Raw genomic sequence first — 111,304 nt, 5'->3', positions numbered from 1 at the left:
TAGTTTACGCATAGTCTTACCCTTTCATCCGTGCTTCGATAGCAGCAGTCACAGATTTCTCATCTGCAGTGCTACCCATGGCTGCAACGATCTCGGCTGCGGCATCTGCTGCAACAACCTTAACGGCTTCCACGGCACCGGCGCGGACTTCGGCAATTGCCTTTTCCGACTCGGCTGCTTTGGCAGCAATCTCGGCATCCGCTTTTGCGGTTGCAACATCAAGCTCAGCTTGAATCTCTGCTTTGGCTTCAGCAACGATGCCTTGTGCCTGAGCACGTGCATCTGCGAGAGCCTTGTTATAGGCCTGCTCTGCTTCACCAGCTTTCGCCTTCAGCTCTTCAGCTGCAGCGATATCATTCGTAATTGTCCCCTGACGCTCGGCCAGAACCGCAGCAATGCGCGGTAGCGCGATGCGCGACAGGACGAAGTAGATCACGACAAGCGTGACCAAAAGCCAGAAAATCTGGTTGCCCCAGTTCGAGAAGTCGAGCTGCGGCATGCCGGGCGCAGATGCAGCCTCTGCGGCGTGGCCTGCGGCTTCGTGCGTTTGAGTCGCCATGTCGTCCTCCTGGGAACTTCCGTAGGATTACGGGTGGGGCACTATTGCGCCCACACCCGCACGTAAGGATGGTTCCGTAGGATTAGACTGCGAACATCAGCAGCAGAGCAACGAGGAACGAGAAAATGCCCAGTGCTTCTGCAAACGCGATGCCGATGAAAAGTGTCGCAGTTTGCGACGCGGCTGCTGATGGGTTGCGCAGAGCGCCGGAGAGGTAGTTGCCTGCAACGTTACCAACACCGATAGCGGCTGCGCCGGAACCGATTGCTGCGAGACCTGCGCCGATATGTGCCAATTGACCTTCCATGAGTGTATCTCCTTACGATTGGAAGTTAATAGATAGAGTTCAGTTTCAGACCTTAGTGCGACGGATGCAGAGCATCTTTCAGATACACACAAGTCAGAATGGTAAATACGTAGGCTTGGATAAAGGCCACAAGGACCTCAAGGCCGTACATTGCGGTGATCGCGACAACCGACAGCGGGCTGACGACTGCGATGGCTGCAAAGCCCGCGAACACTTTAAGAACCGCGTGGCCCGCCATAATGTTGCCTGCCAGACGAATGCTGTGGCTTACGGGGCGCACGAAATAGCTGATGATTTCGATCAAAGCGAGAATTGGGCGGAGCGCCAAAGGTGCGCTAGAGACCCAGAACAGACCCAAGAAGCCAACACCGTTCTTGACGAAACCAACGATCGTCACGGTCAGGAACACGGCCAGCGCCAGAACAACGGTCACCGCAAAGTGGGAAGTTGTTGCAAAGCTCATCGGCAGAAGGCCAAGGAAGTTGGCGCTTACGATGAACATGAACAGCGTCATGATGTATGGGAAAAACTTGATTGCGTCTTTGCCAGCCACATCTTCGACCATTTTGTAAACAAAGCCATAGGCCAGTTCACCAATCGACTGCGAACGGCTTGGAACGATCGCACGGCGACGTGTACCCAAGACCATAAGGCCGATGATGGCCAGAATGGACAGGCCCATCCACAAGGTCACATTCGTAACCGTGTACCATTCGATTGTGTCACCACCAAACAAGGGTTTCACAATGAACTGATCCATTGGGTGGAATACTAGGCCGCCTGCTTCTTCGGCGTGACCTGCAGCTGTCGCTTCGCTAGACACGATCTTGGTCCCTCTCGTCTGTCTTGGCCTGTTCGGCCAATTGTTCCTCTTGGATCTCCTTGGCGCTGCGCAGCATCGTCTTGATACCGGCCGCGAGACCCAACATTGTAAACAGCACCATAAATATGGGCAGGGTTCCCAACAAGAGATCCAACCCGTATCCGATGCCAAAGCCGATCCCAAGACCGGCTACCATCTCTATCACCATGCGCCACGCCAGATTGGCCGCCGAATAGTGCTCGTCCACACGTGGCTTGGGTGCCTGGGCCAATTTGGCCGCCTCGATCTTCGCCTCCAGTTGCGCAAGGCGCTCTTTCTGGTCGGGATCGGTCACTCTCAATTCCATCATTAGGACGTTGGCGCATTGCTACGGTGCAGCACGCTCTGAGTCAACCGCGTTGACCGCCACAATGAAGACCCCATAATCTTTTGTTTTATATGTATAAATTCTTGAATTCACGACTCGCGTCGAATCCGCCGCAGGCCGCGAAATGCCAAATGGGCCATTTCTCTATATTCAACCAAATGGTTGACGATCAAATGCCTTATCGGTTTATGAGTGTTATGACTGACCCGCTTGATACCGCCTTTGCTGCTTTGGCCGACCCGACACGCCGCGCGATATTGTCAATGCTGCTTGAGGATGACATGGCCGTCACCGATGTGGCGGAACCCTTTGACATGTCTCTGGCCGCAATTTCCAAACACCTGATGATTTTGACCAAAGCCGGATTGATCTCTCAGGAGAAACGCGGGCGCGTAAAGTGGTGCAAGCTGGAGCCGGATGCGCTGCGCCCGGCAAGCGTCTGGATGCAGAGCTTTGGACAATTCGAACCTGTCAATCTGGATGCCTTCGAACGTTTTCTTGAAACTGAACTGGACAACCAAGAGTAGCCACGCCGCGCTCTGTCCTAAGCATCTATAGCGTCAGCTTCATGTGGATAAAGCGCGCGTCGGTACCGCCAACCGCGCCTGCATCTTCATACCGCCGAAACCCCAAGCTTTCGTACAGCGGCAAGGCTTCGACATGTCGATGCAATGCATCCAACCTGACGGTTTTATAATTGAGAGCTCGGGCTTCTTCGATCAGAGCCTCGCCAAGTTTACGGCCCAACCCAAGACCGCGCGCACTATCACGCACATACATGCGATTCATTTCGCCGGCACGCTCGCCTTCTGGCTTGAGCAAAACCAACCCCGCCGGGTCGGCGCCTGCATAGGCAACAAAACACTCGCCATTGGGCGGTTGAAAGAAGTCATCAAAGTTTTCGAGCTGCCCGACGACATCCTGATCGTGAGCATATGCATCAATCTCGCCCACCATCTCGGGATAGCGCAATCGCAGCACGTCAAAAAACTCCCAGATCAACACCTTGACCGCTTCGATCTGCTCAGGTGTCCGTGCCTTCAGTACTTGATTGGTCAAACTTTCACATTGCGTCTCTGTGTCAGACATCACTGTACCCCTATGACTGCGCCGCCATCGTCTGCGTCAATGCACAACATTCCGAATTGCTTTGGTGCCGCCCAGAGATTGCCCACTCGGTCGCTGCAGAGACTATTTCCGATTTTGCGTCAAATCTCAAACGTTTCACAGGTTTGCCCGAAGGCACGCTCTCACAAACTTTGCCGCTGAGCGATAATGCGATGGCCCGGCTGCCTCAGCCCAGCGCCCTGTGGTCCACGCATTGTTCGCACCCTGCATCGGGCCACCATACAGCGCCCCCTCGTCGAGACTGGAGACCAGATTGGACCACTGCGCATGAGCTTGCTCTAACTGTGCACAGGCATCATTCCAGCCCAGCGTCGCATGGCGCACACGCAGTTCGGCATTATAGGATTTCAATTGGTTCCACTTGTATCCGGGCGCTGGAAACGCAACATCCTTGCCCGCCTGACCATCAGCATACCACCCCAAGAACAACGCAATCCAGTGCGCGCGATGCACCACGACATCTTTGATGCTCCAGCCATCGTCGAACGGAACATCGGCCAGATCAGACCCGACACCCGCGAGGACCTTTTGAAGTTTGGCAAACTCTTTCTCTGAAACGGCAAGTAAACCTGCTTTGGTGGTTGCTGCGGGCATGTCGTCCTCCATTTCCCGCATCTTACAAAGAACCCATGGCACAAACGTTGATATTGATCAGTCAGTCCTCGCGGCGCAACAACATGAGCAAGGCCAAAACCGTCATCAACACCCCGAGCAGTATAACGCCATTTGGCATGCCATGGCCCATCCCGATTTCCCAGCAGATCACCCAGCTTGGCACCAAATAGGTATAGGCCATCACCTTGGCGCTCGGCAAATTCAGTGTCGCATATTGCAGCAACACAAATGTAGCAGCCGATGCAAAGAGCGCCAGATAGACCACTGCCGCCCATACGATCATTGGCAACGCCATCCAATCGGTCGCGACGATATCAGACCACCCATAAATTGTCAGAATGACAAATCCAGCGACCAACATGCCGAACGTAAACACGACAGCGGGCTCGCCACGGTTCAGCTTGCGCACCATGGGGGTATAGATCGCGTGCGCAACACAGCCCCCGAAATACAGAATCTCGCCCTGCCCAATTTGGAACCGCAGGAATGCAGAGACATCGCCGCGAAAAATGACCCACACGGCCCCGACGGCGCCAATCGACAATGCAACAGCCATACGCGCCGTTGTGACCTGACGAAGCAACACATACCCAAACCCCGCGGTCATAATCGGTGTCAACGTGAACACTGCGGCCGTACTTACCGGAGCCGCAGTTTTTAGCGCCTCGAACATCAACACAAAGTAGATTGCAAACAACCCGCCAAGAATCACATATCGCCACGGCGCGCGCGCGGCGCTTCTGGGCAGGCCAGTGGTTGCCATCGCAGCCGCCCCAATCACGCAGGCCGCAATCAAAAAACGAACAGCATTCAGCGCGGCGGGTGCAATTTCATTCGCCGCCAGCGCCCCCAAAGAAAACGACCCCGCCACCAGTGCCGAAAACAAGAGCATCGCAAGATGCCCGCGCGCGGACGGCGTCATAGATTCTCCCAGTACTTGGCATTCTCTTTTAGAAACGCCTGAAAGGCTTGGACTTTGGTGGTGCGATGCAGATCGACATGCGTGACCAACCACAAATTGCCATTCCAGTCAGGATCACGCGGCCAAATTTCGGAAATGTCCGGATGCATTTTTCCCATCCATGTTGGCAGGAAACCGATCCCCGCCCCTGCCAAAATCGCCTTTTCGCTCGCTTCGGTATCCGTTGTGCGAAACACCACCTGCTGTCTTGGGACATTATCACTGAGCCATTGTAGAAAAGGCGCGCGGAATCTTGGCTCATCAGGGCCAACAAACCGATGTCGGGCAAGGTCTGGCAGATCTTTGGGGACACCGTGCGCTGCGATATACTCTTTGCTAGCGAATAGGCCAATGGGGAGGGTCCCAAGAGATTGCACAACATTGTCCGGCTCTTTGGGGCTGGGCCCTGCGCGTACTGCCACGTGTGCCTCGCCGTATTCGAGTCGAAACAATCGCGTTCCGGTTAAATAGCGCACGATAATCTCGGGGTGTTTTTCTTGAAAGGCTGTCAGCACCGGAACCAATAGCGCAGACATCGACGCGAGGGATGTGACGACAAGTTCGCCTGTCATCTCGGTGCCTCGACCCTTTATGCGCCCTTCGAGTTGGCCAAATTGGTCATCCGTCGTTTTGGCCACGCGCAACAAATCCTCGCCGGCTTCCGTGGCAGTGTACCCACGAGCGTGGCGTTGAAACAGCTTGACCCCAAGCTTGGCCTCAAGCGCATCAATGTGGCGAATGACTGTCGCATGATGAACGCCAAGAACATCCGCCGCCCCACTGACGGTACCCATACGCGCTACTTGATAGGCCGTGCGAATCTCGTCCCAATTATCCATCTTCGTCTCTGTGCAAATTCAAACAGTATATGCGCATATTCAGAGATTGTGTTTATTTTTGCAATGCCCAATTTCATTCATGTCCCGCCAAACGAAAAAGGATTTGCAAATGACTCACTCCGTTCTCCACATAAATGCATCCGCTCGCCACCAAGACTCTGTGTCTCGCAAGCTGTCCGCACAAATTGTGCAACATCTTAATCCTGCTGAAACGGTCGAACGCGATCTCGCGCATGGCGTCCCTTTGCTTGATGAAGTCTGGACCCAAGCCACGTTTACACCCCCGAATGATCGCACGGTCGCCCAAGCACAAGCATTGGCCTATTCCGACACTCTCGTGGCAGAGCTTCTGGCGGCCGACACCATTGTGATCGGCTCAGCAATGTATAACTTCAATATCCCTGCCAGTTTTAAGGCTTGGATTGATCAGGTCATGCGCGCCGGTGTGACATTTGCCTATACAGAAAACGGCCCCAAGGGGATGCTAGAGGGCAAGAAGGTTATTGTCGCCCTCGCAAGTGGCGGCACACCCATCGGGTCGGAATTTGATTTTGCCACGCCTTATCTGAAATTTGCGCTCGGCTTTATGGGGATCACCGACGTGACCGTCCTAGACAGCGACGGCACGACTGCGCTGACAAAAGCCGCCTAGGTATTACGTAAACGGGCGGGGATATCCCCGCCCGTGCTGTTTAAACCTTGTACCCGTAATCTCCTTCGGGGTCGCGCTCGATGTCGGGGGGATAGTTCGCATGCTTATCCGCATAATATCGCGCGCGCTCATCTCCGTCGGACAGCTTGCCATATGTCAGATACATTGCACGACGCGCCTGATCCGTCGTGTTTGGCCCTGACCGATGCGGCGCATAGCTGTCAAAGAACAACACATCTCCAGGTTTGCAATAGAGCGCCTGCCACTGGGCACCTTTCATTTGGTCTTCGTCCAATGGGGCCCACATTTCCCCCAAGAGACCTTGTTTATGCATTCCCGCGACAATGTCCAACGCGCCGTTTTGTGCCGTCATGGGATCAATCGCCACCAAAATCGAGATATGCAGATCGCCATAGACATCCCAGCCCGCTTGCATATCCTGATGCGGTTCAAACCCGCCCCCGCCCGGCATTTTGCAATTGATTTTGTCCTTGAACAGCACGGCCTCTTCGCCAAACAACTGTGAACACGCCGCAAGGAAACGATCATCCTGCACCAATGCCCCCATTTGGGCGTGATGCGGCACAAAGTTTTCGATGCGGTTCAAAATACGCCCACCATCTGTGCGCGCCGTTTCAAAATACTTCCACTCTTTGCCAATCTCTTCATCACGATTGGCAAGCTCTTGCGTCCAAGCGGTGATGTTTTGCATTTCGTCTTTGGAAAACATCTCTGGAACAAAAAGAAATCCGGCTTCGCGAAACGATGCGACCTGCGCATCACTCAATACAGTTGCCACTGAACTCACTCCGACTCATGCTAAAATTATCGCCACGCTAGTCTCTCTTAAGGCAATCTGCCATGCCTCTGTTTGCGCCAGATCAAGATTTTGGACAGAGGCCCAAATCGACAGCCCTCACAGATCAAGCCACGTCACGGATGCGCCAATTCTTTCCAAGACCGTCAGCAACGCCTCAGGCCGCATTGCCACCGTCCGGTCATTGACCAGCGGATGCATATATATCATGTCGGCATCTTGCGCGGCACGGTCCAAATAAAACGTCACGCCTTGCTTTTGGCCAGTGACCATTGCCAAAGGGCTCACTGCGCCGGGACGAATTCCAAGGTGATCCATCAACCGGTCAGCAGATCCAAAAGACAAGTTCCCGACACCCAAATTCGCCCCCAACGCCTTTAGGTCGATCTCTCGATCTTGTTCAAGCGTAACCAAATGATTTCGTTTTTTCTTGTCGCGCAGATACAGGTTTTTTACGTGAAACGCGCCAGCCTGCCCCCCTGAAATCTCTGCCTCGACGGTCTTGGCATCTGCAACGGTGCGCAAAGGTACGTGCTGATGGAGCTTGTATTCAATGCCCCAATCATCCAATTGCGCCAAAAGCGCATCCGACGACACAGGCAAACTGTTTTGGAAGTCTGTTGATGCGTCCATTGTGTCCTCCTGAAACGGCATAGGCCATGTTTTGCACACCAACTTCGCCGCATGCAATCGCCGAATGCCCCGCTGCGCTCCTGTCGCGCGCCAGTGAATATCCGCCGAAAGCCACGTGAAACAGTGAGTTTCAAGAACATGCTCTCGACATATCGGACGGCGCACCGGATAGTTGCTGAATGGTCGCCATTCTGATGGTCACATAAATAATATGCTGCGCGTATCGACGTTCGGCTCCTTGCGCACCGAAAGCCCACTATGAAAATTGCCCTCTTTCAGATGTCTCCTGCACAGTGCCCCACAGGCATGCTGGATCGCGTCGAGGCCGCGATGCGCGACGCTGCAGGAAAGGGCGCCGACATTCTGGTGACACCGGCATTTTCTCCGATGTACAACAACGCCAGTAGTATCGAAGCCCATTTCAGTCGCGATGATTGGGCCACGCGTTTGACAAGAAGCGCAATATCGATCGGGATAAGCCTCGTGGCTGGCGTGCCGGAACAAGACGGCGACACACATCGCACAAGTGCTTTGATTATCAACCTGACAAACCCCGAAAGCCCTGCAATTTTTCGCAAGGCATATTTGTATGATGATGCGGATCGTACGCGTTTTGTGGGACACGGCCCGTACGTTGTGACGGCAGATTTCGATGGGATCATGACGGGATTTCTTATGTGCGATCAGATCGAGTTTGCCGATAACATACGGCAACTTGCACAGGCGGGCGTCGATCTGATTGTTGTGCCCACCGGGTTACCTCAAACACCAGACCAACCATTTGACGCCCATCACTCTGTGCCTATTCGCGCTGTAGAAAACCAAATCTTCATGGCTTATGCCAATCACGCGCACGCCGAAGGCATCCCCTCGCCCCAAGGGTCTTCGTGTATCGTAGCACCTGATGGCGGTATTCTATGCGCCACACCCCGAACGGGTGATGCGCTGATCTATGCGACGATTGATCCCGCCGCATATGTATCATCCGGTCCACAAAAGGCGTTTGCTTCAGAAATGACCCTTCCCAAACATCTGCATTAGGGGTGAAACACCTGTGCTTCTTGACTCTGTGACGTCCCGAGTCTAAACGCTGGGCCACATCCGGGAGTCTGTCAAAACTTCCGGTCCCATTGCCCTCGGGCAGGGATCGCCCCCCGTCAGCGAGTTTCGCCCACGGGGGCAGTTCTGTATGGGTCTAGCAGTTGAGCGGTTCGTGACTATGTACGGACCATATTGGAAGCGGTTGAAAAGGAACCGAAAGCGATGTTTGAAAACCTATCCGAACGCCTTTCCGGTGTCTTTGACCGACTGACCAAACAAGGTGCGCTGTCTGACGAAGATGTAAAAACCGCCCTGCGCGAGGTACGCGTCGCCCTGCTTGAGGCCGATGTATCGCTGCCTGTCGCGCGTGACTTTGTGAAAGCTGTCCAAGACAAAGCAACGGGGCAAGCCGTCACGAAATCGATCACGCCCGGTCAGCAGGTCGTCAAAATTGTGCACGACGAGCTTCAGCATGTGCTTGCAGGGAACGATGAAAACCCTGGTGAGCTCAAGGTTGACAATGCGCCAGCCCCCATTCTGATGGTGGGTTTGCAAGGATCGGGTAAAACCACAACCACGGGTAAGCTTGCCAAACGGCTGACCGAAAAGAACGGCAAACGCGTCTTGATGGCATCGCTGGATATCTATCGTCCTGCGGCGATGCAGCAGCTTCAGGTTTTGGGGCAACAAATCGGCGTTGATACACTGCCGATCGTGGCTGGCGAGACCGCCGTTCAAATTGCAAAACGCGCCAAGCAACAGGCCACTCTGGGTGGCTATGACGTCTATATGCTCGACACTGCGGGCCGATTGCAAATCGACGAAGTCCTTATGCAAGAGGTCGAGGACGTACGTGACGTCGTCAACCCGCGTGAAACCCTGCTGGTGGTCGATGGCCTGACAGGTCAAGTCGCGGTGGAAGTCGCCGAAGAATTCGACGGCAAAATCGGCATCTCTGGTGTGGTTCTGACCCGTATGGATGGTGATGGCCGTGGTGGCGCCGCGCTTTCGATGCGTGCGGTCACTGGCAAGCCCATCAAATTCGTCGGTCTTGGCGAAAAAATGGATGCGCTGGAAACCTTCGAACCTGACCGTGTCGCGGGTCGTATTCTTGGCATGGGCGACATCGTTGCTCTGGTTGAGAAAGCGCAAGAAACAATCGAGGCTGAACAAGCCGAACGCATGATGAAGCGCTTTCAAAAGGGCCGCTTCAACATGAACGATCTGAAAATGCAGCTTGAGCAGATGATCAAGATGGGCGGCATGGAAGGTGTCATGGGTATGATGCCCGGCATGGCCAAGATGTCCAAACAGGTCAAAGACGCGGGCATGGATGATAAGGTCTTGAAGCAGCAGATCGCTTTGATCCAATCCATGACCAAGCTAGAGCGCGCCAATCCGCAAATCCTTCAGGCCAGCCGCAAAAAGCGGATCGCCAAAGGCGCCGGCATGGAGGTTGCAGATTTGAACAAGCTGCTCAAGATGCAGCGCCAGATGTCCGATATGATGAAAAAGATGGGCAAAATGGGCAAAGGCGGCATGCTCAAACAAGCCATGAAAGGCATGTTTGGGAAAGGCGGCGATATGCCCGCAGGGATGGACCCAAGCCAAATGGACCCCAAGGCGCTTGAACAAGCTGCCAAAGCCATGGGTGGCAAACTGCCGGGTGGTCTGCCTGGCATGGGTGGCGGCATGGGGCTGCCATCGGGTCTATCTGGGTTTGGGAAAAAGAAATAAACTGATGCGCGCCTCACACCACATATCCTTTTGCCAGATGCACACTCTGCGCATTTGCGCGGTGAACGCGACGGCGGTGGTGTGCGTGACAGCACGCACAGGGAATATTTGCGGGGGCGTCGCATGACAACCTTCACCATTCCCACCTTGGAAACGCAACGCCTGATCCTGCGCGCCCCTTGCGAGGCAGACTTTGACGCCGAAGCGGCATTCTATGCTTCTGATGACTCCAAATTTGTGGGCGGCCCAAAGCGCCCCGATGAAACATGGCGTTTGCTGGCGTGCCTGATTGGCCATTGGGCCATGCGCGGGTATGGCTTTTGGGCCCTACAGGACAAAACCACGGGTGCATATGTTGGGCGTGTCGGCTTGTGGAACCCTTTGGGTTGGCCAGAGCCCGAAATCGGCTGGACATTGATGCCCCAGGCCATCGGCAAGGGGTTCGCAACCGAAGCAGCAATAGCGGCCCGGGATTATGCCTATGGGACACTTGGCTGGAAGACGGTGATTTCTTTGATTGATGACGAGAACACCGCCAGCAAGGCTGTGGCAGAGCGGCTTGGCGCAAAATTTGAAACGACATACGAACACCCAGCATTTGGCCCGATGAACATCTGGCGCCATATTTCTGCGGCTGATCTGTCCTCAGGCGGCATGGAGGCCTACGCGTAATGGGTACCCGAAATATTCCGATCATCGAAACCGAACGGTTGGTGATGCGTGGCCCCGAGCCCGAAGACTATCCAAACTTCAAGCATACGTTTGCATCATACCGGTCACGGTTTATGGGTGGTCCGTTGAACGCCTATGAAAGCTGGATGCTCTATGCCGCCGAGATCGGCCACTGGCAGATCCGTGGATACGGGATGTGGATGATCCATGACAAAGAAACCGACGCCACGCTTGGAATGGCTGGCGGCTGGTGTCCGCCAAACTGGCCGGAAAAAGAAATTGCCTGGATTATCTGGCCCGAAGTCGCAGGTCACGGGTACGCACTTGAGGCAACCCATGCTGCGCGCAAGTATTTTTACAACCAGTTGGGCTGGGATGGGGCTGTAAGCTATCTGGAACCCAAGAACCTTGACTCGATCCGGCTTGCAGAGCGGCTCGGGGCCAAGAAAGACAAAGAGGCCGCAACCGTAGACGGGCATGATGTTGTCTATCGCCACCCGACGCCAGAACAGATGCGGTCAAGTCAGATCGCGGACGGGATAGAAATGGAAATCAACCATTACTCCGACCCGATGTTCAAACCGAAAGGCTATGCGCTTGACTGATCTATTTACCTACGTGCCAGCCTCTAAGTACTCGCATTTGATGTCCCATGTACGCTGTGCTGCCCTCATCCAAGGAGACCGCATATGACCGATGCAGTAACCCGCGCAGCCGAGGTTCTTAAGGAACATCGCGAGAGCATCGACCGTCTGGACGCCATTTTGGTGTACACACTGGGCGAGCGATTCAAGCACACCCAAGCCGTTGGAAAACTCAAGGCGGAACACGATCTGCCCCCCAGCGATCCCAACCGCGAAGCCGACCAAATTGCCCGTCTGGAAGACCTGTCAAAAGCAGCGAACCTAGACCCCGAATTCGCCAAGAACTTTCTGAACTTCATCATTCAGGAAGTCATTCAGCACCACAAGAAACATCAAGAATAACACAGATGTCGGCAGGGTACGCCCCGCCAAACAACGCCATTATAGGAGAAAACACCATGGCTATGAAAATTCGTCTCGCACGCGGCGGTTCCAAGAAACGTCCATTTTATCGCATCGTTGCAGCAGACAGCCGCATGCCACGCGATGGCCGTTTCATCGAAAAACTGGGCACATATAACCCACTGCTGCCAAAAGACAGCGAAGAGCGCGTAAAAATGGACATCGAGCGCGTTCAGTACTGGTTGGGCCAAGGCGCACAAACAACTGACCGTGTTTCACGTATGTTGGAAGCTGCTGGTGTTGTTGCCAAAAAAGAGCGTAGCAACCCTGTGAAAGGTGCTCCTGGCAAAAAAGCCGTTGAGCGCGCAGAAGAAAAAGCTGCCAAAGCTGCCGACGCTTCTGAAGAGTAAGCAAGGATCGCTCTGGGATGACCGACTTTACGCCTGATTTCCAGAATGACCTGCGACGACTGATGCAATGGCGCAGAGATGTGCGCCAGTTTCGCACCGACCCCGTAGACGAGGCACTCTTAACCGAGTGCCTCGATGCATTTTTGCTGGCCCCATCTGTCGGCCTGTCCGAGCCATGGCGCATCCTGCGCGTCAACAGCACGACAGCACGGGCGGCGGCGCTTGAAAACTTTCAAACTGCCAATGCCAAAGCACTTGCCGGATACAACGGTGAAAAGGCCGAACTTTACTCCAGACTTAAACTAAGCGGCATGACGCATGCCCCAATTCAGCTTGCTGTATTCTGTGACGATGGCACGCCTAAAGGATCCGGACTTGGGGCGGGTTCAATGCCAGAGATGCGGCGATATTCGGTGGTGGGCGCGATTACGCAGTTTTGGCTCGCCGCACGTGCGCAAGGATTGGGCGTCGGCTGGGTGTCCATTTTGGACCCCGACAAGCTATGCCACGATCTGGATGCCCCAAAAGAGTGGTCACTTGTGGCTTATCTGTGTGTGGGCTGGCCGCAAGCAGCTTCCAAGACGCCGGAGCTTGCAAAACTCGGATGGGAAACAAGACGCGAGTCATTGCCGATTCACACAAGATAGACGCGCCACCTCCGATTTTGCCGTAACAAATATTCATCGATATTCTCGAAACATCTCTGGCTTATGATGCGGAACAGAGGTTACAACATCTCTTGTTTTACTAGATTTATTCAATGCCGCGACACCACGCCCCTTACAACAGCTTGCCTCTATGTGCTGGATGAAGGAAAACAAGATGAACTTTGCAAACAGGGTTTCAGATGACTGAGATGATTTGTGTAGGCGTGATTGCAGGTGCTTTTGGTGTCCGCGGAGAAGTGCGCCTCAAGAGCTTTACCGCCCAAGCCGATGCGATCGCTGATTATGCGCCGTTGATGACCGAAGACGGTCAAACAGAGTTTTCGATCGCAATCACAAGCTCTATAAAAAACGGAATGGCGGCACGCCTGTCCGGTATCTCCTCCAAGGAGGAGGCCGATGCCCTTAAGGGCACCAAGTTGTTTGTCCCACGTGATCGCCTGCCTGATTTGCCAGATGACGAGTATTACTACACCGATCTTGTCGGCCTAGAGGTACGCGATACCGGCGGAACGCTTCTTGGCACGGTCAAGTCAGTCCAAAACCACGGTGCCTCTGACCTTTTGGAAATTCATGCGCCTGGCATGAAAACCACTGTGTTGCTTCCGTTTACCTTGGCTGCAGTTCCGACGGTTGATCTGGCTTCTGGGAGGATCGTTGCCGATCCGCCGGAAGGCCTATTTTAGAATGGTTCGCATGCTCATACATGCCGGGTTTCACAAGACCGGCACAACGAGTGTGCAAAAAACGCTTGCCCACAACCACCGCTTGGTTTCCAGACATATCCGCGTCTTTTTGCGCAGGGACATGATCGCCGTTTGCGAAGCCGCACGCGCATATTCAGCAAGCCGGAATCACTTGGACTTGATCACGTTCTCCTATGAATTCGCGAGTTTTCTGGAAGATCTGGACCCTAATGACGAACGCAACATTTGCATCAGCTCGGAAGATTTATGCGGCCACATGCCGGGTCGCCGCGGACTGCAAACCTATGATGCGGCACCGTATTTGATGAAAGCAATTGTCCACACCATGGAACGTGCGCTGCCGGAAACGCCGGAAACGCTGTTTTATTTTTCCACGCGTGACGCCTCGGGTTGGTTGCGCAGTTGCTATGCCCAGCACCTGCGTGCGGTGCGCATGAAGTTGTCATTGCCAGAATACATGCATGATTATCAAGAATCCGCGAATTTGGCCAAGATTATCGCCATGGCACGGATCGCCGTGGAGCCGCATAAGGTGGTCACCCACGCCCTTGAAGAGTTCAGCCAGACGCGGCTGGGCCCGCTACAACCGATTTCGCGGTATCTCGAGATGCCTCGCCGGATGCAACGCAACCTTGAACTGCTGCCACCCGCAAACGTGTCGTTACCCCAAAGCATCTTGTCCGAGTACCTGCGGATCAATCAGAGTGATCTTGATTACAACGATGTCCGCAAAGCCAAAAATCAGGCAATGCAGCGCTGGCAAGACACGCTGGCCAAAACCCAAGATGCCCCACCAGCCCAAAGATCGTAGGTGTGCGCAGGGCTGGACCTTGACGCAAATTTCAGCGACATGAAGAGTAGTCGCATCGAAAGGTCTTATTGTGTCAGACAAACCCCGCTCTTTTGGCCGTAAATCCATATCGGTGTCCTTAAAGCCACGGGAGTTGATGACGCATAAACCGCGTCTGGCCAATATCTGGACCGCCCGCGTGATCACCCTTTTCCCAGAAGCATTCCCCGGGGTTCTGGGTGAAAGCCTGACAGGGCGCGCGCTTAAGGACGATAAATGGCAACTCGAAACCACCGACTTGCGCCCCTTTGGGGAAGGGAAGCATCGCAACGTGGATGACACACCAGCAGGTGGCGGGGCCGGTATGGTGTTGCGCGCGGATGTCTTGGGGAATGCTATCGAACATACGATGCGCGGCGCACGCGGCAACTGGCCCTTGGTCTATTTGTCACCGCGCGGTCGTCGGTTTGATCAGGCCATGGCACGCAGTTGGTCCAAATGCGACGGCGTCACCCTGTTGTGTGGCCGCTTTGAGGGCGTCGACCAACGCGTCTTGGATCATTACGATATTCAAGAAGTCAGCTTGGGAGATTTTGTGCTGACGGGCGGAGAGATCGCCGCGCAAGCCATGATCGATGCCACCGTACGCCTATTGCCTTCTGTACTCGGAAATGCCGAAAGCATCGAAGAAGAGAGCCATTCAAATGGTTTACTTGAGCACCCTCAATATACCCGCCCCGCCGAATGGAGGGGCCACACAATTCCCGATGTATTGATGTCTGGGCATCACGGAAAAGTCGCCGAATGGCGCAAAACGATGAGCGAAGAGATCACGCGCGAACGACGGCCCGATCTGTGGGAGAAATTCACCAAGGGTGAGAAGTAGACCGCCGCGCAGAGCCCGAACAAGCTGTTAAAACCACGCCAGTGTTCCTGCGGCAAGCAAGACATAGCGCGTGCCCTTGGCAATGGTGACAAGCGCCAAAAACGACCACAGCGGTTCTCGCATAACGCCAGCAACAACGGTTAATGGGTCTCCGACCAAGGGTAACCAGCTTCCGAGGAGCGACCAGCGACCGTACCGCCGGTACCAGTTTTCAGCGCGCCCCAATTTCTGTGCGGAACTGGGGAACCAGCGTCTATCCTGATAGTGCAGCAAAAATCGACCCAAGTACCAGTTAATCAGTGACCCCAGAACATTGCCCAAGGTGGCCACAAGAATAAGAGCACCTACCGGTTGGTTTTGAGCCAATAACAACCCCACCAGAACAGCTTCGGACTGCATTGGCAAAAGTGTTGCCGCGATCAGCGCCGAGCCGAACAGGCCCAGATACGCGATCATGCCAGCCCCTCGGCGATCAATCCGGAACTATGCGCTATTGAGAACATTCAGACTTTGCCCGACAGATGGTTTCTGGAGCGCAATATACATTCTGACGATGTGGTGCATCACCCAATTTTCTGCCCACATATCTGGCTCCCCCACTCCCGGCGCCCAGATTTACAGGTTTTGCAGCAAACATGCTTGCGCCCTTGCTCCGCCCTTCAATCCCGCCTATACAGCGCCGATCTGAGGCTCTTATTGAGTCGTTCGGACGTGCTGTGCATTTGTATATCTTTGTTTTCTTCGGCAAGGGTGCATCGTACAGCGAAAGACGAAAAGAAACGGCAGCTTAACTCTGGCGGGCACTGCGGTGAACCCGAAAGAAGACACAGAGCGCTAAACTGGCACCAACTTCGTGGAACAACCACGAGCATTTAGGAGAATAGCGATGAATCTGATCGCTCAGCTGGAGGCGGAACAAGTTGCCGCCTTGGGGAAAGACATCCCCGACTTTAAGGCCGGAGACACCATCCGTGTTGGCTATAAAGTAACCGAAGGTTCGCGTTCGCGCGTTCAGAACTACGAAGGCGTATGCATCAGCCGTAAAAACGGTCATGGCATTGCTGGTTCGTTCACAGTTCGCAAAATTTCGTTTGGTGAAGGCGTGGAACGTGTATTCCCGCTGCACTCGACAAACATCGACAGCATCACAGTTGTACGTCGTGGCCGTGTACGTCGCGCCAAGCTGTACTATCTGCGCGCACGTCGTGGCAAATCCGCACGTATCGCAGAAGACACCAACTATAAGCCCAAGTCGGCCTAAGGAGCGGTATCATGAAAGCAGACATCCACCCAGATTACCACTTCATCGAGGTCAAAATGACCGATGGCACCGTGATCAAAACACGCTCCACTTGGGGCAAAGAAGGCGACCAATTGGCGCTCGATATCGACCCAACCGTGCACCCTGCATGGACTGGCGGCACATCGCGCTTGCTGGACTCTGGCGGTCGTGTATCCAAGTTCAAAAAGAAATACGAAGGCCTGGGCTTCTAAGCACCGCCTTACCATTTCATGGAAAACGCCGCTTCTTATTCGAAGCGGCGTTTTTCGTTATACCGATGAAAAGCTGCGCACACCTGCCGCCCCAAGCACATCACCAATGCTCAGTTGCGGGGCTTCCGGCGAAATCGCGATAATCTCTTGCATATGTTTATAGCAGCGATAGCCCTGATCCAAAAACGGCCCCAGCACACCACCTTTGTGACGTCGATCATTCAGCTCTACGATGGCGACTTTCGGTTTGAGCACAGCCAGATCGGCCCCTGCGAGGACTTGCGGTTCATGCCCTTCGGTATCGATCACCAGTACATCGGTACGCGTCACGTTCTGATCGGCCAGAATGTCTCGCAACGGGCGGATCGGCACATGCGCTTGTGCAAGGTGCTGCTCGGCATCTTTGCGTTCTTTCAACAGCCCTGCAAGCATCCGATCACGATCAAACGACGCACATCCACGCGCATTTTCGCGATACAATGCCTCGTGATCTTCGGATAAATAGTGCAGCACCATTTCTCCATCCTGATCCGACGCGGCCACATTCAAGAGCTTAACGTCATCCCGCCCCTCATGGCGCGCCTTCAAACGCTTGAAATAGATCGGGTTTGGTTCAAGCAAAACCCCGCTCCAGCCGCGCTCGCTTAGAAATGGATAGAGAGGGTCGGCCATTTCGCCGTCATTCGCCCCAACCTGAACGCAATGCACTTTGCTTTCTTGTGCCAGATCCAAAATCGTCAACGGCAGTCTCAAAAGAAAATGCTTGGTTTCCCGGTTCATAAAAGGTCCCTCACTGAATACTCAAATCTATTGGTGAATTAGTCATGCAATTCGCCCCAAATTGCAACTATTGACCCAGCGCTTGCGCCAGATCAGCCATTAGATCCGGAGCATGTTCAATGCCGACAGAGATGCGCAGCAAATTTTCGGGAATACCTGTATGGGGTTCAATTGTATGCCGGTGCTCAACAAGGCTTTCGACACCGCCCAATGATGTGGCGCGGTGAAACAGATTGAGACGCCCCGCCACTTTAAGCGCATCGTCCCGGCTACCTTTGACAAGAAACGACATCAAAAACCCATAGCCCCCCGTCATCTGCTTGGTTGCAAGCGCGTGGTCTGCGAATGACGGCAAGCCCGGATAAAACACGTCTTCAACATTGGGGTGATCCATCAAAAACTCGGCGACCTGCATTGCATTCGCACACATGCGCTCGACCCGAAGTGGAAGTGTCCGCATCCCCCGCAGCAAGAGCCATGCTTCAAACGCCCCCAAGACAGCCCCTGCTGTCGCACGATCCTGCTTGATCTCATCCCACGTGGCGCTGTGCTCGCGCGTCACAAGCACCCCGCCGAGCACATCAGAATGGCCATTGATCGCCTTGGTGACCGAATGCATGACAATATCGGCACCCAAGGCAATTGGTTGACTCAACACCGGCGTTGCCGCCGTGCTGTCAACGGCCAGCAACGCGCCCGCGGCATGGGCCAATTGGGCAGCAGCAGCCACATCCACAATTTTCAACCAGGGGTTCGACGGGCTTTCCACCCACACGAGATCGACCTTGCGGCCGGCGCATGCCTGAGCGAGCGCCGCAGTATCGCTTGCGTCCACCTCGACAAGCGTCACGTTACGACGTGTGCAATATTCCCTGATCCAATGCGTAGTTCCCCAATAGATGCCGGATTGTACAACAACCCGTCCGCCATTTGGCACCGTCCGAAACAAGGCGGCGATGGCGGCCATGCCTGAGGGGAACAACAACGCCTCGTGGCCCATCTCCATTTGCGCCAGAATTACCTCGGCTTGTCGCGCAACATCGTTGTGATCGCGGGCATAGATATTTGCCGCATTCAGCGGCGCATAATCGCGATCGCGGACAAATGTCGTCGAGGGCTGAATTGGTGGTACGACGCCACCGCTTTGCGCATCAATCGCACCGCCCGCTTGGGCTGTCAGTGTTGAGGGGTGCATGTCTTTGGGCTGCATTCCGATCTCCTGTACGGTACGACATATCTGCGGGAAGAACTCAGGCACTTGCAAGGGTCTATGTTCGCAAGATAGGACAGATCAACCAAATCCGAGGTCCGTAATGTCACGCACAATTCTGTTCAACAAGCCGTTTGATGTGCTTTCCCAATTCACGGACAAAGGCACCGAAGGGAGCACACGCAAGACCTTATCCGCCTTCATTGACGTGCCCAAAGTCTATGCAGCAGGGCGGCTGGACCGTGACAGCGAGGGACTTTTGGTGCTGACCGACGACGGAAAGTTGCAACAGCGCATCGCCAATCCACGCAACAAATGGCCCAAAACATATTGGGCACAAGTCGAAGGGACACCATCTGCGTCGGCCCTCGACAGGCTGCGCAACGGCATCGACCTGAAAGACGGGAAAACCCGCCCCGCCAACGTCAACATCATGGAAGAGCCCGCATTCCTTTGGCCACGCAATCCGCCCATTCGTGTGCGAAAATCTATTCCCGACACGTGGATTTCCTTGACCATTACCGAAGGGCGCAACCGTCAGGTGCGCCGGATGACCGCCGCGATTGGGCACCCGACCCTGCGCTTAATCAGGTACTCCGTTGGTGACTGGACGCTAGACAACATCGCAACAGGAGCGTGGCGCGACGCATGAAGGCCGGTCATCCGCCTTTCCCTACGACCAAACACAACATATAGTGGACATCAATCAGTTCGGGCCGTATCTGGCCAGATACAGAATGCGAGTCGAGGACAGCACACATGGCGCATATTATTGTCGTGGGAAATGAAAAAGGCGGCGCGGGTAAATCCACCATGTCCGTACATATCGCGACGGCCTTGGCACGCGGTGGCCACAAGGTTGGCGTATTGGACCTTGATCTTCGGCAAAAGACTTTTGGTCGTTATACCGAGAACCGCCGCAAGTTTCTGGAAAGCAGCGGTCTTGAACTGGCGGGCCCCGAATATCACGAACTTCCCGAGATCGACTCGAGCGAATTGGCCGCTGGTGAAAATATTTACGATCACCGCCTGTCCGCCGCAGTGGCGCAGCTGGAGCCCGATTGTGATTTTATTCTGATTGATTGCCCCGGATCTCATACGCGGCTTAGCCAAGTGGCGCATTCGTTGGCGGACACGCTGGTCACGCCGCTGAACGATAGCTTTGTTGACTTTGATCTGTTGGCCCACATCGATTCTGATGGAGAGAAAATCCTTGGGCCCTCGGTGTATTCCGAAATGGTCTGGAACGCGCGGCAATTGCGCGCCAAGGCAGGGTTGAAACCCATCGATTGGGTTGTCATGCGCAATCGCATGGGCGCTCAGGCCATGGTCAACAAAGAAAAAATGGGGAAAGCACTGGACCGTTTGGCCAAGCGCATCGGCTTCCGAGTCGCCCCCGGTTTCAACGAACGCGTCGTGTTTCGTGAATTGTTCCCGCGTGGTTTAACGCTTCTGGATTTGCGCGACGTCGGTGTAAAGCAACTCAATATTTCAAACGTCGCTGCCAGACAGGAACTGCGCGACCTTATGAAATCCCTAGAGCTTCCGGGGGTTGAGGTGAATTTTTAGCCCCCTCATAGATTGTGAACAACGTTTGAGGATCGGCAACGCCGCGGACCATATAGCGCCCGAGTGACACCAGATCGAATTCACCACCTTGGGTGGCATCAAAAATTGCCTTGGACACGACGACCCTTTGGCCCAGCGCTTTGTGCATGCCAGCAAGTCGAGCTGTCAGGTTTACCGCTGGCCCGATCACCGTGAAATCCAACCGGTTTTCAGCCCCAATGTTTCCGTACAAAATTTCGCCTGCGTGTATGGCAAGCGTAAAATCGGTCACCGGAAGATCTTGTTCCAACCGAGCAACATTCATTTTTTCCAAACCTGAGCGAAGTTCGACGCCGGCACGCAATGCAGCAAGGCCAGCTTCGGCGGTGTCCTCCTGACCAAACATGGCCATGATGCCATCCCCCATGAACTTGAGGACGTTGCCTCCGTTCGCATGCACGGCAGCAACTGCAAGACCCAAGTATTCATTCAACATATCAACCAGCACGGGCCCTGATGTCAGTTCCGTCAAATGTGTGAAACCTGACAGATCAAAATACCAGATCGTTGCATTGATCGTCCGCAATGAACCGCGCCGGAACTCGCCGGATAATACCCGCGCACCCGCATCGCGCCCAAGATAAACGCGCATCAAATCCTTTGCCATTTGCCGGTTCGAAGCAGATTTCAGCGCCAAGCCAAGCTCTGGCAGCAGTTCGAGCAATAACGCCACATCCGAATCCGAAAACCCGTTTGCACCATCCGATGTCCACGAAATCAATATACCCTCTGGCGGCTGGTCAGGATTTGTCGGAACCTCTGCGTCATCCTTTTCAAACAGGACGGAACTTGCAAAATACTCGGTCGCCCCAAGATCCCTGAGGTCGTTCAGAAGCGGGAACCGGCTTGAATACCCGGGGGCATCCAAGCGTTCGCGCATCTGGGTCTTTTGCGACTCGAGCATGTGATAAAAGGGGCTTTGCAGCCATCCTTGGACAGGCTGGTCAGTGTGTTCGTAATGTTCATGTGACACGCCATCGGCCCGTGTCCAATCAAACCCAATTCCACCAAATTGCGGATGGAATGCGCGCTGTGCCACATGCAGACGTACCAAAGGCACACCAAAGGCCACCAGCTGTTCACAGTACCCTTTGAGAAGAGTTTCCTGATCCGTGCCTTCAAGACCTTGCTGGACGATCCAATTTCCAAGAGAGAGCGCAGTTGCTTTGCACAACAATTCATTTGGCTGAACTTCAATCATTTGGCTCTATCCATACTTGCGGCTGATGACATATCAGGATCCTAGAGGACTTGTTTGACACCAAGCGGTCCAAACGGGTTTCCACACCTAAGGAGTCTATGCCCCCAGCGCAATGTTGCGTAGCTGAACAATGCCTGTGCGCTAAGGATAAAGCTCACTTCTCGCGCAATAGTGATATGTCAACACAGCAGGGTGCTCATGCCCTGTGGGCCATATGCAGGTCGTGGGGCGGACCATGCCCGCCCAACAACAGATCAGGCCTTGCCGACCATACGTTTCAATGTGTCATCCCGATCTATGACGTGATGTTTGAGCGCGCCAACCACATGCAAGACCAAACATACGATGGTCAGCATCGCAAAAGCGCCGTGCATATTGAACATCACCCCTGCAATTGCTTTTGACGGCTCCATCGCCGCCGGAATAGTGAAAACACCAAACACACTGGTGGCGCGTCCTCCGAAATAGGAACCAAACACACCAGTCAACGGCATCGCAAGAACACTGACCAACAAAATCCAGTGCACTATTTTTGCTGACAGGCTCTGCCAAGCGGGCATCGGAGCTGCATCGGCCATAAAGCCTTTTTACAAACGGTAGCCAACGCGCCAGACACCCAATATCAGCAGCAGCACCCCTATCGCTTTGTGCGTTCCAATCAGGGCCCCTTTGTCTGGCCCATCAGGCGCAAATTTTTCCAAGTATATCCCAAAGGCCAACATTCCGATCATTCCAAACCCGATAAACCAGTGGTTAAACCGAGAAACGACCCCATAATTTCCTGCGTGTGCCAAAACGAATTCCTCTTGAATAGATGCTCATAACCGAGCCTGATTTTCGTAATACGGACACCAGCCGTGTTTCCGTCGCACAACAGGAAAATTTATGACTCCATTCCGGCCAAACGCCGTAGCATCACTCTGAGCAAGGCAGCCTCATCCTTGGTGAATTGACTTTCCAAGCGGGCATCATAATCATTTGCGATCTTTTTGAGGTCCTCATAGGCCGCAGTCCCTGCTGGCGTCAAAGTCAGGTATTCTTGACGGCGATCATTTTCAGATCGCTGGCGAACCGCGAATCGTCGGTCCACGAGTTTTTGAACTGCGCGGCTGATTTTGGTCTTATGAATTCTTGCCCGATCCACGATGTCCGTCGCGGTCAGTCGGCCATAAATGCCCAGATGAAATAGAACACGCCATTCCGTACGCAACATTCCGTATTTGTTTTTATAGGCTTGCTGGAACGCAAGGCTGCTTTCTTCCGCCGCTTGGTTCAGCAGATAGGGCAAAAATTCCTGCAAATCGAAGTCATCATTCTTGGCCATTTTCGGTACCTCCCGCTTGTTAGTTACAAAAACAACTATTATCAAAGCAACAACTTTCGACAGGAGCGCGCAAAATGACGACCCAAAAGGTCCCCACCCGAATGCAGATGGCCCCGTCTCTGGCTGGCCCGAACGCTGGCTACATGCCCGGCTTTGGCAACGACTATGAAACAGAAGTGTTGCCCGACGCATTGCCGCAAGGAATGAACAGCCCCCAAAAGTGTAACTATGGACTGTACGGAGAGCAACTTTCGGGCACGGCGTTTACTGCACCGGCGCACCAGAACGAACGGACATGGTGCTATCGCATCCGTCCATCCGTCAAACATAGCCATCGGTACACCAAGATTGACATGCCGTTTTGGAAGTCTGCCCCCAATGTCGACCCCGATGTGACCAGCCTCGGCCAATATCGCTGGGACCCGCTTCCTCATACCGACGAAAAGCTAACCTTTGTCAGCGGCATGCGCACGATGACGACAGCAGGGGATGTGAACACCCAAGTCGGCATGGCGACACATATCTATCTGGCGACCGAGTCGATGGTCGACGACTATTTCTTCTCGGCAGATTCAGAACTGCTTGTCGTGCCTCAAGAAGGTGTGCTGCGGTTTTCAACCGAACTTGGCATCATCGACATTGAGCCCAAAGAGATCGCAATCATCCCACGTGGTCTTCTGTTTCGGGTCGAAGTTCTGGAAGGCCCTGCGCGCGGATTTGTCTGTGAAAACTATGGCCAAAAGTTTGAACTGCCGGGCCGCGGCCCGATTGGTGCCAACTGCATGGCCAACCCACGTGATTTCAAAGCCCCCGTCGCGGCCTACGAAGATCGCGAAGTCCCCTCGACCGTGACCGTGAAATGGTGTGGTCAGTTCCACAAGACCGAGATCGGCCAATCGCCGTTGGACGTGGTGGCATGGCATGGCAATTACGCGCCCGTGAAATACGACCTGCGCACCTATTGCCCCGTCGGCGCGATCCTGTTTGATCACCCGGATCCCTCGATCTTTACCGTGTTGACCGCGCCTTCGGGTCAACCGGGCACCGCGAATATCGACTTTGTCTTGTTCCGCGAGCGCTGGATGGTGGCAGAAGACACCTTCCGTCCGCCGTGGTATCACAAGAACATCATGTCGGAACTAATGGGCAATATTTATGGTCAATATGACGCCAAACCCAAAGGGTTCATTCCCGGCGGCATGAGTCTGCACAATATGATGCTACCGCATGGGCCGGATAAGAATGCCTTTGAAGGGGCTTCCAATGCGGACCTTCAGGCCGAGAAGCTGGACAACACCATGTCGTTTATGTTCGAGACACGGTTCCCGCAGCATCTGACCGCATTTGCCGCAGATGAAGCGCCGCTGCAGGATGACTATATTGATTGCTGGAGCGACATAGAGAAGAAATTCGACGGAACACCGGGTAAGAAATAGGGTTCGGCGCCCTTACCCGTCTTAAGCTGTCACGATGAAGTTAAGGCCCCGTGTTGGGTCAAATGAATGGAGATAGAGCCTTGCCTCTTATGAAAAGCTGGGTGGCCTCGGCCAATAGTGCCAACCACCCCTTCCCCCTGAACAACCTGCCATATGGTGTGTTTTCTACTGTGGGCACCGAAGAACGTTGCGGTGTCGCGATTGGCGACATGATCTTGGATGTGACCGCCGCCGAAGAGGCCGGTCTTATCCGCCTAAGCGAAATCCCTGTGTTTGACGTTCCATACTGGAACGACCTTATGGATCTGGGATCAGAGGCATGGGCCGAGTTGCGGGCACGTTTGATTGCTCTGCTCGCCGAAGGCAGCGCCGAGCAATCCAAGGTCGAGCCACATCTGGTGGCGATGGCGGACGCCAGCCTTCATATGCCGTTTGCCGTCAGCGAATACACCGATTTTTATGCCGGTCGCCAGCATGCGCAAAACATGGGTGCAATCCTGCGCGGTTCCCCTGATCTGCCCGCCAACTGGCTGCATATCCCGATTGGGTATAACGGCCGAGCGTCGTCTGTTGTCGTATCTGGCACCGACATTCACCGCCCCAATGGTCAACGCAAGGCACCGGATGCCGAAATGCCAAGCTTTGGCCCGTCAATGCGGTTGGATATCGAATTGGAAATGGGCGCCATCGTGGGTCAGCCCTGTGATTTTGGCCAGCCGATCACCGTCGACGAAGCAGATGATATGATCTTTGGGTATGTCCTGCTGAACGATTGGTCCGCACGTGACATCCAAGGCTGGGAATACCAACCTTTGGGCCCGTTCCAAGGCAAAGCCTTTGGTACATCGATCAGCCCATGGATCGTGACAGCGGCGGCATTGGAAGAATTCCGCACGCCAACACCAGAGCGCGAGAAAGAGCTGCTGGCTTATCTCGACAGCTCCAAAGACGGTTTGTACGACATTGAACTTCAGGTTCTGATGCAACCTGAAGGCGCGGACAATGCCAGCGTTGTGGGCGAGACCAACTATAGCCGGATGTATTACTCTGCAGCGGAGCAGCTGTGTCACCATGCTGTTGGCGGCTGTGCCATGAACGTGGGCGATCTATTGGGTTCTGGCACGATTTCGGGCCCCACCAAAACTGAATACGGCTCCCTGATGGAAATGAGCTGGGCAGGGCGCGAGCCATTCACGCTGGACACAGGCGAGACCCGTACGTTTATCGAAGACGGCGACACGCTGACACTGCGCGGCGCTGCCAAAGGTGACGGTTTTGTCATCGGCTTTGGCGATTGCACAGGCAAAATCCTGCCCGCCGTTCAATGGCCGGCCAAAGGGTAAGTCAATGACAACCCGCCCCACATATGTCGGCTATATCGCGATGAGCCTTGATGGCTTTATCGCGGATGCCAGCGGCAGCGTTGAATGGCTCGACCCGTTCAACACTGTGCTGGGCGATGCAGGAGATGATGGAGGCTATGCAGCTTTCATCGCGCCTGTGGATGCGCTGGTGATGGGGCGGCCCACATACGAACAGGTGATGGGTTGGGGTTGGCCATATGAAACACGCGCTGGATATGTGCTGACACATCGCACAGATTTTGCAGGCGACCACGTGACTGCCTCGGGCGACATCGACGCGCTTTGTGATGCGATCGCAGCCAACGGTCATCGCCACATCTGGATCATGGGCGGCGGGGAAACCCAACGCGCAGCGCTGGATGCGGGCATGTTCGACACACTGACCCTGTTTATCATGCCTACGATTCTAGGCGGCGGCCTGCCCTGTTTTGGCACCGGCCCCCAACACAACATGACACTGACCGCCAGCACACAGCTGCCCGGCGGCATTCTGAAACTCGATTACGCGATCAAGGACTGAACACATGGCAAAAGCATTCGCGTCCCAAGGGGACATGACAGAAAAGAAAATCACATTCGACCAAGTGGGTGAGGGCCTGTACGCCTTTACCGCCGAGGGTGATCCGAACTCGGGCGTGATTATTGGCGATGACAGCGTCATGATCGTCGAAGCCCAAGCCACGCCCCGTCTGGCCAACAAGGTCATCGAATGCGTGCGCAGCGTTACAGACAAACCAATCAGCCACGTTGTTCTGACCCACTATCACGCCGTGCGCGTTTTGGGTGCGTCGGCTTACGGTGCGGATCAGATCATCATGGGCGACACAGCCCGTTCGATGGTTGTCGAGCGCGGCCAAGAGGACTGGGACAGCGAATTCCAACGTTTCCCACGTTTGTTCGAAGGCCACGAGTCGATCCCCGGCCTGACGTTCCCAACCACTACATTCAGCGATGACATGACTATGTATCTTGGCAACCGTCGTGTTGACCTGATGCATCTTGGCCGTGCCCACACCGCAGGCGACATTGTCATTCACGTACCCGACCAGAACGTCATGTTCACCGGCGACATCGTCGAAGATCATTCGGCTTGTTATTGTGGCGACGGCCACTTTAACGAATGGGGCCAAACATTGGACAACATCGCATCCTTTGATGTGGACGCCATTGCACCCGGACGTGGCGGCGCATTGATCGGCAAAGAGGCTGTTGAGCGCGCCATCGAAAGCACGCGTGATTTTGTCGAAAGCACCTATCGCCCTGCTGCCAAAGTGGCCGCACGCGGTGGATCATTGAAAGAAGCATGGGACGCTGTGCGCGCTGAATGTGATCCGAAATTCGCAGATTACGCGATCTATGAACACTGCCTGCCGTTTAACGTCGCGCGCGCCTATGACGAAGCTCGCGGCATCGAAAACCCACGTATCTGGACCGCGCAGCGCGATCTGGACATGTGGGCAGCCCTTCAGGGTTAACCCGATCTAACCCCCTTGTGCACCTTGTTTCAGATCAGCGCACAAGGGGCAGACACGCAATAATATGGAATTCATTGGCGTCATGCTTGGCCATGGCCTTGAAAAGTGCGCCCGAAATTTGGAGGAGACCAACCCATGTTTGATGACAGATATACGCTGGCCTACAAGCTCTACCCTTACGAGCGTTCGGCCGATCAGGACAAAGCCGCCCCCGTGCGTCACCCCGTCGTGGTCATGGGTGGTGGCCCCATCGGGATCGCAACCGCACTGGATCTGGGCCTGCAAGGCATTCCGGTTCTCGTGCTGGACGACCACGAAGGCGTCGGCATGGGCAGTCGCGCCATTTGTTTTGCCAAGCGGTGCCTAGAGATCGCTGACCGGTACGGCTGTGGCGAACCGATGCTGGACAAGGGCGTCGTCTGGAATGTGGGCAAAGTTTTCCACAAGGACGATCAGGTCTTTGAATTCAACCTGCTGCCAGAAGAGGGTCACAAATATCCGGCCTTTATCAACATGCAGCAACCCTATTACGAGAGCTTTCAGATCGAACGCCTGCGCGAATTGCAGGCACAAGGCGCGCCGATCGAAATCCGTGGCAAGAACCGCATCGATAACGTCGAGGTCAAAGACGACCATGTGGTGATCGAAGTATCCACTCCGGACGGACCTTACACACTCGAGGCAGATTGGCTGGTGGGCTGTGATGGCGCATCATCACCGCTGCGCACCATGATGGATCTGGAATTCACCGGTAAGGTATTTCAGGACAGCTTCCTGATCGCTGACATCAAGATGAAAGGCGAAGTCGACTTCCCCACAGAGCGTTGGTTCTGGTTCGAACCGTCCCACGGTGAAGGCGCGTCGATGCTGTTGCACAAGCAACCCGATGATGTTTGGCGTGTCGACTTCCAAATCGGTTGGGACGTTGATCGCGCAGAAGAGATGAAAGAGGAGAATATCCGTCGTCGTTTGGATGCGTTCCTTGGTGGTGTTGACTATGACATGGTCTGGTCGTCAATCTATACCTTCCAATGCAAGCGCATGGATAGCTTCCGACATGGCCGCGTATTTTTCGCTGGCGACGCGGCGCATCAGGTGTCGCCATTTGGTGCACGCGGCGCAAATTCGGGCATGCAAGACGTCGACAACCTTGGCTGGAAGCTGGGTCTTGTGATCAATGGCAAGGCACCTGATGCATTGCTCGATACCTATGACACCGAGCGTGTGCACGGCGCCGATGAAAACATCATGAACTCGACCCGTTCGACAGATTTCATCACACCAAAGTCGAACATGTCTCGCCTGCTGCGGGATTCGGTTCTGGCGCTGTCCGATCCTTATGAATTTGCCCGTCCGATGGTGAATTCTGGGCGCCTATCGGTGCCTTGCACCTATGACGGGTCCTCGCTTAACTCTGCGGATGCGCTTGATGGCCCAGAACGCACACGGCCAGGATCATCGTGCCCCGACGTACCGCTGGGTGATGATTTCCTGCTGTCAAAGCTGGGTAACGATTTCATCTTGCTGACCATCAACGCCGATGCGCCCGATGAAATCCACGAAGACGGCGTCGTGGTCAAGCGTTTGGCACTGACAACCAACAGTGACCCGACTGGCATGCTCAAAGAGCGCTACCTCGGTGATGCGACATCTGCTGTATACCTGATCCGCCCTGATCAACACGTCGCAGCCCGCCGTCCGAACTTTGACGAAAACCAGATTCGTACGGCCATCAGCCGTGCCACAGGCAAGGAGTAATTGACGATGTCTGATCTTATCCTGACCCCAAATATCAATGGCGTGGATGACTTCTATGCTGAACTAATTGCCACACACGATGGACTGTCCGATGAGGACAGTCAGGCGCTGAACGCGCGCCTTGTTCTTGTAATGGCTAACCACATTGGAGACCGCGCGACACTGTCTCAAGCGCTGGCCGCAGCTGCGCTCAAATCGGAGGAATAAGCCCATGAAGATCGAACAGATACATCACGTTGCCTATCGCTGTAAGGATGCGAAAGAGACCGTCGAATGGTACAATACCAACCTCAAGATGGATTTTGTATTGGCCATCGCCGAGGACCACGTCCCATCCACCCACGAACCCGATCCCTATATGCATATCTTTATGGATGCCGGGAACGGGAACGTTCTGGCATTCTTCGAACTGCCGACAAAACCGGAAATGGGCCGTGACCCCAACACCCCGATTTGGGTGCAACACATCGCCTTTAAGGTCAAAGATCGCGATACTCTGATTGAATTCAAGGACCACCTCGAAGCCAATGGCGTCGAAGTTCTGGGCGTGACCGATCACTCGATCTTCCATTCGATCTATTTCTTCGATCCCAACGGTCACCGCGTCGAGCTGGCCTGCCCAGACCCTGAAGAAGCAGCAATGCTCAAGCGCATGGATGAGGTCAAGTGGGACATGTTGAACGAATGGGCTGTGACCAAAAAGGCACCAAAGCACGCTGACTGGCTGCACGCCAAAGAGTTGAAGAAGTAAGCTTAACTTATCAAGTAAGTTGACGTATAAATCCTGTGGTCAGCCCTTCAAGGCTGGCCACAAACCTTGAAGAAGCGGGCGCAAAACATGACTGACACGATCCTTTATGATTATTGGCGCTCTTCCGCGAGCTATCGACTGCGCATTGCACTAAATATTGCCGATATCGACTATCGGGCCGTCTCCGTCGACCTCGTCCAAGCGGCGCACAAAAGCCCCGCGCATTTGGCGCGCAACCCGCAAGGCTTGGTGCCTGTTTTGGAGATCGACGGCCATCGTTTCACTCAGTCGCTCGCAATCCTCGAGTATCTGAATGACACACGCAATCTAGGATTACTGCCCAACGATCCAAGTGAAGCAGCACATGTGCGCGCCCTCGCACACAGCGTGGCAGTCGACGTTCATCCAGTGTGTAATCTCGGCGTGGTCAATCACGTTGCCCAGCTCTTGCCGGAAAATGGCACTGCCAAAATTGACTGGATGAGGCATTTCATTCCTGCTGGTCTCGAGGCATTCGAAGCATTGCTGGCACCTTTCGAACAGTCACCATACTGCTGCGGTGCGTCGCCCTCTCTGGCCGATATCTGCCTTATTCCTCAATTGTACAACGCTCACCGTTGGGGCGTCGATATTTCCGAGATGCCCCGCATCTTAGCAGTCGAAGCAGCCTGCGCCGACCATCCTGCCTTTGCTGCAGCAGCTCCGGACCAAGTTAAACCCACTTAACACTCGCTCTCCGTCTGCATTCGGGCGCCTTACAACCCATCTGGTCCATTGATCTATGCCGTGCTTTGCGCGGCATTTTCATGTGTGCAACCCAACCTTGAGGGCCATCAAATCGCAATAGAGTTACCAAATTTCTCCAAGTTATGAATTTGTGTAACATTTTTCTTGCCACGAATCGCTTTCTCTAATATCCCGACCATGCGGTCGGCTATTTCCGACGATGGACAGGACAAAGGTAACACCCATGGACGCATTCATCTGCGACGCAACGCGCACCCCGATTGGACGCTATGGCGGCGCGCTTTCTTCAGTACGGGCGGACGATTTGGCGGCGGCACCCATTGCCGCCCTGGTCGCGCGCAACCCTCAGGTCGACTGGGCCAGCATTGACGACGTGATCTATGGATCCGCCAACCAAGCTGGGGAAGACAACCGCAACGTGGCGCGCATGGCCGCCCTCCTCGCGGGCCTTCCGATTGACGTACCGGGCACCACCGTGAACCGTTTGTGCGCCTCTGGCATGGATGCCGTCGGAATGGCGGCTCGCGGCATCAAGGCAGGAGACTATGACCTTGCCATCGCTGGCGGTGTGGAAAGCATGTCACGCGCGCCCTTTGTGATGCCAAAGGCCGCGGCCGCGTTCACCCGCGCCAATACAGTTTACGACACCACCATTGGTTGGCGGTTCGTAAACAAGAAGATGCACGAGATGTATGGCACGGATTCCATGCCACAGACCGCCGACAATGTCGCTGCGGACTATGACATCAGCCGCGCCGACCAAGATGCCTTTGCTGCCAACAGCCAGGCCCGTTGGGCCGCCGCGCATGAAGCAGGCGTTTTCGCTGATGAGATCACAGCCGTGTCTGTGCCACAGCGCAAGGGCGATCCGATCATTGTTGACACTGACGAACATCCCCGCCCCGGCACGGATGCAGCTAAGCTGGGCAAGTTGCGTGGTGTAAACGGCCCTGACCTTACGGTCACTGCGGGCAACGCATCTGGCGTCAATGACGGTGCTGCGGCCATCCTCTTGGCCAGCGATGCTGCGGCAAACAAGAACGGCCTGAAACCGATGGCCCGCGTGGTTGGCATGTCTGCCGCTGGTGTGGCGCCTCGTGTGATGGGCATTGGCCCGGTTCCAGCCAGCCAAAAAGTACTGGCACGTGCCGGCCTGACCATCGACCAGATGGATGTGATAGAATTGAACGAAGCCTTCGCCAGCCAAGGCCTTGCCACGTTGCGGGCTCTTGGTGTTGCGGATGATGCTCCGCATGTGAATGCCAATGGCGGTGCCATCGCCATGGGCCACCCATTGGGCATGTCAGGCGCACGTCTTGTGCTGACAGCCGCCTATCAATTGCAACGCACCGGTGGGCGCTATGCGCTGTGCACCATGTGCGTCGGTGTCGGCCAAGGTGCCGCCATCATTATCGAACGCGTATAAGGGAGGAGACCTGCTAATGTATGCACAGCTCATCAAAACAGCCCGCTCCGGCATCAAATCCCGCGAGGAGATGTCCGAGCAGGAACGCGAGTTCCAAGACAAGATCGACAACGACATCAAGATCGAGCCCCGCGACTGGATGCCTGATGACTACCGCCGCACGCTGATCCGCCAAATGGGCCAGCACGCGCACTCGGAAGTTGTGGGTCAGCTGCCAGAAGGTAACTGGATCACACGTGCCCCAACACTGGAGCGCAAAGCGATCCTGTTGGCCAAGGTTCAAGACGAAGCAGGCCACGGTCTTTATCTTTACTCGGCCGCTGAAACTCTGGGCGAAAGCCGCGACGAGTTGGTGCGCCTTTTGCACGAAGGTCGGATGAAGTATTCGTCGATCTTCAACTATCCAACGCTGAACTGGGCCGACATCGGCGCTGTTGGCTGGCTGGTGGATGGTGCAGCGATTGTGAACCAAGTTGCCCTGCAGCGGACATCATATGGCCCCTACAGCCGCGCGATGGTTCGCATCTGTAAAGAAGAAAGCTTTCACGCCCGTCAGGGATATCACGCAATCATGAAAATGGCCTTTGGGTCACCTGAACAAAAACGTCAGGCACAAAGCGCCGTGGACCGTCTCTGGTTCCCTGCGATCATGATGTTTGGCCCGACCGATGCGGATTCGACCAACTCGGATCAGTCGATGGCTTGGAAAATCAAAGTGAAATCCAACGATGAGCTGCGCCAGCAATTCATCGACCAAACGGTGCCACAGATCGAATACCTTGGTCTGGATCTGCCTGATCCCGGCATCAAATGGAACGAAGAACGCGGCCACTATGACTTTAGCGACCCAGATTGGACCGAATTCTTTGACGTCATCAAAGGCAACGGCCCGTGCAACACCGATCGTCTAAAAGATCGCGTGGCTGCGTGGGACGAAGGTCAATGGGTTCGTGATGGCCTGATGGCACACGCCGAGAAAAAAGCCGCTGCTAAAATCGCAGCCGAATAATTCCAAAGCTAGGAGGAGACCTCAGCTATGAAAAACGAATGGCCCCTTTGGGAAATCTTTATCCGCGGTCAACATGGCATGAGCCACCGTCACGTTGGTTCATTGCATGCACCAGACGCCGAAATGGCGATCAAAAACGCGCGCGACGTGTACACGCGCCGCAACGAAGGCGTGTCGATCTGGGTTGTAGAAGCCAAGCATATTGCGGCGACCGCACCGGGTGACAAAGGCCCGTTGTTCGAGCCCAGCGAATCCAAAATTTACCGCCACCCGACATTCTTTGATATTCCAGAAGAAGTGGGGCACATGTGATGGCAGAGGTCGATCAAAAGGCCCTGCTGCAATTTCTGCTCCGCATGGGCGATAACACATTGGTGCTTGGCCACCGTGTGTCAGAATGGTGTGGCCACAGCCCGATCCTTGAAGAGGATATCGCGCTGGCCAACACAGCACTTGATCTCATCGGTCAAACTCAGCTTTGGCTGGGCTATGCCGCAGAGGTCCAAGGCGAAGGTAAATCAGCAGACGACTTGGCATTTCTTCGGGATGCGTGGGACTTCCGCAATGTTCTGTTGACTGAGCTTCCCAATGGCGACTTTGGCCAGACCATGATGCGTCAGTTCCTGTTTGATGCATTTCAATCGGTCATTTTGGCCCGTCTGTTGAAATCTTCGGACACCACGGTAAGCGAGATCGCCGCGAAGGCTATCAAAGAAGTTGCTTATCATGTGGAACGCTCGGCAGACACCGTTGTCGGTCTGGGTGATGGCACCGAAGAAAGCCATAGCCGCATGCAGGCCGCGCTTGATTATCTCTATCCGTATGTGGGCGAGATGTTCCTAAGCGACGACGTCGATGCTGCGATGGCTGCCGCGGGTGTCTGCCCTGACCCAACCACATTGCGCGAAGAGTATGACGCGCTTGTGTCCAAGGTCATGGCCAATGCCACACTGGCAATTCCTGCCAACGCCTATACCCATAAGGGTGGTCGCACAGGATACATGCACACCGAGCACTTGGGCCATTTGCTGACGTCGATGCAATGGCTTCAGCGCGCCTATCCGGGATGCGAGTGGTAACACCCATGGCACATCCTTCAGTGGAACAGGTTTGGGAATGGCTTGAAACCATTCCCGACCCCGAGATCCCTGTGATCAGCTTGATTGATCTGGGCATTATTCGGGACGTAGCGTGGGAAGACAACACATGTGTTGTGTCGGTCACGCCCACCTACTCTGGATGCCCGGCGACTTCGATGATCAACATGGACATCGAAACCAAGTTACGCGACTGCGGGCTCACCAAAATCGAGTTGCGTCGCAAGCTAAGTCCGGCCTGGACCACTGATTGGCTCTCCGAGAAGGGTGCCGCCGCTTTGGAAAAATATGGGATTGCCCCACCGCAACCCGCGGGTGGCCCCCAACGGTGCCCGCACTGCCAAGGCACCCAACTCGAAAAACTGAGCCAGTTTGGTTCGACCCCGTGCAAGGCACAATGGCGCTGCCAAACCTGCCTTGAGCCGTTTGAATACTTCAAGTGCATATAGTGTATTTCGGCAAACCAATGGCTTAGCCATTTGCCGGAATGCGTCTCACACCGCCATATTTCGTACATTCAGAAATTATGTCGGATACCAATTTAATCCCGCAACGCTTCAGGGAGGAACCGATGGCGCGCTTTCATGATCTGACCGTCACAGACGTTCACAAAACTATCCGCGACGCAGTCGTGGTCACCCTTCAGCCCGTCAATGGCGCGGCCGAAGAATTTGACTTTACTCAAGGCCAGTATTTGACCTTCCGTCAAGATTTTGACGGCGAGGAACTGCGCCGGTCTTACTCCATCTGCGCTGGGAAAAATGACGGCGTTTTGCAAGTCGGCATTAAGCGTGTCGATGGTGGCGCGTTCTCCACGTGGGCCAACGAAGACCTTAAGGTCGGTGATACGCTTCAGGCGATGCCGCCAATGGGGGGCTTCTTTAGCGCCTTGGATGCCGGAAACGAGAAAAACTATCTTGGGTTTGCAGGCGGCTCCGGTATCACTCCGGTTCTGTCGATCCTCAAGACGACCCTCGCCGCAGAGCCAAATTCAACCTTTACGCTGGTATATGCCAACAAAGGTGTGAACACGATCATGTTCCGCGAAGAGCTGGAAGATCTTAAAAACACCTATATGGGGCGTTTTAACACGATCCATATTCTGGAATCTGACGCGCAGGAAATTGATCTTTTCACAGGATTGGTCACCGAAGAAAAATGCGCCGAGTTGTTCCAAAGCTGGATCGACATCAAAAACATCGACATGGCGTTTATTTGTGGCCCTGAACCAATGATGCTGGGCATCGCTGCAGCCCTACGCTCGGCTGGTCTAGATGATGCGCAGATCAAATTCGAACTGTTTGCATCCTCGCAGCCAGGACGCGCCAAGCGCAAAGCCGTGTCAAAAGGCGGGGCGTCTAACGCCAATCAGGCCAGCGCGTCAATCACGCTGGACGGCTCGACACAGACCATCAACATGCCAAAAGACATTTCGATTTTGGATGCTGCGTTGGAAAACAAAATGGACGCGCCTTACGCCTGTAAGGCTGGCGTATGTTCGACCTGTCGCTGCAAGGTCTTGGAAGGCGAAGTCGAAATGGTCGCCAACCATGCCTTGGAAGATTACGAGGTCGAAAAGGGCTATGTCCTGTCATGCCAGTCCTTTGCCGTCACCGACAACGTTGTTGTCGACTTTGACCAATAACCCGAGGAGATTGATATGTCTGAAGATATGAGCATCGAAAGCTATCTGGCGGCAGGTGGCATTCTGACAAACCCGTCAAATGTGCCCCCTCGGTATCGGGCGGAACTGATGAAGTTGATGGCGACATTTGTAGATTCCGAACTGGCTGGCGCCGCCGGATTTGCAGATATCATCAACGCAGGTCCCGGCATCAAGGAACGCATCTCAGCCGCAAAGATCGTGTTGGAAAAAACCGACAATGCGGACCGTGTGTTGCGCATCATGGGCGAATTTGGCGCAAACACCGATAAATACGCCAACCATCACCCCTGGACCGCACGTCTTGATCGCGATGCACCCGCTGGCACAGAGCGCGCCGAGCAGGATATGCGTCTGGCCGTGTTCAACTATCCGCTTGATGGTTGGGTCGATGCGGTCGTGATGAACCTTTTGATGGGCCGCGCTGTGGCCGTCCAAATGGGCGAATTCTCGATGGTGTCTTACCAACCTCTCGCCGAAGCTTTCCGCGCGATTGCCCCCGTCGAGGCACGCCACGCGGAATTGGCCGAAGAAGGCGTTGCCAAGCTAGCCGAGGGAGACAACAAAGCTGCGTTGCAAGCCGCTGTAGGGTACTGGTGGCCACGCGTCGCTGGGTCGTTTGGGTCCACAAGTTCGATCAAAGCGGATACCCTCAAAGCAATGGGCCTGCGCAAATCTACTAACGCAGAGCTCAAGGCGCGTTGGGAAGCAGAAACCAAAGCCATTTTGGAAAAATTTGGCCTGACAGCCGCTTAATTCCAGCCACAAGCAGAAAAACCGCCCCTCGATTGGGCGGTTTTTTGTATTTCATTCCAACTTTTCCAACGTCCGGAGCAGAACTTTGCCAAGTTGAGCAATTTGCTGATCCGACAAGGCACCCTGCAACGCGCGCTTTTCATCTTCAGACACCGCCGTCATGACGGCTTCGGCTCGTTTTTCACCCGCTGAGGTCAAGCGCACATAGCGGCTACGCTTGTCGGATGAGTGATCTTCGCGCACAATATCCCCTTCTTCCTCGAGCTGTTTCAGGACTTTGGTCATCCCACCCGAGGTGATCAGTATCGCTTGGTATAGGTCGGTCGGCGTCATACGTCGGGGCACGGGTTGCGCGCGCAACGTCACCAATGCTTCGAAACCGGCTTGAGTGAGACCGAAACCATTCAGGATTCGAATGTTCCGCTCTTTGACGAGGTCGTTCAAACGAATAATCCCAAGCATGACAGCCGTTTCTGGGGTATCCCATTCCGGCCAATTTTGCCGAATATCCGCAAGAATTTCTGAAACTGACTGCTTGGTTTCCATTGGGTCTCCAAAATTTACCTTGCCAGAAAGGTAACATACCCCTACCTAAAGAGATATACCTTTCTGGAAAGATACCATGAGAACCATCAAGGATCGCCTGCGCCACACGATCACGTTCGAATTGATTGCACTTGGAATTGTGATGACCGCTGGCAGCTGGATCACAGGTCACGGCATGGCGTCAATTGGCGTGTTCGGATTAATGATGAGCCTGATCGCGATGGCGTGGAATTTACTGTTCAACTGGCTCTTTGACATATGGGACCTTCAATATCGTGACATGGCCCCACGAGGTGCGTTGATCCGGGTCCTACATGCCACACTTTTCGAGGCTGTCTTGCTTGTTGTCGGTCTATTTCTTGCCGCTTGGTGGCTGGAAATTTCCTATTGGGACGCCTTCATGCTTGATATCGGGATATCGGTTTTTTTCCTCGTGTACGCCTATGTCTTTAATTGGACGTACGACATCATCTTTCCGATTTCACACCACACCAAGAAATCGGACGTGCATGCAGGGCAAGTAAGCCGCGCGTCAGAGGGACTTTAGCCCACCCAGCGTCAGGTCACTGACGACCTTGGCATAGTCCTCGCGCGCTTGGGATCCCGCCCCCGTATTCCACATGTAATACCAGTTCAGCATGCCAAACACCGACATCGTCGCGGATCGAAGCTTGACCGGATCGTCATCAAATACATCCGGTGCGGCCTCTTGGATAATGGTGTTCAAAAACATCACCATATCACGCTGATAGCCGCGCAGAGGTTTTTGCAAGTCTTCCGGAAGCGCGGACATCCCGCTGGTCTGCACGCGGTGTTCGTCGTCAACACCCTGATACGCGAACAAAATCTCCCGAACCACGCATTGCAACCGTTCCGCAGGCGTGCGGTTTGTAAGATCAAGGCCACACACTGTATCTCGTAGTTCGCGAAGGTAGGTTTCAAGGATGTCATACAAAATGGCATCCTTGCTGTTGTAATAGTGATAAATATTCGCCTTGGAGATCCCGCACTCTCGCGCTAGCTGCGCCATTGACGCGCGGTCAAACCCTTCGTCCGCAAATACGCGTGCGGCAGATTTGAGGATTTGTGCGCGTTTCTGGTCATGGTCTTTTGCGATTGTACGGGCCAAACTTTACTCCTTGTCGCGATTATCGATAACACGAACTGCTTTTCCTTGCGAGCGCTCCACTTGTCCCGGATCGCCTACAATAACCTCGGTCGAAACACCAACCATATCCTTGATATGCTTTGTCAGCATACGCGCAGAAGCGGTTTTCGACAAACTGTCAGCGGCGTCCGGCGTTGCCTCTGCATAGACCCGCATCGCATCCATCCGACCCGCTTTATACAACTCGATCTGGAAGTATGGAGCCAAGCCACCTGTGGCCATAACCTGTTCTTCGATTTGCGTCGGGAACACGTTCACACCACGCAGAATGATCATGTCATCTGAACGGCCGGTAATTTTTTCCATTCGACGCATGGAGCGCGCTGATCCCGGCAACAACCGTGTCAGGTCACGTGTCCGATACCGGATCATCGGCAAGCCTTCTTTGGTGAGCGTTGTGAACACCAGCTCGCCCTGTTCGCCATCTTCGACCACTTCCCCTGTGGCAGGGTTGATGATTTCTGGATAGAAGTGGTCTTCCCAAACATGCAGACCGTCTTTGGTTTCGACACATTCGTTGGCCACACCAGGACCCATAATTTCGGAGAGACCGTAAATATCAACAGCGTGCATATCAAACGCGGCTTCGACTTCTAGACGCATGGCGTTTGTCCACGGCTCTGCACCAAACACACCCACAGAAAGAGAGGATTCCCGCGGGTCCAATCCGGCTTTGTGGAACCCTTCGAGGATATTAAGCATGTAGGATGGCGTCACCATAATCCCGTCTGGCTTAAAGTCTTGGATCAAGCCAACCTGCTTCTCGGTTTGGCCGCCGCCCATCGGGACAACCGTCGCGCCGAGGCGCTCGATCCCATAGTGCGCACCAAGGCCACCCGTAAACAGACCATACCCATAGGCATTGTGCACCGTGTTGCCGGCACGCAGACCCGAGGCACGCAAAGACCGCGCCAAGACATCCGCCCAAACATCGATATCGTTCTTCGTATATCCAACAACCGTTGGCTTGCCTGTCGTGCCCGAAGACGCGTGCAAACGAATAATCTGTTCTTTTGGCACCGCAAACAAGCCAAAGGGATAATTGTCCCGAAGGTCGTTTTTATAGGTAAACGGAAATTTCGCCAAATCCGCGAGCGTCTTGAGGTCATCAGGATGCACGCCAGCATCGTCAAACCGTTGTTTATACATTGGTACATTGTCATATGCATGGCGCACTGACCACTTGAGACGTTCAAGTTGGAGGCCGCGAATTTCGTCGATTGATGCAATTTCAATCGGGTCTAGATCGGCCTTGTTCGGAGTTAGGTCCTTCATGGTGTCCTCCTCGACACTTTATTCTTCGAAATGCTGTCCCTTGACCATGCGCGAGATACCTCGAAACTCAGCGATGATCGTTCCGTCTTGGTTGGTGACCTTGACATCATAGATGCCGCTGCGACCGGTCACTGAAACCTCTTGCGCCGACGCCGTCAGGCGGTCGCCCAATTTGCCCGGCGCCAAAAAACTGGTCATTGTATGTTGCCCAACGACGGATTGATTGCGGCTGTTGCAAGCAAACGCAAAAGCACTGTCGGCCAGCATAAATGTGACGCCGCCGTGGCAGATGTCATGCCCGTTTGTATGCTCTTTGCGCACCGTCAATTGAAGCTCGGCCACGCCTTCATCGACGCGGATCAATTCCATGCCGGCCCATTTGGACGCATCATCATTGGCCCACATGGACGCCGCAGATTTCTCGGCGCGCTCCTTAGGCGAGAGGCTCATGCCTTTTTGCCCGAATAGTTCGGCTTACGCTTTTGTAGAAAGGCCGAAACACCCTCTGCATAATCGGGGCTTTCGCCGCACGTCTTTTGTGACAACGCTTCGAGCGTCAGTTGCTCATCGAACGAATTGGTGCCCGCTGCCTGAATTGCCATTTTGGTCAGACCAAGCCCCACAGTCGGACCGCTTGCAAATTTTTCTGCCATCGCCCGTGCGGTAGACATCAGATCAGCATCCGGTACGGCCTTCCAGATCATACCCCAGTCTGCAGCTTGCGGTGCAAGGACCGGCTCGGCTGTCAATGCCAGCGCCTTGGCGCGGGCTTCGCCCAACAAACGGGTCAATGACCATGTTCCACCTGCGTCAGGCACAAGTCCGACATTGGCAAATGACTGGATGAACTTGGCGCTTTCTGCTGCCAAAACGATATCACAGCACAATGCGATGTTCGCACCCGCACCCGCCGCCACACCGTTCACCGCGCAGATGACAGGCATTTCCAACGAGCGAATCAACTTAACCAATGGCGCATAAAACGTATTGATCGTCACACTCAGATCAGGCGGACCATCCATTTTTGACGGGTCGCGATCCCCCAAATCCTGCCCTGCGCAAAACCCGCGGCCAGAACCGGTCAACAAAACAGCACGCGCGCCATTATCGCGCGCGGCTTCAAGCTCGGCCCGTAGTGCGAGATGCATCTCATCGTTGAAGGAATTTAGGCGATCTGGGCGATTGAGTGTTATTTCAACCCATTCACCATGATTTTGCGCAAGAATCGTATCACTCATGACGACCTCAATTGTCAATAATTTCACCCTCCATCTTGCATAAACCGAACGGTTGGTCAATAAAAGACCTGAAGAATGATTCTTTTGATGCGCAGTTCTTAGGCAACTTATTGCAACAAGCGCATGAGAAACGTTGAAGTTTGGATGATTTTACATTCTGGTGGAGGAAGAGTGAAAAATTTTTGCCAACCATTTGTACATCTGCACCACGGCGGTTTGCCGTGTTTTTGCACGTGGCCAAATGTTGAACGTCGATTGCCGCAGGCTCCACGACAAGACATGCTTCATTATCCGACTGCGTGTTCAACTTCTGCTGAACATCGAAAATCTGACTCGAAACGCGTTGATGGTTACAAATATAACCATTAACACAGCAATCAATTGCCAATTTAGGGAGGACCTCATGGCTAAATTCTCGAAACTCACCTCACTTCTAGCGGGGGCCGCACTGGCTCTGTCCGGAACTGCGGTATTCGCGGCTGACCACACGTTGACAATCTCAAGCTGGGCTCCGCCCACTCACGGGATCAATGCCAAGATGTGGCCCAAGTTTGTCGAAATGGTCGAAGAAGCCACTGACGGCAAGGTAACCGCAGAACTTAAGCTGGGCATTGCGCCGCCTCCAGCACAGATGGATCTGGTCATGGATGGTGCGGCTGACGCATCTATCATTTTCCACGGTTATCAGCCTGGTCGTTTTGTGACGACAAAAATGATCGAACTCCCCGGCTATGAAGGTTCTGCCGAAGCCGCTTCTGTCGCTTACTGGCGCGCCTACGAGGCTTTCCTGAGCCAAGCAAACGAGCACCGCGGCGTTAAGCTGATTGCCCTGCACACGCACGGTCCAGCACAATTGCACTCTTCCAAAGCTGTGACCGAATTGGGTCAGGTTTCTGGTATGAAAGTACGCATCCCTGGTGGTGTAGGTGGTGACGTTGGCGCAGCTTTGGGCGCAACTGGTATCGCTGTTCCTGCCCCTAAGGTTTATGAAACTCTTGCGTCGAACGCAGCCGACGGTGTTGTTATGCCGATGGAATCGCGCAAAGGCTTCAAGCTGACCGAAGTTGCACAAAATGTGTATGAAGTGCCCGGTGGCCTTTATCGCGGATCGTTTGCATTCATCATGAGCGAAGACGCATTTGCTGATCTGCCTGCTGACCTGCAAGCTGCCTTGGACGAAAAAGTCTTTGGTGAACCACTGAGCCGTGAAATCGGCAAAATCTGGGACGAAATCGACGGCATCGGTCGCGACGCAACTCTGGCAACAGACGGCAACGCGATTAACGCTGCAAGCGCCGCTGATCTGGAGAAATTCAACGCGATTGCTGCAGACGTCCGCACCAAGGTGATTGCAGAAGTGACTGCCGCTGGCATCGATGGCCAAGCTGCATACGACCTGATCACAAAAGAGATGGCAGCGAACTAAATCCTGTCTTTCCCGGCGGCGAAATCCGCCGGGACTTTTCACCCTCCCCCACTTGAAGAAAGGGCTGCCCGATGGCTTCGCTCCTTCACATGTTTCGCAGACTAAGCACCATTCCGGTTCTTGTGGCCTCTGCGGCACTATTTATTCTTATGGTGATGACGTTTTGCGACGTGATCCTACGGTCAATCTTTAACGCGCCAATCGAGGCCGCGACTGAGTTGACCAGAATCTTGATGGCCATTCTTGTGTTTGCCGTGCTGCCCGTCGTGTCGGCACGCAATGATCACATTGCTGTCGACTTGACCGATGGGTTTTTCGCACGACTACGTCTGTCTCATATTCGAGATGGCCTTGTGTTCATCTGTTCGGGCGTCATGCTTTTCTGGCCCATTCAACGTGTTTGGATTTTGGCGGAACGCAACCGTGATTATGGCGACGTCACCGAATACCTCGGAATTCCACAGTTCTATATTGGCTGGTTCATCACCGTTTTCGCTGGCATCGCCGCGATCGCAATGGTTGTCACTGGCCTTCTACATCTTTTCGCACGTCACTTACTTACGGAGCACCGCTCATGACCGCCGCGCTTATTGGTTTTGCCATTGTCCTTGTGCTGGTGCTCGTGCGCCTGCCCATCGTGTTTGCAATGGGGCTCGTTGGAACGTTGGGGTATGCGTATCAACGTGGCGGGTCCATCCTTGATGAACGCGGCCTGAAAGCGGCGATGTCGATGGTTGGACGCCAGATCACAGATACCGCGCAGGACTATGGCCTGTCTGTCGTGCCACTCTTCATCCTGATGGGACTTTTTGTAAACAAAGGTGGCATGGCCAAGGAACTGTACGCTGTGTCGAACGCATTCCTCGGCCACATGCGTGGCGGGATCGCGATGGCGACGGTCGCCGCATGTGGTGGCTTTTCTGCGATTTGCGGATCTTCTTTGGCCACAGCAGCCACCATGTCCAAGGTCGCAATGCCGGAAATGCGCCGCTATGGGTATTCTGACGAACTGTCCACAGCATCGATTGCGGCTGGTGGGACACTTGGTATCTTGATCCCACCGTCTGTGATTTTGGTGATCTATGGATTGCTCACCGAAACATCTATCGGCAAGCTGTTCATGGCGGGCATCATCCCTGGCGTCTTGGGAATTCTGTTTTACCTCGGCGCGGTACGCTACACTGTCTGGCGCAATCCGGATTCAGGGCCTGCGGGTGAACGTGCGGGTTGGGGTGAACGTATTGGTGCGCTCAAATCTGTCTGGGCAGTTCTGTTGCTGTTTTTCCTTGTGATTGGCGGATTGTATGGCGCATTTGACTTTGCGCCTCTGAACCTGACTTTCTCCCCAACAGAAGCCGCTGGCATGGGTGCAATGGGGGCCTTCCTGATTGCGCTTTCGCGCGGCGGGTTGACGATTAAGTCGACACTTGAGGTCCTCAAAGAAACCACTTTCACCGCAGCAGCGCTGTTCTCTGTCCTGATCGGGGCTCAGATTTTCTCGAACTTCATCAACCTAGCCGGCCTGCCCGAAGCTTTGATTGCCTTGGTCACAGGATACGACGTGCCAAACTTTGTCGTAATCCTTATGATTTTGGGTATCTATGTGATTTTGGGGTGCGTGTTTGAATCGCTTTCGATGCTTCTTTTGACGGTTCCGATCTTCTTCCCACTCGTCACGTCGCTGGGCTATGATCCAATCTGGTTTGGTATCGTGGTGGTCGTTGTGACCGAGATCAGCCTGATTACACCTCCGGTCGGATTAAACGTGTTCATCCTCAAAGGGGTCGTTGGCGATGTCTCGACTGCAACCATCTTTCGCGGTGTCACGCCATTCTGGATTGCGGACATCTTCCGATTGGCCCTGATCGTGTTGATCCCGTGGATCGTACTGGTATTGCCAGAACAAATGGGGGCGATGGGCCACTGATGTTTGACCTCACACACCTTCCGGACGGGTTCCATCAGAACCCATATCCACATTACAAGTGGTTGCGCGAAGAGGCTCCGGCCTGCGTGCAGCCGGACGGAAGTGTGATTGTGTCGCGATATGTCGATCTTGATCGGATTTATCGCGACACGGCGACCTATATTTCTGACAAAAAGGCTGTGTTTGGCCCCAAATACGGAGAGAACTCTCCGCTTTTTGAACACCATACAAATTCTTTGGTGTTCAATGATCCGCCCCTGCACACGCGCGTGCGCAAGGTCATGGTGGGTGCAATGAACCCCAGAGCGCTTGCGCAGATGGAACCCGGCTTAGAACTGCTTGTCAGCAAACTTCTGGATGACATGGCAGGCCTTGCCGAGGTCGAACTGATCGATGCGTTCGCAGGCGCGATTCCTATCGAGGTCATCGGAAATCTGTTGGGCATTCCGCGTGATGAACGCGAGCCACTGCGCGATTGGTCGCTGGCCATCTTGGGCGCTCTGGAACCACAACTGACGCCCGAACAAGAAGCATTGGGCAATCAATCTGTCACGGACTTCAAAGCATACTTGCGTACCATTATTGAGGACAGGCGGGCAAACCCCGGCGATCCGAATACGGATGTATTAACGCGGCTGATCCACACCGAGGGTGACTCACTCACCGAGGTGGAGCTGTATCAGAACTGTATTTTCATCCTAAATGCAGGGCATGAAACCACAACAAACCTGATCGGAAATTCTCTGGCTCTGCTAGATCAGCACCGTGATAAACGCGATGAGATTCTTCAGAACCCCAGCCTGATCAACACCGCGGTTGATGAATTTTTGCGTCTGGAAAGCCCAAACCAATTTGGGAATCGCCTGACCACCAAAGACATCGAGCTGTATGGAGTGCACGTACCAGCAGGAACGGATTTGCACCTGTGCATGGGGGCTGCAAACCGCGACCCGGCACAGTTCAAAGACCCTGATGACATGCAATTGGATCGCCGCCCGAACAAGCATTTGGCATTCGCTGGCGGCGCACATACCTGTGTCGGGCTGACTTTGGCGCGCCTCGAAGGGCGTATTGCCGTGAGCCGCTTTCTTGAACGCTACCCAAACTACGAGCTGACCTCTGGCGCCCTAAGCGGCGGGCGCGTGCGTTTTCGCGGATTCGCCCGATTACCTGCAAAACTGGCTTAAGGCCCATCGCTTTTTCGGGACGCTGTGCCAGTGATTCAGCATCACTAAAAAATAAATTGACCGATCGTTCGGTTAAATAATATACTCAATGCCAAGGGCCCCTTTTTCAGAGGGTCGAGACATCAATATATCTCGCGCGTATGTGAAAGTGCAGATTGCATCCGAAAAGGAAGACGCCATGACGGTTCAACAGATTTCTAGCTTCGCCGCAGGTGAATGGCTTGCCCCCGGTGAAGGCGCACGCAACATTGCCTCGGCCATTACTGGCGACGTCATTGCCACGGCTGGCAACAATGCTCTTGATGCGCAGGCCATGCTTGACTACGCGCGAAACGTTGGCGGCCCAGCTTTGCGCGCCCTGACGTTCCACGAGCGCGCCAAGATGATCAAAGCCGTCGCGATGCATCTGGATAAGCACAAACAGGCACTCTATGACCTGTCGTTTGAAACTGGCGCGACCCAGTCGGACCACATGATCGACATCGACGGTGGTGTCGGAACCATGTTTGTATTTGCCTCCAAAGGCCGCCGCGAGATGCCCGACGGCCACGTCTATCTTGATGGCGACGTCGAACAACTCTCGCGTCATGGCACATTCTTGGGCCAACACATCTGCACACCCTTGCAAGGCGCTGCGATCCACATCAACGCCTTCAACTTCCCTGTTTGGGGCATGTTGGAAAAATTCGCGCCGACACTCTTGGCAGGCGTGCCATCCATCGTAAAACCCGCCACAAATTCCTGCTATGTGACCGAGCTGGCCGTCAAAATCATGCTCGATAGCGGGATATTGCCAGAGGGCGCACTTCAGCTTGTCTCTGGCGGTCTGGGTGACATGCTCGATCGTTTGACCATGCAAGACGTGGTCAGCTTTACAGGCTCTGCCGACACGGCGATGAAGCTGCGGTCAAATCCTGTGATCGTCGAAAACTCTGTCCGGTTCGTGGCAGAACAAGACTCGCTCAATGCGTCCATTCTTGGACCTGACGCCGCTGTTGGCACCCCAGAGTTTGACCTGTTCATCAAGGAAGTTCACCGCGAGATGACCACCAAAGCCGGTCAGAAATGTACAGCGGTGCGTCGTATCTTTGCACCAGACGCCACCGTCCCCGCCGTCATCGAAGCCCTCTCCGCCCGCCTAGACAAAACCGTCATTGGCGACCCACGTCTAGAAGGCACAAGAATGGGCGCATTGGTGTCCAATGGGCAAAAGCGGGACGTCTTAGAAAAGGCTGCGATTCTCGCAACCGAAGCGACACGTGTATATGGTGACCCAGACAACTTTGAAGTGGTCGGGGCCGACGGCGACAAAGGTGCCTTCCTGCCGCCAATGTTGTTCCATTGCGCCAACCCGGACACAGCGCAACGTGTGCATGACACCGAAGCTTTTGGTCCTGTATCAACCATCATGGGGTACCGCGATATCGACCACGCCATCGAATTGGTCAAAAAGGGCCAAGGCTCGCTTGTGGCGTCGGTCATCACGCATGACTCGGCCATTGCCCGTCAGGTGGCAATTGGCGCAGGCGCGTACCACGGTCGACTTTACTTTAACAACCGCGATTCAATGAAGGAATCAACCGGTCACGGGTCCCCCCTGCCCCACATGGTTCACGGCGGCCCCGGTCGCGCAGGTGGCGGCGAGGAAATGGGCGGCGTTCGCGGTGTAAAACACTATATGCAACGCACCGCCATTCAGGGGTCTCCCGACATCCTGACCGCCATCGGCGAACAATGGGTTCCTGGCGCAACCGAGATCAAAGGCCCTGCGCATCCGTTCACGCGCAAATACGGCGAACTGTCCATCGGTGAAACGATGCATACTGATCCACGCGTTGTCACGCTGGAAGACATTGAGCATTTCGCAAACTTCACAGGCGATACCTTCTATGCACACATGGATAACGAAGCCGCGGAGCGGAATCCGTTCTTCCCCGGTCGTGTCGCGCATGGGTATCTGTTGCTGTCATTCGCGGCCGGTCTGTTTGTGGAACCAAACGAAGGTCCCGTACTTGCCAACACCGGATTGGACAATCTCCGGTTTATGAAGCCGGTCTCGGCGGGTGACACAATCAAGGTGCGCCTAAGCGTCAAGAAAAAGACCCAGCGCAATGACGAATATGGTGAAGTCCGCTGGCACGTCACCTTGACCAACCAAGACGATGATTTGGTCGCCGAGTACGAACTGTTGACGATGAACGCCTACTAAAGTTTTTCAACTCAGGGGGCGCCATAAACTTGCGCCCCCTGAAACCTATATGTTTCACAATAAGTGAATACGGCAGATTACAGTAACGGATGGTATTCCCTGAAGGTTTTTTGTACTGTTGAAAGATGGCACAAGAATTATCTCAATGGTTTCAGGACACTATTGCTACGCTTACGTATAACCGCAACCAACGGGTGTGGTCGATAATCGTCACAATTTTCGGTGATCTGGCACGAAATCCCCAAGACAAAATAAGTGGGGCAGTCCTATCGCGCGTCACAGAACCTATGGGAATTCGGCCCGAAGCCCTGCGCGTCGCTCTACATCGGCTTCGCAACGACGGCTGGCTTATTAGCGAGAAGTCCGGCCGTTCAAGCCTATATCAACTATCGGAATTTGGCCGCGCGCAAAGCAATGCGGCATCTAAACGGATTTATGCCCAATTTGTGCCTGAACCAGACACTTGGCATGTTATCGTGTTGGCCCCCGCAAACAGTACCACACGCACCAAGCTTGAAGCGTCTTATACAGAAAATGGGTATCTTCTTGTAACATCAGGCGTTTTACTTGGGGATGGACCTGCGCCATGTGACCTTGGTGATGTATTCGCTCTGACGGGGTCAACACCAACTGTGCCAGATTGGCTGCGTAACCGTATTGGTTCAGCCGACATGGCCCGATCTTATGCCGACCTAGAGATCGCATTGGATCAGATCGACGGGTCTTTGGGGCACCCTGCGGATGCGACCCCCACTCAACTCGCGGCTCTACGCACTGTCATCGTGCACAACTGGCGCAAAGCGCTTTTCGCACATCCTGATTTACCCGACAGCTTTTTTCCAGATGGCTGGCGTGGATTGGCGTGTCGGCGCAAGGTTGCAAAAATACTAGACAGCCTTGAGCGACCCTCACTGCAAGACCTGCATAAAGATTTGCCGACTAAGTAGAAGTAGCTTGGTCTAGGTTTCGAGTTCGGTCAAATCGTTCAGCAAATCAATCAGCATCTCGTGACGCTCATCACCCAACTGATTGCGCAGGTCACGCAGAATGCCTCGGCTTGTTTCCATATTGGCCGCTATCAGCGCGCGACCGGCTGGCGATACTTCAATGATCTGGCGGCGGCGATCGGACTCGTCCCGCGCGCGTGTCACGAGTTCTTTTTCTTCAAGCTTTTGCAGAATTCGCGTTAAACTCGGAAGCAACAAAACAGCACGCTCGGCGATCGTTGTCGGATCAAGAGCCCCATCTTCATCAAGCACACGCAACACGCGCCATTGCTGCTCGGTCACGCCCGCATCCGCCAACATGCCTCTGACAGGCCCCATCACCGCTTCGCGCGCACGTAGCAATGCAATTGGTAACGATCGGGATGTGGACAGTTTATGAGAGCGAGAAGTCATTTGACAATAATGCAACGTTTCCCCTCCGAGAGCAATGTCATTTCACATGTAAACTATTGCCACGATTGCAATAGTGACGACACAGCCCACCACATGTGGACCCAAAATCATGCGCCAAATCAAGGCCACGGACGTCAACGGTTCTGACCCTTACGAAATGCCCCCAGAACGGACCGCGTAAACTCACCTACGTATTTCCACCAAGTTGACCAAATTTCCCCCGAACTCTTACACTCGACCCTATCAAGAGTGCCCTGCGCACCGATGTATTGAAGATGATTTCATTCAGGGAGGAATGAGAGATGAAACGCACTTTCGCGTTAGGGTTGGTATCATCTCTGGCTTTGGCCAGTGCCGCGATGGCCGACATTAAGATTGCTCACGTCTATGGTAAAACGGGCCCGTTCGAGGCCTATGCAAAACAATCCCATGACGGTTTGATGCTGGGACTAGAGTACGCCACCGGCGGTACGATGGAGATCAACGGCGAGAAAATCGTCGTGATCGAAAAAGACACACAGCTTAAGCCAGAAAACGGCAAAGCGCTTCTGGAAGAGGCATATGGCGATGACGAGGTCGACCTTGCTGTCGGACCTGTGAGCTCTGGTGTGGCTCTGGCGATGCTGCCCGTTGCAGAAGAATTCGAAAAAGTTTTGATCGTCGAACCAGCGGTTGCTGATTCAATCACGGGATCAAACTGGAACCGGTACATTTTCCGCACATCGCGCAATTCATCCCAAGACGCGGTTGCGAACGCCATCGCCCTATCCGGTGAAAACGTACACATCGCGACACTTGCTCAGGATTATGCCTTTGGGCGTGACGGAATCGCCGCCTTTAAAGAGGCGTTGGACGGCACCGGCACCAATATCGCGCACGAAGAATACGCACCAACCGACACCACGGACTTCACCGCGGCGGCCGAGCGTATTTTCAACGCTATGAAAGATCTGGACGGTGAAAAGAAACTGTTCATCATCTGGGCTGGTGGCGGCAATCCAATGGGCAAGATCAACGCAATGGACCCAAGCCGTTTTGGCATCGAAATTGCCACAGGCGGTAACATCCTTGCGGCTATGAAGGCCTATAAAGACTTCCCCGGAATGGAAGGCGCGACCTACTACTACTATGAAAACCCCAACAACGAAGTGAACGATTGGTTGGTGAAAACCCACCAAGAACGCTTTGACAGCCCTCCTGATTTCTTTACCGCAGGTGGCATGGCAAACGGTATCGCTGTTGTAGAGGCCATCAAAAAGGCCGGTGGCACCGACACCGAAGATTTGATTGCCGCTATGGAAGGCATGGAATGGGAAACTCCCAAGGGGACAATGCAATTCCGTGCAGAAGACCATCAGGCCCTTCAGTCCATGTATCACTTTAAGATCAAAGTGGTGGATGGCGTAGAATGGGGTGTGCCAGAGCTGGTGCGCGAGCTGAAGATCGACGATCTTCCAATCCCAATCCGCAATCAATAATTTAAACGACATTTAGGCCCGGCGGTATTGTTGGCCGCCGGGCCTGTTCTATTCCCCAAAGGGAACCCAGTGACATGTCACATCCAATTCTAAAAACCCAAGATCTAACCGTGCGCTTTGGTGGGCACGTGGCCGTAGACCATATTTCGTGCACCTTTAACGCAGGCGAATTGACCGCAATTGTCGGCCCAAACGGTGCAGGTAAAACGACCTATTTCAACCTGATTTCGGGGCAAATCCCATCAAGTGAAGGCAGCGTCGCATTGAACGACCGTGATATCACACGGATGTCGGTTGCCCAGCGCACGCATCTTGGGATCGGCCGCGCCTTTCAGTTGACCAACCTGTTTCCCAACCTCAGCGTGCTGGAAAACATTCGCCTTGTAATTCAGTCCAAAGCCGGTCGCGGGTTCAACATGTTTTCGATGGCCACAAGCCACGACGATCTGACGCGCCCTGCTATGGAAGTTGTCGAGCGCGTTCGCCTTGCGGATCAGGCAGATCAGGTCGTCGCAGAGCTGTCGCATGGCAATCAACGCAAGCTTGAGGTTGCCCTTTTGATCGCGCTTGATCCGCTGGTGTACATGTTTGACGAGCCAACCGCAGGCATGAGCGTCGACGAAGCCCCTGTGGTTCTGGATTTGATCGCTGAGCTTAAGCACCGCAAAGACCGATCCATATTGCTGGTCGAACACAAGATGGACGTCATCCGCACCCTCGCGGATCGCATTATCGTTTTGCACAACGGCGCATTGGCCGCTGACGGTGACCCGGCAACGGTTATGGCATCTGACGTTGTCCAAGAGGCCTATATGGGCAAGGAGCTTGAAGATGTCTGACAACATACTTTCCCTAGAAGGCGTTCGCACCAATATCGCGCAATATCACATTCTTCAGGGTGTCGACCTGAACGTGCCTCGCGGTGCGGTGACCATGCTCTTGGGGCGCAACGGTGTTGGCAAGACCACGACACTGCGCACTATCATCGGGCATTGGCGCGCTCATGAAGGGCGCATTCTGTTCAACGGTGAAGACATCACCAAGCTGCCCACCCCGGCAATTGCACGTTTGGGCGTCGGGTTCGTGCCCGAAGATATGGGCATATTCGCGGACCTCAGCGTCGAGGAAAACATGATCCTCGCAGCCGTTTCCGGTCCCATCGACAGCGCCCGTTTAGAATGGTTGTTTTCGGTCTTTCCAGCGCTCAAAACGTTCTGGAAATCAGACGCGGGCACATTGTCTGGCGGACAGAAACAGATGCTTTCTATTGCGCGCGCCATGATCGAAGAGCGCAAACTGTATCTTATCGACGAACCCACCAAAGGCCTTGCACCCGCGATCATCTCGACCATGGCGCGCGCGCTGCGAGAGCTCAAAGAACAAGGCGCGTCAATTCTTCTTGTCGAGCAAAATTTCGCGGTCGCAAAAGCCCTTGGGGACACTGCAAACGTCATGGATGACGGTCGTTTGGTCTGGGATGGAGACATGAAGACTCTCGCGACAGATGCAGACCTCCAAGAGCGCCTGATGGGCCTAAGTATGGAAACCCACTGATGCGCATAGTTGACATGACACCGAACCGAACACTCAAAACTTTACCTCAAGGGGGCTGGATATGACAGCTGCACCCAAGCACGCACCAAAAATGGCGCAGATGACGATTGCCCAGCGATTGTCCCCCTACGCCCCTGTTATTCTTGTGGTTTTGCTCATGCTCTTTGGGCTTGTTGCAATTCCAAGCACCTCAAGCTGGCTGACGCTCACGGTGTCAGGGCTGGCGATGGGGATGATGATTTTCATCATGGCCTCTGGGCTGACTCTGGTATTCGGCCTGATGGATGTGATCAACTTTGGGCACGGCGCCTTTGTTTCGGTGGGGGCATTTGTCGGGGTAAGCTTCCTGCTCTTGCTTGAAAACATGACGGGCGCGTCCTCGCTGGCTCTCAACCTGACGGCAATGATGGTCGCAATCTTTGGCGCGATGGCCGCAACCGGCTTGATGGGATGGGCCTTTGAAAAAGTCATCGTCAAACCGGTTTATGGCCACCACCTAAAACAAATATTGGTCACAATGGGCGGCCTGATCGTGGTTGAACAATTGATCATCGTCCTGTGGGGCCCCGAAGAAATTTACATCACGCGCCCCGAGGCCCTGAAAGGCGCCATCACATTCTTCGGCGCCGCCATCGAGAAATATCGCTTGGTTGCCGTCGGCATTGGATTGGTCGTGTTTCTCGCGATGCGGTGGGTTTTACAGCGCACCAAAGTGGGCCTGATCGTGCGCGCTGGTGTGGAAAATGGTGAAATGGTCGAAGCCTTGGGCTATCGCCTGCGTCTGGTTTTTGTCGGCGTCTTCATCGCAGGATCCGCGTTGGCTGGACTGGGCGGTGTGCTCTGGGGGCTGTACCAAGAAGTGATCACAGCCCACATGGGTAACCAATCTATGATCTTGATTTTTATCGTGGTCATCATTGGGGGCCTCGGCAGCGTCGAAGGATGTTTCATCGGCGCATTGCTGGTGGGTTTGCTGCAGAACTATGTGGCCTTCCTTGAGCCAAAAGTCGCGCTGATTTCCAATATCGGTTTGATGGTCGCAATTCTGATGTGGCGACCGCAAGGCATGATCCCTGTTGTGAAGGCGAAGTAAGATGTTATCCACTATTCTCTCAGGCGACATGCCACGCAGTCGCATTCTGGCCGCGCTGTTGATTGCAATCTTGATTTGCCTTGCGTTTGCGCCGTTTATTTTCCCCGGAGTTCGGTCCGTCGATACCGCAGCCCGCATTTGTATCTTTATTGTACTGGTGGCCTCTTATGACCTGATGCTGGGGTATGGTGGCATCGTCAGCTTTGCCCACACCATGTTCTTTGGCCTTGGGGCTTATGGCGTTGCCTTGGCATGTACCCACATGGGCCGCGGGTTTGATGCCTTGCTGGTCGGATCCATTGGCGGCGCAGCCCTCGCAGCCGTGTTGGCATTCTTGATTGGCCTGTTTTCATTGCGGGTACGGGCGATCTTTTTCGCGATGATCACCTTGGCTGTTGCCAGTGCGGTCGCTGTGCTGGTCAGCCAAATGTCAGGGATCACGGGCGGCGAGGACGGATTGAACTATAAAATCCCTCGCGAGCTGACCCCCGCGTTCAAGTTTGCGGACGAAAAGATCATGGGCGTGCGCATGAACGGCAAGCTCCTAAACTACTACCTGATCTTTACGTGCTCGCTGCTGTTGTTCCTATTCATGCTCCGCGTCGTGCATTCGCCATTTGGCCGCGTGTTGCTGGCCATTCGCGAAAACGATTTTCGCGCAGAATCGATCGGTTATCGCGTGGTGCATTACCGTGTGGCCGCCACATGTATGTCAGCCGCAGTCGCTGCATTGGCTGGGGCGCTTTATGCCATTTGGTTGCGATATGTAGGGCCGGATACATCCCTCAGTATGGAAGTCATGATTGATATCCTGTTGATGGTAGTGATTGGCGGCATGGGCACCATGTATGGCGCTGTCATCGGGGCCACCCTGTTTGTGTTGGCACAGAACTATCTTCAAGGACTGATGGGCGCCGCGTCTGAGGCGGTCGAGGGGCTGCCTATTCTCCCAGAGCTGCTGAGCGCCGATCGCTGGTTGTTGTGGCTGGGCGTATTGTTCATCCTCAGCGTCTATTTTTTCCCAACAGGGATCGTCGGGCGGCTTCGAGAAGGTAAGAAAACTTAGCGGGACCTGCGCGCAGATCCCCCATACCACGCCGCCCTTTCATCCACTGTGAGGGCGGCGTATTTTTTCAACACCGCCTTACGCACAATTCCAACCTGCTGTATCGCACATTCGTGCCCCCGCGAATGGTGCGCTGATGACAAGAGGTCTTGCCTTTCCCCAGATTGTCGTTTCATCTCGGGTTTTCGTCAAATGACAGGTTCGAAATGCGGCCAGATCTGATCCTCTTGTGCTTTGCCTATGTCCTAAGCCAGTTCTTCCGCGCGTTCCTTGCTGTGCTGAGTCAACCGCTTCGTACAGACATCGGCACCACCCCCGAAGATTTGGCTTTTGCCTCGGGCATTTGGTTCTTGGTGTTTGCCGCAATGCAAATCCCGGTTGGTGCCGCGCTCGACCGAGTTGGTCCGCGCCTCACGGCGTCTGTGCTGTTGTTCGTCGGGGGCGGTGGCGGTGCCCTTGTGTTTGCCAATGCCAGTTCGGCGCAACATGTCACGCTGGCCATGGGATTGATCGGCGTGGGGTGTTCTCCGGTCTTGATGGCGAGCTACTATATCTTCGCACGCAGCTATCCAGCGGCAAAATTTGCAACCTTGGCCGCCCTCATGTTGGGCGTTGGCTCACTCGGAAATCTGGTCGCCTCTTATCCGATGGCTTGGGCCGCTGACACGATTGGCTGGCGCATGTCCCTTATGGCACTTGCCATCGCGAGCGCATCCACTGCGATCGGGCTTTTCTTTTGGGTGAAAGATCCGCCAAAAGTTGTCCACGACGCAAAAGGGTCCGTCTTGGATTTACTGAAAATTCCCGCGCTGTGGTGCTTGTTTCCCCTGATGTTGGTCAATTACATTCCCAGCGCGGGCATACGGGGGCTGTGGATTGGCCCCTACCTCGACGACATTTTCGCAGTCCCAACAACGGGAATTGGTACCGCATCTTTGGTCATGGGTATTTCAATGATTGCAGGCACTTTGGCCTATGGGCCTGCCGATCGAATTTTCGGCACCCGCAAGTGGGTCATCTTTGTCGGTAACTTATTGGGAGCAATGGCCTGCCTGTTCTTGGCTGTTTATGTCGACAATAGCCTACTTCTCTCGGTTGCGCTCATGTGTGGCATCGGCTTCTTCGGTGCGAGCTTTCCGCTCATCATCGGGCATGCCAGAAGCTTTTTTCCACCCCATCTTACCGGACGTGGCGTCACATTAATGAACCTGTTTGGAATCGGCGGCGTCAGCATCATGCAGTTTGCATCTGGCACACTGCATGGACAGGTTGCGCAAACCTCACCTCTGCTTGCATACCAAATTTTGTTCGGGGCGTTCGGCGTTCTGGTGCTGATTGGGCTTTTATTCTATCTATTCAGCCAAGACAGAACGGACTAAGACACACTATGTCCAACCATGACCTTCAAGTCCTAGCGCCAAATCTGAATCGCCGTCTTTCTGGTGTAACCGCGACCGTGATCGCGCTTGTGCCGCGTCAACAACAGCATATCAAGATCGCTGCGACGGGCGTGGCCTTACCAGAGGGCATTCCTTTTGTCCCCCTTTGGAAGGTTCCCTTTCTGAAACGCCGGCCTCGCGTCTGGCATGCAAGACGCAATAACGAGATGCTCGTCGGAGTTATCCTGCGCGCGGTGTTTCGCATGAATCTCAAGCTGGTCTTCACCTCGTCCTCTCCGCGCAGGCGCGGCGGTCTGACCAATTGGCTGGTACGCCAAATGGACGCAATTGTTGCCACAACTCCGGTGAATGCCGACGTGATGCCAGGCACACCGACCATTATCCCACATGGGGTAAACACGGATATCTTTACCCCGTCTGCCACCCCGGATGTATTTGGCATGGCGGACCAAAAAGTCATCGGGTGTTTTGGCCGCATCCGCCCCATGAAAGGCACCCAGCATTTTGTCGAAGCTATGTGCAGGGTTTTGCCGGAACACCCCGACTTTTCAGCCGTAATCATGGGGCGTATCACCCCTGACAATACGGCATTTCACAAAACACTTGAGGCCCGCATTGCCGAAGCGGGACTGCAAGATCGCATTGTGTTCAAAGACGAACTGCCGCTCACCGATATGCCCAAGGCATATAACGCTCTTTCGCTATATGTCGCCCCTTCACTCTTGGAAGGATTCGGCCTAACCCCGCTCGAGGCCTTGTCCTGCGCGGTGCCGGTTGTCGCAACCGATGTGGGGGCATTCCGCGATTTTGTCACGCCAGACTGCGGTCGCATCGTTCCCAAGGATGACGCAGACGCGTTGACGGCCGCAATCGGCTCAATCTTGGAATGCAACATGGCCGAATTGGGTTCGGCGGGGCGGCGCCACGTCCAGAATGCATTTGGTTTAGACCGCGAGGCAAACGCACTCGTGACGCTATATCAGCACCTCTTGAACGATGAGAAACCCTAGAAGGCCACGACTCATCGCTGCTGGAAATGCACCGGATCACAAGAAACACGCGCTGCCCCCTTTTTTATTTGACCAAAGAGGGCTAATAGGGCGCGTCTGAAACATTGGAGCCGTAACATGGGTTATCGCGTCGTTGTCGTAGGTGCCACAGGTAATGTGGGCCGCGAAATGCTGAATATTCTGGCCGAGCGTCAGTTCCCGGTAGATGAAATCGCCGTTCTTGCCAGCCGTAAGTCGCTGGGTACCGAAGTGAGCTTTGGCGAAAAGACCCTGACAACCCAAGACTTGGATACATTCGACTTTGCCGGATGGGACATGGCGCTGTTTGCTGTGGGATCCGAAGCCACCAAAATCTATGCGCCCAAATCTGCGGCCGCAGGATGCGTGGTAATCGATAACTCTTCGCTGTATCGCTATGATCCCGACGTACCTCTGATCGTGCCCGAAGTGAACGCGGACGCGGTGCATGGCTATTCAAAGAAGAACATCATCGCCAACCCCAATTGCTCGACTGCGCAGATGGTTGTCGCTCTCAAGCCATTGCATGATCGCGCCAAGATCAAACGTGTTGTGGTCTCGACCTACCAGTCGGTGTCTGGTGCAGGCAAAGACGGCATTGATGAGCTTTGGGATCAAACCAAATCCATCTATAATCCGACTGACGACAAACCCGCCAAGAAGTTCACCAAGCAGATTGCGTTTAACGTCATCCCGCATATCGATGTATTCTTGGACGACGGATCGACCAAAGAAGAATGGAAGATGGTCGCCGAGACGAAAAAGATTATCGATCCGGCAATCAAAGTGACCGCAACTTGTGTGCGCGTTCCTGTTTTTGTAGGGCACTCTGAGGCAATCAACATCGAGTTTGAAGACTTTCTTGATGAAGACGAAGCACGGGACATCCTGCGCGAAGCGCCTGGCATCATGGTGATCGATAAGCGCGAAGACGGTGGCTATGTCTCACCCGTCGAATGCGTGGGTGACTATGCCACATTCATCAGCCGCATCCGTCAGGACAGCACAATTGAAAACGGCATCAACCTCTGGTGCGTCAGCGACAACCTTCGCAAGGGTGCTGCATTGAACGCCGTGCAGATCGCCGAAACTCTGGGGACCAAGGTTCTCAAAAAGGGCTGATCTCAGCTTCGAAAACAAGATCACAGGGCGCTCATTTGGGCGCCCTTTTTCATTGTTTTGCAGTTGGGAAGAACCCAGTCATACACAAACATTTGCCGCATTTCTTCGACCTGAATGTCTCCGATTCAAACACGGTGTGTTTCCATGCACTAAGGTCAATTGCCCCATTTTGAACGCAATCTGCACCAATTTAGCCACAAATTAGTCTCAGAATGGAACCTATCGTAAGTAGGGCAATACGCTTAGGAGACTGACATGCGCAAAGAGTTTTTCACTTCTCAAATTAAATCTGCGGAACAAACCGAGTTTTCATTGTTAGCCAAAGCGCGCCAGCGTCGGTTACGTGCTTTGCTTGTCTGCGAAGAGACACAAGAGAACCTGTTTACTTAGAGAGCGGTGCGACATATCTCGTTTCGCAACAAAAAACGGCCCCGCTGAATAGCAGGACCGTTTTTGAATACCATAGACATGGCCGGTTCAAGTTCGGATAAAACCGATACTAGACGGCCACGAAATCGCCAGATTTCGCATCATAGCTTTCCAAGCCACCCTCGCCAATATTGTGCCACAATCCGTGCAGGCTTAGATCGCCGCTTTCAACGCGCGATTTAATGAACGGGAAGGTCATCAGATTGCCGAGCGATACAACGACGGCTTGTTTCTCAAGCGTTCTTGACTGCAGTTGACGATCAGAAATGTCCGAGACTGTTTCATAGTGTGGGCGCAACATATCCATCCAGCGGCCAACAAAGCTGTCTTTCGCCTCAAGATGTGGGGCATGCCCTTCACACATGTCGATGCATCCCTGAACGCCGCCACATTGTGAGTGGCCAAGCACGATCAGGTGCGCGACCTTGAGGGCGCCGACAGCGTACTCGATCGCGGCACTCGTACCGTGGTAATCTCCGTCAGGCGCATAAGGCGGCACAAGGTTTGCAATGTTGCGGTGGATAAAAAACTCACCATGGTCCGCGCCAAAAATAGACGTCACGTGTACGCGGCTGTCACAGCATGAAATCACCATGGCGCGGGGGTGCTGTCCTTCTGAAACCAAATGTCGATACCAAGATTGGTTTGCATTATAGGATGTGGCTTTCCATCCATGAAAGCGTTGAACCAGATACGACGGTAAAGGCTTCGAATGTTCCATTTTTTCTCCTCAGACAGCTAGTTCACTGGAGTTAGTCATAAATTGAACAGATTTCGAGAGAAAACGGAAGATTTTCTCAACCTTTTAGGAACGACTTGAGCGCAAATTGCCCAAGCCGTGGGGGCAACAACTATGAGGGTGAGAATGTGGAACAGGTAGAAACCCTGAAAACTAAGGATTTTGTATGCGTCAATCAGAACAGATTGATCCAGCTCACGCGCCAATTAGGCGACAAAGATGCCGCGGACATGGTGTGCCGCGCCATGGAGGAACTGACGACCAGATTGTCTCAGGTGCATGACCATTTTCAACGCGATCAGCTAAAGGATATGCGCAAATGCGCGCGTTCCATCGTGGCGATCGCCGATCAAATTGGGTTGGAGACTCTCACTCTGGTCGCGGACGACGTGCTAGAATGCATTGATGCCAAAGATGGGGTGGCACTTGCTGCCACCCACGCGAGATTGCTACGCATTGGCGACCGATCACTGACGGAACTTTGGGAATTACAGGGCTTGCCCGACTGATCGGGCTTGCAGCACCGACGAGAAGCAATAGTCTGGGCCAAACATTATTGGCAAGAGAAGGCCCAAAATGCCCCTGAGTTTTGCAAACGACACTGATGCGTCAATTCCCTTGCACGTCGTAGAAAGCGACTCGCTCGAGGTGTGGCTGGACGAGCAACCGACCAAAGTGAGCACATGGATTACATCCAACGGATTTTCTGCCGACTTGGGGTCAAGTATTCTGGTCCCCGACGACAACGGGCATCCCAGCATGGCAATCGCAGGGTTTGGAACCCATAAACAAAGACGTCGTGGGCGATTTCATCTGGCGGCAGCCGCGGCCAAACTTCCGGCGGGTACATATGCGTTGGCCAATGACCTTCCAGATACGGATCTTGCGACAGAAACCCTTGGCTGGCTCCTGTCAGCCTATCAATTCAAAGCCTATCGTCCTGCACAACAAACGTCCGAGACACACGCCCGCCTCAAGTGTCCAGACGGTATTGATCGACAAAAAGTCGAAGCGCTTGCCACCTCTGAGGCCTTGACGCGTGACCTTATCAATACGCCAGCTTCCGACATGGGCCCTGCAGAGCTAGAAGCCGCGTGCCGCACATTGGCCGATACATTCTCTGCAAAAATATCCGTCATCACGGGCGACGACTTGCTCACCGAAAATTTGCCGATGATTCACGCCGTCGGGCGTGCATCGACACAAGCCCCCCGGCTGATCGACATGGCGTGGGGCACCACGGGCCCGACCCTGACACTTGTGGGCAAAGGCGTTTGCTTTGACACCGGTGGGCTTAATCTAAAACCCGGCGCGTCTATGGGGCTCATGAAAAAAGACATGGGTGGGGCCGCGACGGTTCTTGGTCTTGCGCAGATGATCATGGCCACCAACCTGCCAATTCAATTGCGCGTATTAATTCCCGCCGTTGAAAATTCAGTGAGCGGCAATGCTTTTCGCCCCGGTGATATCCTGACTTCGCGCAAGGGTCTCACGGTCGAAGTCAACAACACCGACGCAGAAGGCCGACTGGTTCTGGCCGACGCATTAGCACTTGCCGATGAAGGCACTGCTGATCTTATCATCTCGATGGCCACGCTGACCGGCGCCGCACGTGTCGCGGTCGGCCCTGACCTGTCGCCCTATTATTGCGATGATGATACCGTTGTGTCGGCTCTTGAGGCCGCGGCGGCTCGCATATCTGATCCTGTGTGGCGCATGCCATTCTGGTCACCATATGAAAAGATGATCGAGCCGGGCATCGCCGATCTTGATAACGCCCCCGCCGGAGGATTTGCAGGATCGATTACAGCCGCATTGTTCTTGCGCCGCTTTGTTGAACATCCGCGATATACGCATTTTGACATCTACGGCTGGAACCCCGCTGCGACTCCGGCACGTCCCAAAGGGGGCGTAGGGATGGGCGCGCGTGCGATATTTGATGCGCTACCAGATCTGCTGAAGTTATGATGGATCGACGTCTATTTCCATCAAATGGACGCGTTGCACACACTGCGCTTGCGGGCAAAACCGATGCCGCACACTTCTGTGAAGGCGACATCTGGCATGTAAACGTGCCGGTGACCGCGTTGATGTCCTCTGATGTGTCAGAGACCCAGCATCGTGATCGCGAGCTGGTGCTTCACGAAGGTTTTCGCGTTCTTGAACGAGGACGCAAATGGGCCTTTGGGTTCACAGAACGTGACGGCTATGTGGGGTATGTGGATATTCATGCGCTTGGCATACTGCCGGATGCCCCCACCCATATCGTCTCTACACGCCAAAGCTATTTGACCGATGCCCCCGTGCTGAAAAACAGCACTCAAATGACGCCGGTTTCCTTTGGAAGCCGATTCACGGTGGTTGCCCTTCATGAACAAGACCGATGGGCACAGGTCATCCTGACCTCGGCAAGCGAACACACCTCGAGATTCGGGTATGTACCGGCTGCGCACCTGCGCAACATTTCCGAAACCGAACCAGATATCGCAAGCGTCGCCGAGCGGTTTCTTGGAACTCCGTACCACTGGGGTGGGAATTCGGGGCTTGGCATCGATTGTTCGGGATTGGTGCAAGCCGCATGTCATGCATGTGCGCTGGCCTGCCCCGGTGATAGCGACATGCAAATGTCCGAACTTGGAAGTCTATTGCCCACACAGACCCCATATGAGCGCAACGATGTCTTGTTCTGGAAGGGACATGTGGCCATCGTGCTGGATGCCAAGACTCTGGTGCATGCAAATGCCCATCACATGGCGGTGGCGCGCGAACCGATTGACGCTGCTATTGACCGAATTGCGCTTCAGGGCGATGGTCCCGTGACGGCACACCGCCGCCTTCCACAATTGAAAGAGCCCCGCCATGAGTGATTCATTTTTTACGCCAGTCTCTGGCATGGATTTGCCGCGCTTCGCAGGTGTGCCGACTTTTATGCGGCTTCCACACCTAACGTTGGACGACCCTCGTTCCAGCGACGTTGATGTCGGCATTATCGGCATCCCATGGGATAGTGGGACAACCAATCGCCCCGGACCACGGCATGGGCCGAGGCAGCTGCGCGACATGTCGACCATGATTCGCGCCCAGAACGGGGCCACCAATGTGCGCCCTTTCGAAGCCCTCAACTGTGCCGACCTTGGCGACGTTGGCCCAAATCCGGCGGATATCCAAGACAGCATGGACCGGATTACCGCATTTTACGCTGACGTTAAGGCCAAGAATATCACCCCCCTCACGGCTGGCGGCGATCACCTAAGCTCATTACCTGTACTGCGCGCTCTGGCTGCGGACTCGCCCGTGGGAATGATCCATTTCGACAGCCACACAGATTTGTTTCACAGCTATTTTGGCGGTACGATGTACACGCATGGCACACCGTTCAGGCGCGCGGTGGAAGAAGGTCTTTTGGACCCCAAACGCGTCGTTCAAATTGGCATTCGCGGCACTGCCTATGACACCGAAGATTTGGACTTCGCAGAAAGCGTTGGCATCCGCATTATCCGCATCGAAGAGTTGTTTGAGCGTGGCATCGCAAGCGTCATGGCCGAGGCCCGCGATATCGTCGGGGATCAAAACACGTATCTTTCTTACGACATCGATTTCGTAGACCCTACATTCGCACCGGGAACCGGAACACCCGAAGTCGGCGGACCGAACTCTTTTCAAGCGCTGCAGGTGGTCCGCGAGCTCGCAGGCGTCAATATCATCGGCGCAGATTTGGTTGAGGTGTCCCCACCGTTTGACACATCCGGCGGCACCGCCTTTTTAGGAGTGTCCATCATGTTTGAAATGCTGTGTATCCTCGCAGGCAACAGGCAGCGCTGAGCCGACAATGCCAAGGCCAAAATCTGCGCAGTTTAATCGACTGCGCGGATCAGCTTGCGTTCAAGAACACGTAGAACTGACGCCAAGTCATGGCCACGCTTAAGAACCTGACCATTCAGCCCGATCACCGCATATAGTCCTTGCTTATTACGAAGCTTCGGGCGTTTTTCGATCCGATACAGAGGGTTCTCAGCCGTACGTCGAAACACCGAGAAGACGGCCACATCCTTAAGGCATGAAATACCATAGTCCCGCCATTCACCTGCCGCGACCATCCGCCCATACAGCGACAGGATCGGCGCCAGTTCAGTTCTGTGAAAGGCAACCTGTTGATGAGACGGCGTGTGTCCGCCGAACGGGACAGGGGGTTGAGCATTCATTTGTCTACAGTCGCTCTGGATTTACGAAAAATCAACCCTGCCTCTATTTCGCCCCAGATTCATCCGCAAAAGGTCTTTGAGCTTCCCACATATTGCCCAACCTGATCCGCATATTGTTGGCATAGCGAAACAAACGCTACTCTCGGCGGCGCTGCGATATTGCCCCCACCCAGTCGGTGCCGCCGAGAGCCCATTCCCCGCAAATTAACCGCATGTGACCTTGATGATCGTGTCATCATCATCGTGAATCACATTCAGCCGATCCGGCCGATGATCCATCGTCGCCGGAGACGTCATATTCATGACGCGCACTGTTTCGGGTGTTAACACCCCATCAAGCGCAGACTTGGGTTGCCCGACCAGAAATGCAAATGCCGCAGGATCACATGTCGCACTGCCTTTCGCGTCTTCATCGTCGCCAATACATCCCGTAACTGCGGCCAAAGCCAATAACACCAGATACCTCATAAAATTCCCTCCCGAGTTGAAAAGATTGTGCCAACATCTGTCGCACACGCACAAGTCACCGTCGCATCTCCTATTGAAAACTGGCGCAGGTTCGCTCACCATTTGGCCCAAACAGGAGAAACTTTAGATGATGCGTACAAAAGCCGCCGTAGCTGTCGCCCCGGGCCAACCGCTTGAAGTGATGGAAGTAAACCTTGAGGGCCCGCGCGCGGGCGAGGTTCTCGTCGAAATCAAGGCGACAGGCCTATGCCACACGGACGAGTTCACACGTTCGGGCGATGACCCCGAGGGCATTTTTCCCGCCATCTTGGGTCACGAAGGTGCAGGTGTCGTGATCGAAGTCGGCGAAGGAGTGACAAGTCTCGAAGTCGGCGACCATGTCATCCCTCTTTACACGCCGGAATGCCGCGAGTGCGATTATTGCTTGAACCCAAAAACGAACTTGTGCCAATCCATTCGCACAACTCAGGGCCAAGGTCTTTTGCCGGATGGGTCAACACGGTTTTCGATGCTCGATGGCACGCCTATCCATCACTACATGGGCTGTTCGACATTTGCGAACCACACGGTTGTTCCTGAAATTGCGCTGGCCAAAGTGCGCAAAGACGCACCCTTTGACAAGATTTGCTATATCGGCTGCGGCGTGACCACAGGCATTGGTGCGGTGATAAACACAGCCAAAGTCGAGATCGGCTCCACCGCAATCGTGTTCGGTTTGGGCGGTATTGGTCTCAATGTCATTCAGGGCCTCAAACTCGCCGGCGCAGATCAAATTGTTGGCGTGGATCTGAACGACAGTAAGGTCGAGATGGCCACGCACTTTGGCATGACTGATTTTGTGAACCCGTCAAAAGTCGAAGGGGATATGGTCGCACATCTGGTTGAAATCACGGGCGGTGGGGCGGACTATACGTTTGACGCGACCGGCAACGTGAACGTCATGCGCACCGCATTGGAAGCCGCCCACAAAGGCTGGGGAGAAAGCATCATTATCGGTGTGGCGCCCGCTGGCGCCGAAATCTCGACGCGCCCATTCCAACTTGTCACAGGCCGCGTATGGCGTGGCACGGCTTTTGGTGGGGCATCTGGTCGGACCGACGTACCAAAAATTGTTGACTGGTACATGGATGGCAAAATCGAAATTGACCCCATGATCACGCACAAACTCAGCCTTGAACAGATCAACGAAGGTTTCGAGTTGATGCACAAAGGCGAGTCTATTCGTGCCGTTGTGGAATTCTAGGACCTAAATCAGGTCCCGTACCGCGCCATAAATGTTTCGACCGCGCCGGCAACGACGCGGTCGATTTCTTTTTCGCTAAAGACGTCATCAATGCCAAAGACCAGCCTCGGGAACATATCCGCCTTACACAACTCGGGAAACTGATCCGCTGCCAACTCGATATCCTCGATCGCAAGCTCTCCGCGAGAGACGGCGCAGGTCAGATATTCGATCAATTGTCCTCTGATAAATGCAGGGCCTGCCGAATAGAACCGCCGCCCGAGGTCAGGAAACCGATCAGATTCGGCCACGCAAATTCGAAAGACCCGCCGACCCAAATCACTCAGCATGAAGGCGGTCATGCTTTTCCCCGTACACAACAGCACGTCCCGGACGGGTGCATCAATATCGACGGTTTCGACCATCTTGGCGGTGTGATCCGCGACTGCAGTGCTGGCAACCTCCATGAACAAAGCCGCCTTGTCAGGGAAGTAACTATAGAGTGTCGCTTTGGACACGCCCGCAGAGCGCGCGATGTCTTCCATGCTCGCACTTTCAAAGCCGTCTCGGAAAAACACCTCTCGCGCACCTGAAATCACTTGATCAAGCTTACGGCCTTTGCGCATCAGTTGGGGCTGGAGTTGCATCACAATCCTTTGAAATTCAAATTTCAGCGTACATCGATTCGGTCATGCATCACACTGTACAGAGACTTGTTTCTGTATTTGACCACGGTATATTAGAACCATTCTAATATCGAGGATACCCATGCGATTTTTTTCACAGCGCCGACATTTTCGTGACCTAAATGAACAAGAGATTATCGCGTTGGCCATTTCGTCCGAGGAAGACGATGCAAGAATCTATCGCTCGTACGCAGAAATGCTGCGCGCCGACTTTCCTGCGACCACCAAGATATTCGAGGCAATGGCCGCCGAAGAGGACGAGCATCGCAAACGGCTTATCGACCTGCATCAGGCGCGATTTGGCTCCGTTATCCCTTTGATACGGCGAGAGCATGTGGCTGGTTTCTATGCCCGACGTCCGGTTTGGTTGATGAAAAACCTTGGAATAGATCGTATTCGGACCGAAGCGGCTGCCATGGAGCGCGACGCCGAACGTTTCTATCTCGCCGCGGCGGCGGCAAGTACGGATGCAGACACGCGCAAGCTTCTTGGGGATCTGGCGGCGGCAGAGGCGGGCCACCAAGACACAGCGCTCCATATGGAACACATCCATTTGGACGGCACCCCACGTGAAAATGAAGACGATGTCGCCAAGAGACAGTTTCTTTTGACCTGGGTGCAACCTGGCTTGGCGGGTCTGATGGATGGGTCGGTATCCACACTGGCCCCAATCTTTGCAACAGCCTTTGCCACACAGGATACGTGGACAACCTTCTTGGTTGGGCTGGCCGCATCGGTGGGCGCAGGTATCTCGATGGGCTTTACCGAAGCGGCATCTGACGATGGCGAACTGTCGGGGCGTGGATCGCCAGTCAAGCGTGGTTTTGCATCCGGGATCATGACCACGGTTGGGGGATTGGGCCATGCGCTGCCCTATTTGATCACGGACTTTTGGACCGCCACAGTCATTGCGATTATCGTTGTCTTTATTGAGCTTTGGGCAATTGCCTGGATTCAAAACAAGTTTATGGACACACCGTTTTTCCGCGCCGCATTTCAGGTGGTTGTTGGCGGCGCACTGGTATTCGCCGCAGGCGTTCTTATCGGGAGTGGTTAAAATACTGCATGGGAATTGCCTGTAACGGAAATGATCCTGTTCCACCGACCGAAATCAAACATTTGATGCGCGGTGGAACAGTGATAACAGGTTCACATGTTAGCAATTTTCCTCAAAACACTCCCATTCTTTGCCTTGATAGGGGTAGGGTTTTGGGCAGGCCGAACCCGGTTTTTCACGCATGAAGCCACGGCATATCTGACGAAGTTTGTGTTTTACTTTGCATTGTCAGCAATGCTCTTCCGGTTTTCCGCCAACCTGTCTTTGGCCGACGTTCTCGACTGGAATCTAATCGGGGCCTATCTGTTCGGAACGGTCATCATCTATGCACTGGCGACTCTCATTGCCATCATGCGACGACTAGATGTGCCCACCGCCGCTATCGAAGCCCAATGCGCGGTGATCGGAAACGTCGGTTTCCTTGGAGTTCCAATGCTGGTGCTATTGCTTGGGCCCGATGCGATTGGACCAGTCATGCTGGTCTTGGCAGTCGACTTGATCGTGTTTTCTTCGCTGATTGTCATTCTGATCACCGGCGCGCGCGATGGGCGTATGTCTTGGGGAATCCTTAGAACCGTTGGGCTTGGGTTATTGCGAAACCCTATGATTGTCTCAATGTCTGCTGGGCTGGCGTGGTCCGCGCTGCAAATTCCGATTCCCGTACCCCTAAATGAATTCCTGTCCATTCTGGGTGGCGCCGCCACACCTGGTGCGCTTTTTGCCATTGGCGCATCTCTTGCCACGAAGACCGCCGAACGTGTCAACGTTGCGCTGTGGTTATCATTTTGCAAACTGGTCCTTCATCCAGCCATGGTCGCGATCGGCGCGCTGTGGGTATTTACGATTGATACCTATTCGGCCAGCGTCATTATTTCCGCCGCGGCCCTGCCCGTGGCTGGCAATGTCTATATTCTTGCCCAACACTATAATGTGGCCCCACACAGGGCCTCCGCAGCAATATTATTCTCGACACTTTTAAGTGTCGGCACTGTGTCCTTGGTGATCGCATGGGTGACTGCGCTATAATGTGATATCGATCTGATTTTGGTGCGGTTTTTCTTGCTCACAGGCCTCACGTTGCGTTAGCCATAACGACACAGGTTCAAAACGGAGACACCCATGGAAACGGTATCGGTCAACAAAGCATTTGGTGGCACGCAAGGCGTCTATAGCCATCACTCACAAACAACCCGCTGTGAGATGACGTTTGGCCTGTTTCTGCCAGAAGAAGCCAACGACGGTCCTGTGCCTGTTCTTTGGTATCTTTCCGGCCTCACCTGCACCCATGAAAACGCCATGAACAAGGCCGGTGCTCAAGCATGGGCGGCCGAGCAAGGCATAGCTGTTGTGTTCCCCGACACCAGCCCACGCGGCGACGGTGTCGCCAATGACGACGCATATGATCTTGGCCAAGGCGCTGGATTTTATGTAAATGCCACCCAAGCCCCTTGGGCACGCCACTTCAACATGTGGGACTATATCGCAGAAGACTTGCCATCGTTGCTTCAGGAAAATTTTGCGCTCGACATGAGCCGGCAGGCGATTACCGGCCACTCGATGGGGGGGCATGGTGCCTTGACCCTCGCGATGTCCTTGCCTGGTCGCTTTCGGTCAGTTTCGGCGTTTGCACCGATCTGTAACCCAACGGGGGCTGAGTGGGGACGCAAACAGCTTTCGGCGTATCTTGGCGATGATGAGACCAAATGGGCCGCACACGACAGTTCGCTTTTGATGCGCGCGCGCGGTTTTGATGGCGCGGTTCTTGTCGATCAAGGCTCCGAGGATCAATTCCTTGACCTGCTACGCCCAGAAGCACTGGCGAATGCCGCGACCGAGCGTCGCCAAGAGATCACGCTGCGCATGCAAAAAGGCTATGATCATAGCTATTTCTTTGTGTCCACATTTATGGAAGATCACGTGTCCTTCCACGCACAGCATCTCTACGCCTGAGCAGATCATGGGCATCCTTCAGGATATACGTGAAGCTTGGAAGAAGCGGCGGTGCATGCGCGAGCGTGCGCCGACCTTCACCCGTTTCACGCACACGTTGCCCGAATTCCCGTTACCCCAAAGCACTCCATTGGGGCCTGACGTGCCTCATGTCGCGATCCTGACGCCCTGTAAGAATGCCTCAGGTATGCTGGACCAATACTTCGCTCTGTTGGATGGGTTGGATTATCCCAAAGATCGCATCCATCTGCATCTGCTCGAGGGCGACTCGACAGATGACACCTTTACCCGCGCCCAAGACGCCCTGCGCCAGCGGCAAGACGTGTATGGTTCAGTCGACCTGCAAAAACTTGATCTTGGCCATGAATTTGGTGCGCGAGCGGATCGCGCGCGTTTGTCTATTCAAAGACAGCGTCGGGCCGGCATTGCGACCTGCCGCAATCACCTGCTGAAGTCATATTTGGACACGCCAGCAGAGTTTGCCCTGTTTATTGACGTCGACCTTATGGATATCCCCGCAGACGCGCTGCGCCGATGCTTGTCATTTAATGCACCTGTGATGATGGCAAACTGTCTGGTTCCGGACGGGTCGCGGTCTTTTGGCCTAAATGCCTTCCTCTACACCCGCCCCGTTTCGGATTTATGTGCAGAATACTATGTCTCGGACGACATTTATCAGCCGCCAATGGGATTCTTCAGACATTACCCGGCACCTGACTCGCCGCACGAAATTGAGCCGCTGCATAGCGTCGGGGGAACATTTCTTCTTGTGCGCCGCGATGTGGTTGAAGCAGGGGCAATCTTTCCTGAAGAACCTTATCAGTTACATATCGAGACTGAGGGCTTTGCCTTGATGGCATCCGACCTCGGCTTCGGGTCATTTATGCTCCCACAATTACATGTGCGTCATGGCCACTAACTTGGGAAAGGGGCTCTTGTGACCGCCATTTACATAGACGCCGATGCATGTCCGGTGAAAGCCGAAGCAGAGCGCGTGATAACCCGCCACAAGCTTCACATGTTTGTCGTCTCAAACGGGGGCCTGCGGCCATCACAGAACCCTCTCGTAGAGAACGTGATTGTGCCCGAAGGCCCAGATATTGCCGACATGTGGATTGCTGATCGGGCAGGCGTCGGAGATATTGTCGTAACGGGTGACATACCGCTTGCCGCAAAATGCGTCGAAGCAGGCGCGCGCGTTCTAAAACACAACGGCGAAGCCTTGACCCAAGCCAACATTGGCAATGTCCTCGCGACACGGGATTTGATGGCAGATTTACGCGCTGCCGACCCATTTCGCCAAGGTGGCGGAAAAGGCTTTACCAAAGCCGACAGATCGCGTTTCCTAGAAGCATTAGAGCGCGAAATTCGCGCAGCATCTCGCCGATAATATACATCTGTAATCTGTCGCCTGCGCAGCAGGCTCAGCACGGTTAAGCGTGAAAGGCACGTACCATGACGTCCTCGCCGACTCAGAATGCTGTTCTGCTTGGCGCAAGCTCTGCCTTGCTCGCCACGTTTTTCTTTTCGCTGAACGATGCCATGGTCAAGTTGCTATCAGGTGGATACGCGTTACATCAAATCGTGCTGATACGCTCGATCATTGCGCTTGTTATTTTGCTGGCGGTGGTTGTCCCTATGAACGGCGGTTTCGGCGTGATGCGAACGCGCCGGCTGGGGATGCACTTGCTGCGCGGGTGCTGTGTTGTCTTTGCCAATATGACCTTTTTCTTGGGCCTGTCTGTGTTGCCGTTGGCCGATGCCGTTGCCGTATTTTTCATTAGCCCCCTTTTCATCACCGCCTTGTCGGTTGTCTTGCTAAAGGAAACTGTGGGGATCCTGCGGTGGAGCGCCGTAGGTCTTGGAATGCTGGGCGTTCTTGTGATGGTACGCCCCGGAGGTGACAGCTTTGAACCCGCGTTATTGTTACCCGTGTTTGCAGCGGTGGCGTATGCCTTTTTGCATATCTTGACCCGAAAGATCGGCGCAAGCGAAAGTGCCGCGACTATGGCCCTATATATCCAGATCACTTTTGTGGTTGTAAGCGGAGCCATTGGCATCGGCTTGGGACATGGGAACTTTTCCGGTCAGGGCGGGCCAATGCTCGAGTTTCTCTTGAGGCCATGGATTTGGCCATCTCCTGACGACTTCCTCACATTTGGTATTCTGGGGATTTGCTCGGCGTTGGGTGGCTTCTTCATCTCTCAGGCCTATAGATTGAGCGAAGCCAGCGTTATCGCACCACTAGAGTACGCTGCGATGCCCATGGCCGTGATACTTGGTGTCGCAATCTTTGGGGAATGGCCAGAACCTGCCTCATGGTTGGGTATGATATTGATTGTCGGATCAGGTTTATTCGTCTTCTGGCGTGAAAGCTTGAAAGGCTCGAGCAAAGGGGTGGCACGCCCCCGCACCCGCCGTTAGAATTTAGCAACAAATTTTCAAGAGAGCACACATGGCCAGTCAAGCGGTAATTTTCGACATCGGCAATGTTCTAATCAGGTGGCAGCCAGAAGCCTATTATGATCGCGTGATTGGCCCATCGCGTCGCGAAGCCTTTTTTACCGAAACCGATATTCTGGAAATGCATCTGGGCATTGATGCAGGGGCGCCATTTGAGGAAACAATTGTCGCACACGCAAAGCGCCACCCGGCTTGGCACGATGAAATTATGATGTGGCATGATGACTGGAACGCCTTGGCCAGCCCGGCCATTGACCATTCGGTAAGACTGTTGGCGGCTCTCAAAAGGCGCAAAGTTCCCGTCTTTACCCTGACCAATTTCGGCGCTGAGAATTTTCCAATTTCCCAAGATCACTATGAATTTCTGAAAACGTTTGACCGATATTATGTTTCCGGTGATCTTAAGATGATCAAACCCGACGCGAACATATACGCGCATGTAGAATCAGATTGTGGCCTTGCGCCAGAGGCATTGCTGTTTGCCGATGACCGTCAAGAAAACATAGACGCCGCCGCCGCAAGAGGCTGGAAAACACACCATTTCATGGATCCCCAAGGTTGGGCTGACCGGCTAATTGCCGAAGGTTTGTTGGAAAAGGACGACGCAACATGACGACTATCATCTCGTTTGAAGATGGCGAACGTAACTTGGATTGGATCGGATTGACCGATGCGCTGGCCGCAAGTCACAGCTTGCCCAAGGCAGAGATATCCGACAGCCTGCTATATCGTGGCAAAGATACATTGCTTCAGCGTCAGGCATGGATTGATGGTTTGGGCATTGGGGTCAAATCCGCCACAATTTTCCCAGATAACCCTGCTCAAGACATTCCGATGATCCATGGTGCGGTGACTTTGTTTGATGATGCCCACGGCATTCTTGAGGCTTTGCTGGATTTCCATCTCGTAACCAAATGGAAGACCGCTGGCGACAGCTTGCTCGCGGCACGCCGTCTTGCACGCCCAGACAGTGGCAAGATTTTGATTGTGGGGGCTGGTACCGTTGGGCGGAACTTGTGGGCTGCCTACAGCTCTGTATTTCCGAATGCAGAGTTCACGGTCTGGAACCGGACACAGGCCAATGCCGACAAAATGGCGGCCGAGATACCCGGACTGAAGGTTGCGACAAATCTCGAGCAAGCTGTCGGAGACGCGGATATCATCACCTCGGCCACAATGTCATCGACGCCCACACTACGGGGCGAATGGCTGCAGCCAGGGCAACATGTCGATTTGATTGGGGCATACCGCCCTGACATGCGCGAAATTGATGACGTGGGCATGCAGCGTGCACGTGTCTTCGTGGATAGCTTTGACACCACCGTTGAACACATCGGTGAGCTCATTAAACCGCTAGAATCTGGGGCGATCCGACGCGACGATCTGGTGGCCGACTACTATACGCTCGACGCCTTTGGGCGACAGTCAGACGATGACATCACCTTGTTCAAGAATGGTGGCGGCGCGCATCTGGATTTGATGACAAGCCGTTATATTCTTGATTGCTGGAAAGCATCCTAGGACCAGCAACGCCGTATCCGCACCTGACGAACCTTATGCGGATGCGGTCACCAATTGACGCTCTCGGATCGGTAGGTGAACAATGGCACTAAAGGCGCCAATGCCCACTCCGATCCACCAAACCATCGTGTAGTCTCCAAATACATCGTACATGCGCCCCCCAAGCCACACGCCCAGAAAGCTTCCCAGTTGGTGGCTAAAAAACACAATACCGTAGAGGGTTCCCATATAGCGCAAACCATAAATATGCGCGACCAACCCCGACGTCAGCGGGACAGTGGCCAACCAAAGCGACCCCATAGCGATCGAGAAAATGATCACGGTAACCGGCGTGATTGGAAACAGAATGAATGTACCGGCTACGACTGTCCGCGCAGCATATATTCCGGCCAAAAGATACTTCTTTGGGAAACGCTTGCCAGCCCATCCCGCCGCAAGTGTTCCTGCGATGTTGGCCAATCCAATCAATGATATTGCGAGCGCGCCCAACCGCGAAGTGGTCGACACACCCACCGATGCCAATACGCCAGACGGATCAATTGCCCCACACATTTCGGTTATCATTGCCGGGAAATGCGCAGTCATGAACCCCAATTGATATCCGCAAGAAAAGAACCCCAGAAAAATCAGGGTGTATGACGGATCTCGAAACGCTTTGCCCAGTATTTGCCCCAACGTTTCATGTATCTCAGCTTTGGACGCTGATGGGGCGCGCATCATCGGCAGCAAAAGCAAAGTCGACAGGATTGCGGCAGCAAACACCAAAAATGTCGTCTGCCAAGAGAAGAAGCCCAGCATATATTCAGACAGCGGCGCGCCGAAAATTTGCCCGGCAGAGCCTGCCGCCGTGGCAATTGCCAGCGCCATGGATCGGTTTTCATCCGAACTTGCGCGCCCTACCACTGCAAGAATAACGCCAAACCCCGTGCCAGCGATGCCAAAACCGATCAGCCATTCATACGCCTGATGCGCTTGTGGCGTGGTCGCAAAAGACGACAACACCAGCCCCAACGCGTATACAAACGCACCGATGACAATTGCTTTGCGGTCTCCGATTTTTTCCGCCAACGCTCCAAAAATTGGCTGGCCAATACCCCACGCCAAGTTTTGGATCGCAATCGCCAGTGAAAACTCGGACCGCAACCAGCCGAATTCGTCGGCAATCGGGATTTGGAACACGCCAAAGCTGGCTCTGATCGCGAACGACACCATGATGATGGCGCACCCAACCAACAGGACGGGTGTCATAAGGGGGCTGCGAGTTTGATCCATCCGGCGTCTCCTAAGGCAAAGGTTACCTTGTCGCCCCCGCCGCCGTAGGTCAAATTTAGTTTCGTGATCCACCCGTTCACGAAGTCACATGAGTGCGTGAACGTCCCTGGCATTGCCCGATTGTCCACAAGATACTTTTATCTGCGCCCAAGTCATTGTATGCGGAAGTATGCAGAATCTGACAGAAATTTATGCGGCCAAGGTGGCATCGGGCGAGTTCCACGTGGATGACGCCCAAGAGGCGGTGCTTCCGGAGTTCGAAAGAATTCGCGCAGCTGTTGCCCAACCCGTTAAGAAAACCTGGTTTCGCAAAACCACTCCGGAGGCAATTTCGGGCCTGTACCTATGGGGTGGGGTCGGGCGCGGTAAATCCATGTTGATGGACCTGTTTGTAGACTCTCTTGAGGTGCCCGCACGACGCGTGCATTTCCACGCATTCATGCAAGAAATTCACACGGCGATGCACCAAGCACGCCAGAATGGCGTTGAGGATGCGATCCAGCCTGTCGCACAATCTGTCGCCGATAGCGTACGTGTTCTTGCATTCGATGAGATGCAAATTACCGATATCACCGATGCCATGATCGTTGGTCGGCTGTTCGAAAAACTGTTTGAAGCAGGCGTTGTTGTTGTCACAACCTCAAACCGCATTCCCGATGATCTCTATAAAGACGGCTTGAACCGACAGCTTTTTGTCCCGTTTATTCATCTTCTCAAAGACCAAATGCGGGTCTGGGAACTGGCAAGCCCGAACGACTATCGACAAAATCGTCTGGCGGGAAATCAGGTCTATTTTGTACAGGCCGGTGGCGAGGCCCGCGCCGATATCCAAGCCATTTGGCAAGATTTGACAGGTGGCAAAGCCGACCCTCTTGTTTTGACAATTAAGGGGCGCGAGGTCACAATTCCCGCGTTTCGCAATGGCGTGGCCCGCGCGCGCTTTTTTGATCTCTGTGGCGCAATGCTGGGTCCGGGTGACTATTTGGCGATTGCCGATGCCGTCAAGCTGTTGATCCTTGAAGACATCCCACGGCTATCTCGATCAAATTTTAACGAAGCCAAACGCTTCGTTACATTGATCGACGCCCTATACGAAGCAAAGACACGGTTGATTTGCTCGGCGGCGGCGGAACCCGAGATGCTATATGTCGAAGGTGAAGGCACGTTTGAATTCGAACGCACCGCCAGCCGATTGCGCGAGATGCAAGCCGAAGATTGGGGCAAAGATGCACGCTAACTGGTTGACTTTGTTTTAAGAAATTACAAATTTTTTAGGGGGGCACTTTTGCACCCCCCTTATTTGCCTGCCTGTCCCGAACACCTGCCGTACATTCCCATATTCGTTTTTCTTCTGGGGAATGCTGCAATTTCTTTGACTATAAGCCCGATGATTCGAATCAGTCAATGGGGTGATTCGGTCGGCCCGTTTCGCCTAGCCGTTTTCCCGCAGAATATTTCCTGCCAAATACAGCGACCCACAGATCAACACCCGTGCATGCGGATCGTCTTTCACGATAGAGGCCAATGCCTCTGACACGCTGTCTGCAACGCTTGAGATTAGGCCTACACCTTGGGCCGCAGCAGCGGTTTCAACCGCAGGAAGCGTATTGGCCTCGCCCGGAATAGACACCGCTGTCAGCGTTTTGGCCTGTTGTGCCAATGGCGCCAGATACCCAGAGATGTCCTTGGTGTTCAGCATCCCACAAATGAGATGTGTGTTCCGCTTAGGCAAAGTCTCGAGCACAGCCGCAAGAGCGACACCGGCAGCCGCGTTATGCCCCCCATCAAGCCAGAGCTCGGTCTCGGGAGCCAACTCGATTAACGGACCCGTATTCAGTCGTTGCATTCGGGCAGCCCAAGTCGCATTTGTCATGGCCGCCTCGCAGGCAGCCTCATCAGCGCCAAGGTATCGCAGCACAGCAAGCGCAGCCCCTGCATTCATAATTTGATGATCCCCGAGTAATGCGGGCAAAGGCAAATCCAATAAACCCGTCTCGTCTTGGAAAATCAGTCGTCCACGTTCTTGAGAAACATGCCAATGTTGACCATGCGCCAACACCGGAGCCCCAAGCCGCGCGGCAGTGGCTTCGACAACATCCATTGCCTCTTGGGGTTGCGGCCCGACCACACAGGGCACGCCCCGCTTAATGATTCCGGCCTTTTCGGTCGCAATTTTTGTAAGCGTATCCCCAAGAAATTGCTCATGATCGATCGAGATTGGTGTAATCACCGTCATCAAGGGCTGATCAATCACATTGGTCGCATCCAACCGCCCACCAAGCCCGACCTCGAGCAATGTGTAGTCTGCGGGTGTGCGCGCAAACGCCAACAATCCCGCACAGGTTGTGATTTCGAAATAGGTGATATTTTCGCCGTCATTCTTGACATAACATTCATCAAGCATGGCTGTCAGGGCATCTTCAGAGATCAACGCACCAGCAAGCCGGATACGCTCGTGAAACCGCGCAAGATGCGGCGACGTATACGCATGCACAGACTTGCCCATGCCCTCGAGACCCGCGCGGATCAGCGCCTGTGTCGACCCCTTGCCGTTTGTACCAGCCAAATGGATGACGGGCGGCAAATTGTCTTGCGGATTGTCTAATGCGTCTAGCAAACGCCACACCCGATCCAGCGTAAGATCAATGATCTTGGGGTGCAGCGCCATCATGCGGTCAAGCACGACATCCGACGATGGTGACGCGCTCACGCTTTTTTGGCCGTCTTTTTACCAGCCTTGGCTGACTTCTTTACGTCAGGTGCTGGCGGGGTCTCTGCCGCAGCTTCAGCTTTTGACACAGCCTCGGGCGACGGCAAATCACCTTTGACCGCAGGAGAAAGCCCCATCAGCATGCGCACAATCGTGATAAGTTCTTCGCGCATCTCTGTCCGTGACGTCACCCGATCCAGCATCCCGTGATCCAGCAAATACTCTGCGCGCTGGAAGCCCTCAGGGAGCTTCTCGCGGATAGTTTGTTCAATCACGCGTGGACCCGCAAAACAAATGAGCGCATTGGGTTCAGAAATATGCACATCGCCAAGCATGGCATATGACGCTGTCACACCACCCGTCGTCGGGTGGGTCAGCACCACAATGTAAGGCAGGTTGGCTTCCTTAAGCATCTGCACAGCCACAGTTGTTCGTGGCATTTGCATCAAGGACAAGATGCCTTCCTGCATGCGCGCGCCGCCCGCAGCTGAAAACAGCACCAAAGGCCGCTTAAGCTCGACCGCACGTTGTGCTGCAGCGATAATCGCATTGCCCACATACATGCCCATCGATCCGCCCATAAACGAAAAGTCCTGACAGGCGGCCACAATGGGCGTACGCCCGATGTCCCCCTCGGCGACAAGCATCGCTTCCTGCTCGGCGGTTTTTTTCTGGGCCGCCTTCATGCGATCCGGATATTTCTTTTGGTCTTTGAACTGCAGCGGGTCGGCAAGCGGCGTAGGGACCTCTACCTCGGTAAAGATGCCGCCATCGAACAGGCCCGTGAAACGGTCACGCGGCGTGATGGCCATGTGATGGTCACACTGCGTACACACGTTCAGATTTGCAGAGAGTTCACGATGAAACAGCATCGTCCCGCATTCATCACATTTCGTCCACAAATTGTCCGGAGTTTCCCGTCGGGAAAAGATCGAGTTGATCCGTGGGCGAACATAGTTCGTGATCCAGTTCATGCGAGCAATCCTTTTTGCGATGCATCTGCTTTTCTCTCAGCTTCTGTCAGATAAGACGCTACGTCAGAAAATGCAATCAGCGCCGTATCGCAATCCGAGCAACAAGCCACCCACATAAGATCACAAGCCCCTCCAAAGGTAAAACGGCAGCGACAAATTCGGTGTCCTTTGGTCCAAAAGGCACGACATAAAGTGCCAGACCATCCCAGTAGTCTTTTGTCGACACAAACATGATGGCGCTTACATTGTTCGCAAAATGCAATGCCAACGCTGGACCAAGGTTACCAGACCGTGCCGTCAAATCCGCAGCGGCCAAACCAAACAATCCCGCCCACGCGGCCACCAAGATTGCATTTTCGCCGTATGTGGATGGATCGTAATGCAACGCAGCAAACAACGCAGACGGCAAAACAATCCAAACCCAAGGGCTTGAAAAACGCGCCGCAAGTTGGCTCTGCAGATACCCGCGAAAGACCAATTCTTCGGTGGTGATCTGAAACAAAATCGCCGCAAGAGACATTGGCGCGAGCATCAACCAAGGCACAAAATCCATCGCACGTTCAGGCGTAAAATCCGCTGGCGAGGGCAAAATAAGGACTATGCCAAACAACACCATGGCCAGACGTAGTGTCAGCCAAAAGTCAGCAAAACACGCGGGGAAACCCCCAAACAGGCTGCTGATGGGGCGGCGATGCATCACGCGCAAGGCAATCGCCAGTGCGGCAAACAAGCCGCCAAAGCTTGCCAACATCCATAAAACAGAGCGCGCTGTGCTCCCGTTTTCAAGTTCGCGGGATAGATTGTGCCAATCAGGTGTTCCACGCAAGAAATTGAAATACGCCACATTGGCCGCCAGAAAAATGACAACAACCAAAACAATGCTACTGGCCAAGCGCCACAGCTCTGATGTTGGGCGTGCCGGTTCCACAAGGCGTTCGTATGACTTGTAAGTGTTCATCACAGCGCTTTAGCGGCTTTTACGGATATGTCCTAGCCCCGCTGTGCAAGGTGGTCACTCAGAGAGACAGTTTCAGAAAAATGCATGCATTTCGGGAATTGCCTATTTGTTTCATGGAAACCAATCAGTTACATAATAGGAAAATCAGGCAATTATTGTTTCGATTCCGGAAACATGTAAACGACCAAAGTAGGGACAAGATGGCGCGAGGACTGGGCGGGATAATCCAACGGTTGTATCAGCGCGGGCTGACACGATATTGGGCGCGATCTGCAAGATCTGCAATGACGACCGATCTTACAACCTTGCGCCGTCAACGCGCAGGGGCGCGCAAGTTACGTCAACACCTGAATACGCTGATTTCGGTTTCCGAGAGCCGTCTCGCCTTGCCTCTTGTCGGGTCGATTGCCTTTCCAACCCCGCATGGCACCGATTGGCGCTGGAGACCCTCTGTTTGGCGCGAACCACTTCCGACTGTTGGTGTCTCAGCGGTGCAAACCAATGAAACCTTGGGCAAAGAGGTCACGCTGTTCCATGACTGTAACGTTTCCGAACTTACGCTGAGACAGCTCAGAAACACACGCGAGGCCGATCTCGCACCGTTTGGTCTGCGCATGGACGTATTCCGGTTTGACGGCTCATTTTTGTCGCTTGCGATTGATCTTCCGTTCGAAGCCGTTGACGGGCTCAAGCGGAACCACCTGATCCGGCTCAACACAATTGTCGAGCTTGAAAAGCCATTGGAAATTTTTGCGCGCCTGAATATCAAACACGGCCCAAACACAGAACAGATCGTGCGTGAGGTCCCGTTAGACACGGATGAAATGACTGTCGAATTCGACTTGGCTTATTCAAAACTGAACGAAAAGCGCGTCGAAAAGATGTGGGTCGACTTTATTTTTGAGGGCCCCGAAATGAATCAGGTTGTTTTGCGAGACCTGACCTTTAGTCGCCGCCCGCGCGCTGAATTCTAAGGACATACTGCCATGAGCGATTGGACCCTGACAAAAAACCGCCTGTTTGAAGGTATCTGGGAAGGTGGGTTAACCCGCGATGGCGGCGCTGGCGACACGCCCCCCAAGATTGATGTCACGTTCTTGGGAAACGCAGTTGGCGGAGTGCAGTTCAAAGAAGATGTCGCCAATGACCGCTGGGTCATGCGCATCCCGATTCCAACAGAAGCGATCGCAGATGGTGTGCAAACGTTTTTGATAGCCGATTCCGTTACAGGCACGCTGCTGGATAAAATCACTCTGATTTCTGGTGAAGTCCTCGCCGATGACATTCGTGCAGAGCTGGACCTGTTGCGCGCCGAGCTGGATCTGCTCAAACGCGCATTTCGCCGCCATTGCATCGAAACAATGTGATCAATAATGGGCTGTATAGCCTCCATCTACGGCCAGAACCTGACCCGTCACATACGACGCTGCGGGTGACGCCAGAAAAAGAATGGCCGGTGCCAGCTCCTTTGGATCCCCCCAACGCCCCAGTGACGTAGACTGCGCCAAACGTGCGGCAATTTCAGGATTTTTGACCGCTTCACGGTTCGGCTCTGTCTTGAAAAAACCAGGTGCCACCGCGTTCACATTGATACCGTGCGGCCCCAATTCCGCGGCCATGGCGCGCGTCATGCCATTTATTCCAGCCTTGGCGGTCGTGTATGCCGCATCGCCACCTTGGGCGATCAGCCCCGCAATCGACGAAATGTTCACAATCCTCCCACCACTTTCCATCATTTTCGCCGCTTTCTGGCACATCATAAATGGCGACACCAAATCGACATCCAGCAGACGCTGCACATCCTCGTACGTAAACTGGTCAAGCGGCCGACGGTCGCGGAGGCCCACATTGTTCACCAATATATCAAGCCCAGCGCCCTGGGCTTTGATGTGCTCAAACGCCCCGTCCACAGCGTCCGGATCAGACACATCAAAGGGCAGCGCATGCGCCTCGCATCCGTCTTGGCAAATGCGTGCAGCCGCAGCGATGGTGGCATCGACATCCCGCCCGTTCACCCACACAATCGCACCTGCTTGGGCAAGAAGCTTTGCCGCCTCAAACCCCAGCCCGCTATTGCTGCCTGTGACCAGCGCAACGCGCCCCTCTAGCGAAAACACCCCATAATCCGGCACACCTAACTCCTCTTGGTCGGTTCACGCATTCTGCCAACCTCTCTGATGCGCGACCAGCAAATTCCACGTCTCGCTACGGCACTTTTGCCTGACGCTGCGTTTCGGGGTGACAAATGCGCCGCGCTCGGGTCATCTGGTGTGCAAATTAAAAGGGAGGCACCCATGACAGAGTATCCTCATCTGTTGGCACCGCTTGATCTGGGCTTTACGACACTCAAAAACCGCGTGTTGATGGGGTCCATGCACACCGGACTCGAAGAAACCAAAGACTGGAACCGTGTCGCAGAGTTCTATGCCGAACGTGCACGCGGCGGTGTGGGCCTGATGGTGACGGGCGGTATGGCACCTTCAAAAGAAGGCGGCGTGTTCCCCGGAGCGGCTGGCCTGTTTACCCCCGAAGACATCGCAAACCACAAGATCGTCACAGATCGTGTTCACGAGGGCGGCGGCAAAATCGCCATGCAAATTCTGCATGCGGGACGCTATGCCTATGGCCCGGAATGTGTGTCTTCATCCCCCGTAAAATCCCCGATCTCTCCGTTTCCGCCAAAAGAGCTGGATGAAGACGGCATTGAAAAACAAATTCAAGACTTTGTGACGGCCACAGTGCGCGCACGCGAAGCTGGTTATGACGGCGTTGAGATCATGGGGTCAGAAGGATATTTTCTGAACCAGTTCCTTGTGACGCATGTGAACAAACGTACGGATCGCTGGGGCGGGTCATATGAAAACCGCATGCGCCTGCCCGTCGAGGTCGTGCGCCGCTGTCGCGAAGCCGTTGGCGAAGATTTCATCATTATCTATCGCCTATCCATGATCGACCTCATTCCCAATGGCTCTACGCACGAAGAGGTTGTCCAGCTTGCCAAAGCCGTCGAGGCCGCAGGCGCCACCATCATCAACACCGGTATTGGGTGGCACGAAGCGCGCATTCCGACAATCGCCACCTCTGTTCCGCGCCGTGCCTTTGCGTGGGTTACGAAAAAACTGATGGGCAAAGTCGGTATTCCCGTCATCACATCCAACCGCATCAACACTCCAGAGGTCGCAGAGGACGTTCTGGCAGAAGGATGCGCCGATATGATTTCAATGGCGCGCCCGTTCCTTGCGGATGCACATTTTGTGAACAAGGCAATTGCAGGACAAGGCAATCAAATCGCGCCTTGTATTGGCTGCAATCAAGCCTGCCTTGATCATACCTTTGGCGGCAAACTAACGTCTTGCCTGGTCAATCCACAGGCCTGTCACGAAACAGAGCTCACCATTGCGCCCGCTGCGGCTGCCAAGAAAATCGCCATTGTCGGCGCTGGTCCGGCTGGTTTGTCCACTGCCATGACTGCGGCGCAGCGGGGTCACGATGTGACGTTGTTTGATCGTGCGGATCAAATCGGCGGACAACTTAACGTCGCCAAACAAGTTCCCGGCAAAGAAGAGTTCTGGGGGTTGGTCGACTGGTATGGTGCCATGATGGACCAGATGGGCGTGACTGTGGTGTTGAATACCAACGTCACCTCGGATGATCTGTCGGATTTTGACGACGTGGTCATTGCCACAGGCGTGATGCCGCGTGATCCAGGCATTCCCGGCCAAGACCGTGAAAACGTGCTTGGGTATCTTGATGTGTTGCGTGACAAAAAACCGGTCGGCAAACGCGTTGCGGTGATCGGCGCGGGCGGGATCGGGTTCGATGTGTCCGAATTTCTTGTTCACGAAGGCGACAGCCCCACAGAGAACCTGCCGGAATGGATGGCAGAATGGGGCGTTGGTGATCCGGAAACAGAACGCGGGGGCCTTGCTCCGGAAGGACCGCAACCTCATGCCCCCGCGCGTGACGTCATTTTGATGCAACGCAAAGCCAAAGCATTAGGCAAAGGATTGGGCAAAACCACAGGCTGGATTCATCGCGCTGCACTGAAGATGAAGAACGTCAAAATGCTTGGTGGCGTAAATTATGAAAAAATCGACGATCAGGGTTTGCATATCTCTTTTGGGGAAACACGCGAGAACCCCGAGGTATTGGACGTTGACACGATTGTGCTCTGTGCAGGCCAATTACCAGAGCGCTCGCTTGCCGATGCTCTGATCGAACGCGGTGTGTCATGCCATGTGATCGGTGGTGCAGATGTTGCCGCTGAATTGGATGCCAAACGCGCCATTAATCAAGGCACACGCCTCGCGGCGTCGTTGTAACGCGTTTTCCGCCTCATGCATGCACCTGTGTGTGAGGCGGGGACCGACTTTCTGCCCCCCAAAGCATTACCAATAATCCGGTTGCGCAATCTGTAATCGCGCGCATAGATGGACCCAACGCGAGGGGGCCATCTATGTCCGTGTTCACAACAATTCTTCTTGGACTTTTGCCAAGCTTTCTCATGGTGATCTTGGGCGGGGCCGTCAGAAATCGTCTGTCGGTGAATGCGTGGCAGGGGCTCGACAAGCTGAACTTCGAAATTCTGTTTCCCGCGTTGATTTTTGTCGCGGCATCGGGACGGCCAATTGCGATTGCAGACATTCTTCGGATCGGTCCCGCGGTATGGGCCATTTTGGTGGTTGGGTTGACCGTCGGATACCTGTCACGTCGATATGGACCTGACAGCTTTTTGGATTTCGCGGGTGCGTGGCAAACCGCTTGGCGTTTTAACACTGCATTGGCCTTTGTCGCGGCGGGCACCCTAAGCTCTCCGCCCATCGGGGCGCTTGCCGTCGCGGTTGGTATGGCCATTCCCATGGCAAATGTATTTGCCGTGACCGCCTTGTCACGTGGCAGCGGAACTTTACGCAACACCCTGACCAAGGTCATCACCAACCCGTTTTTGATTGCATCCGTATCCGGCGTTATTGTCGGTCTTGGCGGGTGGACCATCCCTGCGCCGCTTTTGGACCCGCTAAAGCTCTTGGCACAGGCGGCCATTCCCGTCGCTTTGATTTCGGTTGGAGCCACCATGAACTGGGGGGCGCTGGCTGCAATGGACAGATTTAGCAGCATCCTTGTGGCCACCAAGTTGTTGGTGATGCCCTTGGTCACATTGGTGGCCTGTGTTGCCTTTGGAATCCAAGGCCCCATCGCAAGTACGCTGGTTCTGTTTGCCGCCTTACCAACCGCGTCAGCAGCCCATGTCTTGGCAGCAGGGTTCGGCGCAGACCGCACTTTGGCGGCAACATTGGTTGCACAATCTACGTTGCTTGGCGCCGTGACTCTTCCGATTTGGATCACAATCATTGAGATTCTTCTTTAGCACCCGCCCCCTTTCTGGCGAAACATTCCAAGGGGCCGGTCACATATTGTTTCTCTGTTTCCATGCCGCAAACGATCCAGAGAAAACCCTTATATTGTCCGAGGCGCGCCCAGCTTCTGCCTGATTTGACCGCGATACCTGATCCTCGAGTAGAGAAAGAGGTACGCAGAAAATGGACCGCCTAACCGAAATGGAAGCCTTTGCCACAGTTGTGGATCAGGGTGGATTTACAGATGCCGCCAGAAAAATGGGTATTTCCAAATCCGCGGTCTCCAAACACGTCTCAAGCCTTGAGGCGCGTCTGGGTGCGCGGTTGCTAAACCGGACCACACGGCGCGTCAGCCCAACAGAAATCGGTCTTGCCTATTATGATCGGGCGCGGCGTGTCTTAAACGACGCTGGCGAGGCGGATGCGCTGGTGACATCCATGCAATCTGCGCCTTCTGGCCTGTTACGCATTAGCGTTGCCACCGATTTTGGCGTGAACCATTTGTCACCGGTGCTTGGTGACTTTCTCGCTGAATTCCCCGACATCACTGTCAACATGGTCCTGAACAATCGCTATGTCGAGTTGATCAGCGAAGGGTTCGACATGGCCATCCGGATTGGCGAGCTGGAGGATAGCACGCTGCGGGCGCGCAAATTGACAGAAACCACAAAACGCATGATCGCTAGCCCTGCGTATTTTGAAAAACACGGCCGCCCCGAGAAAATTGACGATCTAAATGATCACAAGCTGTTGCACTATTCTAACCAATCCAATGGTGCCGTTTGGAAGGTCACTGCCCCGTCTGGCGAGAAACGCCAAGTGCGCACGTCTGGATCATTAAGCGTGAACGATGGTCAATCGTTATTGAATGCAGCCGTCGCCGGCCTTGGCATCGCGTATTTGCCCAGTTTCCTATATGCAGACGCCATGGAACAAGGATTGGTCGAGGATGCCATTCCTGACCTGCCGATGGAAACCCAAGGTATCTATGCCGTGTATCCCCCGGGCCGCTTCACACAGCCCAAAGTGCGCGCATTTATTGATTTTCTGGTGCACGCCTTTGCGGAAAAAGGCCCATCAGAGTGGTAAAACACACCCAGACTTCCCTTGGCTTTCTCTAGAATTCGGAAAGCACCTTTGCCCGGACCCCAAAAGTCCGGGTTTTCTTTTTGCCGCTTCTAGGGCGCAGCCAACAAGACAACTTCGACGCGACGATTGGCGTCTCGCCCTGCAGGGTCGGCATTGCTGCCCAAGGGTGCGAGATATCCCACCCCACGCGCTTGAATTTGTGCAATCGGCACGCCGTAGGTATCGCTTAGGCGTGTCTGGACCGACTCGGCGCGTTTTTTGGACAGTTCGATATTCTTATCAAGATCGCCAGAGTTGTCCGTATGCCCTACCAACACGACGCGAATATCCGGGTTCGACACAAGAAATTCGGATAACGTTTTGAGCGTCTCAAATGGCCCTTTTGCAAGGCGCGAAGACCCGGTTTCAAAACTCAAGTCAGCCAGCACGACATGACCGGATTCAGATAACCGAGAAATGAGGTTAGTCGCTCCAATGTCTGTATCTGGACGTAGGTTCGGGCGCACGTCGCCCTCTTCCGGCGGTTTTGCCAGCACCTCTTGCGAGGGCGCACGCGGCGCTACTTGTATAACCTGAACCATGCCTGCAATCGCTGTTTGGCTGACCATCACGCCGACGGCTTCGGGCCCATTCACACCAGCACGCCGCGCAGATATGAACCTGTAATCCGACAGATCCACAAACATCTCAGGAGGTGGCAGGATCTCGGTTTTGAAACGAAAATCAAAACCGCCACACGCATCAGATTCGCAGGTCAGGACAATGTCATATCCTGCTTGTGCCAACTGCTGTTCCAAAGAGGTGACAAGGTCGGTCGTCGACACAAAGCCTTCCTCGATACGCCACGTATCACGATACACTGTCCCTTTGATGCGCGCCGTTGGCAACTGCGCACCATCAAACACATCAATCGGAAGCTCGTAATGAGACCCCTCAGAGGTATAAGCCGACAATTGCAATGCACCGCTTGGCAGCTCGGGCGTGAAGGCAAGAGCGACGTTGGGCAATACAGCAAGACATATGGAAATCGCGCATTTCATCTATTTTGAGCGTGATACTCGTCATTGGGCTTCATGCGCGTTGCCGAAGCCACGCGGTTGCTCATGTTATAAAAGCCTGTGACGTTCGCGATATCCCAGATATCACGGTCACTGAATCCGACGTCGCGCAGACTTTGACGGTCCTGCTCTTCGATTGTGTAAGATGCCAGCGTCATCTTTTCGGCGAAATCAAGCATGGCGCGTTGCCGAGCATCCAAGTCTGCCACGCGATAATTCATCACAAGCTGTTCGCCAAGCATCGGATTCCCCGACAGTGCGCGCACGGCTGCTCCATGTGCCACAAGGCAATAAAAGCACTTGTTAATCGACGACACAACGACCGCAATCATCTCGCGCTCAAGCTTGGAAAGCCCGCTGTCTCCCAACATCAGATCGTTATACAGCGCCGTGAAACCATTCAACTTTTCCACATCAAATGCGTATGCCCGAAGCACATTTGGCACCATTCCCAGTTTCTCGACGCAGATATCAAAGTATCTTTGCGTTTCTTCAGGCAACGGATCCATCATCGGCAGATCAAGAGCCGTGGGCATATCAGAGGCGCTCATTGCAATGGTCCTTAAGTTGTCTCAGGCAAAATGCGATAATGATACTGTCCCACAACAGTCATCCCGAGGGAAGCATAGAGCGCATTTGCGCCAATGTTCTCTGTCGTGCATATCACTGCCAATGTGTGCCCACCATTCGCAATCGTCCAATAGGCAGCACGGCGCATCAACCAACGGGCAACACCCAATCGGCGCTGAAACGGTACAATTTCGATCGCGTGCACCATCGCGATGCCATCATGTATCGCCGCAAAGCTGGCACCTGCGGGTTTATCCTGCCAACGCGACACAAACCCGGTTTTCGGGGAACTGGCGCGCATCATCACGTCAACACGTTCTGGACCAATGCCACCTGCCAACCAGATTTCGCGCATAATATGGAGGGGTTCCCACGCTTGGATCGCCGCGGTGCGTGGGGGCAGTTCGGTCGCGATATCCTGCACATCGGCGGCATACATGGTGACGGGATCAATAATATCATATCCGCGTTTTGCCAGATCGGCATCCAAGGCCTCGTCACCCTCTCGAATTTGGAACATCGGCGTTTGGCCCAAAATGCGCATTGCGTCTTCGGCCGCTTCAATCGCATCCGTAGAATACGGCCCGTTGCACGTCGCGGCAGACACGCGCTTGCCGCCACCCTGACCGTCGCGAATTGTAAATGGCCCTAGCTCGGAAACGGATGCGGCGGGCCAAGTGGCTTCAATTGTGGCGTACAGCGCTTTTGCATCAGGTAAACTCACGAGAACAACTCCGATAGTTTGGACATAACGGCATCTATGCGCGCGCCTTGCGTACCGCGCACCACAATGTTGGCGCCATATGCCCCGTCTTTTTGAAATGGATACGACCCAATAGAAAGATCGCTAAACTCCTCCGCCAATTTGGCCAAAGGTCCGGCGATATCGCCTTCTCCGCGATGCACCCGCAACGCCTGCGACAGCAATGGGGCCCCGCCTGTCAATGTCGGAAGAACACTCGCGACCATCGCCTGAAAAACCGAGGGGACACCCGCCATGACATACACATTCTCTATCGAAAACCCGGGCGCTATCGACACAGGATTATCAATCAGTGCCGCCGTGTCAGGAATGCGCGCCATGCGCAATCTGGCTTCGTTCAATTCCTGCCCCGAGTTCGCATAATGCGCCGCAAGAAGTGCACGCGCATCATCACGCACATCTATGGCCTTACCAAAAGCCTGAGCAATGCAGTCTGCGGTGATATCATCATGTGTCGGGCCGATACCCCCGCTGGTAAAGACACTGTCAAAGGCGGCAGACAGGCTTTGGACCGCGCCGACAATGGCCGGCGCATCATCGCTCACGACACGCACCTCTTTCAGATCGATGCCAACTTTGGTCAACTCGCCCGCCAAAAAGTACATATTCGCATCGCGCGTGCGTCCCGACAGGATCTCGTCTCCGATCACTAACATCGCAGCAGTTGGGTTAGACATTGCGGGTCTCCTTGTCAGCGGGTTCTTGCAGGTATAGGCCTGAGGCATGCGCTTTCAAACCCCTCTTGTTTCTGCCGTGCTAATCCGCCGCTACAAACGCTTCTTGGCCGATGCGCGCCTCGCGGATGGCCGCGAGATCACTGCGCATTGCGCCAATCCAGGAAGCATGATGGGCTTGGCCGACCCAGGATGCAAAATTTGGCTGGAGCCAAATGATGATCCCAAGAAAAAGCTCGATTATGGCTGGCGCCTTGTAGAACATCCCGATGGGCATTTTACGGGTGTCGACACATCCATCCCCAACCGCGCCCTGAAATCTGCTCTACAAAACAACGAAATTCCAGAGTTGGCGGCGTATACGGGCGTGCGCCCCGAGGTCAAATACGCGCAAAACAGTAGAATTGATTTTTTGTTAAGCGCCGATGGCACACCTGATTTGTACCTAGAAGTCAAAAGCGTCACCCTTTCGCGCAACGCTGGACTTGCTGAATTTCCCGACAGCGTGACCGCGCGTGGCGCCAAACATCTGCGCGACCTCGAACTCATGATATCCCAAGGTCATCGCGCCATGATGCTTTATCTGGTTCAGCGGACCGACGCACAAAAGGTGACGCTGGCACAGGATATTGACCCGAAATACGCTCAGGCTTTCGACGCTGCAGTTAAGGCAGGTGTCGAGGTCATCGCTTATGGGTGTAACATCACCCCGTCTGGAATCGATATTGCCCAACGCTTGCCGTTTGCGCGCACCTGAGGGCACAAAGTGTACTCGGAATTCTTGCCCACAAATTCGCATGGCGTGTCGTTGCCATGCCCCGCATGCGAAATACGCGGCTTTACACCTCTGGTCTCTGACAAAAAAGAGTCATAAGTAGAGGCAAGCACATCAATCGGAGCATACCTCATGATCGGCAAAGGCACTCAAACCCGTGATGGAATTCGTCTGTATCAGGACGTTGATTTCGCAGGCATGCACGTGGCAGGAGCCTTGGCCGCCCGTATCTTGGACGAAATTGCAGAACATGTGTTTCCAGGCCAGACCACCGCAGAGCTGGACCGATTGATAGAAGAAAAAGTCGACGCCGCAGGTGCCAAATCCGCCACCATCGGGTATCGTGGATACCAGCACGCCAGCTGTATTTCGATCAACCATGTGGTGTGTCATGGCATTCCCAGCGACAAAAAACTCAAAGACGGGGATATCCTGAATATTGATGTCACCGTGATTGTGGATGGCTGGTTTGGCGACACCAGCCGAATGTATGTCGCGGGCAAGCTGAACCGCAAAGCAGAACGTCTGATTCAAATCACCCATGACGCTTTGATGCTGGGCATTGAGGCCGCAAAACCTGGCAACACCTTCGGCGATATTGGTCATGCCATCCAATCCTATGTTGAAGGCCATCGGATGAGCGTCGTGCGCGATTTCTGCGGCCACGGTCTGGGTCGGGTATTTCACGCACCACCCAATGTGCTGCATTATGGCCGCCCCGGCACGGGACCTCGCCTTGAAGAGGGCATGTTCTTTACAATTGAACCGATGGTGAATCTTGGGCGCCCCGAAACCAAGGTCTTGGCAGATGACTGGACAGCGGTCACGCGTGACAAATCACTGAGCGCACAATTCGAGCATTCAATCGGTATCAAAGCCGACGGTGCCGAAATCTTTACGCTGTCTCCTGCTGGAAAATTTCACCCGACATATAGCTAGGCCCCGTCAAATCGCCCCCTAACACAGAGCTTCCTAGAAACTCTCATCGGGCTCCAGAAATGTGACATGGGTGTCCCCATATTTGCGGCTATCGAGCACGGCAAATCCTTGGGGTGCGGTCTGGGCTGTGTTTTCTTCCCAGACGATCAACGCATTTTTTGCGATCCACCCGCCAGACACAGCGGCATCTAGCGCACGCAACCCCAACCCTTTTCCATATGGGGGATCAAGAAAAACAAGGTCAAACTTGTCTGCGTCATGGGTTGGCAAACGCGTGGCATCTCGGGTCAGGATACGCGTGTCGGCTTGGCTTTTGGTCAGGCGGATATTTTCGCGAATAAGACTGACGGATTTACGGCCATCGTCCACAAATGTCACTTGATCTGCACCGCGCGAAAGCGCCTCGAGGCCCAGCGCACCCGTGCCAGCAAAAAGATCAAGAACCCGCAAATTGGTGATGGGGTCACCATATTTTCCGCCCATCAAGACATTAAAAAGGCTTTCGCGCACACGATCTGTTGTTGGGCGCAAATGCGCACCTGCATCCCCCTTGCCTACGTTTGCAAGGGCTGTACCACGGAACTTGCCAGCGATAATTCTCACAGCTTCATCAACGCCTTCATGTCAGTTTCAGGATCTTGAATCAAACTAGGCGCAGGGGATTTACCGCTTTCGATCAACCGCTTACCGATCATGTAGTCGCGGGGGGCGTTCATCGCATCCACCGCCAATAGCGTATCGCCTTGGTAATACCAGAATGACACCGAAGGGCCGTCTCCAGCACGTTCGACCACGCGATCATAGCCGGCATTCAAACCCGCAATCTGTAACTTGATGTCGAATTGATCCGACCAAAACCAAGGCTTGGCGACATATTCGATATCTGCTCCCATAATATTCTGCGCCACCACTTCGGCTTGATCGATGGCATTGGGCACGCTCTCGAGCCGGACTTGCTGGCCCCGATATGGAAACGACGCACAATCCCCCGCCGCCCACACATGCGGCACAGAGGTGCACCCACAGGCATCCGTTTTGATACCGTTTTCGATCTCAACGCCAATCGTTTCCGCAAGGCCAGCAGAAGGAGCAACACCAACCCCGACAATCACAAAATCCACATCCAGCTCAGAGCCATCGCTAAACCGCGCGCCTGTGACTCGGCCCTCGCCGCACAACTCGCTCAGACCGACCCCCTCTCGGATATCGACGCCATGCCCTGTATGCAGGTTCCGAAAATAGGTGCTGGTTTCCGGCGCAGCGACGCGCTGAAGAATTCTATCGGCCATTTCGACCAAGGTGACCTTTAACCCACGCGATGCCGCAACAGCCGCAGCTTCTAGTCCAATATATCCGCCGCCGACGATCAAGACCCGTTTGCCCTGTTCAAACTCTGGCGACATCGCATCAACATCGTTTAGATCGCGAACAACATAAACACCCCCAAGCGCTCCGCCGATCTTTGCCGGAAGACGATGAGGTGTAGACCCCGTGGCAAACACCAGCTCGTCATACGCGACGTCACCGTTTTGTGTCGAAACAGTTTGCCCTGCGGCATCAATATCGGTCACCAGCGTATTCAACCGCAAATCGATATCGTGATCGGCGTAAAAGCTTGCAGGCCGTAGATACAAGCGCTCAAGAGCCATTTCACCCAAGAGATATTTCTTTGATAACGGCGGTCTCTGATAGGGTGGTACAGATTCCGAACCGATCAAGGTGATACGACCATCGAATCCGTCATTGCGCAATTTCGCAACCAATGAAGACCCAGCTTGCCCCGCTCCGATCACTACAACATGGGTCATACCAGTCTCCTGCCAAAAATGTGATTTGTAATACTCTGCGAAGCCTATATCTCCATTTATCGGAAACGCAACAAAAGTGACGAAACACATGACAATATCTGTTGGAGAAAAGCTTCCTCAAGGGTCGTTGATGAAACTTGGCACAGAGGGCCCAGAGCCCGTGTCTCTTGATGCCATTACCAAAGGCCGCAAGGTTGTACTGTTCGGTGTGCCGGGTGCATTTACCGCGCTTTGCTCGTCGGCGCATTTACCCAGCTTTATGCGCACCGCAGACGCGTTTCGCGCCAAAGGCATAGACGATATCATTTGCATGTCGGTCAATGATCCATGGGTCATGGAGGCTTGGGATCAGGCGTCAGGTGCGTCAGGCGCTGGTATCAAGATGCTGGCTGATCCTGATGGGCGTCTGACCGTGGCCATGGGGTTGGATTTCTCGGCCCCACCCGTTGGCTTTGTCAATCGGGCGCGGCGCTTTGCTGCTGTGATCGACGATGGTGTAGTCGTGACGCTTCAGGAAGAACAAGATACGCACGTGTGTAACTTCACATCAGGCGAAACCCTGCTTGAAACACTGTGACGACAGGTTTGTCACCTAAACCATAAAGCAAAGGGGCCATTTGGCCCCTTTTCAATTGGATTACGACGCCCCCTCAAGGCTATCAAATTTTCTGGCCAGCTTGGCATCCAGCGCGCTCAGGCCGCCAACGCTATGCGTGGTTAATACGACATCCACACGCCCATACACATTGGACCACTCTGGATGATGGTTCCATTTTTCGGCCCAAATCGCGGCCTGCGTCATCCAACCAAAAGCCTCTACAAATCCGGGGAATTCATAGGTTTTCCTGATCGCGTCACGGTCCGGAACCATTACCCACCCGTTGTCAATCAACGGCTTCAACATCACATCCCGTGCGGCGTCGCTTAGCAATTCGCTCATTGGTGATCCTCTCTCTTATCTTTACGAAAAGGTCCCCAATCCGTCAGAACCTCAATCTCATCGGCAACGGCTTCGCGCTCGGCGACCAGATATCGGTCCACCGCATCAGAAAACCCCGCATCTCGCATCCAGTGCAACGAATGGGTCGCAACCGGCAGGTATCCACGCGCAAGTTTGTGTTCACCCTGCGCGCCCGCTTCGACTCGGCACAGGTTTTCAGCAATAGCCCACTCAATCGCTTGATAGTAACACAGTTCAAAATGCAGGCAGGGATGGTTTTCGACACACCCCCAATACCGGCCAAAAAGCGCATCCCGACCGATCATGTTCATAGCCCCAGCCACAGGCGCACCATCTCGCAAGGCAATAATCAGCATCACATCCTCGCTCAGGCCATCACGAACAATATCGAAAAATGTACGGCTCAAATACGGCGTACCCCACTTTCGAGCCCCCGTATCCTGATAGAACCGCCACATTGCATCCCAATGGAGCGGCAGGATATCTGCGCCCGTCAGGCAGACAATTTCACCACCAAACGCCTGCGCCTGCGCCCGTTCTTTGCGGATATTTTTGCGCTTTCGCGCGGAAAGAGACGCCAGAAAATCATCAAAATCGGTATATGCGTCGTTCACCCAATGGAATTGTTGACCGGTGCGATGCAACAAGCCCATATTGCGACCGACCTCGGCCTCGTCTTCTGTACAAAAGGTCAGGTGAAGCGATGACACCTCGTTTTGTGTGCCAATCTGAATCGCGCCCTGTGTGATGGCATTTTGACCAATACTCTCGAATCCTGGGCGCACGAGCATCCGCCGCCCGGTCACAGGCGTAAAGGGCACGGCAATCTGAAGCTTTGGATAATACCGACCACCAGCTTGCTCGTAGGCGTGCGCCCAGTTGTGATCAAACACATACTCGCCCTGACTGTGAGACTTGGCGTACAACGGCGCCACAGCAATCACTTGCCCGTCCAAGTGCGCACTTAAATATTGGGGCTGCCAGCCACTGCCTTGCCCGACCGAGCCACTGTCTTCGATCGCCTTGAGGAACCGATAGGTGGTGAACGGGTCAAACGCCCGCCCCCCATCAAACGTTTCAGGGCAAGCGCATGCATCCCAGTTTTCCGCACCGATTGCGTCAAGGCTATGGTGTCGTTGGATTTCAACCTGACGCCCGTCCATATCCACCCTCGCGTTAATATGCGGCACTTGCGCCAGCTTGGTCTTGTATATTTGGTGGGCTTGCCCTCAGGATCAAGCAGGGATTTTCGACAAATAGCCTTCGAAGGTCACATTGTCCGCAACTTTACGGGCAATTTGTTCATCGCGCGGCGACCGAATCGTCCAGCAAAGTACCGGCAATCCCGCTGCTTTGACCTTGGCCACATGCCGACTCTCAAGATCACTCGCCTGATGACTGACGAAACTCGCAAGCGTGCGCCCCAAGTCCGGAATTTCGCGCAAATGGTCTCGTGTGGTTGCTGGCAACAAAGGCCAATCATCCGCGCTATAGCTATCTGTGACCAACCCGCGTGGCACATCTGGCGCATATTCCAACATTTTCAAAACACTGTGTGGATTGAAAGACATATACGCCAAAGGACCCGCGTATCCATCCGCGTCGCGCGCTGCAGCTTTCTCGAGCAGGCCGACGTTGTCACCCATCGCGCCATCTTGATCTTTGATTTCCACCAAAAGCGGGACGCGCCCCGCAACTAATTTCAATACCTCTGCGAAGGTTGGGATACCTTCGGTCCCCCCGCTCAGGGGGATGCTGGCCAGTTCTGCCGCTGTATGTTGACGGACTGGGCCGCGTTCAGATGTCAGCCGATCAAGAGCATAGTCGTGGAACACCATTGCTTGCCCGTCACGTGACATCTGCAGATCAATTTCCAGACCATACCCATGCCGGATGGCCGCAAGAATAGCCGCGCGGCTATTCTCGGGGCGCCCATCTGATACGTCGTGTAGGGCACGATGGGCCAATGGTGCCCCAAGAAAGCGTCGATCTAACCGGGTCATTTGATTTGGAAAATGCCCTCGATTTCAACGGCAACACCCAAAGGTAAAGCCACCGCTGACACAGCCGAGCGTGCATGGCGCCCAGCATCACCCAGTGCCGCAACCATAAAATCAGATGCGCCGTTCACAACCTTTGGCTGGTCGGTAAAATCCGGCGTCGAATTCACAAAACCAACCAACTTGATGACGCGCACCAAACGATCAAGATCACCTCCGCATGCGGCTTTGACTTGCGAGAGCAAACCGATGGCGCATGTCTGCGCTGCGGCAGCCCCTGCTTCAGTATCCATATCAGCCCCAAGCTTCCCCAGAATAAGGCCATTCGCATCATTCGAGATTTGGCCAGAGACATGGACAAGGTCGCCGACCTGCACGAAAGGTACATAGTTTGCCGCAGGCGCCATCGCTTCGGGTAGGGTTACACCCAGTTCAGCCAATTTGGTTTCAATCGTGTTCATATCTTTCTCCCCTGAGTGTGTTTGGGAACACTAGTTTGCGGCTCCGATTTTGAAAACCACAAATACGACACGTTTTTGGTTTTTTGTACACCAGCACACGGAGGCGTATGCCTCCCGTCTCCGCCAACCATGACAAATAGGTTACCATTGGCCTCTGTGTGCACCCTACATCTAGAAAACCAAAGCGACGCATGTTACCAGAGCGCTTCCTTCTCTTTTGCTAGTTTAGATTGCCATGCCCGTATTTCATCGTATTCCACACGTTTTGGTTCTGCTAAGTGCATTGGCGGTGACCGCTTGTGCATCGGATTCTGCAGTTTCCAGTAAGGGTGTTTATGACCCTCACGAAGCTGAAAATCGTGGTACCCACCAGTTTAATAAAGATGTGGATACTTACGTCGTTTCCCCACTCTCAGATGGATACGGCACCGCAATTCCCGAAGGTGTGCGAGACGGTGTCAGCCGTTTCTCAAGCCACCTTGGCTTGCCCAATGACATTTTCAACAACCTGTTTCAGGGCGAGTTGGATACAGCAGCCCAAAACACCGGCCGTTTTCTACTGAACACAGTTGTCGGCTTTGGCGGTGTGTTCGATCCGGCATCCGATATCGGACTAGAGCGCGTACAAGCCGACTTTGGTCAGACGCTGCACGTATGGGGCGCAGCCGAAGGGCCGTATGTAGAAATGCCATTTTTCGGCCCATCGACGTCACGTGACGTCGTAGGCTTTGGCGTCGATCTGGTCTTGGATCCATTTTTTGTCGTCGCCCGCGATCCTCAGCGATATATTGGCGCGGTCGCCTATATCGTGGATTCGTTTGGCAAGCGCTACAAATACGACGCGACAATCGACTCGATCTTGTATGAAAGCGAAGACAGCTATGTTCAGGCGCGATCACTATATCTGCAAAATCGTCGCTACGAACTTGGATTAGACGCAACGGACCTCTATGTTGATGTCTACGAAGATCTTTACGAGGATTTCTAAAATGAACCGACGTGGTTTTCTGGTAAGCGGGATGGCATCAGCCGCCATTTTCGCACTTCCGAACGTAGCCCTTGCGCTTAACGAAAGTCAGGCAAGCGCTCTGGTGCAAAAGGTCGTCAATGACATTAACAAAGTGATCGCTTCAGGCAAATCTGTCAGCAGCATGATCCGGGACTTTGAAAAGATTTTTGTCAAATACGCCGACGTGCCAAATATTGCGCGCTCGACGCTGGGCGTCTCTGCACGCAGCGCAAGCAAATCACAGCTCAACGCATATACAAAAGCTTTCCAAGGATATTTGTCGCGCAAATACGGCAAACGCTTTGAAGAATTCAAAGGCGGCGAAATCATTATTAAGGATGCTCGCCCTCTCAAGCGATTTTACGAAGTGCGCACGCAAGCCAAACTTAAGGGGCAAAGCCCGTTTGATGTAAACTTCATGGTGTCCGATAAAACCGGCCGTGCGAAATTTTTCGACATGAAGATTGAGGGCATTAGCCTGTTGGTCACTGAACGCGAAGAAATCGGCGCGATGCTGGACAAGCGCAACGGCAATATCGATCTGCTGATCAAAGATCTCAAAAAGTCGGGATAAACTGATCTACAGCATGTAATGAAGGGCCTCTTAAACGAGGCCCTTTTTTGTTTGCGCGGCAAAGTTGCTTCTATTGCCCCACCAGCCCTTCGATCAATTTATCAAGAAAGTTTCCGCCGCGCTTTTTCTTTGCCTTCGGCTCTTTTGCCTTGGGCTGTGGCACAAACGCAGGCAACGGCACGGGTTCCAGCCCTTGGTGTACACGCACCATTGCTTCATGCCAGATTTCCGCCGGAAGGCCGCCACCTGTGACGCCCGTAAGCGGGGTGTTGTCATCATACCCCATCCAGACGCCCGCGACGTAATCCGCGGTGAACCCGATAAACCATGCATCACGTGCGGCTTGTGTGGTGCCGGTTTTCCCTGCCACTTGCCACCCTTCTATTGCCGCACGCTGGCCAGTCCCTTCGCTGACCACCTTTTCCATCATATAGATAAGTTCACGCGCGGCACCTTCGGTGATCACCCGTTCACCAATACCGCCACCGGTTCCCATCAACGGAGCATCGTCGCCCAAGAGGCGCAACTCGATCAATCCATAGGGTGTCACAGACGACCCCCCATTCAGAATACCCGCATAAGCCCCGGTCATTTCCAATAGCGAGCTTTCCGAAGCACCCAGAGCCAAGGCCGGACCAGCCGCGAGGTCACTTTCGATCCCGAACCCACTGGCGACCGTACGCACATTTTCGCGCCCAACGGACTCGGAGATTTTCACGGCAGGGATATTCAGAGAGTTCTTAAGGGCAAATGTCAGAGGCACTTCGCCATAGTACTTGTTTGTATAGTTCCGCGGGCACCATTCCCCCGATCCCGGAATGTTCAAACAATAGGGTGCGTCGTCGACTAGATCATCATGCGCATACCCCAGGTCCAACGCCGTCCCATACACAAATGGCTTAAACGCCGATCCCGTTTGGCGCTTGGCCTGTGTCGCTCGGTTGAACGCACCCGACACCTTGGTCTTTCGGCCACCAACCATCGCGCGCACCGCGCCGTCAGCAGACATCACCACAATCGCCGCCTGCGCTTTTGATCCTTCGCGGACTTTGTTCTCAAATACCCACTTGAGGCCTTCTTCCACGGCTTCTTGAATGCGCGGATCCAACGTTGTCTTGAGGATCACATCCTCGGTCGTATTGCGTGTAAAGAATTCAGGGCCGGACGCCATAACCCAGTCGGCAAAGTATCCACCCGCCTTAGCTTTGGCCGCTGCGGACAGAACTGCGGGGTTGCTTTGCCAGTATTGGGTTTCGTCGTCAGTCAAATACCCTTGTTCATTCATCAACCTTAGGATCGTCGCTGCACGATCTTGGGATCGTTTAAGATTAGACGTTGGCGCCAGAGATGACGGCGCAGTCAACAATCCGGCGAGCATCGCGCTCTCGGCTGCATTCACCACAGATGCCGGTTTCCCAAAATATCGCTGAGATGCAGCCTCGGCGCCATAGGCCCCGCCCCCCATATAGGCACGGTTCATATAGACGGATAAAATTTCATCCTTTGAAAATTTGATCTCCATCGCGATCGCGTACATGGCCTCTTTGGCTTTGCGCCACAACGAGCCCTGGCGGCAATCTCGCACATAGTCCGCCTCGTTTTTCCAAACAGCAGGATCGTACTCTACACCAAGACAGAGCAGTTTTGCCGTTTGCTGCGTGATTGTAGACCCACCGTGCCCAGACAAAGGACCGCGCCCTTCGGACAGGTTAATGCGCACCGCACCCAAAACGCCGCGCGGGCTCACGCCAAAATGGCGATAGAAACGTTTGTCTTCGGTCGCAACGATCGCATTCTTAAGATCGGGAGACACGGTCGTCGCCGTCACAACGCCCCCAAACTGATCCCCACGCCATGCAAAAACCTGGTCGTTGCGATCCAATAGGGTCACCGAGCCGCGCGCACGACCATCAAGCAACGCGTTCACATCCGGCAATGTCGTATAGAGGTATCCCACTGCAATCGCGAGAATGATCCCAAAGACCATGCCGGTGCGCCACGTAAAGGCCCACACCAAACGCCAAACCCAATGCACAATGCCAAGGACAAAGGCCACTATTGGATGCCGCTTTTTGGTGGGTTTCTTTTTGACAACCTTGCGACGTGGCGCGGCCTTTTTCGGCTTGGCCTTGGATTTCATCGTCGCTTGCGCGGGGGGTTTACGCTTGGGTTTTGGCTTGGCAGCCGGTTTGGCACCATAGCGCTTCTCGGCCACCAATGGCGGCTTCTTACGACCTGAATTACTCATGTGCTGCTCTGCTCAGCCTTATTATTTGGACACAGTCTAACCGGAAATCTCAGCAATGTTGAGATCAAGTCACCTCTACAAACCTTTTTGTTGCGCCTAATTTTTCATCCAACGCCAACAATTGTGCAAAAATTGTGCGTTTTCAGCCGAAATGACGGCGCAAAATCGGGCAACTGACTTCGATTCTCGCTGCCAAGCGCGTTTTTCTGCAGGTGCAAACAAGCAGGGATGTCCCTGCAATTCGAAAAGGGGATCACGGTGAAACTGATTATTGCAACCATCAAACCGTTCAAACTCGAAGAGGTCCGCGAAGCGCTGACCGAGATCGGCGTGCGCGGCATGATGGTCACCGAAGTAAAAGGCTTTGGCTCGCAGTCGGGGCACACGGAAATCTATCGCGGCGCGGAATACGCGGTCAATTTTGTACCCAAGGTCAAACTTGAAATCGTCGTCTCCGCCGCCATGGCCGAGCAGGTCGTAGAGACAATCATGAAAACCGCTCAGACCGGGAAAATCGGCGACGGCAAAATCTTTGTGCTGGACGTCCAGCAAACCATCCGCGTTCGCACCGGCGAAACAGATGCCGACGCGATCTAAGCGTCATTCGGGAAGGATATTAACAATGAACACCCTGACTAAACTTGCCCTTCCAGTCGCGCTTATTGCGCTGCCTGGTCTGGCCACCGCCGAAGGCGAAAGCCAGTTCGCGACCCTCGCGGATACGACATTTATTTTTAACACTCTACTGTTTTTGATTGGCGGGTTTCTCGTGTTTTGGATGGCCGCAGGCTTTGCCATGCTCGAGGCAGGCCTTGTCCGCTCTAAAAACGTATCGATGCAACTTATCAAAAACGTGGCGCTATTTTCGATCGCAGCGATCATGTATTGGATCATCGGATATAACGTAATGTATCCGGGCGACGGCAACTGGCTGATCGAAGGTGTCTTTGGAACGATCACACCAAAAGACATCAAATCCGAGATCGACTCCGGCGGCTACTCCAACGCGTCTGATTTCTTCTTTCAGCTGATGTTTGTCGCGACGACCGCGTCAATCGTATCCGGCACTTTGGCCGAGCGCATCAAGCTGTGGCCGTTCCTGATCTTTACTGTCGTCCTGACTGGTTTGATCTATCCGATCGAAGCAAGCTGGCAGTGGGGTGGCGGCTGGTTGTCTGCCGCTGGTTTCTCAGATTTTGCTGGCTCTACGCTCGTCCACGCAGCTGGTGGTTTTGCGGCACTCGCAGGCGCCTTGATCCTTGGGCCACGTATTGGCAAATACAAAGACGGCCGCACGATCCCTATGCCAGGTTCGAACCTTGCTCTTGCGACGTTGGGAACATTTATTCTGTGGCTTGGCTGGTTCGGCTTTAACGGCGCTTCTCAGCTTGCGATGGGCACAATCAGCGACGTCGATGCCGTGGCTCAGATCTTTGCGAACACAAACATGGCTGCCGCCGCTGGTGCGATTGTGGCACTGGTTCTCACGCAGATTTTGTACAAAAAGCCCGACCTGACTATGGTTCTGAACGGGGCACTTGCAGGCTTGGTGTCAATTACCGCAGGCCCGCTTGATCCAACGCTGTTTGGTGCACTTTGGATTGGGGCCGTGGGTGGTGTAATCGTTGTCTTTGCGGTTCCATTGCTCGACAAGCTCAAGATTGATGATGTCGTGGGCGCCATCCCTGTGCACCTGCTGGCAGGTATCTGGGGTACAATGGTCGTTCCCGTGTACACAGCTGATGCATCCTTCGCCACTCAGGCGCTTGGTGTGATCGCAATCGGAGCTTTCGTTTTTGTCATCTCGCTGATCGTCTGGGCTGTTCTAAAGGCAACCGTTGGCATCCGCGTTGACGAAGAAGCCGAAATCAATGGCCTAGATATGGCTGAGCTCGGCATGGAAGCGTATCCCGAATTCACCAACGGCTAATTTTCAGATCAAAACAAACCATGATGGCTCGGACATATGTGTTCGGGCCATTTTTGTTGTTCAGACCCAAAGTGATTCACCAAATTCAAGGGTTTGATCTGCGGAAAGGTGCGCAAAACGCATCTAACCACTGAAATATAAATTACTTTTCCAATCCCCCTCTACCACAATGTTCCCAATTGACTTACCTGACTATTTTTGTCATCAATTACACACACCAGCCATTCGTCCAGCGATAGCCAACACACACAAATCAGGACACGTCGAAACGCGCAGTTTCTTATTCGTGAGCCACCCTATGATGAGGATCGCCCGATGAACGCTATTACCCCGATGAGCCACCTATTGAACCCGATGCCCCTTCACGACGCACGCACGCTGACGGGAGACAAAGGTCTTGCGCAAATCATCCTGGATGAACAGATTTACACGCTTCGAATTACACGCGCAGGAAAGCTCATCCTGACCAAATAGGTGGGCGCCCACCAAGCGGGCTTGCTAAAACGGCATGGCGATATTTTCGACATGCCTGCATGCCTGCATGCCTCTGGCACAATATTTGATGTGAACACAGCACAAGTTGCTCTTCCCCTGCCCAGTTTCCGTCTTGCCAATAGGCAGCTTTTGGCTGTGTGTAGGACAGTGGTTTCAGCACGGGCTTCTTGCATTGCGATACCCAAGTTATGTGCTAGGGTCTTTGAAAATCGGAGGCTTTCAGGTGAGCGGATTAGACATATTTGCGTGGATCGTACTCATCGTTCTAATCGCGACCGCGTTGGCGATATTTGTTTTCCTTGCAATGCTTCCTGGAAAAATTGCCCGCCAACGAAACCACCCCCAAGTTGAGGCCGTCAACGTTGCGGGATGGCTTGGGGCGATCGCGCTTGGGGTGTTTTGGCCGCTCGCACTTGTGTGGGCCTTCTACATTTACTCCGGCCAAAAACTTCCCGACCCGAGCGAGGAGGCCGCGGCATGATTGTCTTTCTGACCCTGATCTACGTGGCTGTCCTCTTTGTGCTGATCAAGGCAAAAATACTGCCTGATACCAAGGTGGTTTGGTCAACAACGGCATCTGGATGGTGCTGCTGTTGATTTTTCTGTTTATCCCCATGCAATGGGGCGCTCCCTCGGGGCCAGTTCGCGTCCTGACGCGGGTCGTGCAAATTGTGCCCAACGTCGCCGGACAAGTCATTTCCGTAGACATCACGCCCAATACACCACTGAAAAAAGGTGATGTCCTTTTCCGTATTGACCCGTTGCCGTTTCAGCAGGCCGTCGACTTGGCAGAAGCCAACGTCGTGCGCACGCGCGCTCTCGCCGAGAAAGACACCGAGGCGTTGAACACGGCCCAAGCCAATCTCAGTCAGGCAGTGGCACGCGAAACTCTGGCCCAGTCGCGCTATGATGATGACAAGAAATTGGTCGAGAGCGAGGTCTATGCCGAAAATCGTCTAGAGCGCCGCCAAAGCGATCTGGATCAAGCGGCGGCAGGTGTGCGCTCCGCACGCGCATCCGTCAGAGACGCCCAGACAGAGTTAGGTGCACTGATGCCTGATGGGCGTCCTGCCAAAGTTGCGGAAGCGGAAACCAAACTCGCACAGGCCCAATGGAATCTGGACCAAGCCACTGTGCGCGCACCATCTGACGGCTATGTCACGAACCTTGCCCTCACAGTAGGTCAACGCGTTGTGAGCCTACCGTTTGCACCAGCGATGGCGTTTGTGGACACTTCTGAAGTAAAACCGGTCGCACAAATTCAGCAAATTTACCTCCGGCATATTTCTCCTGGCCAATCCGTCGAAATTGCCATGAAAACACGCCCGGGTAAGCTTATCTTTGGAACGGTTGAGAGCATTGTTCCATCTGCCTCAACCGGCCAAGCCATCGTATCTGGCTCAATCGCGTCTGCCGTTCAAATCTCTCCCGAACCGTTTCTGGTCCGGATCAATATTACGAATCCCGAGGATGATGCGTTCATGGCACCTGGCACAGTGGGAAGCGTTGCGATTTACACTGAAAGTGTGGGGGCAACCCATGTAATCCGCAAAGTCATGATGCGCATGACGGCCATTCTCAACTACTTGAATCCGATGCTCTAATCACCGGCGGCACGCGTAGTTTGGCTGTTGAACGGATTCTGTGCATGCTCTCGTTAAGCACACTTAACGGATCATTTGGTCTGCGTATTTCTAACGAAATCCAACACGCAGACCGAAAACTCTGACGAAATCAGAAAAAGAACTTCACGCCCATGTATGGGCCGTGTTGTTCGGTATCATATGCGAACGCGCCAGTCGCCAAAGTGGTTGAATAATCCATGCTGTAATAGCGATATCCGAACGTCAGGGCTGTATTATCCCATGGTTGATAGTCGAACCCGATATTGGCACCAATCTGGAGGTCATTCCCGCTGGCACCAAATCCGCCAAGATCCAAAGACGCAACAGTCGTCCACTTGTCATTCAGTCGCCACATTCCACGTGCGCCAACAACCGGCTCCCACCAGCTTTCGTCGCCACCCGCCGTCGGAGCCGCCCCGATCTTCACTTCTTGGCGTACATTATTGTAACGCGCACCACCTTGGATATCGAACGTGAACCGCTGACCACTTGCCCCATATGTCCCATCAATAACGCGATAGGCCGCCATCAAGCCCAGCCATTTTTGGCGAACATCTACATCAAAGGCCGCGCCACCGGGTCCAGGCAACGTTCCATCAGAACCGATGCCCACGTAATTCGCGTCAAAAATCAGGCCAAAGTCACCATGCCACGCCTCATACCGTCCGGCAGCGGCAAATTCCAGAAGCTCGAGGACATCGCGCAGGTTCATGTCTACGGGAACTGTGTTGCCATTGATCGTTGACGATCCCGTCGTCGAAAGAGGCGTGAACATGTAAAGACCCAGCGTATGCCGCCAGCCCTCTTCGTCTTGGCCGGGCGCTGGCATTGATTGTGCAGAGGACACATCTGGAAGCATGAAGGCCCCAAGGGTCAACGCTGCCAAACCAAGTGTTCGCTTCTTACCCTGTTCCATTGCAATCTCCTTCACTTCAAGCGCGTCCGCGCATGTCAAACTTGTGCTACTGGCTACCAAGTGAACGGTAGCATAAGAGACCGAATCCTCACAGTCAGAAGTTGCGACATGGATTGGAACCTCTCTCGCGCTGTTGCAGCATTGGCGCGCACTACGAACAAATTGATCGCCGGCTCGCAGAAATCCTCCACCAAGATCGCGAGCCTTGGTCGTGACGGCCACATTCGGTAGGCTCAACACGGTTTATCATTCTGACAGATGATCCTTACCACCGCTTCAGGGCGATCTCTGGTTCGGTGATATCATCATGCTCGCATTCATAGAAAACCGTGCATGGACACATCCATCGCTTGAATTGTGCCACGTGTTCGCGGTAACATTTTTTCATTGCGATAAGGAAAATTCCGTGACCAGTGATGAAAAACGCTCTTTGACATTGCGCGACGTTTCCGAAGCGTCAGGCGTATCCGAAATGACCGTAAGCCGCGTCCTACGCAACCGTGGCGATGTGTCTAACGCAACACGCGAACGTGTGCTAAAAACAGCCAAAGAACTTGGCTATGTCCCCAATAAGATTGCTGGTGCTTTGGCAAGCCAGCGTGTGAATCTTGTGGCGGTGATCATCCCATCATTGTCCAACATGGTTTTCCCCGAAGTTCTTGCGGGTATCAGCCAGACTCTAGAAGAAACTGAACTACAGCCTGTGGTTGGCGTCACAGATTATCTTCCTGAAAAGGAAGAGAAAGTTCTTTATGAAATGCTGTCCTGGCGCCCGTCAGGCGTGATCATCGCCGGACTGGAACACACCGAAGCGGCCCGCGCAATGCTTGACGCAAGCGGTATTCCCGTTGTTGAAATCATGGATGTTGATGGAAAACCGGTCGACGCGATGGTGGGTATTTCACATCGCCGCGCTGGTCGAGAAATGGCCAAGGCCATTCTTAAGGCCGGATACAGAAATATCGCCTTTCTCGGCACCAAAATGCCTCTAGACCACCGCGCGCGCAAACGCTTTGAAGGCTTTACAGAAGCCTTGGCAAAAGGCGGTGTCGAGATTGCCGAAAAAGAGTTTTATTCCGGCGGGTCGGCCTTGGCAAAAGGCCGCGAGATGACTGCCGCCGTGCTTGACCGAAATCCAGACATCGACTTCCTGTATTTCTCGAACGACATGATTGGGGCCGGAGGTCTGTTGTATCTCTTGGAAAAAGGTATCGACGTGCCCGGTCAAATCGGTTTGGCAGGCTTTAACGGCGTCGAATTATTGCAAGGGCTACCGCGCCAACTTGCGACGATGGATGCGTGCCGCAAAGAAATCGGCCAGAAAGCTGCGGAAATCATCGCCGCACGAGTCAACGATGAAGACACCGACATGGTTACAGAGTTAACGCCCAAAATTTCTTATGGGGACACTTTGAAACGTCGATAGCCACCGTGCATCTTAGGATTGGTGCGCCTGCTGATACCAGCGCACCAACTGCCGCTGAAGCGCGGGCGGGAGCACCGCAGAGCTTCCTGCTGTCAGGATTTCGGTCAACAGCCGTTGATGATCCGGTTGTGTGACCAAATCCTTGAACTTGGCTTGATGCCAAGCCAGCGCTGCGGCGTGGGTCTCCGACACACCATCAATTGCCAAGAGCCGTTCTAACTGCACCTCAGTGGCTGGGCGCATGTTGGCAATCGACGTATCTTCAACAGTGTTGAAGTTCCGTTCGACCCAATATGACAAATCCACGGCTTTGTGGGACCGGTTTGGTAGGCCGCGCGCTTTCTTGACCAAAAACGCCGCAGCCGAACGAATGGCGTAATGGTTCATTTCGACCAAAGACCGCCCTTGGGACAACATATAAAGAGATAGACGGTTTGGGGTTTCGGCCAAGAACGGCGGTAACGGCACGCCTGCCCCATCCACAAAATTTGGCAGGCCGGCCTTGTCAGCGGCCTTTTGTTTTGGGCGATGGACGCCAAGTTGGTTAAACGGCCCAGCGCGACGAAACAGCATCTTAAACATGCTCGCCGAAATCGGGAACGATGTGTCAGGTGGGATTGCACGGGTAAACTGGGTTGTGACAGGTGCGTCCTGAATATCGAGGACATTATTGTGCCCAAACAAGCGCCACGGCACGGCAATACCATCCGTATTTTCTGGAAGCGCTGCCAACAAATCAGAAATACGATACCCTGGCACATGGATATTCAGATATTCATCGACGTCAGAGACCAAAATCCAATCCGCCTGCTTTCGCAATGGGTGTTTCCATCCACGGTTCAGTGCCTGCCATTGAATGGATCGATTGCCCTCGCGGGCTTGGGGCACATGGGTCAGAACTCCCGCGTCATGCAGATGCGACAGCATAAGATCTGTGCCGTCGTCACAATCATTGGAGTACACCAAAAAATCCGTAACGCCTGCTGCTTTATGATGTGCGATCCATTCCAGCAGGTACGGGCCCTCGTTCCGAACAGATGTCACAGAGAGAATTCTCAAAACTGATGTGCTCCACAATTGTCTTGCCCCCATGGCTAGCACGCGCACGAGTTTCTTGGCACGTTTGATCTTGGCTCTGGCCCCAACTGAGGCCGTAAAGTGACAGTTTCCCGCCCTCTGGACTATCTTCAAAGATCAAAATTGGGTTAGCTTGAAGGACACGCTGTGTGCTGCTCTATTCTGAGCCAAGCACAGCACAGTGATACGGCAAAGAGGATTGGTATGACCTATTTCAAGCGCAACGGAACACCAATGCCTCAGGCCATTGTGGATCAGGCCACCAAAATCGGGTCTGATCCCGTGAGTCGCCGCGAATTCCTTGCACTTGCCAGCGCTTTTGGGGCCACGGCGGCAACCGCATATGCAATGCTTGGTCTTGCCACACCTGTGCACGCTTCGGGTGCGCCAAAGACAGGGGGCACCGTTCGTATCCAGCAAGAAGTCCGCGCGCTCAAAGACCCACGCACATTCGATTGGTCTCAAATCGCCAATTTTTCGCGCGGCTGGCTGGAATACCTTGTGTCGTATGAAAACGACGGAACCTTTCAACCGTCATTGCTGGAAGACTGGGACATCAGCCCAGATGCAAAAACCTATACGCTTTATGTGCGCAAAGGCGTCACATGGAATAACGGTGACCCGTTCACCGCAGATGATGTCGCCCGCAACATTATCGGGTGGTGTGACAAAACTCTTCCAGGAAACTCAGTCGCGGGACGCCTATCCGCCCTCGTCGACCCCACAACACACCAAGCGATCAAAGGTGGCGTTGTGGTTCTTGACGCGCACACGGTACAGCTTAACTTAAGCCGACCGGATATCACGTTAATCCCAAGTATGTCGGACTATCCCACGGCAATCACGCACGCCTCGTACACACCAGACGACATGCTGACAAATGCCATCGGGACTGGTCCGTATCTGCCGGAATCTTTGGACGTGGGCAAAAAGGCGGTTCTGGTGCGCAATCCAAATCACACGTGGTGGAACGCAGGCAACGGGGCCTACGTCGATCGCATCGAGTTCATTGATTATGGCACCGACCCTGCGTCATGGGTGGCTGCTGCCGAAAACGATGAAATTGATATGCTCTATGACGTTGATGGCGAATTTGTTGACATGATTTCTGCGCTAGATGACTGGGTCGAGCACAAGATTACCACCGCAGCCACAATTGTTATTCGCCCCAATCAACGTGCCGAGGTCGATGGGAAAACACCCTATGCCGATAAGCGCGTGCGCAAAGCCATTCAGCTGGCTGTAGATAACTCGATTTTGCTAGAGCTGGGATATGGGGGGCGCGGTGCCGTTGCCGAAAACCATCACGTCAGCCCCATTCATCCAGAATATGCTGAATTGCCACCTCAGCCCCATGACCCTGCGCGGGCTCTTGGTCTTCTGAAAGAGGCCGGCATGGCCGATTTCGAATTCGAGTTACACTCGGTCGATGATGCATGGCGCAGCGATACAACAGATGCCGTCGCCGCACAGCTTCTGGATGCTGGCTTCAAGGTCAAACGCACCATCCTATCAAGTGCGAAGTTCCAAGATGATTGGGCGAGCTACCCTTTTTCTGGCACCGATTGGAATCACCGCCCGCTAGGTGTTCAAATCTGGGCATTGGCCTATCGCTCGGACGAGGCCTGGAACGAGTCAGGCTATGCCAACCCAAAATTTGACGCATTACTGGATCAAACGCTTGCCGCGGTGGACATCGAAGAACGTCGGTCCCTGATGGCTATTGGCCAACAGATGCTTCAGGATGATGCCGTCATTATCCAACCCTATTGGCGATCGTTGTATAACCACACCAAAACGGGCCTTATGGGGGGAGCGCATCATCTATCCTTTGAAATCCGCCCGGAGCGCCTCGCCTGGACATAAAGGCAATCCCAGCCAATCGCGTATCTGACGGACGGCTGGGATTTCTGACACACTATTCCTTTAGGCAAGTTGCAATATTGCTCGCAAGGTTTCTGATAAGGGTCTCATACAAATCTGGACCCACCTCAAGTGTTGCACCAAGCGGATCAAGGGTTGCTGAATTGACCGCTCCCTGTGCAACAACCGCATCTACGATCTTTGCATTGAACTGAGGCTCGGAGAAGACACAGGTGACATCCTTTTCTTCGAAAACCGCGCGAATTTCTTTGAGGCGTGCCGCGCTTGGTGCTGCGCCGTCTGATACCAGGATTGCCCCACGCGCCTGAAGTTCGAACCGTTCTTCAAAATAGTGATACGCATCATGGAACACGACGAATCCGCGCCCCCGCACCGGCGCGACAAGATGATTAATGTCATCAATCATCGTCGCAATTCTCTCGCGGCCACGTTCGGCGTTTTCACGGTACAACGCAGCATTCTCAGGATCGATTTCCGCCAGAGTTTCGGCAATTTCGAACAGCCAAACAGATGCGTTCGCAGGGTCCAGCCAGATGTGTGGATCAATACCGCCCTCGTGATCGTGGTCGTCGTGTGCGTCCTCTTCGTGATGCTCGGCGTCCTTTTCATGGTCGTCATGGTCGTCGTGATCATCCTCATGGTGCTCGAATGCCGCGCCTTCTCTGAATGGCAATTTTGTCACTCCGGAGAGGTCCATCAATTCGATAATCTTCGCATCAGAGGTCAGCGTTTCGATGGGCTTTTCCAAACTCGGCGTCAGAGCATGCCCAATCCAAAACACGACATCCGCATCCTGCAAAGCACGCGCTTCGCTTGGACGCATGGAATATCCGTGAGGTGACACACCGGGCTGAACAAGAAGGTTGGGGGTTCCAGCGCCTTGCATCACAGTGGCAACCAAGGCGTGTGTCGGGGCAATATCAACAGCGACGGATGGTGCCTCTGCAGTGGCAACCGTGGCCACGCCGATCAGGGCAGTCATAGCGACAAATAGGTGTTTCACGTGTAAATCCTCTGTGCGAAACGAAAGAAGGGCCTAGCCTTAAGTGATATGTTATATTATATCAATACGTAATCAAAGGAATTACCCAAATGCATGACCTCGGCTTTGAAAACCACAACCATACGGCATGTGTCTCAAGTACACTTGCCGTGGCCGAGAAGCACTGTCGCGACAACAAACTGCAATTTACCAAGGTGCGCCGCCGCGTGCTCGAAATCTTGCTGCAGGAACATCGCGCCATGGGGGCATACGATGTGCTGACCATTCTTTCCGAAGAAGGTCTGGGGTCGCAGCCACCTGTGATCTATCGCGCATTGGATTTTCTGGGAACTCAAGGTTTCATCCATAAGATTGAAAAATTGAACGCCTATGTTGCCTGCACGCATGCCGGATCAGCGCATTCCCCAACCTTTATGATTTGTCGCGCCTGTGGCGCGGTCGTAGAAGCACGCACCCCCATTGACGCGCTGACCCAAACAGCGCAAGAGCTTGGCTTTCAAATCGAAACGACCGTGGTCGAAGTCGAGGGCTTATGCCCAAACTGTCAAGAAAGCCGCGCAGCATGAGTCTCATTTCCATTTCCAACCTGAGTGTACGGCTGGGTGGGCACCAAGCCCTAAGCAATGTTGATTTTTCAATTGAAAAAGGCGAGATCGTCACGCTTGTAGGACCAAATGGGTCCGGAAAGACAACACTATTACGCAGCATTATCGGTGCGATCAAACCCTCCAAAGGCACGATCTTGCGCGATGTCGACACACGCATCGGATATGTACCTCAAAGCCTTACAATTGATGCGACGCTACCGCTCACCGTTCAGCGTTTTCTGAATCTGCCTGTGCGACATAGCCGTGCAAGCATCAATGAGGCGCTGGACCAAGCAGGAGCCGATGGCTTACAGGCACGCCAAATGTCTGCCCTCTCAGGCGGGCAATTCCAACGCGTTTTGCTGGCGCGTGCGCTTCTGGACAAGCCCAATCTTCTTATCCTCGACGAGCCGACGACCGGCCTCGACCAGCCCGGATCAGCGGCCTTGTATCGCCAAATCGAAGAGGTTCGACAACACTTGGGCAGTGCTGTGCTGATGGTCAGCCACGAGTTGCATGTCGTCATGAGCGCCTCGGATCGGGTGGTGTGTCTGAATGGCCATGTGTGCTGCCATGGCGCGCCTGAAATCGTGGCCTCGGCGCCCGAGTATCGCGCATTGTTTGGTTCTGGCACGCAAGGGGCGCTTGCCCTATATCGCCACGATCACGACCATCACCATCACAATCATGCCGATGGCTCGCATGAACACGGAGAGTGCGACCATGCTTGACGACTTTCTCATCCGCGCCACTCTCGCCGGGATCGGCGTGGCACTCGCCGCGGCTCCACTTGGGTGTTTTGTTGTTTGGCGACGCATGGCCTATTTTGGGGATGCAACTTCGCATGCTGCCATTCTGGGGGTCGCATTGTCGTTGGCCCTGTCGACCTCGGTGTTTGCCGGGGCTTTGGCGGTCGCGCTTGCGATGGCCCTAACTGTCTCGACCCTAAGCGACCGAGGTTTCGCTATGGACACTCTGTTAGGGGTCTTGGCGCATTCCGCTTTGGCATTCGGTCTGGTTGCCGTGTCATTTTTGAACGGTGTGCGTCTCGACTTGAACGCCTATCTGTTTGGCGACATCCTCGCAGTGAGCAGATCCGATCTCGCCGTGATCTGGGGGGGGGCTGTGCTGGTCGTGATCCTAACTTTGTGGCGATGGTCGGCGCTGTTGACGTCGACACTCAATCCAGACCTCGCCTATGCCAGCGGGATTGATCCCAAGCGAGAACAGTTGGTATTGACCGTCGGCTTGGCGGTCGTCGTGGCGGTCGCAATCAAGGTAATCGGCGCTTTGCTCATCGTTGCCTTGCTGATTATTCCCGCCGCAAGCGCACGATCATTGGCGCGCACTCCGGAAACAATGGCCGCTTTTGCCGCCGTTCTTGGGGCAATTTCAGCGCTGCTTGGATTGCGGGTGTCCTTTCAATACGACACCCCCGCGGGGCCAACCATCGTCTGTGTCGCCGCCATCATTTTCTTAGCGTCGACAATTGCTGGGCAACTCAAGAAGGCGTAGCCCTGTGCACCCCTAGCGCGTTCAGGATATCATTGAAGTGGTCCTGCTTTTTAGGACAGGTTTGCGGCTTGGCTAAGATGCATCTGGTTTATGTTCAT

The 111,304-nt window shown here is 54.1% G+C and carries 126 protein-coding genes and 1 pseudogene (1 of these 127 cut by a window edge); 81 read left to right on the top strand and 46 right to left on the bottom strand.

The genetic code is table 11. From position 1 onward, the window contains the following. The 5 genes from FAP39_RS02540 to FAP39_RS02520 all read right to left on the bottom strand — a co-directional run. Positions 1-12: the start of a F0F1 ATP synthase subunit B gene (locus FAP39_RS02540; RefSeq protein WP_138014809.1), read on the bottom strand. 546 nt of this gene lie to the left of the window's left edge; 12 of the gene's 558 nt are visible here — the first part of the coding sequence; the start codon lies at positions 10-12; its stop codon lies beyond the left edge, outside the window. A 4-nt stretch (positions 13-16) separates the two neighbouring features. Next, a complete protein-coding gene (locus FAP39_RS02535; RefSeq protein WP_138014808.1) occupies positions 17-559 on the bottom strand; it encodes a F0F1 ATP synthase subunit B' in 543 nt (180 codons plus the stop codon). Positions 560-641: 82 nt separating this feature from the next. After that, positions 642-866, bottom strand: a complete 225-nt coding sequence (locus FAP39_RS02530; RefSeq protein WP_138014807.1) for a F0F1 ATP synthase subunit C — start codon at positions 864-866, stop codon at positions 642-644. A 52-nt stretch (positions 867-918) separates the two neighbouring features. Continuing rightward, positions 919-1,626: a F0F1 ATP synthase subunit A gene (locus FAP39_RS02525; RefSeq protein WP_138014988.1), complete on the bottom strand. Its 708-nt coding sequence runs from the start codon at positions 1,624-1,626 to the stop codon at positions 919-921. A 55-nt stretch (positions 1,627-1,681) separates the two neighbouring features. Beyond that, positions 1,682-2,023 (bottom strand): AtpZ/AtpI family protein, encoded by a 342-nt coding sequence (locus tag FAP39_RS02520; RefSeq protein WP_138014806.1) that lies wholly within the window; start codon positions 2,021-2,023, stop codon positions 1,682-1,684. A gap of 230 nt (positions 2,024-2,253) precedes the next feature. Here FAP39_RS02520 and FAP39_RS02515 point away from each other — a divergent pair, with 230 nt between their 5' ends. Continuing rightward, on the top strand, positions 2,254-2,583 hold the full coding sequence (locus tag FAP39_RS02515) for an ArsR/SmtB family transcription factor (RefSeq protein ID WP_138014805.1): 330 nt from the start codon (positions 2,254-2,256) through the stop codon (positions 2,581-2,583). Between the two features lie 25 nt (positions 2,584-2,608). On the opposite strand, the gene FAP39_RS02510 is transcribed toward FAP39_RS02515, so the two are convergent. The 4 genes from FAP39_RS02510 to FAP39_RS02495 form a co-directional block, all read right to left on the bottom strand. Continuing rightward, positions 2,609-3,145: a GNAT family N-acetyltransferase gene (locus FAP39_RS02510; RefSeq protein ID WP_138014804.1), complete on the bottom strand. Its 537-nt coding sequence runs from the start codon at positions 3,143-3,145 to the stop codon at positions 2,609-2,611. Between the two features lie 135 nt (positions 3,146-3,280). After that, positions 3,281-3,778 carry a ClbS/DfsB family four-helix bundle protein gene (locus tag FAP39_RS02505; protein WP_138014803.1) on the bottom strand — a complete coding sequence of 166 codons (498 nt, stop codon included), beginning with the start codon at positions 3,776-3,778 and terminating at the stop codon, positions 3,281-3,283. Between the two features lie 61 nt (positions 3,779-3,839). Beyond that, a complete protein-coding gene (locus tag FAP39_RS02500; protein ID WP_138014802.1) occupies positions 3,840-4,721 on the bottom strand; it encodes a DMT family transporter in 882 nt (293 codons plus the stop codon). Continuing rightward, positions 4,718-5,599 carry a LysR family transcriptional regulator gene (locus tag FAP39_RS02495; protein WP_138014801.1) on the bottom strand — a complete coding sequence of 294 codons (882 nt, stop codon included), beginning with the start codon at positions 5,597-5,599 and terminating at the stop codon, positions 4,718-4,720. Before FAP39_RS02495 ends, FAP39_RS02500 begins: the two co-directional genes overlap by 4 nt. Positions 5,600-5,708: 109 nt before the next feature. Between FAP39_RS02495 and FAP39_RS02490 the strand changes: the two genes are divergently transcribed. Next, the gene (locus FAP39_RS02490; protein WP_138014800.1) at positions 5,709-6,251 is read left to right on the top strand and encodes an FMN-dependent NADH-azoreductase; all 543 of its coding nucleotides are present in this window, start codon (positions 5,709-5,711) and stop codon (positions 6,249-6,251) included. A gap of 40 nt (positions 6,252-6,291) precedes the next feature. Here the strand turns inward: FAP39_RS02490 and FAP39_RS02485 are convergent, their stop codons facing one another. Next, positions 6,292-7,050, bottom strand: a complete 759-nt coding sequence (locus FAP39_RS02485; RefSeq protein WP_138014799.1) for a phytanoyl-CoA dioxygenase family protein — start codon at positions 7,048-7,050, stop codon at positions 6,292-6,294. 117 nt (positions 7,051-7,167) lie between these two features. Next, the gene (locus FAP39_RS02480; protein ID WP_138014798.1) at positions 7,168-7,701 is read right to left on the bottom strand and encodes a prolyl-tRNA synthetase associated domain-containing protein; all 534 of its coding nucleotides are present in this window, start codon (positions 7,699-7,701) and stop codon (positions 7,168-7,170) included. Positions 7,702-7,959: 258 nt separating this feature from the next. Here FAP39_RS02480 and FAP39_RS02475 point away from each other — a divergent pair, with 258 nt between their 5' ends. From FAP39_RS02475 to trmD, 10 genes are all read left to right on the top strand, one after another. Then, positions 7,960-8,742: a nitrilase-related carbon-nitrogen hydrolase gene (locus FAP39_RS02475; protein ID WP_138014797.1), complete on the top strand. Its 783-nt coding sequence runs from the start codon at positions 7,960-7,962 to the stop codon at positions 8,740-8,742. Between the two features lie 222 nt (positions 8,743-8,964). Further along, positions 8,965-10,479, top strand: a complete 1,515-nt coding sequence (gene ffh / locus FAP39_RS02470) for a signal recognition particle protein (RefSeq protein WP_138014796.1) — start codon at positions 8,965-8,967, stop codon at positions 10,477-10,479. A gap of 123 nt (positions 10,480-10,602) precedes the next feature. Then, positions 10,603-11,151, top strand: coding sequence for a GNAT family N-acetyltransferase (locus tag FAP39_RS02465; protein ID WP_138014795.1), 549 nt, complete (start codon positions 10,603-10,605; stop codon positions 11,149-11,151). Next, positions 11,151-11,756 (top strand): GNAT family N-acetyltransferase, encoded by a 606-nt coding sequence (locus tag FAP39_RS02460; protein WP_138014794.1) that lies wholly within the window; start codon positions 11,151-11,153, stop codon positions 11,754-11,756. Before FAP39_RS02465 ends, FAP39_RS02460 begins: the two co-directional genes overlap by 1 nt. A gap of 84 nt (positions 11,757-11,840) precedes the next feature. Then, positions 11,841-12,137: a chorismate mutase gene (locus FAP39_RS02455; protein ID WP_138014793.1), complete on the top strand. Its 297-nt coding sequence runs from the start codon at positions 11,841-11,843 to the stop codon at positions 12,135-12,137. Between the two features lie 56 nt (positions 12,138-12,193). Beyond that, complete coding sequence (rpsP, locus tag FAP39_RS02450; protein WP_138014792.1) at positions 12,194-12,547, top strand: 30S ribosomal protein S16; 354 nt, start codon at positions 12,194-12,196, stop codon at positions 12,545-12,547. A gap of 17 nt (positions 12,548-12,564) precedes the next feature. Beyond that, on the top strand, positions 12,565-13,194 hold the full coding sequence (bluB, locus tag FAP39_RS02445) for a 5,6-dimethylbenzimidazole synthase (RefSeq protein ID WP_138014791.1): 630 nt from the start codon (positions 12,565-12,567) through the stop codon (positions 13,192-13,194). A 200-nt stretch (positions 13,195-13,394) separates the two neighbouring features. Continuing rightward, positions 13,395-13,898, top strand: coding sequence for a ribosome maturation factor RimM (gene rimM, locus FAP39_RS02440; RefSeq protein WP_138014790.1), 504 nt, complete (start codon positions 13,395-13,397; stop codon positions 13,896-13,898). A gap of 10 nt (positions 13,899-13,908) precedes the next feature. Then, positions 13,909-14,730, top strand: a complete 822-nt coding sequence (locus FAP39_RS02435) for a hypothetical protein (protein WP_138014789.1) — start codon at positions 13,909-13,911, stop codon at positions 14,728-14,730. A gap of 136 nt (positions 14,731-14,866) precedes the next feature. Then, positions 14,867-15,595: a tRNA (guanosine(37)-N1)-methyltransferase TrmD gene (gene trmD, locus FAP39_RS02430; RefSeq protein ID WP_425471389.1), complete on the top strand. Its 729-nt coding sequence runs from the start codon at positions 14,867-14,869 to the stop codon at positions 15,593-15,595. A 27-nt stretch (positions 15,596-15,622) separates the two neighbouring features. On the opposite strand, the gene FAP39_RS02425 is transcribed toward trmD, so the two are convergent. Beyond that, on the bottom strand, positions 15,623-16,051 hold the full coding sequence (locus FAP39_RS02425) for a YqaA family protein (RefSeq protein ID WP_138014787.1): 429 nt from the start codon (positions 16,049-16,051) through the stop codon (positions 15,623-15,625). Between the two features lie 430 nt (positions 16,052-16,481). Between FAP39_RS02425 and rplS the strand changes: the two genes are divergently transcribed. Together rplS and rpmE are read left to right on the top strand one after the other, a co-directional pair. Further along, positions 16,482-16,856: a 50S ribosomal protein L19 gene (gene rplS, locus FAP39_RS02420; protein ID WP_138014786.1), complete on the top strand. Its 375-nt coding sequence runs from the start codon at positions 16,482-16,484 to the stop codon at positions 16,854-16,856. An 11-nt stretch (positions 16,857-16,867) separates the two neighbouring features. Continuing rightward, positions 16,868-17,089, top strand: a complete 222-nt coding sequence (gene rpmE, locus FAP39_RS02415; protein WP_138014785.1) for a 50S ribosomal protein L31 — start codon at positions 16,868-16,870, stop codon at positions 17,087-17,089. 57 nt (positions 17,090-17,146) lie between these two features. Here rpmE and FAP39_RS02410 read toward each other — a convergent pair whose 3' ends face one another. Beyond that, positions 17,147-17,869: an FkbM family methyltransferase gene (locus FAP39_RS02410; RefSeq protein ID WP_138014784.1), complete on the bottom strand. Its 723-nt coding sequence runs from the start codon at positions 17,867-17,869 to the stop codon at positions 17,147-17,149. A gap of 67 nt (positions 17,870-17,936) precedes the next feature. Next, positions 17,937-19,079, bottom strand: coding sequence for a trans-sulfuration enzyme family protein (locus tag FAP39_RS02405; RefSeq protein WP_138014783.1), 1,143 nt, complete (start codon positions 19,077-19,079; stop codon positions 17,937-17,939). A gap of 103 nt (positions 19,080-19,182) precedes the next feature. Between FAP39_RS02405 and FAP39_RS02400 the strand changes: the two genes are divergently transcribed. After that, on the top strand, positions 19,183-19,731 hold the full coding sequence (locus FAP39_RS02400; RefSeq protein WP_138014782.1) for a pseudouridine synthase: 549 nt from the start codon (positions 19,183-19,185) through the stop codon (positions 19,729-19,731). A 107-nt stretch (positions 19,732-19,838) separates the two neighbouring features. After that, positions 19,839-20,648, top strand: a complete 810-nt coding sequence (locus tag FAP39_RS02395) for a division plane positioning ATPase MipZ (RefSeq protein WP_138014781.1) — start codon at positions 19,839-19,841, stop codon at positions 20,646-20,648. Here FAP39_RS02395 and FAP39_RS02390 read toward each other — a convergent pair. From FAP39_RS02390 to FAP39_RS02375, 3 genes and pseudogenes are all read right to left on the bottom strand, one after another. Next, entirely contained in the window at positions 20,605-21,888 is a 1,284-nt protein-coding gene (locus tag FAP39_RS02390; RefSeq protein ID WP_138014780.1) for an adenylate/guanylate cyclase domain-containing protein, read from the bottom strand. The two genes, FAP39_RS02395 and FAP39_RS02390, sit on opposite strands and share 44 nt — an antisense overlap. Before the next feature lie 254 nt (positions 21,889-22,142). Beyond that, a pseudogene (locus tag FAP39_RS02385) lies at positions 22,143-22,682 on the bottom strand (cytochrome b). An 89-nt stretch (positions 22,683-22,771) separates the two neighbouring features. After that, positions 22,772-23,212: a MarR family winged helix-turn-helix transcriptional regulator gene (locus tag FAP39_RS02375; RefSeq protein WP_138014777.1), complete on the bottom strand. Its 441-nt coding sequence runs from the start codon at positions 23,210-23,212 to the stop codon at positions 22,772-22,774. A gap of 74 nt (positions 23,213-23,286) precedes the next feature. Here FAP39_RS02375 and hmgA point away from each other — a divergent pair, with 74 nt between their 5' ends. The 15 genes from hmgA to FAP39_RS02300 all read left to right on the top strand — a co-directional run bounded on the left by hmgA (position 23,287) and on the right by FAP39_RS02300 (position 36,694). Next, positions 23,287-24,648, top strand: a complete 1,362-nt coding sequence (gene hmgA / locus FAP39_RS02370) for a homogentisate 1,2-dioxygenase (protein WP_138014776.1) — start codon at positions 23,287-23,289, stop codon at positions 24,646-24,648. 80 nt (positions 24,649-24,728) lie between these two features. Beyond that, complete coding sequence (fahA, locus tag FAP39_RS02365; RefSeq protein WP_138014775.1) at positions 24,729-25,991, top strand: fumarylacetoacetase; 1,263 nt, start codon at positions 24,729-24,731, stop codon at positions 25,989-25,991. A gap of 4 nt (positions 25,992-25,995) precedes the next feature. Then, positions 25,996-26,532 carry a dihydrofolate reductase family protein gene (locus tag FAP39_RS02360; protein WP_138014774.1) on the top strand — a complete coding sequence of 179 codons (537 nt, stop codon included), beginning with the start codon at positions 25,996-25,998 and terminating at the stop codon, positions 26,530-26,532. 4 nt (positions 26,533-26,536) lie between these two features. Next, positions 26,537-27,487, top strand: a complete 951-nt coding sequence (locus tag FAP39_RS02355) for an MBL fold metallo-hydrolase (RefSeq protein ID WP_138014773.1) — start codon at positions 26,537-26,539, stop codon at positions 27,485-27,487. Positions 27,488-27,622: 135 nt separating this feature from the next. Beyond that, positions 27,623-29,245 carry an FAD-dependent oxidoreductase gene (locus FAP39_RS02350; RefSeq protein ID WP_138014772.1) on the top strand — a complete coding sequence of 541 codons (1,623 nt, stop codon included), beginning with the start codon at positions 27,623-27,625 and terminating at the stop codon, positions 29,243-29,245. A gap of 6 nt (positions 29,246-29,251) precedes the next feature. Further along, on the top strand, positions 29,252-29,452 hold the full coding sequence (locus FAP39_RS02345) for a DUF2783 domain-containing protein (RefSeq protein ID WP_138014771.1): 201 nt from the start codon (positions 29,252-29,254) through the stop codon (positions 29,450-29,452). Between the two features lie 4 nt (positions 29,453-29,456). After that, positions 29,457-29,996 (top strand): VOC family protein, encoded by a 540-nt coding sequence (locus FAP39_RS02340; protein ID WP_138014770.1) that lies wholly within the window; start codon positions 29,457-29,459, stop codon positions 29,994-29,996. An 87-nt stretch (positions 29,997-30,083) separates the two neighbouring features. After that, positions 30,084-30,722: a maleylacetoacetate isomerase gene (gene maiA, locus FAP39_RS02335; protein ID WP_138014769.1), complete on the top strand. Its 639-nt coding sequence runs from the start codon at positions 30,084-30,086 to the stop codon at positions 30,720-30,722. A gap of 244 nt (positions 30,723-30,966) precedes the next feature. Continuing rightward, positions 30,967-32,169 (top strand): 3-oxoadipyl-CoA thiolase, encoded by a 1,203-nt coding sequence (gene pcaF / locus FAP39_RS02330; protein WP_138014768.1) that lies wholly within the window; start codon positions 30,967-30,969, stop codon positions 32,167-32,169. Positions 32,170-32,185: 16 nt separating this feature from the next. Next, positions 32,186-33,178: a 1,2-phenylacetyl-CoA epoxidase subunit PaaA gene (gene paaA, locus FAP39_RS02325; RefSeq protein ID WP_138014767.1), complete on the top strand. Its 993-nt coding sequence runs from the start codon at positions 32,186-32,188 to the stop codon at positions 33,176-33,178. A 27-nt stretch (positions 33,179-33,205) separates the two neighbouring features. Beyond that, on the top strand, positions 33,206-33,490 hold the full coding sequence (gene paaB / locus FAP39_RS02320) for a 1,2-phenylacetyl-CoA epoxidase subunit PaaB (protein ID WP_138014766.1): 285 nt from the start codon (positions 33,206-33,208) through the stop codon (positions 33,488-33,490). After that, on the top strand, positions 33,490-34,257 hold the full coding sequence (gene paaC / locus FAP39_RS02315) for a 1,2-phenylacetyl-CoA epoxidase subunit PaaC (protein ID WP_138014765.1): 768 nt from the start codon (positions 33,490-33,492) through the stop codon (positions 34,255-34,257). Before paaB ends, paaC begins: the two co-directional genes overlap by 1 nt. A gap of 5 nt (positions 34,258-34,262) precedes the next feature. After that, the gene (gene paaD, locus FAP39_RS02310) at positions 34,263-34,724 is read left to right on the top strand and encodes a 1,2-phenylacetyl-CoA epoxidase subunit PaaD (protein WP_171006766.1); all 462 of its coding nucleotides are present in this window, start codon (positions 34,263-34,265) and stop codon (positions 34,722-34,724) included. A 122-nt stretch (positions 34,725-34,846) separates the two neighbouring features. Further along, complete coding sequence (gene paaE / locus FAP39_RS02305) at positions 34,847-35,920, top strand: 1,2-phenylacetyl-CoA epoxidase subunit PaaE (RefSeq protein WP_138014763.1); 1,074 nt, start codon at positions 34,847-34,849, stop codon at positions 35,918-35,920. 15 nt (positions 35,921-35,935) lie between these two features. After that, positions 35,936-36,694 (top strand): Phenylacetic acid catabolic protein, encoded by a 759-nt coding sequence (locus tag FAP39_RS02300; protein WP_138014762.1) that lies wholly within the window; start codon positions 35,936-35,938, stop codon positions 36,692-36,694. Between the two features lie 51 nt (positions 36,695-36,745). Here FAP39_RS02300 and FAP39_RS02295 read toward each other — a convergent pair whose 3' ends face one another. Beyond that, on the bottom strand, positions 36,746-37,240 hold the full coding sequence (locus FAP39_RS02295) for a MarR family winged helix-turn-helix transcriptional regulator (protein WP_138014761.1): 495 nt from the start codon (positions 37,238-37,240) through the stop codon (positions 36,746-36,748). A gap of 76 nt (positions 37,241-37,316) precedes the next feature. Between FAP39_RS02295 and FAP39_RS02290 the strand changes: the two genes are divergently transcribed. After that, positions 37,317-37,787 carry a PACE efflux transporter gene (locus FAP39_RS02290; RefSeq protein ID WP_138014760.1) on the top strand — a complete coding sequence of 157 codons (471 nt, stop codon included), beginning with the start codon at positions 37,317-37,319 and terminating at the stop codon, positions 37,785-37,787. Here the strand turns inward: FAP39_RS02290 and FAP39_RS02285 are convergent. From FAP39_RS02285 to paaG, 4 genes are read right to left on the bottom strand one after another with little or no spacing between them, the layout of a single operon-like run. Further along, the gene (locus FAP39_RS02285; protein WP_138014759.1) at positions 37,773-38,369 is read right to left on the bottom strand and encodes a TetR/AcrR family transcriptional regulator; all 597 of its coding nucleotides are present in this window, start codon (positions 38,367-38,369) and stop codon (positions 37,773-37,775) included. The genes FAP39_RS02290 and FAP39_RS02285 overlap by 15 nt on opposite strands. Positions 38,370-38,372: 3 nt before the next feature. Beyond that, the gene (gene paaK, locus FAP39_RS02280) at positions 38,373-39,683 is read right to left on the bottom strand and encodes a phenylacetate--CoA ligase PaaK (RefSeq protein ID WP_138014758.1); all 1,311 of its coding nucleotides are present in this window, start codon (positions 39,681-39,683) and stop codon (positions 38,373-38,375) included. An 18-nt stretch (positions 39,684-39,701) separates the two neighbouring features. Then, positions 39,702-40,133, bottom strand: a complete 432-nt coding sequence (gene paaI, locus FAP39_RS02275; RefSeq protein WP_138014757.1) for a hydroxyphenylacetyl-CoA thioesterase PaaI — start codon at positions 40,131-40,133, stop codon at positions 39,702-39,704. Then, positions 40,130-40,921: a 2-(1,2-epoxy-1,2-dihydrophenyl)acetyl-CoA isomerase PaaG gene (gene paaG / locus FAP39_RS02270; protein WP_138014756.1), complete on the bottom strand. Its 792-nt coding sequence runs from the start codon at positions 40,919-40,921 to the stop codon at positions 40,130-40,132. Before paaG ends, paaI begins: the two co-directional genes overlap by 4 nt. Positions 40,922-41,324: 403 nt before the next feature. Here paaG and FAP39_RS02265 point away from each other — a divergent pair, with 403 nt between their 5' ends. From FAP39_RS02265 to FAP39_RS02240, 6 genes are all read left to right on the top strand, one after another. Next, entirely contained in the window at positions 41,325-42,347 is a 1,023-nt protein-coding gene (locus tag FAP39_RS02265) for a TRAP transporter substrate-binding protein (RefSeq protein WP_138014755.1), read from the top strand. Between the two features lie 71 nt (positions 42,348-42,418). Continuing rightward, positions 42,419-42,925 (top strand): TRAP transporter small permease, encoded by a 507-nt coding sequence (locus FAP39_RS02260; RefSeq protein ID WP_138014754.1) that lies wholly within the window; start codon positions 42,419-42,421, stop codon positions 42,923-42,925. Then, positions 42,922-44,274, top strand: a complete 1,353-nt coding sequence (locus FAP39_RS02255) for a TRAP transporter large permease (RefSeq protein WP_138014753.1) — start codon at positions 42,922-42,924, stop codon at positions 44,272-44,274. The genes FAP39_RS02260 and FAP39_RS02255 overlap by 4 nt, the downstream gene beginning before the upstream one ends. Beyond that, positions 44,274-45,461, top strand: a complete 1,188-nt coding sequence (locus tag FAP39_RS02250; RefSeq protein WP_138014752.1) for a cytochrome P450 — start codon at positions 44,274-44,276, stop codon at positions 45,459-45,461. Before FAP39_RS02255 ends, FAP39_RS02250 begins: the two co-directional genes overlap by 1 nt. Before the next feature lie 178 nt (positions 45,462-45,639). Next, positions 45,640-47,670 carry a phenylacetic acid degradation bifunctional protein PaaZ gene (paaZ, locus tag FAP39_RS02245; RefSeq protein WP_138014751.1) on the top strand — a complete coding sequence of 677 codons (2,031 nt, stop codon included), beginning with the start codon at positions 45,640-45,642 and terminating at the stop codon, positions 47,668-47,670. A gap of 125 nt (positions 47,671-47,795) precedes the next feature. Continuing rightward, on the top strand, positions 47,796-48,617 hold the full coding sequence (locus FAP39_RS02240) for a PaaX family transcriptional regulator C-terminal domain-containing protein (RefSeq protein ID WP_138014750.1): 822 nt from the start codon (positions 47,796-47,798) through the stop codon (positions 48,615-48,617). Between the two features lie 12 nt (positions 48,618-48,629). On the opposite strand, the gene hpaR is transcribed toward FAP39_RS02240, so the two are convergent. Then, entirely contained in the window at positions 48,630-49,070 is a 441-nt protein-coding gene (gene hpaR, locus FAP39_RS02235) for a homoprotocatechuate degradation operon regulator HpaR (protein WP_138014749.1), read from the bottom strand. Between the two features lie 302 nt (positions 49,071-49,372). Between hpaR and FAP39_RS02230 the strand changes: the two genes are divergently transcribed. The 9 genes from FAP39_RS02230 to FAP39_RS17880 all read left to right on the top strand — a co-directional run bounded on the left by FAP39_RS02230 (position 49,373) and on the right by FAP39_RS17880 (position 58,201). Beyond that, positions 49,373-50,548, top strand: coding sequence for a substrate-binding domain-containing protein (locus FAP39_RS02230; protein ID WP_138014748.1), 1,176 nt, complete (start codon positions 49,373-49,375; stop codon positions 50,546-50,548). A 74-nt stretch (positions 50,549-50,622) separates the two neighbouring features. Further along, positions 50,623-51,387: an ABC transporter ATP-binding protein gene (locus FAP39_RS02225; protein WP_138014747.1), complete on the top strand. Its 765-nt coding sequence runs from the start codon at positions 50,623-50,625 to the stop codon at positions 51,385-51,387. Further along, positions 51,380-52,102, top strand: coding sequence for an ABC transporter ATP-binding protein (locus tag FAP39_RS02220; RefSeq protein WP_138014746.1), 723 nt, complete (start codon positions 51,380-51,382; stop codon positions 52,100-52,102). The genes FAP39_RS02225 and FAP39_RS02220 overlap by 8 nt, the downstream gene beginning before the upstream one ends. Before the next feature lie 61 nt (positions 52,103-52,163). Further along, entirely contained in the window at positions 52,164-53,195 is a 1,032-nt protein-coding gene (locus FAP39_RS02215) for a branched-chain amino acid ABC transporter permease (RefSeq protein WP_138014745.1), read from the top strand. Position 53,196: 1 nt separating this feature from the next. Beyond that, the gene (locus FAP39_RS02210; protein WP_138014744.1) at positions 53,197-54,261 is read left to right on the top strand and encodes a branched-chain amino acid ABC transporter permease; all 1,065 of its coding nucleotides are present in this window, start codon (positions 53,197-53,199) and stop codon (positions 54,259-54,261) included. A 206-nt stretch (positions 54,262-54,467) separates the two neighbouring features. Further along, positions 54,468-55,640 carry an MFS transporter gene (locus tag FAP39_RS02205; RefSeq protein ID WP_138014987.1) on the top strand — a complete coding sequence of 391 codons (1,173 nt, stop codon included), beginning with the start codon at positions 54,468-54,470 and terminating at the stop codon, positions 55,638-55,640. Positions 55,641-55,648: 8 nt separating this feature from the next. Further along, complete coding sequence (locus FAP39_RS02200) at positions 55,649-56,671, top strand: glycosyltransferase family 4 protein (protein ID WP_138014743.1); 1,023 nt, start codon at positions 55,649-55,651, stop codon at positions 56,669-56,671. Between the two features lie 117 nt (positions 56,672-56,788). After that, positions 56,789-57,811, top strand: coding sequence for an aspartate-semialdehyde dehydrogenase (locus tag FAP39_RS02195; RefSeq protein WP_138014742.1), 1,023 nt, complete (start codon positions 56,789-56,791; stop codon positions 57,809-57,811). 255 nt (positions 57,812-58,066) lie between these two features. Next, positions 58,067-58,201 (top strand): hypothetical protein, encoded by a 135-nt coding sequence (locus FAP39_RS17880; protein WP_281280225.1) that lies wholly within the window; start codon positions 58,067-58,069, stop codon positions 58,199-58,201. Positions 58,202-58,310: 109 nt separating this feature from the next. Here FAP39_RS17880 and FAP39_RS02190 read toward each other — a convergent pair whose 3' ends face one another. Then, positions 58,311-58,961 (bottom strand): carbonic anhydrase, encoded by a 651-nt coding sequence (locus FAP39_RS02190; RefSeq protein ID WP_138014741.1) that lies wholly within the window; start codon positions 58,959-58,961, stop codon positions 58,311-58,313. A gap of 146 nt (positions 58,962-59,107) precedes the next feature. Here FAP39_RS02190 and FAP39_RS02185 point away from each other — a divergent pair, with 146 nt between their 5' ends. The 4 genes from FAP39_RS02185 to speB all read left to right on the top strand — a co-directional run bounded on the left by FAP39_RS02185 (position 59,108) and on the right by speB (position 62,801). Beyond that, the gene (locus FAP39_RS02185) at positions 59,108-59,488 is read left to right on the top strand and encodes a hypothetical protein (protein WP_138014740.1); all 381 of its coding nucleotides are present in this window, start codon (positions 59,108-59,110) and stop codon (positions 59,486-59,488) included. 67 nt (positions 59,489-59,555) lie between these two features. Further along, the gene (locus FAP39_RS02180) at positions 59,556-60,947 is read left to right on the top strand and encodes a leucyl aminopeptidase family protein (protein ID WP_138014739.1); all 1,392 of its coding nucleotides are present in this window, start codon (positions 59,556-59,558) and stop codon (positions 60,945-60,947) included. Continuing rightward, positions 60,947-61,846, top strand: coding sequence for a C40 family peptidase (locus FAP39_RS02175; protein WP_246058904.1), 900 nt, complete (start codon positions 60,947-60,949; stop codon positions 61,844-61,846). The genes FAP39_RS02180 and FAP39_RS02175 overlap by 1 nt, the downstream gene beginning before the upstream one ends. After that, positions 61,839-62,801, top strand: coding sequence for an agmatinase (gene speB, locus FAP39_RS02170; protein ID WP_138014737.1), 963 nt, complete (start codon positions 61,839-61,841; stop codon positions 62,799-62,801). Before FAP39_RS02175 ends, speB begins: the two co-directional genes overlap by 8 nt. 32 nt (positions 62,802-62,833) lie before the next feature. Here speB and FAP39_RS02165 read toward each other — a convergent pair whose 3' ends face one another. Then, entirely contained in the window at positions 62,834-63,181 is a 348-nt protein-coding gene (locus FAP39_RS02165) for a DUF2794 domain-containing protein (protein ID WP_138014736.1), read from the bottom strand. Positions 63,182-63,385: 204 nt separating this feature from the next. After that, positions 63,386-63,649 (bottom strand): I78 family peptidase inhibitor, encoded by a 264-nt coding sequence (locus tag FAP39_RS02160; RefSeq protein WP_138014735.1) that lies wholly within the window; start codon positions 63,647-63,649, stop codon positions 63,386-63,388. A 130-nt stretch (positions 63,650-63,779) separates the two neighbouring features. Between FAP39_RS02160 and FAP39_RS02155 the strand changes: the two genes are divergently transcribed. Further along, positions 63,780-64,892 (top strand): S-(hydroxymethyl)glutathione dehydrogenase/class III alcohol dehydrogenase, encoded by a 1,113-nt coding sequence (locus tag FAP39_RS02155; RefSeq protein ID WP_138014986.1) that lies wholly within the window; start codon positions 63,780-63,782, stop codon positions 64,890-64,892. Between the two features lie 8 nt (positions 64,893-64,900). On the opposite strand, the gene FAP39_RS02150 is transcribed toward FAP39_RS02155, so the two are convergent. Continuing rightward, positions 64,901-65,518 (bottom strand): TetR/AcrR family transcriptional regulator, encoded by a 618-nt coding sequence (locus FAP39_RS02150; RefSeq protein ID WP_138014734.1) that lies wholly within the window; start codon positions 65,516-65,518, stop codon positions 64,901-64,903. Between the two features lie 121 nt (positions 65,519-65,639). Here FAP39_RS02150 and mbfA point away from each other — a divergent pair, with 121 nt between their 5' ends. The 8 genes from mbfA to FAP39_RS02110 all read left to right on the top strand — a co-directional run bounded on the left by mbfA (position 65,640) and on the right by FAP39_RS02110 (position 72,548). Then, positions 65,640-66,614, top strand: a complete 975-nt coding sequence (gene mbfA, locus FAP39_RS02145) for an iron exporter MbfA (protein ID WP_138014733.1) — start codon at positions 65,640-65,642, stop codon at positions 66,612-66,614. A 96-nt stretch (positions 66,615-66,710) separates the two neighbouring features. Next, positions 66,711-67,640 carry an AEC family transporter gene (locus FAP39_RS02140; protein ID WP_138014732.1) on the top strand — a complete coding sequence of 310 codons (930 nt, stop codon included), beginning with the start codon at positions 66,711-66,713 and terminating at the stop codon, positions 67,638-67,640. Positions 67,641-67,733: 93 nt separating this feature from the next. Then, positions 67,734-68,564, top strand: coding sequence for an S-formylglutathione hydrolase (gene fghA / locus FAP39_RS02135; RefSeq protein ID WP_138014731.1), 831 nt, complete (start codon positions 67,734-67,736; stop codon positions 68,562-68,564). A 7-nt stretch (positions 68,565-68,571) separates the two neighbouring features. Then, positions 68,572-69,483 carry a glycosyltransferase family protein gene (locus FAP39_RS02130; protein WP_171006765.1) on the top strand — a complete coding sequence of 304 codons (912 nt, stop codon included), beginning with the start codon at positions 68,572-68,574 and terminating at the stop codon, positions 69,481-69,483. An 18-nt stretch (positions 69,484-69,501) separates the two neighbouring features. Beyond that, positions 69,502-69,954: a YaiI/YqxD family protein gene (locus FAP39_RS02125; RefSeq protein WP_138014729.1), complete on the top strand. Its 453-nt coding sequence runs from the start codon at positions 69,502-69,504 to the stop codon at positions 69,952-69,954. Positions 69,955-70,019: 65 nt separating this feature from the next. After that, complete coding sequence (locus FAP39_RS02120) at positions 70,020-70,988, top strand: DMT family transporter (protein WP_138014728.1); 969 nt, start codon at positions 70,020-70,022, stop codon at positions 70,986-70,988. Positions 70,989-71,019: 31 nt separating this feature from the next. Further along, a complete protein-coding gene (locus FAP39_RS02115) occupies positions 71,020-71,640 on the top strand; it encodes an HAD family hydrolase (protein ID WP_138014727.1) in 621 nt (206 codons plus the stop codon). Next, a complete protein-coding gene (locus FAP39_RS02110; RefSeq protein WP_138014726.1) occupies positions 71,637-72,548 on the top strand; it encodes an ornithine cyclodeaminase family protein in 912 nt (303 codons plus the stop codon). The genes FAP39_RS02115 and FAP39_RS02110 overlap by 4 nt, the downstream gene beginning before the upstream one ends. A 33-nt stretch (positions 72,549-72,581) precedes the next feature. Here FAP39_RS02110 and FAP39_RS02105 read toward each other — a convergent pair whose 3' ends face one another. Next, entirely contained in the window at positions 72,582-73,820 is a 1,239-nt protein-coding gene (locus tag FAP39_RS02105; RefSeq protein WP_138014725.1) for an MFS transporter, read from the bottom strand. A 169-nt stretch (positions 73,821-73,989) separates the two neighbouring features. Between FAP39_RS02105 and zapE the strand changes: the two genes are divergently transcribed. Beyond that, entirely contained in the window at positions 73,990-75,057 is a 1,068-nt protein-coding gene (zapE, locus tag FAP39_RS02100; RefSeq protein WP_138014724.1) for a cell division protein ZapE, read from the top strand. A gap of 195 nt (positions 75,058-75,252) precedes the next feature. Here zapE and FAP39_RS02095 read toward each other — a convergent pair whose 3' ends face one another. The 3 genes from FAP39_RS02095 to FAP39_RS02085 all read right to left on the bottom strand — a co-directional run bounded on the left by FAP39_RS02095 (position 75,253) and on the right by FAP39_RS02085 (position 78,462). Continuing rightward, on the bottom strand, positions 75,253-76,491 hold the full coding sequence (locus tag FAP39_RS02095) for a bifunctional folylpolyglutamate synthase/dihydrofolate synthase (RefSeq protein ID WP_138014985.1): 1,239 nt from the start codon (positions 76,489-76,491) through the stop codon (positions 75,253-75,255). 35 nt (positions 76,492-76,526) lie between these two features. Further along, entirely contained in the window at positions 76,527-77,504 is a 978-nt protein-coding gene (gene accD / locus FAP39_RS02090) for an acetyl-CoA carboxylase, carboxyltransferase subunit beta (protein ID WP_138014723.1), read from the bottom strand. Between the two features lie 76 nt (positions 77,505-77,580). After that, positions 77,581-78,462, bottom strand: a complete 882-nt coding sequence (locus tag FAP39_RS02085; RefSeq protein WP_138014722.1) for a CPBP family intramembrane glutamic endopeptidase — start codon at positions 78,460-78,462, stop codon at positions 77,581-77,583. Positions 78,463-78,662: 200 nt separating this feature from the next. Here FAP39_RS02085 and FAP39_RS02080 point away from each other — a divergent pair, with 200 nt between their 5' ends. Next, a complete protein-coding gene (locus FAP39_RS02080; protein ID WP_171006764.1) occupies positions 78,663-79,436 on the top strand; it encodes a DUF6478 family protein in 774 nt (257 codons plus the stop codon). 12 nt (positions 79,437-79,448) lie between these two features. Continuing rightward, a complete protein-coding gene (locus FAP39_RS02075) occupies positions 79,449-79,829 on the top strand; it encodes a hypothetical protein (RefSeq protein WP_138014721.1) in 381 nt (126 codons plus the stop codon). Here the strand turns inward: FAP39_RS02075 and FAP39_RS02070 are convergent, their stop codons facing one another. After that, positions 79,830-80,594 carry an SDR family oxidoreductase gene (locus FAP39_RS02070; protein ID WP_212743397.1) on the bottom strand — a complete coding sequence of 255 codons (765 nt, stop codon included), beginning with the start codon at positions 80,592-80,594 and terminating at the stop codon, positions 79,830-79,832. Positions 80,595-80,756: 162 nt separating this feature from the next. Between FAP39_RS02070 and FAP39_RS02065 the strand changes: the two genes are divergently transcribed. From FAP39_RS02065 to FAP39_RS02055, 3 genes are all read left to right on the top strand, one after another. Beyond that, positions 80,757-82,784 (top strand): NADPH-dependent 2,4-dienoyl-CoA reductase, encoded by a 2,028-nt coding sequence (locus FAP39_RS02065; RefSeq protein ID WP_138014720.1) that lies wholly within the window; start codon positions 80,757-80,759, stop codon positions 82,782-82,784. A 134-nt stretch (positions 82,785-82,918) separates the two neighbouring features. Continuing rightward, a complete protein-coding gene (locus FAP39_RS02060) occupies positions 82,919-83,830 on the top strand; it encodes an AEC family transporter (RefSeq protein WP_138014719.1) in 912 nt (303 codons plus the stop codon). Between the two features lie 172 nt (positions 83,831-84,002). Continuing rightward, a complete protein-coding gene (locus FAP39_RS02055) occupies positions 84,003-84,908 on the top strand; it encodes a LysR family transcriptional regulator (RefSeq protein WP_138014718.1) in 906 nt (301 codons plus the stop codon). 89 nt (positions 84,909-84,997) lie between these two features. On the opposite strand, the gene FAP39_RS02050 is transcribed toward FAP39_RS02055, so the two are convergent. From FAP39_RS02050 to FAP39_RS02035, 4 genes are read right to left on the bottom strand one after another with little or no spacing between them, the layout of a single operon-like run. Next, positions 84,998-85,948, bottom strand: a complete 951-nt coding sequence (locus FAP39_RS02050; protein ID WP_138014717.1) for an OmpA family protein — start codon at positions 85,946-85,948, stop codon at positions 84,998-85,000. Continuing rightward, complete coding sequence (locus tag FAP39_RS02045) at positions 85,945-86,517, bottom strand: peroxidase-related enzyme (protein ID WP_138014716.1); 573 nt, start codon at positions 86,515-86,517, stop codon at positions 85,945-85,947. Before FAP39_RS02045 ends, FAP39_RS02050 begins: the two co-directional genes overlap by 4 nt. 11 nt (positions 86,518-86,528) lie before the next feature. Continuing rightward, positions 86,529-87,260: a GNAT family N-acetyltransferase gene (locus tag FAP39_RS02040; RefSeq protein WP_138014715.1), complete on the bottom strand. Its 732-nt coding sequence runs from the start codon at positions 87,258-87,260 to the stop codon at positions 86,529-86,531. Then, the gene (locus FAP39_RS02035) at positions 87,257-87,976 is read right to left on the bottom strand and encodes a competence/damage-inducible protein A (RefSeq protein WP_138014714.1); all 720 of its coding nucleotides are present in this window, start codon (positions 87,974-87,976) and stop codon (positions 87,257-87,259) included. The genes FAP39_RS02040 and FAP39_RS02035 overlap by 4 nt, the downstream gene beginning before the upstream one ends. Before the next feature lie 46 nt (positions 87,977-88,022). Here FAP39_RS02035 and sfsA point away from each other — a divergent pair, with 46 nt between their 5' ends. Next, positions 88,023-88,730, top strand: coding sequence for a DNA/RNA nuclease SfsA (sfsA, locus tag FAP39_RS02030; RefSeq protein ID WP_138014713.1), 708 nt, complete (start codon positions 88,023-88,025; stop codon positions 88,728-88,730). Positions 88,731-88,880: 150 nt separating this feature from the next. Further along, positions 88,881-89,687 (top strand): type I methionyl aminopeptidase, encoded by an 807-nt coding sequence (gene map, locus FAP39_RS02025; RefSeq protein ID WP_138014712.1) that lies wholly within the window; start codon positions 88,881-88,883, stop codon positions 89,685-89,687. Between the two features lie 33 nt (positions 89,688-89,720). Here map and rsmD read toward each other — a convergent pair whose 3' ends face one another. Then, positions 89,721-90,290 carry a 16S rRNA (guanine(966)-N(2))-methyltransferase RsmD gene (rsmD, locus tag FAP39_RS02020; protein ID WP_138014711.1) on the bottom strand — a complete coding sequence of 190 codons (570 nt, stop codon included), beginning with the start codon at positions 90,288-90,290 and terminating at the stop codon, positions 89,721-89,723. Beyond that, positions 90,287-91,495 carry an NAD(P)/FAD-dependent oxidoreductase gene (locus FAP39_RS02015; RefSeq protein ID WP_138014710.1) on the bottom strand — a complete coding sequence of 403 codons (1,209 nt, stop codon included), beginning with the start codon at positions 91,493-91,495 and terminating at the stop codon, positions 90,287-90,289. Before FAP39_RS02015 ends, rsmD begins: the two co-directional genes overlap by 4 nt. 88 nt (positions 91,496-91,583) lie before the next feature. Here FAP39_RS02015 and FAP39_RS02010 point away from each other — a divergent pair, with 88 nt between their 5' ends. Beyond that, on the top strand, positions 91,584-92,072 hold the full coding sequence (locus tag FAP39_RS02010) for a peroxiredoxin (protein WP_138014709.1): 489 nt from the start codon (positions 91,584-91,586) through the stop codon (positions 92,070-92,072). 60 nt (positions 92,073-92,132) lie between these two features. Here the strand turns inward: FAP39_RS02010 and FAP39_RS02005 are convergent, their stop codons facing one another. The 4 genes from FAP39_RS02005 to FAP39_RS01990 all read right to left on the bottom strand — a co-directional run bounded on the left by FAP39_RS02005 (position 92,133) and on the right by FAP39_RS01990 (position 94,917). Continuing rightward, positions 92,133-92,435, bottom strand: coding sequence for a 4a-hydroxytetrahydrobiopterin dehydratase (locus FAP39_RS02005; protein WP_138014708.1), 303 nt, complete (start codon positions 92,433-92,435; stop codon positions 92,133-92,135). Continuing rightward, complete coding sequence (locus FAP39_RS02000) at positions 92,432-93,619, bottom strand: GNAT family N-acetyltransferase (protein ID WP_138014707.1); 1,188 nt, start codon at positions 93,617-93,619, stop codon at positions 92,432-92,434. Before FAP39_RS02000 ends, FAP39_RS02005 begins: the two co-directional genes overlap by 4 nt. Positions 93,620-93,691: 72 nt before the next feature. Next, complete coding sequence (locus tag FAP39_RS01995; protein WP_138014706.1) at positions 93,692-94,459, bottom strand: glycerophosphodiester phosphodiesterase family protein; 768 nt, start codon at positions 94,457-94,459, stop codon at positions 93,692-93,694. After that, positions 94,456-94,917, bottom strand: a complete 462-nt coding sequence (locus FAP39_RS01990; protein WP_138014705.1) for a RidA family protein — start codon at positions 94,915-94,917, stop codon at positions 94,456-94,458. Before FAP39_RS01990 ends, FAP39_RS01995 begins: the two co-directional genes overlap by 4 nt. Before the next feature lie 235 nt (positions 94,918-95,152). Between FAP39_RS01990 and FAP39_RS01985 the strand changes: the two genes are divergently transcribed. After that, on the top strand, positions 95,153-95,905 hold the full coding sequence (locus FAP39_RS01985; protein WP_138014704.1) for an MlaA family lipoprotein: 753 nt from the start codon (positions 95,153-95,155) through the stop codon (positions 95,903-95,905). Position 95,906: 1 nt separating this feature from the next. Continuing rightward, positions 95,907-96,500, top strand: coding sequence for an MlaC/ttg2D family ABC transporter substrate-binding protein (locus tag FAP39_RS01980; RefSeq protein ID WP_138014703.1), 594 nt, complete (start codon positions 95,907-95,909; stop codon positions 96,498-96,500). Positions 96,501-96,570: 70 nt separating this feature from the next. Here the strand turns inward: FAP39_RS01980 and FAP39_RS01975 are convergent, their stop codons facing one another. Then, positions 96,571-98,748, bottom strand: a complete 2,178-nt coding sequence (locus FAP39_RS01975; RefSeq protein WP_138014702.1) for a transglycosylase domain-containing protein — start codon at positions 98,746-98,748, stop codon at positions 96,571-96,573. Between the two features lie 258 nt (positions 98,749-99,006). Here FAP39_RS01975 and FAP39_RS01970 point away from each other — a divergent pair, with 258 nt between their 5' ends. From FAP39_RS01970 to FAP39_RS01950, 5 genes are all read left to right on the top strand, one after another. Next, the gene (locus FAP39_RS01970) at positions 99,007-99,345 is read left to right on the top strand and encodes a P-II family nitrogen regulator (RefSeq protein WP_138014701.1); all 339 of its coding nucleotides are present in this window, start codon (positions 99,007-99,009) and stop codon (positions 99,343-99,345) included. A 25-nt stretch (positions 99,346-99,370) separates the two neighbouring features. Then, entirely contained in the window at positions 99,371-100,678 is a 1,308-nt protein-coding gene (locus tag FAP39_RS01965; protein ID WP_138014700.1) for an ammonium transporter, read from the top strand. A gap of 315 nt (positions 100,679-100,993) precedes the next feature. Further along, positions 100,994-101,152, top strand: coding sequence for a hemin uptake protein HemP (hemP, locus tag FAP39_RS01960; RefSeq protein WP_138014699.1), 159 nt, complete (start codon positions 100,994-100,996; stop codon positions 101,150-101,152). A 244-nt stretch (positions 101,153-101,396) separates the two neighbouring features. Continuing rightward, positions 101,397-101,654 carry a DUF3302 domain-containing protein gene (locus tag FAP39_RS01955; protein WP_138014698.1) on the top strand — a complete coding sequence of 86 codons (258 nt, stop codon included), beginning with the start codon at positions 101,397-101,399 and terminating at the stop codon, positions 101,652-101,654. 100 nt (positions 101,655-101,754) lie between these two features. Then, positions 101,755-102,777: an HlyD family secretion protein gene (locus tag FAP39_RS01950; protein WP_138014697.1), complete on the top strand. Its 1,023-nt coding sequence runs from the start codon at positions 101,755-101,757 to the stop codon at positions 102,775-102,777. A 130-nt stretch (positions 102,778-102,907) separates the two neighbouring features. Here the strand turns inward: FAP39_RS01950 and FAP39_RS01945 are convergent, their stop codons facing one another. Further along, positions 102,908-103,714 (bottom strand): outer membrane protein, encoded by an 807-nt coding sequence (locus tag FAP39_RS01945; protein ID WP_138014696.1) that lies wholly within the window; start codon positions 103,712-103,714, stop codon positions 102,908-102,910. A 406-nt stretch (positions 103,715-104,120) separates the two neighbouring features. Here FAP39_RS01945 and FAP39_RS01940 point away from each other — a divergent pair, with 406 nt between their 5' ends. Beyond that, on the top strand, positions 104,121-105,140 hold the full coding sequence (locus tag FAP39_RS01940; RefSeq protein ID WP_138014695.1) for a LacI family DNA-binding transcriptional regulator: 1,020 nt from the start codon (positions 104,121-104,123) through the stop codon (positions 105,138-105,140). A 12-nt stretch (positions 105,141-105,152) separates the two neighbouring features. Here FAP39_RS01940 and FAP39_RS01935 read toward each other — a convergent pair whose 3' ends face one another. Further along, positions 105,153-106,199 (bottom strand): glycosyltransferase family 2 protein, encoded by a 1,047-nt coding sequence (locus FAP39_RS01935; protein WP_171006763.1) that lies wholly within the window; start codon positions 106,197-106,199, stop codon positions 105,153-105,155. Positions 106,200-106,421: 222 nt separating this feature from the next. Here FAP39_RS01935 and FAP39_RS01930 point away from each other — a divergent pair, with 222 nt between their 5' ends. Beyond that, positions 106,422-108,083, top strand: coding sequence for an ABC transporter substrate-binding protein (locus tag FAP39_RS01930; RefSeq protein ID WP_138014693.1), 1,662 nt, complete (start codon positions 106,422-106,424; stop codon positions 108,081-108,083). Between the two features lie 52 nt (positions 108,084-108,135). On the opposite strand, the gene FAP39_RS01925 is transcribed toward FAP39_RS01930, so the two are convergent. After that, positions 108,136-109,104 (bottom strand): zinc ABC transporter substrate-binding protein, encoded by a 969-nt coding sequence (locus tag FAP39_RS01925; protein ID WP_246058903.1) that lies wholly within the window; start codon positions 109,102-109,104, stop codon positions 108,136-108,138. A gap of 89 nt (positions 109,105-109,193) precedes the next feature. On the opposite strand from FAP39_RS01925, the gene FAP39_RS01920 reads away from it, so the two are divergent. From FAP39_RS01920 to FAP39_RS01910, 3 genes are read left to right on the top strand one after another with little or no spacing between them, the layout of a single operon-like run. Beyond that, complete coding sequence (locus tag FAP39_RS01920) at positions 109,194-109,670, top strand: transcriptional repressor (protein ID WP_138014692.1); 477 nt, start codon at positions 109,194-109,196, stop codon at positions 109,668-109,670. After that, a complete protein-coding gene (locus FAP39_RS01915) occupies positions 109,667-110,422 on the top strand; it encodes a metal ABC transporter ATP-binding protein (protein WP_138014691.1) in 756 nt (251 codons plus the stop codon). Before FAP39_RS01920 ends, FAP39_RS01915 begins: the two co-directional genes overlap by 4 nt. Beyond that, a complete protein-coding gene (locus FAP39_RS01910; protein WP_138014690.1) occupies positions 110,415-111,206 on the top strand; it encodes an iron chelate uptake ABC transporter family permease subunit in 792 nt (263 codons plus the stop codon). The genes FAP39_RS01915 and FAP39_RS01910 overlap by 8 nt, the downstream gene beginning before the upstream one ends. Positions 111,207-111,304 lie beyond the last annotated feature (98 nt).

The sequence above is a fragment of the Shimia litoralis genome (genome assembly GCF_005518135.1).
GTDB classification, from domain to species: Bacteria; Pseudomonadota; Alphaproteobacteria; order Rhodobacterales; family Rhodobacteraceae; genus Shimia_E; species Shimia_E litoralis.
Note: the sequence above shows the minus strand (reverse complement) of the source record. Positions and strands in the feature narration are given on the sequence as shown.

Coding starts and splice junctions, on each gene's coding strand:
- FAP39_RS02230 (WP_138014748.1), top strand. CDS start 49,373: ATGAAACGCACTTTCGCGTTAGGGTTGGTATCATCTCTGGCTTTGGCC.
- FAP39_RS02535 (WP_138014808.1), bottom strand. CDS start 559: ATGGCGACTCAAACGCACGAAGCCGCAGGCCACGCCGCAGAGGCTGCA.
- FAP39_RS02465 (WP_138014795.1), top strand. CDS start 10,603: ATGACAACCTTCACCATTCCCACCTTGGAAACGCAACGCCTGATCCTG.
- FAP39_RS02110 (WP_138014726.1), top strand. CDS start 71,637: ATGACGACTATCATCTCGTTTGAAGATGGCGAACGTAACTTGGATTGG.
- FAP39_RS02405 (WP_138014783.1), bottom strand. CDS start 19,079: ATGCAGCCCAAAGACATGCACCCCTCAACACTGACAGCCCAAGCGGGC.
- FAP39_RS02180 (WP_138014739.1), top strand. CDS start 59,556: ATGCCCCTGAGTTTTGCAAACGACACTGATGCGTCAATTCCCTTGCAC.
- paaE (WP_138014763.1), top strand. CDS start 34,847: ATGGCGCGCTTTCATGATCTGACCGTCACAGACGTTCACAAAACTATC.
- rimM (WP_138014790.1), top strand. CDS start 13,395: ATGACTGAGATGATTTGTGTAGGCGTGATTGCAGGTGCTTTTGGTGTC.
- FAP39_RS01975 (WP_138014702.1), bottom strand. CDS start 98,748: ATGAGTAATTCAGGTCGTAAGAAGCCGCCATTGGTGGCCGAGAAGCGC.
- FAP39_RS02240 (WP_138014750.1), top strand. CDS start 47,796: ATGGCACAAGAATTATCTCAATGGTTTCAGGACACTATTGCTACGCTT.
- FAP39_RS02035 (WP_138014714.1), bottom strand. CDS start 87,976: ATGTCTAACCCAACTGCTGCGATGTTAGTGATCGGAGACGAGATCCTG.
- rplS (WP_138014786.1), top strand. CDS start 16,482: ATGAATCTGATCGCTCAGCTGGAGGCGGAACAAGTTGCCGCCTTGGGG.
- FAP39_RS02140 (WP_138014732.1), top strand. CDS start 66,711: ATGTTAGCAATTTTCCTCAAAACACTCCCATTCTTTGCCTTGATAGGG.
- FAP39_RS01990 (WP_138014705.1), bottom strand. CDS start 94,917: ATGAACACGATTGAAACCAAATTGGCTGAACTGGGTGTAACCCTACCC.
- FAP39_RS02015 (WP_138014710.1), bottom strand. CDS start 91,495: ATGACCCATGTTGTAGTGATCGGAGCGGGGCAAGCTGGGTCTTCATTG.
- FAP39_RS02065 (WP_138014720.1), top strand. CDS start 80,757: ATGACAGAGTATCCTCATCTGTTGGCACCGCTTGATCTGGGCTTTACG.
- FAP39_RS01910 (WP_138014690.1), top strand. CDS start 110,415: ATGCTTGACGACTTTCTCATCCGCGCCACTCTCGCCGGGATCGGCGTG.
- paaG (WP_138014756.1), bottom strand. CDS start 40,921: ATGAGTGATACGATTCTTGCGCAAAATCATGGTGAATGGGTTGAAATA.
- rpmE (WP_138014785.1), top strand. CDS start 16,868: ATGAAAGCAGACATCCACCCAGATTACCACTTCATCGAGGTCAAAATG.
- maiA (WP_138014769.1), top strand. CDS start 30,084: ATGACTGACACGATCCTTTATGATTATTGGCGCTCTTCCGCGAGCTAT.
- paaK (WP_138014758.1), bottom strand. CDS start 39,683: ATGAAGGACCTAACTCCGAACAAGGCCGATCTAGACCCGATTGAAATT.
- FAP39_RS02150 (WP_138014734.1), bottom strand. CDS start 65,518: ATGCAACTCCAGCCCCAACTGATGCGCAAAGGCCGTAAGCTTGATCAA.
- FAP39_RS01980 (WP_138014703.1), top strand. CDS start 95,907: ATGAACCGACGTGGTTTTCTGGTAAGCGGGATGGCATCAGCCGCCATT.
- trmD (WP_425471389.1), top strand. CDS start 14,867: ATGACGCATAAACCGCGTCTGGCCAATATCTGGACCGCCCGCGTGATC.
- FAP39_RS02265 (WP_138014755.1), top strand. CDS start 41,325: ATGGCTAAATTCTCGAAACTCACCTCACTTCTAGCGGGGGCCGCACTG.
- rpsP (WP_138014792.1), top strand. CDS start 12,194: ATGGCTATGAAAATTCGTCTCGCACGCGGCGGTTCCAAGAAACGTCCA.
- FAP39_RS02425 (WP_138014787.1), bottom strand. CDS start 16,051: ATGATCGCGTATCTGGGCCTGTTCGGCTCGGCGCTGATCGCGGCAACA.
- FAP39_RS01995 (WP_138014706.1), bottom strand. CDS start 94,459: ATGACCCGGTTAGATCGACGCTTTCTTGGGGCACCATTGGCCCATCGT.
- paaB (WP_138014766.1), top strand. CDS start 33,206: ATGAAAAACGAATGGCCCCTTTGGGAAATCTTTATCCGCGGTCAACAT.
- FAP39_RS02360 (WP_138014774.1), top strand. CDS start 25,996: ATGACAACCCGCCCCACATATGTCGGCTATATCGCGATGAGCCTTGAT.
- FAP39_RS02130 (WP_171006765.1), top strand. CDS start 68,572: ATGGGCATCCTTCAGGATATACGTGAAGCTTGGAAGAAGCGGCGGTGC.
- bluB (WP_138014791.1), top strand. CDS start 12,565: ATGACCGACTTTACGCCTGATTTCCAGAATGACCTGCGACGACTGATG.
- FAP39_RS02190 (WP_138014741.1), bottom strand. CDS start 58,961: ATGGAACATTCGAAGCCTTTACCGTCGTATCTGGTTCAACGCTTTCAT.
- mbfA (WP_138014733.1), top strand. CDS start 65,640: ATGCGATTTTTTTCACAGCGCCGACATTTTCGTGACCTAAATGAACAA.
- FAP39_RS02055 (WP_138014718.1), top strand. CDS start 84,003: ATGGACCGCCTAACCGAAATGGAAGCCTTTGCCACAGTTGTGGATCAG.
- FAP39_RS02060 (WP_138014719.1), top strand. CDS start 82,919: ATGTCCGTGTTCACAACAATTCTTCTTGGACTTTTGCCAAGCTTTCTC.
- FAP39_RS02490 (WP_138014800.1), top strand. CDS start 5,709: ATGACTCACTCCGTTCTCCACATAAATGCATCCGCTCGCCACCAAGAC.
- FAP39_RS02260 (WP_138014754.1), top strand. CDS start 42,419: ATGGCTTCGCTCCTTCACATGTTTCGCAGACTAAGCACCATTCCGGTT.
- FAP39_RS02460 (WP_138014794.1), top strand. CDS start 11,151: ATGGGTACCCGAAATATTCCGATCATCGAAACCGAACGGTTGGTGATG.
- accD (WP_138014723.1), bottom strand. CDS start 77,504: ATGAACTGGATCACGAACTATGTTCGCCCACGGATCAACTCGATCTTT.
- FAP39_RS02495 (WP_138014801.1), bottom strand. CDS start 5,599: ATGGATAATTGGGACGAGATTCGCACGGCCTATCAAGTAGCGCGTATG.
- FAP39_RS02300 (WP_138014762.1), top strand. CDS start 35,936: ATGTCTGAAGATATGAGCATCGAAAGCTATCTGGCGGCAGGTGGCATT.
- FAP39_RS02345 (WP_138014771.1), top strand. CDS start 29,252: ATGTCTGATCTTATCCTGACCCCAAATATCAATGGCGTGGATGACTTC.
- FAP39_RS02255 (WP_138014753.1), top strand. CDS start 42,922: ATGACCGCCGCGCTTATTGGTTTTGCCATTGTCCTTGTGCTGGTGCTC.
- FAP39_RS02000 (WP_138014707.1), bottom strand. CDS start 93,619: ATGGACGGGCGTCAGGTTGAAATCCAACGACACCATAGCCTTGACGCA.
- hmgA (WP_138014776.1), top strand. CDS start 23,287: ATGACGACCCAAAAGGTCCCCACCCGAATGCAGATGGCCCCGTCTCTG.
- FAP39_RS02005 (WP_138014708.1), bottom strand. CDS start 92,435: ATGAGCGAATTGCTAAGCGACGCCGCACGGGATGTGATGTTGAAGCCG.
- FAP39_RS02160 (WP_138014735.1), bottom strand. CDS start 63,649: ATGAGGTATCTGGTGTTATTGGCTTTGGCCGCAGTTACGGGATGTATT.
- speB (WP_138014737.1), top strand. CDS start 61,839: ATGAGTGATTCATTTTTTACGCCAGTCTCTGGCATGGATTTGCCGCGC.
- paaZ (WP_138014751.1), top strand. CDS start 45,640: ATGACGGTTCAACAGATTTCTAGCTTCGCCGCAGGTGAATGGCTTGCC.
- pcaF (WP_138014768.1), top strand. CDS start 30,967: ATGGACGCATTCATCTGCGACGCAACGCGCACCCCGATTGGACGCTAT.
- FAP39_RS01930 (WP_138014693.1), top strand. CDS start 106,422: ATGACCTATTTCAAGCGCAACGGAACACCAATGCCTCAGGCCATTGTG.
- FAP39_RS02085 (WP_138014722.1), bottom strand. CDS start 78,462: ATGAACACTTACAAGTCATACGAACGCCTTGTGGAACCGGCACGCCCA.
- FAP39_RS02095 (WP_138014985.1), bottom strand. CDS start 76,491: ATGATGGCGCTGCACCCCAAGATCATTGATCTTACGCTGGATCGGGTG.
- FAP39_RS02195 (WP_138014742.1), top strand. CDS start 56,789: ATGGGTTATCGCGTCGTTGTCGTAGGTGCCACAGGTAATGTGGGCCGC.
- FAP39_RS02220 (WP_138014746.1), top strand. CDS start 51,380: ATGTCTGACAACATACTTTCCCTAGAAGGCGTTCGCACCAATATCGCG.
- FAP39_RS02410 (WP_138014784.1), bottom strand. CDS start 17,869: ATGAACCGGGAAACCAAGCATTTTCTTTTGAGACTGCCGTTGACGATT.
- FAP39_RS02530 (WP_138014807.1), bottom strand. CDS start 866: ATGGAAGGTCAATTGGCACATATCGGCGCAGGTCTCGCAGCAATCGGT.
- FAP39_RS02205 (WP_138014987.1), top strand. CDS start 54,468: ATGCGGCCAGATCTGATCCTCTTGTGCTTTGCCTATGTCCTAAGCCAG.
- paaA (WP_138014767.1), top strand. CDS start 32,186: ATGTATGCACAGCTCATCAAAACAGCCCGCTCCGGCATCAAATCCCGC.
- zapE (WP_138014724.1), top strand. CDS start 73,990: ATGCAGAATCTGACAGAAATTTATGCGGCCAAGGTGGCATCGGGCGAG.
- FAP39_RS02120 (WP_138014728.1), top strand. CDS start 70,020: ATGACGTCCTCGCCGACTCAGAATGCTGTTCTGCTTGGCGCAAGCTCT.
- FAP39_RS02505 (WP_138014803.1), bottom strand. CDS start 3,778: ATGCCCGCAGCAACCACCAAAGCAGGTTTACTTGCCGTTTCAGAGAAA.
- FAP39_RS02225 (WP_138014747.1), top strand. CDS start 50,623: ATGTCACATCCAATTCTAAAAACCCAAGATCTAACCGTGCGCTTTGGT.
- FAP39_RS02105 (WP_138014725.1), bottom strand. CDS start 73,820: ATGGATCAAACTCGCAGCCCCCTTATGACACCCGTCCTGTTGGTTGGG.
- FAP39_RS01945 (WP_138014696.1), bottom strand. CDS start 103,714: ATGGAACAGGGTAAGAAGCGAACACTTGGTTTGGCAGCGTTGACCCTT.
- FAP39_RS02395 (WP_138014781.1), top strand. CDS start 19,839: ATGGCGCATATTATTGTCGTGGGAAATGAAAAAGGCGGCGCGGGTAAA.
- FAP39_RS02250 (WP_138014752.1), top strand. CDS start 44,274: ATGTTTGACCTCACACACCTTCCGGACGGGTTCCATCAGAACCCATAT.
- FAP39_RS02295 (WP_138014761.1), bottom strand. CDS start 37,240: ATGGAAACCAAGCAGTCAGTTTCAGAAATTCTTGCGGATATTCGGCAA.
- FAP39_RS01920 (WP_138014692.1), top strand. CDS start 109,194: ATGCATGACCTCGGCTTTGAAAACCACAACCATACGGCATGTGTCTCA.
- paaC (WP_138014765.1), top strand. CDS start 33,490: ATGGCAGAGGTCGATCAAAAGGCCCTGCTGCAATTTCTGCTCCGCATG.
- FAP39_RS02515 (WP_138014805.1), top strand. CDS start 2,254: ATGACTGACCCGCTTGATACCGCCTTTGCTGCTTTGGCCGACCCGACA.
- FAP39_RS02050 (WP_138014717.1), bottom strand. CDS start 85,948: ATGAAATGCGCGATTTCCATATGTCTTGCTGTATTGCCCAACGTCGCT.
- FAP39_RS01965 (WP_138014700.1), top strand. CDS start 99,371: ATGAACACCCTGACTAAACTTGCCCTTCCAGTCGCGCTTATTGCGCTG.
- FAP39_RS02075 (WP_138014721.1), top strand. CDS start 79,449: ATGAGCGATTGGACCCTGACAAAAAACCGCCTGTTTGAAGGTATCTGG.
- FAP39_RS02510 (WP_138014804.1), bottom strand. CDS start 3,145: ATGTCTGACACAGAGACGCAATGTGAAAGTTTGACCAATCAAGTACTG.
- ffh (WP_138014796.1), top strand. CDS start 8,965: ATGTTTGAAAACCTATCCGAACGCCTTTCCGGTGTCTTTGACCGACTG.
- hpaR (WP_138014749.1), bottom strand. CDS start 49,070: ATGACTTCTCGCTCTCATAAACTGTCCACATCCCGATCGTTACCAATT.
- FAP39_RS02210 (WP_138014744.1), top strand. CDS start 53,197: ATGTTATCCACTATTCTCTCAGGCGACATGCCACGCAGTCGCATTCTG.
- FAP39_RS02340 (WP_138014770.1), top strand. CDS start 29,457: ATGAAGATCGAACAGATACATCACGTTGCCTATCGCTGTAAGGATGCG.
- FAP39_RS02355 (WP_138014773.1), top strand. CDS start 26,537: ATGGCAAAAGCATTCGCGTCCCAAGGGGACATGACAGAAAAGAAAATC.
- FAP39_RS17880 (WP_281280225.1), top strand. CDS start 58,067: ATGCGCAAAGAGTTTTTCACTTCTCAAATTAAATCTGCGGAACAAACC.
- FAP39_RS02400 (WP_138014782.1), top strand. CDS start 19,183: ATGTCACGCACAATTCTGTTCAACAAGCCGTTTGATGTGCTTTCCCAA.
- FAP39_RS02350 (WP_138014772.1), top strand. CDS start 27,623: ATGTTTGATGACAGATATACGCTGGCCTACAAGCTCTACCCTTACGAG.
- FAP39_RS02215 (WP_138014745.1), top strand. CDS start 52,164: ATGACAGCTGCACCCAAGCACGCACCAAAAATGGCGCAGATGACGATT.
- FAP39_RS02165 (WP_138014736.1), bottom strand. CDS start 63,181: ATGAATGCTCAACCCCCTGTCCCGTTCGGCGGACACACGCCGTCTCAT.
- FAP39_RS01985 (WP_138014704.1), top strand. CDS start 95,153: ATGCCCGTATTTCATCGTATTCCACACGTTTTGGTTCTGCTAAGTGCA.
- FAP39_RS02455 (WP_138014793.1), top strand. CDS start 11,841: ATGACCGATGCAGTAACCCGCGCAGCCGAGGTTCTTAAGGAACATCGC.
- FAP39_RS02375 (WP_138014777.1), bottom strand. CDS start 23,212: ATGGCCAAGAATGATGACTTCGATTTGCAGGAATTTTTGCCCTATCTG.
- FAP39_RS02525 (WP_138014988.1), bottom strand. CDS start 1,626: ATGGATCAGTTCATTGTGAAACCCTTGTTTGGTGGTGACACAATCGAA.
- FAP39_RS02010 (WP_138014709.1), top strand. CDS start 91,584: ATGACAATATCTGTTGGAGAAAAGCTTCCTCAAGGGTCGTTGATGAAA.
- FAP39_RS02200 (WP_138014743.1), top strand. CDS start 55,649: ATGTCCAACCATGACCTTCAAGTCCTAGCGCCAAATCTGAATCGCCGT.
- map (WP_138014712.1), top strand. CDS start 88,881: ATGATCGGCAAAGGCACTCAAACCCGTGATGGAATTCGTCTGTATCAG.
- FAP39_RS01915 (WP_138014691.1), top strand. CDS start 109,667: ATGAGTCTCATTTCCATTTCCAACCTGAGTGTACGGCTGGGTGGGCAC.
- FAP39_RS02115 (WP_138014727.1), top strand. CDS start 71,020: ATGGCCAGTCAAGCGGTAATTTTCGACATCGGCAATGTTCTAATCAGG.
- FAP39_RS02500 (WP_138014802.1), bottom strand. CDS start 4,721: ATGACGCCGTCCGCGCGCGGGCATCTTGCGATGCTCTTGTTTTCGGCA.
- paaD (WP_171006766.1), top strand. CDS start 34,263: ATGGCACATCCTTCAGTGGAACAGGTTTGGGAATGGCTTGAAACCATT.
- FAP39_RS02155 (WP_138014986.1), top strand. CDS start 63,780: ATGCGTACAAAAGCCGCCGTAGCTGTCGCCCCGGGCCAACCGCTTGAA.
- paaI (WP_138014757.1), bottom strand. CDS start 40,133: ATGAGCCTCTCGCCTAAGGAGCGCGCCGAGAAATCTGCGGCGTCCATG.
- hemP (WP_138014699.1), top strand. CDS start 100,994: ATGAACGCTATTACCCCGATGAGCCACCTATTGAACCCGATGCCCCTT.
- FAP39_RS02390 (WP_138014780.1), bottom strand. CDS start 21,888: ATGATTGAAGTTCAGCCAAATGAATTGTTGTGCAAAGCAACTGCGCTC.
- FAP39_RS02435 (WP_138014789.1), top strand. CDS start 13,909: ATGCTCATACATGCCGGGTTTCACAAGACCGGCACAACGAGTGTGCAA.
- FAP39_RS02290 (WP_138014760.1), top strand. CDS start 37,317: ATGAGAACCATCAAGGATCGCCTGCGCCACACGATCACGTTCGAATTG.
- sfsA (WP_138014713.1), top strand. CDS start 88,023: ATGCGCTTTCAAACCCCTCTTGTTTCTGCCGTGCTAATCCGCCGCTAC.
- FAP39_RS02045 (WP_138014716.1), bottom strand. CDS start 86,517: ATGAGCGCCTCTGATATGCCCACGGCTCTTGATCTGCCGATGATGGAT.
- FAP39_RS01950 (WP_138014697.1), top strand. CDS start 101,755: ATGGTGCTGCTGTTGATTTTTCTGTTTATCCCCATGCAATGGGGCGCT.
- FAP39_RS02480 (WP_138014798.1), bottom strand. CDS start 7,701: ATGGACGCATCAACAGACTTCCAAAACAGTTTGCCTGTGTCGTCGGAT.
- FAP39_RS02475 (WP_138014797.1), top strand. CDS start 7,960: ATGAAAATTGCCCTCTTTCAGATGTCTCCTGCACAGTGCCCCACAGGC.
- fghA (WP_138014731.1), top strand. CDS start 67,734: ATGGAAACGGTATCGGTCAACAAAGCATTTGGTGGCACGCAAGGCGTC.
- FAP39_RS02080 (WP_171006764.1), top strand. CDS start 78,663: ATGGCGCGAGGACTGGGCGGGATAATCCAACGGTTGTATCAGCGCGGG.
- FAP39_RS02175 (WP_246058904.1), top strand. CDS start 60,947: ATGGATCGACGTCTATTTCCATCAAATGGACGCGTTGCACACACTGCG.